109 protein-coding genes, 1 tRNA gene, 1 other RNA gene, 1 pseudogene and 1 riboswitch (2 of these 113 cut by a window edge) are annotated in these 113367 nt (G+C 65.3%); of the genes and pseudogenes, 36 read left to right on the forward strand and 76 right to left on the reverse strand.

The genetic code is table 11. From position 1 onward, the window contains the following. From ACX80V_RS00540 to ACX80V_RS00550, 3 genes are all read right to left on the reverse strand, one after another. Positions 1–3014: the 5' portion of an AAA family ATPase gene (locus tag ACX80V_RS00540; protein WP_485841562.1), read on the reverse strand. It extends 64 nt beyond the left edge of the window; only the first 3014 of its 3078 coding nucleotides appear in the window; it begins with the start codon at positions 3012–3014; the stop codon falls past the left edge of the window. After that, positions 3011–4192 carry an exonuclease SbcCD subunit D gene (locus ACX80V_RS00545; RefSeq protein ID WP_485841563.1) on the reverse strand — a complete coding sequence of 394 codons (1182 nt, stop codon included), beginning with the start codon at positions 4190–4192 and terminating at the stop codon, positions 3011–3013. Before ACX80V_RS00545 ends, ACX80V_RS00540 begins: the two co-directional genes overlap by 4 nt. Before the next feature lie 71 nt (positions 4193–4263). Continuing rightward, the gene (locus ACX80V_RS00550) at positions 4264–5277 is read right to left on the reverse strand and encodes an MIP/aquaporin family protein (RefSeq protein ID WP_485841564.1); all 1014 of its coding nucleotides are present in this window, start codon (positions 5275–5277) and stop codon (positions 4264–4266) included. Between the two features lie 142 nt (positions 5278–5419). Between ACX80V_RS00550 and ACX80V_RS00555 the strand changes: the two genes are divergently transcribed. Beyond that, entirely contained in the window at positions 5420–6502 is a 1083-nt protein-coding gene (locus tag ACX80V_RS00555; protein WP_485841565.1) for an ADP-ribosylglycohydrolase family protein, read from the forward strand. Here ACX80V_RS00555 and ACX80V_RS00560 read toward each other — a convergent pair. The 5 genes and pseudogenes from ACX80V_RS00560 to ACX80V_RS00580 all read right to left on the reverse strand — a co-directional run bounded on the left by ACX80V_RS00560 (position 6489) and on the right by ACX80V_RS00580 (position 10210). Further along, positions 6489–7007: a DUF4395 domain-containing protein gene (locus ACX80V_RS00560; RefSeq protein ID WP_485841566.1), complete on the reverse strand. Its 519-nt coding sequence runs from the start codon at positions 7005–7007 to the stop codon at positions 6489–6491. The genes ACX80V_RS00555 and ACX80V_RS00560 overlap by 14 nt on opposite strands. Positions 7008–7116: 109 nt before the next feature. After that, the gene (locus tag ACX80V_RS00565) at positions 7117–8109 is read right to left on the reverse strand and encodes a 3'-5' exonuclease (protein ID WP_485841567.1); all 993 of its coding nucleotides are present in this window, start codon (positions 8107–8109) and stop codon (positions 7117–7119) included. An 88-nt stretch (positions 8110–8197) separates the two neighbouring features. Next, positions 8198–8884: a hypothetical protein gene (locus tag ACX80V_RS00570; RefSeq protein WP_058932041.1), complete on the reverse strand. Its 687-nt coding sequence runs from the start codon at positions 8882–8884 to the stop codon at positions 8198–8200. Then, positions 8881–9812 (reverse strand): annotated as a pseudogene (locus ACX80V_RS00575) (ABC transporter ATP-binding protein). Before ACX80V_RS00575 ends, ACX80V_RS00570 begins: the two are co-directional and overlap by 4 nt. Beyond that, positions 9809–10210 (reverse strand): GntR family transcriptional regulator, encoded by a 402-nt coding sequence (locus ACX80V_RS00580; RefSeq protein ID WP_248760032.1) that lies wholly within the window; start codon positions 10208–10210, stop codon positions 9809–9811. Before ACX80V_RS00580 ends, ACX80V_RS00575 begins: the two are co-directional and overlap by 4 nt. A 124-nt stretch (positions 10211–10334) precedes the next feature. Between ACX80V_RS00580 and ACX80V_RS00585 the strand changes: the two genes are divergently transcribed. Continuing rightward, positions 10335–11108 carry a DedA family protein gene (locus ACX80V_RS00585; protein WP_104061292.1) on the forward strand — a complete coding sequence of 258 codons (774 nt, stop codon included), beginning with the start codon at positions 10335–10337 and terminating at the stop codon, positions 11106–11108. A gap of 105 nt (positions 11109–11213) precedes the next feature. On the opposite strand, the gene rdgB is transcribed toward ACX80V_RS00585, so the two are convergent. Together rdgB and rph are read right to left on the reverse strand one after the other, a co-directional pair. After that, positions 11214–11876, reverse strand: a complete 663-nt coding sequence (rdgB, locus tag ACX80V_RS00590; RefSeq protein WP_485841568.1) for an RdgB/HAM1 family non-canonical purine NTP pyrophosphatase — start codon at positions 11874–11876, stop codon at positions 11214–11216. An 11-nt stretch (positions 11877–11887) separates the two neighbouring features. After that, positions 11888–12646, reverse strand: coding sequence for a ribonuclease PH (rph, locus tag ACX80V_RS00595; RefSeq protein WP_058932038.1), 759 nt, complete (start codon positions 12644–12646; stop codon positions 11888–11890). A gap of 84 nt (positions 12647–12730) precedes the next feature. On the opposite strand from rph, the gene ACX80V_RS00600 reads away from it, so the two are divergent. Further along, positions 12731–13228, forward strand: coding sequence for a group II truncated hemoglobin (locus ACX80V_RS00600; protein ID WP_058932037.1), 498 nt, complete (start codon positions 12731–12733; stop codon positions 13226–13228). Here the strand turns inward: ACX80V_RS00600 and ACX80V_RS00605 are convergent. The 4 genes from ACX80V_RS00605 to clpS all read right to left on the reverse strand — a co-directional run bounded on the left by ACX80V_RS00605 (position 13225) and on the right by clpS (position 16107). Next, complete coding sequence (locus ACX80V_RS00605) at positions 13225–14022, reverse strand: MBL fold metallo-hydrolase (RefSeq protein ID WP_248760028.1); 798 nt, start codon at positions 14020–14022, stop codon at positions 13225–13227. The two genes, ACX80V_RS00600 and ACX80V_RS00605, sit on opposite strands and share 4 nt — an antisense overlap. Further along, the gene (murI, locus tag ACX80V_RS00610; RefSeq protein ID WP_248760027.1) at positions 14019–15086 is read right to left on the reverse strand and encodes a glutamate racemase; all 1068 of its coding nucleotides are present in this window, start codon (positions 15084–15086) and stop codon (positions 14019–14021) included. The genes ACX80V_RS00605 and murI overlap by 4 nt, the downstream gene beginning before the upstream one ends. Before the next feature lie 69 nt (positions 15087–15155). Next, on the reverse strand, positions 15156–15722 hold the full coding sequence (locus tag ACX80V_RS00615; RefSeq protein WP_141140950.1) for a DUF2017 domain-containing protein: 567 nt from the start codon (positions 15720–15722) through the stop codon (positions 15156–15158). Continuing rightward, positions 15715–16107: an ATP-dependent Clp protease adapter ClpS gene (clpS, locus tag ACX80V_RS00620; protein WP_485841569.1), complete on the reverse strand. Its 393-nt coding sequence runs from the start codon at positions 16105–16107 to the stop codon at positions 15715–15717. Before clpS ends, ACX80V_RS00615 begins: the two co-directional genes overlap by 8 nt. Positions 16108–16145: 38 nt before the next feature. Here clpS and ACX80V_RS00625 point away from each other — a divergent pair, with 38 nt between their 5' ends. Next, the gene (locus ACX80V_RS00625) at positions 16146–17474 is read left to right on the forward strand and encodes a nicotinate phosphoribosyltransferase (RefSeq protein ID WP_485841570.1); all 1329 of its coding nucleotides are present in this window, start codon (positions 16146–16148) and stop codon (positions 17472–17474) included. Further along, a complete protein-coding gene (locus ACX80V_RS00630; protein WP_485841571.1) occupies positions 17474–18106 on the forward strand; it encodes an isochorismatase family protein in 633 nt (210 codons plus the stop codon). The genes ACX80V_RS00625 and ACX80V_RS00630 overlap by 1 nt, the downstream gene beginning before the upstream one ends. A 3-nt stretch (positions 18107–18109) precedes the next feature. Here ACX80V_RS00630 and ACX80V_RS00635 read toward each other — a convergent pair whose 3' ends face one another. From ACX80V_RS00635 to ACX80V_RS00670, 8 genes are all read right to left on the reverse strand, one after another. After that, positions 18110–19894 carry a DEAD/DEAH box helicase gene (locus ACX80V_RS00635; RefSeq protein WP_485841572.1) on the reverse strand — a complete coding sequence of 595 codons (1785 nt, stop codon included), beginning with the start codon at positions 19892–19894 and terminating at the stop codon, positions 18110–18112. After that, positions 19894–20235 (reverse strand): DUF3039 domain-containing protein, encoded by a 342-nt coding sequence (locus tag ACX80V_RS00640; protein ID WP_056349372.1) that lies wholly within the window; start codon positions 20233–20235, stop codon positions 19894–19896. Before ACX80V_RS00640 ends, ACX80V_RS00635 begins: the two co-directional genes overlap by 1 nt. Before the next feature lie 137 nt (positions 20236–20372). Next, on the reverse strand, positions 20373–21155 hold the full coding sequence (gene nagB / locus ACX80V_RS00645; protein ID WP_485841573.1) for a glucosamine-6-phosphate deaminase: 783 nt from the start codon (positions 21153–21155) through the stop codon (positions 20373–20375). Positions 21156–21199: 44 nt separating this feature from the next. Continuing rightward, a complete protein-coding gene (locus ACX80V_RS00650) occupies positions 21200–22771 on the reverse strand; it encodes a transporter (RefSeq protein WP_485841574.1) in 1572 nt (523 codons plus the stop codon). Then, positions 22753–23559 (reverse strand): ABC transporter ATP-binding protein, encoded by an 807-nt coding sequence (locus tag ACX80V_RS00655; protein ID WP_058932027.1) that lies wholly within the window; start codon positions 23557–23559, stop codon positions 22753–22755. The genes ACX80V_RS00650 and ACX80V_RS00655 overlap by 19 nt, the downstream gene beginning before the upstream one ends. Positions 23560–23631: 72 nt before the next feature. Beyond that, positions 23632–24729 (reverse strand): NADH:flavin oxidoreductase/NADH oxidase, encoded by a 1098-nt coding sequence (locus ACX80V_RS00660; RefSeq protein WP_058932026.1) that lies wholly within the window; start codon positions 24727–24729, stop codon positions 23632–23634. Continuing rightward, a complete protein-coding gene (locus tag ACX80V_RS00665) occupies positions 24729–25736 on the reverse strand; it encodes a tetratricopeptide repeat protein (RefSeq protein ID WP_485841575.1) in 1008 nt (335 codons plus the stop codon). The genes ACX80V_RS00660 and ACX80V_RS00665 overlap by 1 nt, the downstream gene beginning before the upstream one ends. Before the next feature lie 65 nt (positions 25737–25801). Then, positions 25802–27496: a DUF8094 domain-containing protein gene (locus ACX80V_RS00670; protein WP_485841576.1), complete on the reverse strand. Its 1695-nt coding sequence runs from the start codon at positions 27494–27496 to the stop codon at positions 25802–25804. 216 nt (positions 27497–27712) lie between these two features. Here ACX80V_RS00670 and ACX80V_RS00675 point away from each other — a divergent pair, with 216 nt between their 5' ends. Further along, positions 27713–29041, forward strand: a complete 1329-nt coding sequence (locus ACX80V_RS00675; protein WP_485841577.1) for an AI-2E family transporter — start codon at positions 27713–27715, stop codon at positions 29039–29041. A 24-nt stretch (positions 29042–29065) separates the two neighbouring features. On the opposite strand, the gene ACX80V_RS00680 is transcribed toward ACX80V_RS00675, so the two are convergent. Both ACX80V_RS00680 and ACX80V_RS00685 read right to left on the reverse strand, forming a co-directional pair. Continuing rightward, positions 29066–29866, reverse strand: coding sequence for an alpha/beta hydrolase (locus tag ACX80V_RS00680; protein WP_485841578.1), 801 nt, complete (start codon positions 29864–29866; stop codon positions 29066–29068). A 99-nt stretch (positions 29867–29965) separates the two neighbouring features. Then, on the reverse strand, positions 29966–30322 hold the full coding sequence (locus tag ACX80V_RS00685; protein WP_485841579.1) for an Rv1322 family protein: 357 nt from the start codon (positions 30320–30322) through the stop codon (positions 29966–29968). Positions 30323–30359: 37 nt separating this feature from the next. Between ACX80V_RS00685 and nucS the strand changes: the two genes are divergently transcribed. Both nucS and ACX80V_RS00695 read left to right on the forward strand, forming a co-directional pair. Continuing rightward, on the forward strand, positions 30360–31055 hold the full coding sequence (gene nucS / locus ACX80V_RS00690) for an endonuclease NucS (RefSeq protein ID WP_058933052.1): 696 nt from the start codon (positions 30360–30362) through the stop codon (positions 31053–31055). Positions 31056–31390: 335 nt separating this feature from the next. Then, a complete protein-coding gene (locus ACX80V_RS00695; protein ID WP_011692441.1) occupies positions 31391–31594 on the forward strand; it encodes a cold-shock protein in 204 nt (67 codons plus the stop codon). A gap of 142 nt (positions 31595–31736) precedes the next feature. Here ACX80V_RS00695 and ACX80V_RS00700 read toward each other — a convergent pair whose 3' ends face one another. The 14 genes from ACX80V_RS00700 to ACX80V_RS00765 form a co-directional block, all read right to left on the reverse strand. Beyond that, positions 31737–34286 (reverse strand): bifunctional lysylphosphatidylglycerol flippase/synthetase MprF, encoded by a 2550-nt coding sequence (locus ACX80V_RS00700; protein ID WP_485841580.1) that lies wholly within the window; start codon positions 34284–34286, stop codon positions 31737–31739. After that, positions 34283–35590, reverse strand: a complete 1308-nt coding sequence (locus ACX80V_RS00705) for an alpha/beta hydrolase (RefSeq protein ID WP_485841581.1) — start codon at positions 35588–35590, stop codon at positions 34283–34285. Before ACX80V_RS00705 ends, ACX80V_RS00700 begins: the two co-directional genes overlap by 4 nt. A 4-nt stretch (positions 35591–35594) precedes the next feature. Further along, positions 35595–36026: a DUF2550 domain-containing protein gene (locus ACX80V_RS00710; protein ID WP_056349397.1), complete on the reverse strand. Its 432-nt coding sequence runs from the start codon at positions 36024–36026 to the stop codon at positions 35595–35597. A gap of 10 nt (positions 36027–36036) precedes the next feature. Next, the gene (locus ACX80V_RS00715) at positions 36037–36321 is read right to left on the reverse strand and encodes a F0F1 ATP synthase subunit epsilon (RefSeq protein WP_056349400.1); all 285 of its coding nucleotides are present in this window, start codon (positions 36319–36321) and stop codon (positions 36037–36039) included. Position 36322: 1 nt separating this feature from the next. After that, entirely contained in the window at positions 36323–37777 is a 1455-nt protein-coding gene (atpD, locus tag ACX80V_RS00720; RefSeq protein ID WP_141140965.1) for a F0F1 ATP synthase subunit beta, read from the reverse strand. Between the two features lie 81 nt (positions 37778–37858). Then, a complete protein-coding gene (locus ACX80V_RS00725; RefSeq protein ID WP_248759992.1) occupies positions 37859–38752 on the reverse strand; it encodes a F0F1 ATP synthase subunit gamma in 894 nt (297 codons plus the stop codon). 74 nt (positions 38753–38826) lie between these two features. Continuing rightward, on the reverse strand, positions 38827–40464 hold the full coding sequence (gene atpA / locus ACX80V_RS00730) for a F0F1 ATP synthase subunit alpha (protein WP_248764123.1): 1638 nt from the start codon (positions 40462–40464) through the stop codon (positions 38827–38829). Between the two features lie 83 nt (positions 40465–40547). Beyond that, complete coding sequence (locus tag ACX80V_RS00735; protein WP_485841582.1) at positions 40548–41375, reverse strand: F0F1 ATP synthase subunit delta; 828 nt, start codon at positions 41373–41375, stop codon at positions 40548–40550. Then, positions 41375–41926 (reverse strand): F0F1 ATP synthase subunit B, encoded by a 552-nt coding sequence (locus ACX80V_RS00740; RefSeq protein ID WP_056349412.1) that lies wholly within the window; start codon positions 41924–41926, stop codon positions 41375–41377. Before ACX80V_RS00740 ends, ACX80V_RS00735 begins: the two co-directional genes overlap by 1 nt. Positions 41927–41978: 52 nt before the next feature. Then, on the reverse strand, positions 41979–42197 hold the full coding sequence (atpE, locus tag ACX80V_RS00745; RefSeq protein ID WP_011775261.1) for an ATP synthase F0 subunit C: 219 nt from the start codon (positions 42195–42197) through the stop codon (positions 41979–41981). A gap of 79 nt (positions 42198–42276) precedes the next feature. Continuing rightward, complete coding sequence (atpB, locus tag ACX80V_RS00750; protein WP_058932012.1) at positions 42277–43077, reverse strand: F0F1 ATP synthase subunit A; 801 nt, start codon at positions 43075–43077, stop codon at positions 42277–42279. An 81-nt stretch (positions 43078–43158) separates the two neighbouring features. Then, complete coding sequence (locus tag ACX80V_RS00755; RefSeq protein WP_227008120.1) at positions 43159–43497, reverse strand: hypothetical protein; 339 nt, start codon at positions 43495–43497, stop codon at positions 43159–43161. Further along, positions 43490–43972 (reverse strand): Cg1360 family ATP-synthase-associated protein, encoded by a 483-nt coding sequence (locus tag ACX80V_RS00760; RefSeq protein ID WP_485841583.1) that lies wholly within the window; start codon positions 43970–43972, stop codon positions 43490–43492. Before ACX80V_RS00760 ends, ACX80V_RS00755 begins: the two co-directional genes overlap by 8 nt. Before the next feature lie 93 nt (positions 43973–44065). Continuing rightward, positions 44066–45178, reverse strand: coding sequence for an MraY family glycosyltransferase (locus ACX80V_RS00765; protein ID WP_485841584.1), 1113 nt, complete (start codon positions 45176–45178; stop codon positions 44066–44068). Positions 45179–45471: 293 nt separating this feature from the next. Between ACX80V_RS00765 and ACX80V_RS00770 the strand changes: the two genes are divergently transcribed. Beyond that, positions 45472–46368 carry a glycosyltransferase gene (locus ACX80V_RS00770; RefSeq protein ID WP_252609850.1) on the forward strand — a complete coding sequence of 299 codons (897 nt, stop codon included), beginning with the start codon at positions 45472–45474 and terminating at the stop codon, positions 46366–46368. Here ACX80V_RS00770 and ACX80V_RS00775 read toward each other — a convergent pair. The 10 genes from ACX80V_RS00775 to argS form a co-directional block, all read right to left on the reverse strand. Beyond that, positions 46365–47123: a WecB/TagA/CpsF family glycosyltransferase gene (locus ACX80V_RS00775; protein WP_485841585.1), complete on the reverse strand. Its 759-nt coding sequence runs from the start codon at positions 47121–47123 to the stop codon at positions 46365–46367. The two genes, ACX80V_RS00770 and ACX80V_RS00775, sit on opposite strands and share 4 nt — an antisense overlap. Next, positions 47120–47923, reverse strand: coding sequence for an L-threonylcarbamoyladenylate synthase (locus tag ACX80V_RS00780; RefSeq protein ID WP_485841586.1), 804 nt, complete (start codon positions 47921–47923; stop codon positions 47120–47122). The genes ACX80V_RS00775 and ACX80V_RS00780 overlap by 4 nt, the downstream gene beginning before the upstream one ends. A gap of 15 nt (positions 47924–47938) precedes the next feature. Continuing rightward, positions 47939–48808 (reverse strand): peptide chain release factor N(5)-glutamine methyltransferase, encoded by an 870-nt coding sequence (gene prmC, locus ACX80V_RS00785; protein WP_104061165.1) that lies wholly within the window; start codon positions 48806–48808, stop codon positions 47939–47941. Positions 48809–48820: 12 nt separating this feature from the next. Then, positions 48821–49894 carry a peptide chain release factor 1 gene (gene prfA, locus ACX80V_RS00790; RefSeq protein WP_058932004.1) on the reverse strand — a complete coding sequence of 358 codons (1074 nt, stop codon included), beginning with the start codon at positions 49892–49894 and terminating at the stop codon, positions 48821–48823. Positions 49895–50001: 107 nt separating this feature from the next. After that, positions 50002–52308, reverse strand: a complete 2307-nt coding sequence (rho, locus tag ACX80V_RS00795; protein WP_485841587.1) for a transcription termination factor Rho — start codon at positions 52306–52308, stop codon at positions 50002–50004. A gap of 296 nt (positions 52309–52604) precedes the next feature. Next, complete coding sequence (thrB, locus tag ACX80V_RS00800) at positions 52605–53579, reverse strand: homoserine kinase (protein WP_141140975.1); 975 nt, start codon at positions 53577–53579, stop codon at positions 52605–52607. Between the two features lie 2 nt (positions 53580–53581). Continuing rightward, a complete protein-coding gene (thrC, locus tag ACX80V_RS00805; protein WP_056349448.1) occupies positions 53582–54688 on the reverse strand; it encodes a threonine synthase in 1107 nt (368 codons plus the stop codon). Beyond that, on the reverse strand, positions 54689–56005 hold the full coding sequence (locus ACX80V_RS00810) for a homoserine dehydrogenase (protein WP_485841588.1): 1317 nt from the start codon (positions 56003–56005) through the stop codon (positions 54689–54691). Then, positions 55998–57503 (reverse strand): diaminopimelate decarboxylase, encoded by a 1506-nt coding sequence (gene lysA, locus ACX80V_RS00815; protein ID WP_485841589.1) that lies wholly within the window; start codon positions 57501–57503, stop codon positions 55998–56000. The genes ACX80V_RS00810 and lysA overlap by 8 nt, the downstream gene beginning before the upstream one ends. Positions 57504–57508: 5 nt before the next feature. Then, positions 57509–59158, reverse strand: a complete 1650-nt coding sequence (gene argS / locus ACX80V_RS00820) for an arginine--tRNA ligase (RefSeq protein WP_485841590.1) — start codon at positions 59156–59158, stop codon at positions 57509–57511. Positions 59159–59329: 171 nt separating this feature from the next. Between argS and ACX80V_RS00825 the strand changes: the two genes are divergently transcribed. The 4 genes from ACX80V_RS00825 (at position 59330) to ACX80V_RS00840 (ending at position 62383) form a co-directional block, all read left to right on the forward strand. Next, positions 59330–59803 (forward strand): FMN-binding protein, encoded by a 474-nt coding sequence (locus ACX80V_RS00825; protein WP_058931999.1) that lies wholly within the window; start codon positions 59330–59332, stop codon positions 59801–59803. A gap of 3 nt (positions 59804–59806) precedes the next feature. Then, positions 59807–60673, forward strand: a complete 867-nt coding sequence (locus ACX80V_RS00830) for an FAD:protein FMN transferase (RefSeq protein WP_485841591.1) — start codon at positions 59807–59809, stop codon at positions 60671–60673. Beyond that, positions 60670–62232 (forward strand): ferredoxin--NADP reductase, encoded by a 1563-nt coding sequence (locus tag ACX80V_RS00835; protein ID WP_485841592.1) that lies wholly within the window; start codon positions 60670–60672, stop codon positions 62230–62232. The genes ACX80V_RS00830 and ACX80V_RS00835 overlap by 4 nt, the downstream gene beginning before the upstream one ends. Before the next feature lie 78 nt (positions 62233–62310). Then, positions 62311–62383, forward strand: a tRNA-Arg gene (locus ACX80V_RS00840). A 219-nt stretch (positions 62384–62602) separates the two neighbouring features. On the opposite strand, the gene ACX80V_RS00845 is transcribed toward ACX80V_RS00840, so the two are convergent. Next, positions 62603–64006, reverse strand: coding sequence for an HNH endonuclease signature motif containing protein (locus ACX80V_RS00845; RefSeq protein ID WP_485841593.1), 1404 nt, complete (start codon positions 64004–64006; stop codon positions 62603–62605). Positions 64007–64230: 224 nt separating this feature from the next. On the opposite strand from ACX80V_RS00845, the gene ACX80V_RS00850 reads away from it, so the two are divergent. Both ACX80V_RS00850 and ACX80V_RS00855 read left to right on the forward strand, forming a co-directional pair. After that, positions 64231–65289, forward strand: coding sequence for a M4 family metallopeptidase (locus tag ACX80V_RS00850; RefSeq protein WP_485841594.1), 1059 nt, complete (start codon positions 64231–64233; stop codon positions 65287–65289). Positions 65290–65349: 60 nt separating this feature from the next. Further along, positions 65350–65673: a protealysin inhibitor emfourin gene (locus ACX80V_RS00855; protein ID WP_056343351.1), complete on the forward strand. Its 324-nt coding sequence runs from the start codon at positions 65350–65352 to the stop codon at positions 65671–65673. 12 nt (positions 65674–65685) lie between these two features. Here ACX80V_RS00855 and ACX80V_RS00860 read toward each other — a convergent pair whose 3' ends face one another. Then, positions 65686–66654, reverse strand: coding sequence for a GlxA family transcriptional regulator (locus ACX80V_RS00860; RefSeq protein WP_485841595.1), 969 nt, complete (start codon positions 66652–66654; stop codon positions 65686–65688). Between the two features lie 81 nt (positions 66655–66735). Between ACX80V_RS00860 and ACX80V_RS00865 the strand changes: the two genes are divergently transcribed. Next, positions 66736–66903, forward strand: a complete 168-nt coding sequence (locus tag ACX80V_RS00865) for a hypothetical protein (RefSeq protein WP_181037140.1) — start codon at positions 66736–66738, stop codon at positions 66901–66903. A 151-nt stretch (positions 66904–67054) separates the two neighbouring features. Next, positions 67055–71008 (forward strand): ATP-dependent RNA helicase HrpA, encoded by a 3954-nt coding sequence (gene hrpA, locus ACX80V_RS00870; protein WP_485841596.1) that lies wholly within the window; start codon positions 67055–67057, stop codon positions 71006–71008. Between the two features lie 64 nt (positions 71009–71072). Here hrpA and ACX80V_RS00875 read toward each other — a convergent pair whose 3' ends face one another. The 3 genes from ACX80V_RS00875 to ACX80V_RS00885 are packed head-to-tail and all read right to left on the reverse strand — an operon-like array spanning position 71073 to position 73566. Beyond that, positions 71073–71501, reverse strand: coding sequence for an HIT family protein (locus ACX80V_RS00875; RefSeq protein WP_485841597.1), 429 nt, complete (start codon positions 71499–71501; stop codon positions 71073–71075). After that, complete coding sequence (locus tag ACX80V_RS00880) at positions 71498–72682, reverse strand: NAD(P)-dependent alcohol dehydrogenase (protein WP_485841598.1); 1185 nt, start codon at positions 72680–72682, stop codon at positions 71498–71500. Before ACX80V_RS00880 ends, ACX80V_RS00875 begins: the two co-directional genes overlap by 4 nt. Beyond that, complete coding sequence (locus ACX80V_RS00885) at positions 72679–73566, reverse strand: sulfurtransferase (protein WP_485841599.1); 888 nt, start codon at positions 73564–73566, stop codon at positions 72679–72681. Before ACX80V_RS00885 ends, ACX80V_RS00880 begins: the two co-directional genes overlap by 4 nt. Positions 73567–73665: 99 nt before the next feature. Here ACX80V_RS00885 and ACX80V_RS00890 point away from each other — a divergent pair, with 99 nt between their 5' ends. Then, entirely contained in the window at positions 73666–74745 is a 1080-nt protein-coding gene (locus ACX80V_RS00890; protein ID WP_485841600.1) for a PLP-dependent cysteine synthase family protein, read from the forward strand. A 4-nt stretch (positions 74746–74749) separates the two neighbouring features. Here the strand turns inward: ACX80V_RS00890 and ACX80V_RS00895 are convergent, their stop codons facing one another. Next, the gene (locus tag ACX80V_RS00895; protein WP_058931987.1) at positions 74750–75406 is read right to left on the reverse strand and encodes an MBL fold metallo-hydrolase; all 657 of its coding nucleotides are present in this window, start codon (positions 75404–75406) and stop codon (positions 74750–74752) included. 110 nt (positions 75407–75516) lie between these two features. Between ACX80V_RS00895 and ACX80V_RS00900 the strand changes: the two genes are divergently transcribed. Then, the gene (locus ACX80V_RS00900; RefSeq protein ID WP_485841758.1) at positions 75517–75999 is read left to right on the forward strand and encodes a Fur family transcriptional regulator; all 483 of its coding nucleotides are present in this window, start codon (positions 75517–75519) and stop codon (positions 75997–75999) included. Positions 76000–76041: 42 nt separating this feature from the next. Here ACX80V_RS00900 and ACX80V_RS00905 read toward each other — a convergent pair whose 3' ends face one another. From ACX80V_RS00905 to ACX80V_RS00925, 5 genes are all read right to left on the reverse strand, one after another. Continuing rightward, positions 76042–76917: a metal ABC transporter permease gene (locus ACX80V_RS00905; protein WP_141140992.1), complete on the reverse strand. Its 876-nt coding sequence runs from the start codon at positions 76915–76917 to the stop codon at positions 76042–76044. Beyond that, the gene (locus ACX80V_RS00910) at positions 76917–77732 is read right to left on the reverse strand and encodes a metal ABC transporter ATP-binding protein (RefSeq protein WP_485841601.1); all 816 of its coding nucleotides are present in this window, start codon (positions 77730–77732) and stop codon (positions 76917–76919) included. Before ACX80V_RS00910 ends, ACX80V_RS00905 begins: the two co-directional genes overlap by 1 nt. Then, positions 77729–78727: a metal ABC transporter solute-binding protein, Zn/Mn family gene (locus tag ACX80V_RS00915; RefSeq protein WP_485841602.1), complete on the reverse strand. Its 999-nt coding sequence runs from the start codon at positions 78725–78727 to the stop codon at positions 77729–77731. The genes ACX80V_RS00910 and ACX80V_RS00915 overlap by 4 nt, the downstream gene beginning before the upstream one ends. A 115-nt stretch (positions 78728–78842) precedes the next feature. Continuing rightward, positions 78843–79913, reverse strand: a complete 1071-nt coding sequence (locus ACX80V_RS00920) for a hemolysin family protein (RefSeq protein ID WP_485841603.1) — start codon at positions 79911–79913, stop codon at positions 78843–78845. After that, entirely contained in the window at positions 79910–81244 is a 1335-nt protein-coding gene (locus ACX80V_RS00925) for a hemolysin family protein (RefSeq protein WP_252611695.1), read from the reverse strand. Before ACX80V_RS00925 ends, ACX80V_RS00920 begins: the two co-directional genes overlap by 4 nt. Before the next feature lie 499 nt (positions 81245–81743). Here ACX80V_RS00925 and ACX80V_RS00930 point away from each other — a divergent pair, with 499 nt between their 5' ends. The 5 genes from ACX80V_RS00930 (at position 81744) to ACX80V_RS00950 (ending at position 88034) form a co-directional block, all read left to right on the forward strand. Continuing rightward, positions 81744–85544, forward strand: a complete 3801-nt coding sequence (locus ACX80V_RS00930) for a multifunctional oxoglutarate decarboxylase/oxoglutarate dehydrogenase thiamine pyrophosphate-binding subunit/dihydrolipoyllysine-residue succinyltransferase subunit (RefSeq protein WP_485841604.1) — start codon at positions 81744–81746, stop codon at positions 85542–85544. A 121-nt stretch (positions 85545–85665) separates the two neighbouring features. Further along, the gene (locus ACX80V_RS00935; protein ID WP_099093407.1) at positions 85666–86265 is read left to right on the forward strand and encodes a GDSL-type esterase/lipase family protein; all 600 of its coding nucleotides are present in this window, start codon (positions 85666–85668) and stop codon (positions 86263–86265) included. A 99-nt stretch (positions 86266–86364) separates the two neighbouring features. After that, positions 86365–87207: a DUF4097 family beta strand repeat-containing protein gene (locus ACX80V_RS00940; protein ID WP_058931978.1), complete on the forward strand. Its 843-nt coding sequence runs from the start codon at positions 86365–86367 to the stop codon at positions 87205–87207. Next, entirely contained in the window at positions 87207–87818 is a 612-nt protein-coding gene (locus ACX80V_RS00945; protein WP_056343302.1) for a PadR family transcriptional regulator, read from the forward strand. The genes ACX80V_RS00940 and ACX80V_RS00945 overlap by 1 nt, the downstream gene beginning before the upstream one ends. A gap of 141 nt (positions 87819–87959) precedes the next feature. Further along, positions 87960–88034, forward strand: a complete 75-nt coding sequence (locus tag ACX80V_RS00950; RefSeq protein WP_104061284.1) for a 50S ribosomal protein bL37 — start codon at positions 87960–87962, stop codon at positions 88032–88034. A gap of 167 nt (positions 88035–88201) precedes the next feature. Here ACX80V_RS00950 and rsrA read toward each other — a convergent pair whose 3' ends face one another. Both rsrA and ACX80V_RS00960 read right to left on the reverse strand, forming a co-directional pair. Continuing rightward, positions 88202–88462, reverse strand: a complete 261-nt coding sequence (gene rsrA, locus ACX80V_RS00955; RefSeq protein WP_185260958.1) for a mycothiol system anti-sigma-R factor — start codon at positions 88460–88462, stop codon at positions 88202–88204. Further along, positions 88459–89268 (reverse strand): sigma-70 family RNA polymerase sigma factor, encoded by an 810-nt coding sequence (locus tag ACX80V_RS00960; protein WP_485841605.1) that lies wholly within the window; start codon positions 89266–89268, stop codon positions 88459–88461. Before ACX80V_RS00960 ends, rsrA begins: the two co-directional genes overlap by 4 nt. 316 nt (positions 89269–89584) lie before the next feature. On the opposite strand from ACX80V_RS00960, the gene ACX80V_RS00965 reads away from it, so the two are divergent. The 11 genes from ACX80V_RS00965 to ACX80V_RS01015 all read left to right on the forward strand — a co-directional run bounded on the left by ACX80V_RS00965 (position 89585) and on the right by ACX80V_RS01015 (position 98306). After that, the gene (locus ACX80V_RS00965; RefSeq protein WP_058931976.1) at positions 89585–90121 is read left to right on the forward strand and encodes a DoxX family protein; all 537 of its coding nucleotides are present in this window, start codon (positions 89585–89587) and stop codon (positions 90119–90121) included. 6 nt (positions 90122–90127) lie between these two features. Beyond that, positions 90128–91528 carry a 3-phosphoshikimate 1-carboxyvinyltransferase gene (gene aroA, locus ACX80V_RS00970; RefSeq protein ID WP_485841606.1) on the forward strand — a complete coding sequence of 467 codons (1401 nt, stop codon included), beginning with the start codon at positions 90128–90130 and terminating at the stop codon, positions 91526–91528. Further along, on the forward strand, positions 91512–92627 hold the full coding sequence (gene rsgA / locus ACX80V_RS00975) for a ribosome small subunit-dependent GTPase A (RefSeq protein WP_485841607.1): 1116 nt from the start codon (positions 91512–91514) through the stop codon (positions 92625–92627). Before aroA ends, rsgA begins: the two co-directional genes overlap by 17 nt. Positions 92628–92679: 52 nt before the next feature. Continuing rightward, on the forward strand, positions 92680–93492 hold the full coding sequence (gene hisN / locus ACX80V_RS00980; RefSeq protein WP_058931973.1) for a histidinol-phosphatase: 813 nt from the start codon (positions 92680–92682) through the stop codon (positions 93490–93492). 159 nt (positions 93493–93651) lie between these two features. Continuing rightward, positions 93652–93765, forward strand: a riboswitch (SAM riboswitch). Between the two features lie 35 nt (positions 93766–93800). Then, positions 93801–95240, forward strand: coding sequence for an aminotransferase class V-fold PLP-dependent enzyme (locus ACX80V_RS00985; protein WP_485841608.1), 1440 nt, complete (start codon positions 93801–93803; stop codon positions 95238–95240). A 102-nt stretch (positions 95241–95342) separates the two neighbouring features. Next, on the forward strand, positions 95343–96101 hold the full coding sequence (locus tag ACX80V_RS00990; RefSeq protein ID WP_485841609.1) for a class I SAM-dependent methyltransferase: 759 nt from the start codon (positions 95343–95345) through the stop codon (positions 96099–96101). Between the two features lie 31 nt (positions 96102–96132). Continuing rightward, on the forward strand, positions 96133–96846 hold the full coding sequence (locus tag ACX80V_RS00995) for a metal-dependent transcriptional regulator (RefSeq protein ID WP_485841610.1): 714 nt from the start codon (positions 96133–96135) through the stop codon (positions 96844–96846). Continuing rightward, complete coding sequence (locus tag ACX80V_RS01000) at positions 96847–97281, forward strand: fluoride efflux transporter FluC (protein ID WP_485841611.1); 435 nt, start codon at positions 96847–96849, stop codon at positions 97279–97281. Further along, on the forward strand, positions 97278–97676 hold the full coding sequence (locus ACX80V_RS01005; RefSeq protein WP_485841612.1) for a fluoride efflux transporter FluC: 399 nt from the start codon (positions 97278–97280) through the stop codon (positions 97674–97676). The genes ACX80V_RS01000 and ACX80V_RS01005 overlap by 4 nt, the downstream gene beginning before the upstream one ends. A gap of 43 nt (positions 97677–97719) precedes the next feature. Continuing rightward, positions 97720–98088 carry a hypothetical protein gene (locus ACX80V_RS01010; protein ID WP_485841613.1) on the forward strand — a complete coding sequence of 123 codons (369 nt, stop codon included), beginning with the start codon at positions 97720–97722 and terminating at the stop codon, positions 98086–98088. A gap of 80 nt (positions 98089–98168) precedes the next feature. Further along, entirely contained in the window at positions 98169–98306 is a 138-nt protein-coding gene (locus ACX80V_RS01015) for a hypothetical protein (RefSeq protein ID WP_167349845.1), read from the forward strand. A gap of 4 nt (positions 98307–98310) precedes the next feature. On the opposite strand, the gene ACX80V_RS01020 is transcribed toward ACX80V_RS01015, so the two are convergent. The 14 genes from ACX80V_RS01020 to ACX80V_RS01085 all read right to left on the reverse strand — a co-directional run bounded on the left by ACX80V_RS01020 (position 98311) and on the right by ACX80V_RS01085 (position 109758). Next, positions 98311–99288 (reverse strand): S1C family serine protease, encoded by a 978-nt coding sequence (locus ACX80V_RS01020; RefSeq protein WP_485841614.1) that lies wholly within the window; start codon positions 99286–99288, stop codon positions 98311–98313. A gap of 204 nt (positions 99289–99492) precedes the next feature. Continuing rightward, positions 99493–99861, reverse strand: a transfer-messenger RNA (tmRNA) gene (ssrA, locus tag ACX80V_RS01025). A gap of 87 nt (positions 99862–99948) precedes the next feature. Next, positions 99949–100419, reverse strand: coding sequence for an SsrA-binding protein SmpB (gene smpB, locus ACX80V_RS01030; protein WP_056343258.1), 471 nt, complete (start codon positions 100417–100419; stop codon positions 99949–99951). 87 nt (positions 100420–100506) lie between these two features. After that, positions 100507–101913, reverse strand: coding sequence for a M23 family metallopeptidase (locus ACX80V_RS01035; protein WP_485841615.1), 1407 nt, complete (start codon positions 101911–101913; stop codon positions 100507–100509). Between the two features lie 27 nt (positions 101914–101940). Beyond that, on the reverse strand, positions 101941–102855 hold the full coding sequence (ftsX, locus tag ACX80V_RS01040) for a permease-like cell division protein FtsX (protein WP_485841616.1): 915 nt from the start codon (positions 102853–102855) through the stop codon (positions 101941–101943). Next, positions 102852–103646: a cell division ATP-binding protein FtsE gene (gene ftsE / locus ACX80V_RS01045; protein WP_485841617.1), complete on the reverse strand. Its 795-nt coding sequence runs from the start codon at positions 103644–103646 to the stop codon at positions 102852–102854. The genes ftsX and ftsE overlap by 4 nt, the downstream gene beginning before the upstream one ends. A 175-nt stretch (positions 103647–103821) precedes the next feature. Next, positions 103822–104940 (reverse strand): peptide chain release factor 2, encoded by a 1119-nt coding sequence (prfB, locus tag ACX80V_RS01050; protein WP_058931963.1) that lies wholly within the window; start codon positions 104938–104940, stop codon positions 103822–103824. Positions 104941–105003: 63 nt separating this feature from the next. Further along, positions 105004–105417, reverse strand: coding sequence for a pilus assembly protein TadG-related protein (locus tag ACX80V_RS01055; protein WP_354252242.1), 414 nt, complete (start codon positions 105415–105417; stop codon positions 105004–105006). Between the two features lie 64 nt (positions 105418–105481). After that, positions 105482–105874, reverse strand: a complete 393-nt coding sequence (locus tag ACX80V_RS01060) for a hypothetical protein (protein WP_485841618.1) — start codon at positions 105872–105874, stop codon at positions 105482–105484. A 73-nt stretch (positions 105875–105947) separates the two neighbouring features. Continuing rightward, positions 105948–106370 carry a TadE/TadG family type IV pilus assembly protein gene (locus ACX80V_RS01065; RefSeq protein WP_485841759.1) on the reverse strand — a complete coding sequence of 141 codons (423 nt, stop codon included), beginning with the start codon at positions 106368–106370 and terminating at the stop codon, positions 105948–105950. A 24-nt stretch (positions 106371–106394) separates the two neighbouring features. Next, positions 106395–106661, reverse strand: coding sequence for a hypothetical protein (locus ACX80V_RS01070; protein WP_485841619.1), 267 nt, complete (start codon positions 106659–106661; stop codon positions 106395–106397). Between the two features lie 81 nt (positions 106662–106742). Beyond that, positions 106743–107684 (reverse strand): type II secretion system F family protein, encoded by a 942-nt coding sequence (locus ACX80V_RS01075; RefSeq protein WP_485841620.1) that lies wholly within the window; start codon positions 107682–107684, stop codon positions 106743–106745. Further along, positions 107681–108535 (reverse strand): type II secretion system F family protein, encoded by an 855-nt coding sequence (locus tag ACX80V_RS01080; protein ID WP_485841621.1) that lies wholly within the window; start codon positions 108533–108535, stop codon positions 107681–107683. Before ACX80V_RS01080 ends, ACX80V_RS01075 begins: the two co-directional genes overlap by 4 nt. Continuing rightward, complete coding sequence (locus ACX80V_RS01085; RefSeq protein WP_485841622.1) at positions 108535–109758, reverse strand: TadA family conjugal transfer-associated ATPase; 1224 nt, start codon at positions 109756–109758, stop codon at positions 108535–108537. Before ACX80V_RS01085 ends, ACX80V_RS01080 begins: the two co-directional genes overlap by 1 nt. 272 nt (positions 109759–110030) lie before the next feature. Between ACX80V_RS01085 and ACX80V_RS01090 the strand changes: the two genes are divergently transcribed. After that, entirely contained in the window at positions 110031–112946 is a 2916-nt protein-coding gene (locus tag ACX80V_RS01090) for a GH25 family lysozyme (RefSeq protein WP_485841623.1), read from the forward strand. 63 nt (positions 112947–113009) lie between these two features. Here ACX80V_RS01090 and rfbA read toward each other — a convergent pair whose 3' ends face one another. Next, positions 113010–113367, reverse strand: the final stretch of a protein-coding gene (gene rfbA, locus ACX80V_RS01095; protein ID WP_485841624.1) for a glucose-1-phosphate thymidylyltransferase RfbA. The gene runs 512 nt beyond the window's last position; 358 of the gene's 870 nt are visible here — the last part of the coding sequence; its start codon lies beyond the right edge, outside the window; it ends in the stop codon at positions 113010–113012.

A 113367-nucleotide genomic window follows, 5' to 3' on the forward strand; every position in this document is an offset into this window, starting at 1 on the left:
TGGAGCTGGGTTCCGATGCGCTGCTTCATCTCCCCCACATGACTGACGAGACCCACAACGCGCCCGCCGTCGCGTAGGCCTTCGAGGGCATCCATCACCTGTTCCAGGGACTGTTCGTCCAGGCTGCCGAAACCCTCGTCCACAAAAAGCGTCTCGATCTGGATGCCGCCGGATTCCTGCTGCACCACGTCCGCCAGCCCCAGTGCCAGAGACAGTGACGCCATAAAGGATTCGCCGCCGGAAAGTGTGGAAGTATCCCGGCGGTGTCCGGTCCACTGGTCCACCACTTCCAGGCCCAACCCGGATTTCGCGCCGCGCGCCGCCTTGGCGTCTGAATGCTGGAGCAGGTATCGGCCATCGCTCATGGCCACCAGGCGTTCGGAAGCAGCCAACGCCACCTGTTCAAGCCGTGCCGCGAGGACGTAGCTGTTCAGGCTCATGCGGTACGTGTTGTCTCCCCGGCCTGCGGCGGTATCAGCCAGGGCTGTCATCAGCTGGGCGCGTTCCCGCGGAACCCGCCCGGAACCGGCAAGCCGTTCGTAGTCATTGCGGACAGCGGCCAGCGATTCCACACAGCGCACGGCCATTCCGGCGGCGAGATCGGCGGCGCGTGCCTCCTCCCCGGCCTGCTCCGCGGCGGTTTGCAGCTCGGCAATGAGGGCTTCGTCCACCGCGGGATGGGCTGCTTCTTCCGTCAGTGCCTGCCGCAGGTCCTCGGATGCGAACAGCTCGGCAATCCGCGCCTGTTCGTCGTGGCCGGCCCGGACGTCAGCCAGCAGGGCGTCGGCGTCGATGGCCGACAGCAGCTGCGCCCGGGCTTCAACGTCAGAACTGAAACCAGCCTCCGGCAACGCCAGGTCAAGCTGGATCCGCGCTTCCTCGGCCCTGGCCTTGGCCCTGCTGAGCAAGGCCTGGGCCTCCACGGCCTTTTCCAGTGTGGCAGCAGCGTCCTGCAGCGACCGCAGCCGGTGTGTGAGGCTGCGGTGGCCGCCACGCAGGGCAGAGAGCGCCTCGTCAAGGGACGCCAGCTGGTCCACCAGTCCCGACAATTCAACGGTGACCTGCGCGAGTTCGGATGCTGCGCTGCGCATGGCGGAGTCCGCTGCCGCAATTCGGGCCTCCGAGCCCTCAAGCTGCCGCCGGAGGTCCTTGAGGTTTTTCACCGCCAGCTGCGACTCTCCGGCGGCGGTGCGGGCAGTCTCGAACGCTGCAATCGCATCCTCTTCGGGGGTGTCACCGCCCTGGCCTTCAAGGACAGCCACCAGCTGGTTCGCGTCGCCCAACTCACGGGCCCGCGCTGCCAGATCTTTCTCCGCAGACTCGTGGTCGTGCTGGGCGGCTTCCTCGGCCTGGCTGAGGCCCAGCGCTGAGGCAGCAGCCTCAGCGGGAGCCGGGTGGTCCGCACTGCCGCAAACCGGGCAGGCTTCCCCCTCGGCCAGCTGGGCGGCGAGTTCGGCGGCGGCGTTGGCGAGTCTTTCCTCGCGCAGGTCCAGCCAGCGGAGTTTCTTCTCGAGCTGGATCTCCCGGGACGCCGAGTGGCGCTCGTTGGCGAGTCCCTGCGCCGCGCGTGCAGCCGCGTAGCGCCGGACAACGTCAAGAAGTTCCTCAGCCGCAGCGGCTTCCTTGGCGTGCAGGATGGCGGCTGAGGCCAGGTCCGTCAGGGGCTCGAGGCCCGCCGTCAGGGTTTCCTGCTCCGCGCGGAGGGCCTGCAGCGAAACGCCCAGGTCAATATCCGTTTGTGTGAGTTCCTGCCGCTTTGTGCTGAGTGCGGTACGCCTGGCAACGAGTGAATGGAGGCGTTCTTCGTCCGGCAATCTTGCTTCCACAACGGCCAACAGGGACCGGAGCCGGCTGAGCTCACCAGCGATATCAAGGGCCCCTGCGGCGGAGAGCCCGCCATCGGGGTGGTCCGCATCCAAGGCGCCAAGGTCCAGCTGGTCCAGTTCGGGGTCTTCATCCGCCGCCATGCGCAGCAATGTGATGGCGGATTCCATGGCTCCCGCCGCGTGCCGGACCTGGGTCTGGCTGGACTGGACTGCATGCAGCTGGCCCGAGAGCACCTCGGCGCGGCGGTGTTGTTCGAGGCGGGCGGCGTGGACTTCCAGTGACGGCAGGGTTGCCTCTGCGGCTGCCTTCCTGGCCTCGGCGGCTGCCAGTTTGCGGTGCCGTTCCCGCCGCGCGGACTCGCTCTCCAGCCGGCCGGAGGTGTGCCTGCTGACAGCTGCTGCGGCCCCCGCCGCGGCAGCCAGTTCCCTTGCGCGGTGGGCCACTGATTCCTGCAGCCATTCGATCCGGGCAGAAGATTCTTCCTGGGCAGGAGCTGCGGAATCGTCAATGGCCAGCGCGGCGGCCTCGGCTTCCGCCCGCGCCGCCAGCAGCTCAAGCTCCGCGTTCAGCCGGGCAACATCGTTCCGCGCGGCCTGCGCCTGCGCCGCCAATTCCTGTTCCAGGGCCTCGAATCGCTGGGTGCCGAAGAGCTTCTGCAGCAGTTCCAGGCGATCGGCTGCCTTGGACCGCAGGAAGGCGGCAAAATCGCCCTGCGGCAGCATCACCACGCGCGTGAACTGTTCCCGGTCCATTCCCAGCAGGGCGGTGATTTCAGCGCCGGCTTCGTCGTTGCGTCCGGATCTCTCCGTCCACGTCCCGCTGATGCGTTCCCGGAGGAGCGTTTTGGCCTGCTGTGTGGTGAAGCCGTTCTTCCCCCGGGCACTGGGTTTATCCCAGGCCGGCGACCTGGTGACTTCGAAGTGGCGCCCCTGGGCGGAAAACTCGCAGGTTACCGCCGGTTCGAGCGACGGCTCGGCATGATCGCTGCGCAGGCGCTTACCCTCCTGGCGCGCCCCGGGCACGGATCCGTACAGCGCAAAGCAGACGGCGTCCAGCACGCTGGTCTTCCCTGCCCCCGTAGGCCCTTTAAGGAGGAAGAGTCCGTGGGCGCTCAACCTGTCGAAGTCGATTTCCTCGGTACCCGCAAAGGGCCCGAAGGCGGAGATGGCAAGGCGGTGGATCCTCATAGCGATGCCTCTTTCAGGCGTACGTTATCCAGAGCCGCGGCGATGGCCGACCGCTCGGCGTCGTCCGCGTCCCGCCCCCGCACATGATCGAGGAATCCGCAGCAGAGCGAGAGATCATCCTGGGCTTCGGCGAGCCGGCTGCTGTAGCTCTTGGACGCCTTGACGGCGCCGCCCTGCGGATCAAAGCCGAGGACCAGCGTGTCCGGAAACCGGGCCCGCAGCCGCTCCATGGCCTGCGCCGGCCGCTGCTCATCCGTCAGGGTGATCTGGCAGTACGCCCCTTCGGCCCAGGAATGTTCCGCGGACTCCAGGAGCTCCGAGATATCGCCGCGGAGCGCGGCCAGCTTCCGCGGGGCTTCCCACGACAGTTCCGATACAGCGGTCACGCCGTCCGGGCCGATGTCGATCAGCCAGCTTCCCTTGGTGTGCTTGGCTTCGGAGAACGAGTAGGCCAGGGGCGAACCCGAGTACCTGACCTGCGGCGACAGGGTCTGGCGGCCGTGCAGGTGACCCAGCGCGGTGTAGCTGAATCCGTCGAAGAGGTCCAGGGGCACGGCTCCGACTCCCCCGATGCTGAGGTCCCGTTCGCTGTCGGAGCTGATCCCTCCACTGGCGAACGTGTGGGCGAGGACCACCGAATGGACGGTTCCCGCAGCGCTGCGCTCCGCGAGGTCTGTCCGGATGCGGTCAGTGGCGGCGCGGGTGACTTCGAAGTGGCTGGCTGTTTCTGCACCGAGTTGTTCGGCGACCAGGCGCGGTTCCAGCCAGGGGATTCCATAGATGGCCAGGACGGCACCGGCCGTCCCGCCGTCACCCGTCTCAAGGGGCAGGACGACAGGCTGGTCCAGGTCCGCCAGCCGGGTCCGCAAGTGGACGCCGCCACGTTCCAGCAGCCGGGAGGCGAAGCCCAGCCGGATCGCGGAGTCGTGGTTGCCGGATGTCAGCACCACAGTGGCGCCGGCCGCCGTGAGCCGCACCAGGGCATCGTCCAACAGCCCCACGACGTCGACGCCGGGCAGGGCGCGGTCGTAGACATCGCCGGCGATCAGGACGACGTCGACGGCATTTCCGGTGACAGCGCTGACGAGCTGATCAACAAATGACCGCTGGGCGTCCAGCATCCCGACGCCATGGAAGGACCTGCCCAAGTGCCAGTCCGATGTGTGCAATAACCGCATATTCTTACGCTAGCGGCTGCCACCGACAGTTTAGGAAACCGCCGCAACAGGCCGTTGCCCAGTCAGGCCAGCTAGCCGCGCTTTCCGTCGAAGAATTCCTGGGCCTCGTCGCGGTTGTCCGGCTGGTCCGCGGCGGCATGAGCCGGTGCGGGCTTGGCCGGAGCAGGTGCCTTGGCGGGCACCGCAGCGGACTCGTCGGCGACGACGCCATCGACGTCGGCATCCTCGTCGTCGTCAAAATCCACAACGTCGTCGGCCTCACTGCCGTCATACACTGACCCGTCAGCGGCTGATCCAGCGGCCGAAGCAGTAACGGCAGCAACCGGCTCGGCGAACCCACGGAAGACCAGCCCGGCGATGGCTGCGCCCGCCAGGGGAGCAACCCAGAAAAGCCACAGCTGCTCAAGGGACCAGCTGGAGCTGAAGACGGCCGAGGCCGTGGCGCGGGCGGGGTTGAACGGCGCATTGCCCACGGACAGGCCCAGCTGCAGCAGGACCGCGAAGGCGAGGCCCACGGCTACGGCGGCTGCCGTCTTGTTGACGTTGTTGCGTGCGGTGGTGCCCAGGAAGACTGCAACCAGGATGGCGGCCCCGAGAACTTCCAGCAGGAGCACGCCGGCGAGGGGCGCCTGGATGATGGAATGTTCGCCGAATCCGGCGGTCACGGTGTCGAACGCCGTGCGGCTGTCCTGGATGCCCGGCAGTGTGCGCAGGATGCCGAAGAGTGCGAGGGCGCCGAGAAGCCCGCCCACCAGCTGCGCGCCGATGTAAGCAGCGGCGTCACCGAGCCGGATCCGGCCGGCGACGGCGTGGCCAACGGTCACCGCCGGGTTGAAGTGTCCGCCGGAAACGTAGCCGAAGGCCAGCATCGCCGCGGTCACTGCCAGGCCTGCTGCGAGCGCGGCGGGCAGCGGGCTGGACTGCGGGATGGAGAACAGCGGCACGCCCAGGCCTGCCACCACGATGAAAAGGCTGCCAAAGGCTTCGGCAGACAGCCTGGACACCAGCCCGTGCCGGATTTCGGCACCGCTGCCGGCAGTCAGCCCGGGGGCGGGATCACGGTGGACGGGCACAGGCGTGGTCATGGTGGGGCAATCCTTATCGTTGGGGTTTGGTGCCTTTGCATTCTGCCAAGGGATTCTGGGCGTTGGCTGAGTCCGAGCTTAGTGGACGGACGGCGTGGCGCCCCGGCGCGTTCCACCTTCGCCCCACGGTAAATTTACTGTCATGAGCATTGAACCGGGCGCCGTTGCCGCGCCCCCGCTGAAGTCCCGCATCCACGGCTGCCTCCTGGGCGGGGCCTTGGGAGACTCGCTGGGCTACGCGGTGGAGTTCGACCCGATCGAGGCCATCCGCCAGCGCTTCGGCCCCGCGGGCCTGACGGACTTCGCAGCGCTCGACGGCGGCAGCCACTTTTCGGACGACACGCAGCTGACGCTGTACACCGTGGACGGGCTGGTGGAGGTGCTCGAATGGGCCAATGACGGCGTGGGCGCCGACGCGAACGCCTGCCTGTGGCTGGCCTACCTCCGCTGGCTGGCCACCCAGGGCGAGTCCGTACCGCCACAGGCCCCGGCACAGCCGCCGCGGTGGATCGACGGCAACGAGGTCCTGAGGCACCGCCGCGCCCCGGGCAACGCGTGCCTCCGCGGGCTGGCCACCGGCGAAATGGGAACGGTGTACCGGCCGGTGAACCCGGACTCGAAGGGCCGCGGAACAGTGATGAGGTCGGCACCGTTCGGCCTGATTCCCTTCATAGCGTCCGACGCCGTCTATAAGTTGAGTGCCGACGCCGCCTCCCTGACGCACGGCCATCCGTCCGCACGGCAAAGTGCCGGAAGCTTCAGCCTGCTGATCCACCGCCTGGTGGCCGGTGACACCCTCGCAGACGCGGCGGCAGCGGTCCTGGCCGAAGTGCGTGGCCTGAAAGATGTGGCGGCGGAACTTCCCGAGCGGCTTGAAACCGCCATCCGCTGTGCGGGAACAGGCGTCCTGTCGCCGGAGGACCTGGTTCGGCAACTCGGCGAGGGCTGGGTCGCGGAGGACGCGTTCGCCGTCGGGCTTTACGCTGTCCTGGCCACAGCGCCCGATGCGGACTCCGCACTGTCGCCGCAAGACCATTTCCGGGCAGCCGTGGCGCTGGCCGTCAACCACAGCGGCGCCAGCGATTCCACGGGATCCATCGCCGGAAACATCCTGGGCGCCTACTACGGCGAAGAGTGCCTGCCCCCGGAATGGCTCGACGCCCTCGAAGGGCCGGACGTCATCCGCGGCATGGCCGACCTGCTGGTGGGCGTCACAACCGCTTGAGCGCCACGTTGTTGCAGGCCTCGCAGATGTCCTCCGGGATCAGACCCCGGCGCTGCAGCACTCCGAAGATAACGCAGCCCAGGCAGAATCCGGCAAAAGCCTCCAGCGAGGCAGCCGCAATGAGTACTGCGAGCGCAATCCAGGCTGCCGGGGCAGCACCGGCAAGGAACAGGACCAGCGCCGTAGTGGACACCACCGTTCCCATGCCCTGGGCAAAACGCTTGGGCGGTCCGGGAACCAGGCGAACGCGGCCCAGGCGGGGCGCCAGAACCTTGACGGAGAGCAATGCCAGCGGCGAAATCCGTGGCCCGAAGAGCACCCGCAGCCAGAAGCCCACGGCGATCAGCACGAGTCCCCAAACGGACCCGCTCAGCAGTGTGGCGCCCGCGAGGAGCACCACCAGGCCGGCGGTGATCCGGGCCGCGTATTCATTGACGGGGTTGGGAAAGGCGAACACGGCGGACCAGTTGATTCCGGTTGTTTGGCCGTCCGTTAGTTTGCTCATCCTGCAAGGCTAGGAGCCGGGCCCGCCGCAGGGAAGATTTGTTGCGCCGGATGAACACCGGGCCGGATCCGTGCAGCCGGAATCACAGCATGCGGACAAAGCGTGCGGCTCAGCCGCCCACCATCTGCAGGAACTCGCCTTCGGAGAGTACTTCGATGGGCTGGCCGCGGTCGTGGAGCTCCAGGACGCGCCGGGCCTTGCCGGTCAGCCTGCCGGACCGCAGGTCCGCGGCCACAAAGCCGTCACCCACCACCAGCACCGTGGTGCGGGCGGTTACCCGGCTTTCCGGCCGGGCACCCAGCTCGGCCGAACGCACCTTCGCTTCCGGCCGGGCCATGGAGAGCTCGCCGGTGAAGACGACGGTCTGGCCGTACAGCGGGTGGGAGGGTTCGGCGTCGGCATTGGGGACGGGGTTGTCGCCCTCCTCCGGCCACCCGGACAGGAACGGGCGCACCAGCGCCGCGCTGTTTCCGCCAGCGGCGCCGGCAAGGGCGGTAAGGCTGGCTTTGGACAGGACATCGTGCGCCGGGTCAAACGCCTCCTGATGCGGCAGGACCAGGCCCAGCGACAGGTAGAGCTCTGCAATGCTGTTGGCGTTGTTCCGCGCAGCGATGTCGATCAGGATGCCGGCGCAGGCGCGGGCGTCTTCTGCGGCGTCGTGGTGATTGACCAGCGGCACGCCGGCTTCCTCCGCGGCGAACGGCAGGGAATTGGAGACCAGGGAGTAGCAGCGCCGGGCCAGCATCACGGTGCAGACGTAGTCGTAGGCAGGGCCGGGCAGGCCGGAAACCTCAAGCCCTGACCGGATCACTCCCAGGTCAAAGGCCGCGTTGTGCGCCGCCAGGATGTCGTCCCCGATGAAGGCGCCAATCTCCGGGAACAGGTCACCGAAGCGGGGACGGCCCGCGACGTCCGTGGCCTTGATGCCGTGGACCCTGACGTTGTGGTACTCGAAGTGGTCGTGGTTGACCGGAGGCCGCATCAGCCACGACGCCTCATCCACCACGCGCCCGCCGCGCACTTTTGTGAGGCCAACCGCGCACGGTGAACCCCGGAAGCCATTGGCCGTCTCGAAGTCGATCGCCGTAAAGTCCAAACCCACGGCCCATACTTTACCGCCGGACAGGCCCGTTCCCGTGTCACCAGGGCGGCCCTGTCGCGGATATCACGCGTCCGACGCCGGTGGCGGGTTAGGGAATCGCTCGCCGCAGCGTGAGGTAGGAGCCGCCGGCAAGCACCACACACAGGGCGGCAGCCCAGGCGCCCATGGTCAGCGGTGTCTGCTGGACGAACCAGAAGCCGATGCTCCCCCACCACTGGTTCAGCGTCGCCAGCGCCACAATGCCAAGCAACAAAGCGGCCGAGCCGATCAGGGAGATCAGCATCCCGATGGTCCCCCAGCGTTTGTAGATCGTGGCGAACCAGAAGCCGATGATGAACATAAACATCATGATGGTGAAGTAGAACACCGCCGTGCCGTACCAGGGCCCGTCCGCGACCCACGGGAGGGCGAAGAAGAATCCATTGACGCCCCAGCCGTTGGTGGCCCGTTCAACGATGCCGCCCAGCAGGTAGATGGCCGTCATGGCCACGGCCAGCACGGAAAACAGGCCCAGCGTGCCCAGGTAAAAGGCCCGGCGGCTCACGCTCAGTGCCTGCGAAAACGGGAAAGCCAGCGTCATGCTCTGGATGCCCAGCACCATGAAGTACCAGAGCGGAGCCTGGCTGCCGCCGCCGAACTTGGGCTCGTCCACCGGGATCAGGGCGAATATGGCGATCGAGAGGAGAAAGGCCGCCGCGAGAATGACCAGCGGGTTCCCCAGATATGTCCATTTGGTGACGAGTTGCATCCGCGCCACCGCCATTGCCTTGCTCATCGTGCTGCCTCCAATGCATCGCGTTCCGGTCCGTCACCTGGTGCCTGGCGCCGGGTGTGGTTGTCCACGGTCTTCCTGATAACGAGCTGCTGCAGGGACACGGGAACCACTTCCAGTCCCACCCTGGCGGCTTCCGCCCGCTGCACGGGGCTGAGGGCTTCGTCAACAGTGACCGACGCCAGCGAGGCCATGGTCTCGCGGTGCAGGACCTTCCTGCCCGCGAGGAACGCGTCCACCTTGCCTGCCGGGCCCACCAGCGTCGTCGCGGACCCCCTCAGCGCGTCCGCCTCGGCATCGATAAGGATCCTTCCCGCATCGATCACAATGACGTGGTCCAGGAGGTTGGCCACTTCGTCAATGAGGTGGGAGGACAGGACGATCGTGCGCGGATAGTGCGTGAAGTCGGCCAGGAGCCGGTCGTAGAACAATTGCCGGGCAACCGCATCAAGCCCGAGATAGGGTTCGTCAAAGAACGTCAGCTCCGCCCGTGACGCCAGGCCGATGATCACGCCCACGGCGGACAGCTGCCCCCGGGAGAGCTTCTTGATCCGCCGCTTGACCGGGAGTCCGAAGTCACTGATGAGCCGTTCGGCAAACGCCTGGTCCCAGTGGGGAGCAGCAGCCGCGCGGCCTTAAAGGCATGGAACGGCGTGAAGTCATCGGGGTATTTCTGCGATTCGCGGATAAAGCAGACCCGGGACAGGACCCTGTCATTTTCGTACGCCGGCTCGCCGAAGACCAGCGCCTCCCCCGAGGTGGCGAACGCCTGCGCCGTCAAGACGGACATCAGGGTGGTCTTGCCGGCACCGTTACGTCCCAGCAGGCCGTAGATCCGGCCCCCTGAAAGACTGATGCTCACGTCGTCGAGTGCCAGGACATCCCGGTACCGTTTTGTGAGATTCCTTGCTTCAACCACTGTTTCGTTCATAGTGCCGCGCTCCTTTCCTGGTTGCCGTCCGCTGCCGTCGCGGCCTCTGCGCCGCGGGTGATCATGCGGCTGAGCTCGTCCGGTGGAATGCCCAGCTTGCGTGCCTCCGCTGCGAGCGGCCGCACGTACTGCTCAAAGAATTCCTGGGTCCGCCGCGCCACCAAAGCCGCCCGGGCACCTGTGCAAACAAACATGCCGATCCCCCGCCTTTTGTAGAGGATTCCCTCCTCCACCAGGAGGTTCACACCCTTTGCTGCCGTGGCCGGGTTGATCCGATGGAACGCCGCGAACTCGTTGGTGGACGGGACCTGGGATTCCTCCGGGAGGTTGCCGTCCACGATGTCGTTTTCTATCAGTGCGGCAATCTGCAGGAAGATCGGCCTGCTGTCGTCTATCACTGGCGCCGCCTTGATCCTCATCCACGAGGCCAAAAAGCCTCACTGGTTAGTTACTTGTGTAACTAACCATACAACCAGGATGCCCTGGTGCGTCAAGTACCCTAAGGAGGTGAACTTTCTTGCGATCAGCGACCTTGCCGCGCCCATGCTGGGTGGTGCAGGACCGGTCCAGCCGCAGCTGGCCTCCTTCCTGCCCGACTGGCTGAACCCCCAGATTTTCCTGGCCGATCCCGCACTTGCGCCCTGGGTGGTGCTGCTGGTCTGCGGAATTGTCTTCGCCGAGACCGGCCTGCTGGTGGGATTCTTTCTTCCCGGCGATTCGATGCTGTTCACGGCAGGGCTGTTGGTGGCAACGGACACCATCCAGTTCAATGTCTGGCTCCTGGCGCTCCTGATCACCATTTCCGCCATCATCGGCAACCAGACCGGCTACCTGATCGGCTCCAAGGCCGGTCCCGCCATATTCAACAAGCCGAACTCCCGCCTCTTCAAGCGCGAAAACGTGGAGAACGCACACGCCTTCTTCGAAAAGCACGGCGGCAAGGCGCTGATCCTCGCCCGCTTCGTGCCAATCATCCGGACCTTCGTGCCCGTGATCGTTGGCGTGGCCCAGATGAACAAGAAGAAGTTCTTCCTGTTCAACGTGATCGGCGCGGTCCTGTGGGGCAGCGGCGTCACGCTGTTGGGCTACCTGCTCGGTGACAGGGTCCCGTGGGTCCGGGAGAACCTGGACATCATCTTCATCGTCATCGTGCTGGTCTCCGTGATTCCGATCGGCATCGAAGTACTCCGCGGAATTTCCGCCAAGCGCCAGGCGGCTAAGTTCGGCACCGACCCCGTTGACGAATTCATTGAGGAGCACGAACCCGAAGCCGAGCGGAAAACCCACCGCGACTAGTACCTTGAAGCGCCGCCGGCCGGCGCTGGCTCCAAAGACAAAACTAAGGGAACCCCACCATTGTGGGGCTCCCTTAGCTGTTAGACGGCGTTTCGGGTGTGTGCCCTACTGCCGCGCAAGTGCGTCGACAATGGCCGGCAGGAGTGCCCGGAAGGCCTTCGCCCGGTGGCTGATCGCGTTCTTTTCCGCCGCTGACAATTCAGCGCAGCTGCGGTCCCCGCCGGCCGGCTGCAGCACGGGGTCGTAGCCGAAGCCGCCGTTGCCGCGGGGTTCGCGCAGGAGGGTCCCCTCAAGCTGGCCGTACTCCACCACTTCGCGGCTCCCAGCGCCCGGTCCCGGGACAGCCAGGGCCGCAGCGCAGACAAACGCGGCTCCCCGGTGCCCGTCGGGGACATCGGAGAGCTGGTCCAGCAGAAGCTTCAGGTTGGCGGCGTCGTCACCGTGCCGGCCGGACCAGCGCGCGGAAAAGATTCCGGGCGCCCCGCCCAGCACGTCCACGGCCAGCCCCGAATCGTCGGCGATGGCCACCAGCCCGGTGGCCTCCGCAACGGCCCGCGCCTTCAGCAGCGAGTTTTCGGCGAACGTCACGCCGGTTTCGACGACGTCTGGCGCACCCACCGCCGCGGCGTCCACCACCTGCGTGTCGACGTCGAGCCCGGGGACCTGTCCGCGCAGCAGCTCCCGGAGCTCCCTGAGCTTGCCCTTGTTGTGCGTGGCCAGGACGAGGCGCGGTACGGGCGCGCCGTCAGGTTCAGCGTTCGGGGTCACAGCGTCCTGGTTCACAGTGCGTCGGCGAGGGTTTCGCGCTGGATCGCCGCCAGGGCGGTGGTGCCCAGGAGGGCCAGGTCCAGCAGCTGGTTCAGCTCGTCCCGGTCGAAGGGAGCTCCCTCTGCGGTGCCCTGGACTTCCACGAACTTCCCGGATCCGGTGACCACCACGTTCATGTCGGTTTCGGCGCGGACGTCCTCAACATAGGGCAGGTCCAGCATGGGCACGCCGTCGATGATGCCCACCGAAACCGCTGCGATCGTGTCGATCAGGGGCTGGGCGTTCTTGGCGATCAGCTTGTTGTCGCGGGCGAAGCGGATGGCGTCCGCCAGTGCCACGTAGGCGCCGGTGATGGCCGCGGTGCGCGTTCCGCCGTCGGCCTGGAGGACGTCGCAGTCCAGGACGATCGTGTTTTCGCCCAGGGCCTTGGTGTCAATGATGGAACGCAGCGAGCGTCCGATCAGCCGGGAAATCTCGTGGGTCCGCCCGCCGATTTTCCCCTTGACAGATTCGCGGTCGGAACGGGTGTTGGTGGCCCGTGGAAGCATGGCGTACTCCGCCGTGACCCAGCCGCGGCCTTCGCCCTTGAGCCAGCGCGGCACGCCCGCCGTCAGGGACGCCGTGCACAGGACCCTGGTGTTGCCGAACTCGATGAGGGCCGATCCCTCGGCCTGCTTGGACCATCCGCGGGTGATGCTGATGGGGCGGAGCTGGTCGGGGGCGCGGCCATCGGCGCGCACTACGGGCACTGCGGTTGCTTCAGAAGTCATGCCTTTAGCTTATCGACTCGCCGTGGGACGTCCTGCCACGGACAGCCCTTCCCCCTGTCCGGTGCAGCATGTCATCGTTGCAGTATGCAGACGGTGTACGAGGCTGCCGGCAGTGCCGACTTTTTCCTGAGGCTGGCCAACGCCTGGCATGCAAGGGTAATGGCTGACGAGGTAGTCAGCCACGCGTTCAGCCACGGATTCCATCCGCAGCACAGCCACCGGCTCGCAGCCTATTGGACGGAGGCGTTGGGTGGCCCGCCCGTGTATTCAGACTCGTATGGTGACGAGACATCAGTGATTCGGCTGCACAGCGGCAACGGCCCGCATGAGGACATGGACCGCAGGGCGGTCGCCTGCTTCGACCAAGCGCTGGCCGACGTCGGGCTCGCTGATGACGATCCGGTGCGCAAGGTGCTGCACAATTACTTCACCTGGGCGGCCACCACCACGATGTCCCGTTACCAGCGCTCAGCAGAGGACGTGCCGGACGGGCTCCGCATCCCGCACTGGTCCTGGGACGGCCCGGTCGGTGAAACAGGTTCCGGCGGTGCGGACAGCAGGCCGTCGGCCAAGGGGCCCTAGACGGTGTAGTGCACACCGGCCACGGCAACGGCCACGTCGCCGCCGAACACGGGGCGCGCTTCGGCCATAACAGTGGTGGGCGATGTCCAGACGGGGATGTGCGTGAGCAACAGCCGGCGTGCGCCCGCGCTCTCCGCGGCCTCGCCGGCACGCTTTCCGGTCAGGTGGACATCCTTGATGTCGTCGTCGCGGCCTTCCTCAAAGGCGGCCTCGCACAGGAACAGGTCAGCGTTCTTTGCCGCTTCCTCCAGCCCGGCGCAGGAATCGGTGTCCCCGGAATACGTCAGGATCCGGCTGACCGCGTTGCCCTGCTTGTCCGGTTCGGTCACTTCCACCCGCAGGGCGTAGGCCTCCTTTACGGGATGGTTCACCGCGAACGGCGTCACCGTGAACGGCCCCACCGTGACGGATTCCCTTTCGGTCCAGTTGGTGAAGTCGAATTCCTCGTGCATCCCCGGATCGAGCTCCAGGCCGTAGGCGGTGGCCATCCGGTCCGCCGTCGCGGCGGGGCCCCACACCGGAATCCTGCCGCGTCCCCAGCCGCCGGGCTTCCAGCGGACGGCCACGTGCAGGCCGCACAAGTCCATGCAGTGGTCCGGGTGCAGGTGGGTGAGGAAGATCGCGTCGATGTCCTCAAGGTCCGTGTATCGCTGGATGGCGCCAAGGGCTCCGCTGCCAAGGTCCATCACGATCTTCCACGTCCGCTCGCCGTCGCTGGCGGTCAGGAGGTAGCAGGACGCCGGGGAGCTCGGGCCGGGAAACGAGCCGGTGCAGCCGACGATGGTGAGCTTCACAGGGCAGGTCCTCCGGCCCGGTGGGCGCCCACAAAGTTCGAAATCCGAGGTCCCGACGACGACTGCCGGGCGCTGGCGGTCTGCGCGGCCGCGATCATCTCGGGCGTGATCCGCGCCAGGCTGCCGGTGGGGTATTGGGCCGCCACATGGTCCACGTGCCGGACGGACAGGACCTCCGGGCCCAGGAAACGGCGGGCCAGCGTTTCGAACTGGCCGGCGTCACCGGTGGCGATGAAGTGGTGTTCCGGCGGAGTTACAGCAGTGCGCTGAAGGTCGTGGGTGGCGAGGGCCCGGTACACGTCCTTCGCCGTTTCCTCCGCGCTGGACACGAGCGTCACGGCGTCGCCCATCACGAACGAAATGACGCCGGTCAGCAGCGGATAGTGCGTGCAGCCCAGCACCACGGTGTCCACGCCTGCCGCCTTCAGCGGCGCCAGGTACTCTTCGGCAATAGCCAGCAAGGCGGGTCCGGTGGTGATCCCGGCCTCCACGTAGCTCACGAACTCGGGGCAGGCCACAGACGTGATCGCCAGGTCCGGCGCGGCGGCGAACGTGTCTTCGTAAGCCCGTGAACCAACGGTGGCGGAGGTTCCGATGACGCCGATACGCCCGCTGCGGGTGGCAGCGACAGCCCGCCGGACGGCCGGCTGGATCACCTCGATGACGGGGATGCCGTATTTCGCCGTGTACCGCTCGCGGGCGTCCCTCAGGACAGCGGCCGACGCCGAGTTGCAGGCAATGGTCAGCAGCTTGACGCCGGAGTCCACCAGTTCGTCCATCACGCCCAGGGCGTTGGCGCGGACTTCGGCAATGGGCAAGGGCCCGTAGGGCCCGTTGGCGGTATCCCCCACATAGAGGATGGACTCGTTGGGGAGCTGGTCGATGATGGACCGCGCCACGGTCAGTCCGCCGACACCGGAATCAAAGATACCGATGGGGCGGGACCCCACCTGCGCGGTGGTGCTGCTGGCTGCGGAGTCCGATGCGGCTGCGCCTGACGGATCCATGCTCGAGGCTGTAGTCATGATTATTCGAGGATAGGTCTTCCCCGGGGCCGCAGCCATCACATTGTGGCGCCCGACTCATGTCAAATTTGTCACATTGGCGGTCGAATCCCGGAACAGGACAGCAGTTCAGGCCCGTGAGTCCAGGGACTGGAGCATCGCCTGGACCAGTGATTCCTGCAGCCACGTGGTGAAGTTGTACACCAGGGCGAGGTAACTTTCCACGTCTTCGGCCTGGGACCAGTCCTGCATCAGGTGCACGTGTTCGGCGTCCTCTTCATCCCGGATATCCAGGCGTTCCGCCAGCACCAGGCGCACATCGTTCAGGGCCATGGACCAGAACCTTGCCCCTTCGGCGGTGAGGACAACTTCGTCCCTGTCCAGGTCCAGGGCGGCTGCGCGCAGCGCGCCGATCTTGGTTTCCCGCAGCGAGCGCTCGGTGAGCTGGCGGAACTCCAGGGACGCGCCGTCGTCGTTCTTCATCACGTTGGGCAGCAACCGCTTAACGGCACGGTCCGTCGGTTCCTGGACGTCCATATCCAGTCCGATCAGGGCGGCCAGCGGATCCTGGCTGGTGTGTTCGGCCGGCTGGAGCATGGAGATGACGTCATCGATCAGGCTGCGGAGCAGTTCCCGTTCGGCGGGTTCCAGGAACCCGGTGATGCCCTTGAGCCCGTATTTGAATGCCTTAGCCACGTTTCCCCTTGCCCTGCCCGGACCCGCCGGATTTTCCTGAGTTTTTGGAGCTTCCACCATTCCCGCCGGAGGCCCTCTCCACTGTGGCCCAGAGGCCGAAGCCGTGCATGGCCACGGCATGCCGCTCAACCTGTTCCTTGCTGCCGTGGGCAACAATGGACCGGCCCTTTTTGTGGACTTCCATCATCAGCTTGTTGGCTTTGGACTCGGAGTAGCCGAAGTAGCTCTGGAAGACATAGCTGACGTAACTCATCAGGTTGACGGGATCGTTCCAGATCACCAGGTTCCAAGGGATGTCCGGGGCGGTCAGGGAGTCGGTGGACGCCTCTGTCCCGGTCCGGGTGCCCTCCTGTGTATCAGGGCCGAGCGCAACGCTTAAGGTCATCTGTCCATTCTATGGGGATGCACACTAGAGTGAATTTTGTGAGTACCTCCGCCAGCTGGGACCATCCCCGCACGTCCTTTTACACAGACCACTACGAGCTGACCATGCTGCAGGCATCCCTGCACTCGGGAGCCGCACACCGCAGGTCGGTCTTCGAGGCTTTTGCCCGGCGCCTGCCGGACGGCCGGCGGTACGGGATTGTGGCGGGAACGGGCCGCCTGCTGGAGGGCATCGCCGACTTCCAGTTCGGCGAAGCCGAGCTGGACTTCCTGGGACGGACCGGTGTGGTCAACCAGGACACCCTGGACTACCTGGCGAACTACCGCTTTTCCGGTGACATCTGGGGCTACCCGGAGGGCGAGGCGTACTTCCCCAACTCCCCCATCCTGATTGTCGAATCAACGTTTGCCGAAGCCTGCATGCTGGAAACCTACCTGCTCTCGGTCCTGAACCATGACAGTGCCATCGCTTCCGCCGCCTCCCGCATGATCACCGCGGCCGGCAACCGGCCCTGCATTGAAATGGGATCCCGGCGGACGCACGAGGAATCGGCAGTCGCGGCAGCCCGCGCCGCCGTCATTGCCGGGTTCGACAGCACCTCCAACCTCGAGGCCGGCTTCCGGTACGGCATCAAAACGGTAGGGACCGCCGCGCACTCCTTCACGCTCCTCCACGACACCGAGCGGGAAGCCTTTGAGGCGCAGATCGCCTCCCTCGGACCCGGCACGTCGCTGCTCGTGGACACGTACGACGTCGAAGCAGCCGTGCATGCCGCCGTCAAGTTGGCGGGGCCCAAGCTGGGGGGCGTCCGGCTGGACTCCGGCGACCTCGTGGCCCAGGCCCAATGGGTCCGGCGCCTCCTGGACGAGCTCGGCAACGTGAACACCAAGATCGTGGTCACCTCGGACCTGGACGAGTTCGCCATCGCCGCGCTGCAGTCCGCCCCGGTGGATTCCTACGGTGTGGGCACCTCGCTGGTCACCGGTTCCGGTGCACCCACCGCGAGCATGGTCTACAAGCTCGTCAGCCGCACCGACGACGCCGGCAATTTCGTCTCCGTGGCAAAAACCGCCAAGAACAAAACCAGCATGGGCGGCCGGAAGTACGCGCTGCGCAAGCTCAACGAGCGGGGGGTGGCCACCCAGGAAATTGTGGGCATTGGCCACCGCCCCGATGACGACGGCAACGACCGGCCGCTGCTTCAGCAGTTTATGAAGAACGGCGAGCTGCTGCCGGGCTGGACCGGACACGAGGGTGTGGTCCGCGCCCGCCAACGGCACGCGGACACCATGGCCGAACTGCCCGGCGTCGTCAACCGCCTGCAGCGCGGCGAGCCTGCCATCCCCACCATCTACGAGGAGAACTGATGTCCCGCGCCCTGATCATCGTTGACGTCCAGAACGACTTCTGCGAGGGCGGCTCCCTGGCCGTCGCCGGCGGTGCCGGTGTTGCCGGAGCCATCAGCGAGTACGTGGACGCCCATCACAATGAGTTCGACCACATAGTTGCCACCCAGGACTGGCACATCGATCCCGGCGCGCATTTTTCCGACACGCCCGATCACAAGGACAGCTGGCCGCGGCACTGCGTGGCCGGCACGCGCGGCGCGGAACTCCATCCGGACCTGGACAGCGAATACATCCAGGCCTACTTCCAGAAGGGCCAGTTCGCCGCGGCGTACTCCGGCTTTGAGGGCCTGCTGGCACCTGAGGATGCCGTCCCCACCGGGGAACGCCAGCCGGGCGCCATGCCCGCTGACGCAGAAGCCTACGCACCCGCGGACAACGCCATCGGACTGGACGACTGGCTGCAAAGCCACGACGTGGAGGACGTTGTAGTGGTGGGGATCGCCACCGACTTCTGCGTGATGGCCACCTCGCTGGACGCGGTCCAGGCCGGCTACTCCGTCACGGTCATCCGTTCACTCACCGCCGGCATTGCCGAGGACCTGGAGGATGCCGTCGCCGAAATGGAGCTGGGCGGCGTCGAAGTCGCGTAAGTACTACTTCCGGCCGATGAACCAGTCCTGGAGCTTCCGCAGCCTGGACTGAAGCTGTTCCTCGTTCGCCTGGGCCACTGGAGGGCCGCCGCAGACGGTCCGCAGCTTCGTGTGCACCACACCGTGCGGGGTTCCGGTCCGCGCCGACCAGGCCGCCACGTTCTTGGCCAGTTCGTTGCGCAGGTCCATCAGCATCCGGTGGTCCGGTATGGCCGGCGCCGCGGCGGCCGGCTCTGCTGCCGGTGCGCGCCGGTTCTTGCGGTTGAGCTGTTCGTGCTGGCGCTGCCGCAGCAGCGTCCCCACCTGCTCGGCATCCAGCAGTCCGGGGATGCCCAGGAAATCCAGTTCGTCCTCCGAGCCCACTTCTCCCCCGGTGCCGAACTCGCCGCCGTCGAACAATACCCGGTCGAAGGACGCCTGCGAGTCGAGGGCCTCGAACTTGCCCTTGGTAAGGCTGTCGGACGCCTTGTCCTCCCGGTTGGCCTCTTCCATCAGCGAGTCCTCGGGATTGAACAGGCCGTCGCTGTCCTCTTTCTCGGGGCGGTCCAGCGCGTGGTCGCGTTCGGCCTCCATCGAGTTGGCCAGGGCCATCAGCGTCGGCACGGACGGTAGGAAGACCGAGGCCGTTTCGCCGCGTTTCCGGGCGCGCACAAAGCGGCCCACGGCCTGGGCGAAGAACAGCGGCGTCGAGGTGGACGTCGCATAGACGCCGACGGAGAGCCGGGGCACGTCCACACCTTCTGACACCATGCGGACGGCCACCATCCACCGTTTCTCGCTCACGGTGAATTCCTCGATCTTGCTGGAGGCCTTGGCGTCGTCGGAAAGGATCACGGTGGGCGATTCGCCGGTGATCCTTTTCAGCTGCCCGGCATAGGCCCTGGCATCCTCGTGGTCCGTGGCGATGACCAGCCCGCCGGCGTCCGGAACGGTGCGGCGCACTTCGCTGAGGCGTTTGTCCGCCCCCGCCAGGACAGCGGGAATCCATTCCCCGGCCGGGTTCAGCGCCGTCCGCCACGCCTGCGACGTGATGTCCTTGGTGACCGCGGACTCGCCCAGAGAGGCCGCCATTTCCTCGCCGTCACTGGTGCGCCACCGCATCTGGCCCGAGTAGGCCATGAACATGACCGGGCGCACCACGTGGTCACGCAGGGCATTGCCGTAGCCGTAGGTGTAGTCCGCTTTCGAGCGCCGGATGCCGTCCTTGTCCTGCGCGTATTCAACAAACGGGATGGGCGAGGTGTCGGAGCGGAACGGCGTACCGGTCAGGGAGAGCCGCCGTGCCGCAGGGTCAAACGCTTCGCGGAGGCCGTCGCCCCAGGACAGGGCTTCGCCGCCGTGGTGGATCTCGTCAAGGATCACCAGCGTGCGGGCGGCCTCGGTCTTGGCGCGGTGCAGCATGGGTTTGCTGGCCACCTGCGCGTATGTGACAGCGACGCCGACAAAACCGCGGCCGTGCTGACCGTCGGAGTTCTTGAAGTTGGGGTCGATGGCGATGCCCACCTTGGCAGCGGCGTCGGCCCACTGCCGTTTCAGGTGGTCCGTGGGCGCCACGATGGTGACCCGGTTGACCGCCCCTGATTCGATGAGCATGGAGGCCACGCGCAGCGCGAAGGTGGTCTTGCCGGCGCCGGGAGTTGCTACGGCCAGGAAGTCTCGGGGATCGGTCCGGAAGTAGAGGTCAAGGGCTTGCTGCTGCCAGGCACGGAGTTTTTGGGCGGTTCCCCAGGCTGCGCGTTCCGGATAAGCCGGTGGCAGGGTGGGGCCGCCAAAGAGCGTCTCCGTCACTACTTGTTGTTGCCCGAGTCCCCTCCGGGACCCTTGCCGCCGTCGTTGCCCGGGCGGAGGCCGTCATAAACCTCTTTGCACATGGGGCACACCGGGAACTTCTGCGGATCCCGGCCCGGCGTCCACACTTTGCCGCACAGGGCAATGACAGGATCACCCGTCAGCGCGGATTCCATGATTTTTTCCTTGCGCACATAGTGCGAGAAGCGTTCCCGGTCACCCGGCTCCACTTCCTGCCGCAGCTCTTCGCGCTCGATGGTTGCCGTGGACGTTCCAGCCCCGGAAAGCTCGCGCATCGGGTCGTTTTCGAGAGGGTCCGTCATGCTAGTCATGGCATCCATCTTAGCGTCCCGGGACGGAGGACGTTCGACGGCGGGAGGACCGTTTTGCACGCACCGCACCCGCCGCTGTCGGCTGTCCCGCGCAACGGCGCTATGCACCCGCCCGTGGTGTGTGGCCGGAATTACAGCTCCTGGAATTACAGACCCTGCCAGGCAGGTTTGTGATCGTACGTATGCCGGTAGAAGTCGGCGAGCTTCAGCGACGATGCCGCGGCCTGATCCACCAGGATGGTGGCGTGCGGGTGGAACTGGAGGACCGAGGCCGGGCAGATGGCCGCGACGGGTCCTTCCACGAAGTCGCGGACGGCCGGCGCCTTCTGCGCCCCGGTAGCGATGAGGACAACGTGCCGGGCCTCGAGGATGGTGCCCAGCCCCTGGGTCACCACGTGGTGCGGCACCTCTGCCAGGCTGCCGAAGAACCGGGCGTTGTCCCGGCGGGTCTGCTCGATCAGGGTTTTGATGCGAGTCCGGGATGCGAGCGAGGAACCAGGCTCGTTGAAGCCGATGTGGCCATCCGTACCCACGCCCAGGAGCTGCAGGTCCACGCCGCCCGCTGCCCGCATGGCCTCCTCGTAGGCGGAACAGGCCGCGGGCAGGTCCGCGGCCGCCCCGTCAGGCGTATGGACGTTGCCCTCGGCGATGTTGACCCGACTGGTGAATTCCCGCCGGATGACTTCCCGGTAGGACTCCGGATGCCCGTGGTCCAGCCCCACGTATTCGTCCAGGGCAAAGGCATGGGCATTGCTGAAGTCCAGCCCGTCACGCTGGTGCCGCGCCGCCAGCTCGTCGTACACCGGCAGCGGCGATGACCCGGTGGCGAGGCCCAGTACGGCGGTGGGCTTTCGCCGGAGCAGGGCCTCGATGGCATCGGCGACGAGCTGTCCGATCTGCTTGCTGCCCTGGAGGATGACAACTTCCATGTCCGGCCGCCTTTCTGGTGCTTTACGTCTGGTGCGTTACGGAGTCAGCGGTTGACGGTCAGTTGGGCCAGCAGTTCGGGTCCGCGGGCATCAAGCCACTTTCCACCCAGCCGAATGCCCGCACCAAACAGCGCCAGTCCCAGCATCAGGCCGACGGCCAGGTTGGCCCACCCGAACATGGCATTCCCCGTGACCAGCTGCGCGATGAGCAGGCTCACCTCGGGCAGGACCAGCAGGCTCAGGACGCCCATGCCGGCAAACTGCACCACCAGGGTCTGCCCTACGTTGCCCGGGGGTTTCTTGAACGGGCTGTCCCCGGGCAACGGGACGGCCACCGTGTAGCGTGCCGACACCACGGACGACAAGCCAAGCCCGGTGAAGAGGATGCCCAGGCTCAAGCCCAACTGGCCGGGCAGTTCCGACCAGCTGCCGGTAAAGAAGTACTGGCCCACTGCAAAGATCAGTACCACGGGCAGGGCAAAAGCCAGGCAGGCCAACGCCCTACCCAGCCGGTCGTCCACACCGCGGACGCCCGTGGCCACATGCAGCGCGAATGCCGTGTTGTCATAGGAGACGTCCGCTGAGATGGACCAGGCCAGCAGAAAGGCAGCCAGCGGTGCAGCCACCGCCAGTACTCCGTAGTCACCGGACTGGCTGCCCTGGAAGACCAGCAGGATGGGGAGCAGCGGGACCACCACCAGGGAACCGGAATAGCGGGGATCGCGCAGCCAGTACGTCAGCGCGCGCGCTGTTACTGCACCGGCCGGTGTGGCCGGCAGCAGGTCGAACAGCCCCAGTTTGCCACCCTTGCGGCTCCCGCTGCCGGCGTAGGGCGGGTTGACCAGGGCCCGTTCAAGGAGCAGTTTCCAGCACCAGGACAGGACTGCGAGGGTTGCAGCGGCGATCACGAGTTTCAGTGCGGCCGCTCCCGGGCGGCCAACCGCAACATCACCACCGAGGGACCACGCGGCACCAAGTGGTGTCCAGGACAAGGTGGCAGCCAGCTCCGGGAGGAAACCCGTCGAGGCGGTGATGCCCCTGCCCACGCCAGCGACAATCGGGCCCATCAGGACCAGCGGGACCATAAACGCGACGGCGCTGACATCCTTGAACCGGCGCGACGACGCCAGGCTGGCGGTGGCGGTGGTGACCACTTTGGACAGGACAATACATGTCAGAACGCCGACGGCGGCACCCACCAGTGCGGCAACCGCGGGAAGGGGGCCACGGGCCCAGGTCCACACGGTGGCGAGCGCTGCGAGCGCGGTGGCCAGGCCAGGGATGCCGATCAGCCCGCCGAGGGCCAGCCCCGTGAGCAGTTGGCGCATGGGGATGGCGGAGGTGGTGAAGCGGGCAGGGTCCAGGGTCAGGTCCGCGGCGGACGCGACCACCGGAATGAGGCCCCAGCCGAGGAGGGCCGCTGAACCACCAAGCACCACAACCGTCTGGGCCAGTTCGGGGTCTTCAGTGCGCAGCAGGACCAGTGCCGCGACCATTATGCCCACCAGCCCCAGGGCATAAAGACCGCCGAACGCCAGGCCGACGAGCTGCCAGGGGCTGCGGCGAAGGCCGTTCCGCAGCAGGGTCAGTTTGAGCCTTAGGAGGTGCGCAACCATTCCAGGCCTTCCGTGTGGTTGCGTCCGCCGACCAGCTGGACAAACCTTTCTTCCAGCGTTGCGCCGGCGCGGACTTCGTCCACGGTCCCGGTGGCGAGGAGCCTGCCGGCCGCCACCACGGCGACGTGGTCGCACATACGCTGGACCAGGTCCATAACGTGGCTCGAGACGATCACCGTCCCGCCGGAAGCTACATAACTGTCCAGGATGGACCGGATGTTGGCCGCCGAGACGGGATCCACGGACTCGAAGGGCTCATCGAGCACCAGCAGCCGCGGGGCATGGATCAGGGCCGAGGCCAGGGCGATCTTTTTTGTCATGCCTGCCGAATAATCCACCACGAGCGTCCCGGCGTCCTCGCTGAGGTCCAGGGCCGACAACAGCTCCCCCACACGCGAGGCCACCACGTCTTTGTCCATGCCACGCAGCAGCCCCGCGTACGTGACCAGCTGCTCGCCGGTGAGCCGGTCAAAGAGACGGACACCGTCAGGGAGGATACCCATCAGCTTCTTGGCCTCCAGCGGCCGGGCCCAGACGTCCACTCCGTGGACAACCGCTGTGCCGAAGTCGGGCCGCAGCAGGCCGGTGGCCATGGACAATGTAGTGGTCTTGCCGGCACCGTTGGGCCCCACAATGCCAAAGAATGAACCTGCCGGGACGTCGAGGCTGATGCCGTCCACGGCGATTTTTCCGCCGAAGCGCTTGGCGAGGCCGCGGATGGACAAGGCAGGAACCGGCCCGGCGTGCACCACCGGATCGGAGTGGGGATCAGGATGCGCAGCAGTCATGATGCCAGCCTAGACCCAGGGCCCTGCCGAAGGGGTCCTCCCGCGGGAGTAGTGCCAAAGGCGTAGGGAACCCTAGAACGAATGCCGCGGCATGGCCCGTTCGTACTGCGGTGCCCAGGGGAGGTCATGCCCCAGTTCAAACGCCGCACGGAGCCACCAGTGCGGATCCCGGAGCGCGGCCCGGGCAATAAACACGCCGTCGGCCTGCCCGGTGGCCACGGCATGCTCGGCCTGGCCTGCGGAAGTCAGCAGGCCCACGGTGCCTGTGGGGACACCGGCTTCCCGGCGGATGCGTGCGGAGAACTCCGTCTGGTAGCCCGGACCCGGCCTGATGTCCTGATGGGCCACGGCCCCGCCGCTGGAGACGTCGATGAGGTCCACTCCGTGCTCTGCCGCCTGGGCGGCCAGCCGAACCGAAGCCTGGACATCGACGCCGCCCGGCGCCCAGTCGGTGGCTGAAATCCGCAGCAGCAGGGGCATGGATTCGGGGATGACGTTGCGGACGGCATCAACGACGGCGAGCATCAGCCGGTTCCGTCCGGCCTCATCCCCGCCCCAGGAATCGGTCCGCGTATTGATCAGCGGGCTTTGGAACTGGTGCAGGAGGTAGCCGTGCGCGCCATGGATCTCCACGGTGTCGAACCCGGCGTCCACGGCACGCACTGCGGCGGCCGCGAAGTCGGAAATGACGTCCTGGATCTGCGCCTCGGTCATCGCGGCGGGTTCGGCAAAGCCGTCGAAGGCAAGCCGTGACGGCCCCACCGTGGGCCAGCCGCCGTCGGACTCCGGGACGCTCCCCCGCTGCCCGGCGAACGGCCAGTAGGCGGACGCTTTCCGGCCGGCGTGGGCAAGCTGGGCGCCGATCTTCGCTTCCGCGGCACCATGCCGGTGCACAAAGGACGTGATCCGCTGCCAGGCCTCGGCCTGTTCGTCGTTGTACAGCCCGGCATCGCGGGGGCTGATCCTGCCGGCCGCGTTCACGGCGGCCGCCTCAGTGAGGATCAACGCGGCGCCGCCCGCGGCGAAGGAGCCCAGATGCATCAGGTGCCAGTCGTTCGGAACCCCCGGGGCGCCGTCGGGACCGCAGCTGTACTGGCACATGGGTGATACCCAGCCGCGGTGCGTGAGCTCCAGGGAGCGGAGCTTGAGCGGCTGGAACAGGGCCGGCACTAGAACAGGACCCTGGCGAGTCCTTGGCGTGCCTTGGCAACACGGGGGTCGGACGTGCCCACCACGTCAAAGAGCTCCAGGAGGCGTACGCGGGCAGTCTCCCGTTCCGGGCCGAAGTTCCGGCCGATGAAGCTGACCACGCGGTTCAGCGCGTCCTCCACGTGGCCGCCGGACACGTCCAGGTCCGCCACGCCCAGCTGGGCGGCCAGATTGTCAGGTTCGTTGGCGGCGAGGGTACGCAAGGCTTCCGAGTCCTCGGCGGAGAGCGGCTGGAGCCGGGCCATCAGCTCCACCTGGGCCAGGCCGGCCTTGGCCTCGGCGTCGGCGGGCATTTCCAGCAGGGCCTGCCGGTAGGCCACGGCGGCGGCCTCATAGTCGCCCGCCTCAATGGCGTCGAACGCGGCCTGGTGCAGCGGCGGAAGAGGTGCTGGTTCGGTCTCCATGGGCGCACTGCCCCCGCCGAGGCTGCCCGTAACCCCATTGGCGGCCGCGACTTTCAGCAGTTCATCCAGGAGGGGCCGGATCTGGGATTCCTCGGCGCCGCCTTGGAAGAGCGGTACGGGCTGGCCTTTGAGGACGGCGACGGCCGTGGGGACGGCCTGGACCTGGAAGGCCTGTGCCAGCTGCGGGAAGGCTTCGATGTCCGCCGCACCCAAGACCAGGCGGCCGCCGTAGCTGTTGATGACCCGCTCCAGCGAGTCGAGCATCGCGGCGGATTCCGGCGAGTACGCGGCCCATAGCGCGAAGACCACCGGAACCTGGGCGGAAAGCTCCACGAGTTCCTGGAAATTGCCTTCGGTGACAGTGACCCGCAGCGGTGCCGCGCCGTCGTCGGGCGTTACCGCACCCGCTTCTGCGCTGGCACCCGCATCCCCGGGAACAGGGGGATTGCCGGGAGCCGCAGGCGGCGCCTGGCGCTGTTTCAGGGATGAAAGGTCGACGGCGCCACGCAGGTTAAGCAGGCTGGCAGCGGCGGGAGGGACTGGGCGGGAAGCTGGCGAACTCATGCTTTCCACTCTAGCCACTCCGGCCGCTGCCGGGGGTACTGCATCTGGGACTGGACCCTGCGGGCCTATTTGAAGCTTGCGCCTACCAGCCCGCGCGTTGCGGCCACCAGCTTGATGGGATCCGTAGAACCTGCCGGCGGAACGTAGACCGCCATTGATTCAGCAAAGTTCAGGACCATGCCGGTGGTGGTTTCCTTGCCGCCGGCGAGCGCCGCGGCGTCGTCGCCGATGGTGAGCTTGTCACCGGAGGCCTTGGGCGTGCCATCAAAGCCGAAGTTGATCCGGCCCAGCACGAGCGCCCCGCCGTCGGCCGTCCGGAACACCACAGTGCTTTCCGGTACTACCTTGTGGGTGAAGGAGAAGTTGCCGTTTTCGCCGGACTTGACTACCTCGGCCTGGTAGGAAAGCGTGTCGGCGATGTACGGCGAGGATGCGCCCTCCACGAGCTTGTCCTTGAAGCTCGACTCTGAATTCGTCAGGCGGTCGGCCAGCCCGGCCAGGGCTTCTTCGCCGCTGTACAGCAGGCCGGATTTGTCGTTGGCGGCCAGCGTGTCGGTGCCGTTCCGGCCGATGGCGGGGAACGTGGTTCCCGGCTGCAGCGGGGTGGTCTCGGTCAGCTTGTAGTTCTCCCGCGGGGAGGGTTGGACCAAGGTGAGCAGCTGCGGGACGACGTTGCCGTCACCCTGCGTAACGGCGAGGACTGAACGCGGCCAGCTGCGGTCGCTGGTGACCACCGTGGTGAGGAGCTTCGTGGAACGGACGGGCATCCGGGCTTCATAAGTGCCCACCTGGGAACGGATCTTGTAGTTCTGCGTACGGACCTCAAGCTCCGTCCCGGCTACGCGCTCTGCGAGCATGGCCGCGTCCTTTGCGGCGTCACCGGCGTCGGCGGTGCTGGAGACCTGCTCCAGGATCCTGCGGAACTGGGCGTCCAGGAGGACCGGCGCGGCCCCCTGGGCGGCCTCCGGCGATGCTGATTCGGGAGCCGGCGCGGGCGTGGTGGCAGCGCTCGCAGCAACACCCGTTCCGGCCACAACAAGGGCGGTCACTGCGGCGGTGACCATGCCGCCGGACACCATGCCGAGCCGTGAGGCGGACCTTGCCTCGGCCTTGGCCCGGGCGCGCCGGGCGAACAGGCTTCCCGTGCCGTTGCCTTCACCGTCCCGCTTGCGTGCGGACAGGACCACCAGGGCAATGCCGGCGAGGATCAGCAGGCCGCCAATCACCATCAGCGGGATGGCCCACGGGGTGGAGGTGTCATTCGGGAACGTCATGGAGACCGACGACGGTGCGGGCTTGGTGCCATCGGACGCCAGCAGCAGTGACCATTCGCCGTCAGCGGGCGGCGTCCACGAGTACTCCAGCTCACCGCTCGCGTTCTCAGTGGAAACCCAGAGATCGGATCCGGACGGATTCGGCGCCGTGGCGTCGCCGTCGGCGTGCTCAACCTGCAGGGATTTGTTGTCCTCGGAAACCCCAGTGATGGTGTTGTGGGCCGTCGGGCCCACCCAGGCGTCCACGTCGTCAGGCCGGCCGGCCGCGAGCATGAAGTTGCCGTCGCCTTCGATCTTGATCTTCACCGTTCCGCCCTGCGCGGTGCGCAGGTCCTGGTCGATGACGGTCAGTGGCGCCTCCGCGGCATCTGCCGGGGCGGAAGCCGTAAAGGTCTCGGAGGGAGCCCAGATTGTCTTCTGGCCAATACCGGCCAGAAGTGTCAGGAGGCCGAGCAGCACGAGTGCAACTGCAGTCTTGAAGCGCAAAGGAAACACCTATCATTCGCGGGGGTTTACTTTCAATAGTAACCGTTTTGTTACCAGAACCCCCGTTTGGGCGCCAGCGGGGTCCGGAATCGGCGGCGCCCGGGCGGCCCGGCGGGCGCCCTCGCTCCTGTTGGCAAGGCTGCTGATAGTGTTTGCGATGATCATCACACCGGCCCGCAAATGCGGCGCCACGCACGGAACAGGCCCCAGAATCCAGTGACTGACAAGACGGAAGAGTCCTCCACGGGACACGAAAATCAACCGGCCGCTGGCGCTTTGGAATCCTCGCCGGACACGCCTGCGACGGCGAAGCGACGGGGCTCCGCAGCTTCGGCCCTTGGCCAGCTTGTTCGGCGCCTGCGCCAGCCGCTGCCGGGCGCCCAGCCCAGGCTCCGGTTTGAGATCCCGCCGGAATACAACCACACGGAAGAACCTGCCGGCACCGAAGACGGCGGGGGTGGCGGTGCCGGCGGGACAGCCGCGCAGTTTGGCCGTCCGGGTCCCCGGATGTCGATGCAACATCCCCTTTACATGGGCTTCATGGGCACCGTAGGGGTGGGCCTTGCACTGCTGGTCTACTGGATCGGCTCCAACACCACCCAGCTGCTGCTCTGGATTGTTGCTGCTCTGTTCATTGCCCTTGGCCTGGAACCCGTGGTGGGCTGGCTGGAGAACCGCCGCATTCCCCGCCCGGTCGGCATTCTTCTGGCCGTCCTTGTCCTGGTAGTGGCTGTGGGAGGGTTCTTCGCTACCCTCATTCCCACCATCGTGGAACAGGTCACCCAAATTGTGGTGCAGGCACCCACCTGGGTACGGGACTTCATCGACTCTGAGTTCTTCCGCAATCTTGATAACGAGTTCGGGGTCCGCGACCGCATCAACGAGGAACTCGACAAATTCGTCAATGATCCGGCGGCGATGGGCGGGATCTTCGGCGGGGTGGTGGGCTTCGGTTCCACCCTGGCCAACGGTCTCTTCGGCACGTTGATCGTCCTGGTCCTGAGCCTCTACTTCCTGGCCGCCCTTCCAGCCATGAAGAAGTGGGGCTACCGGCTGGCCCCGCGGTCTCGCCGGGCCCGGGTGGAAGCCCTCTCCGAGGAGATCACCCGTTCCGTCGGCAACTACGTGATCGGGCAGGCCTGCGTGGCATTGCTCAATGCCACGTTTGCTTTCATCGTGATGTCCATTGTGGGTGTCCCGTTCGCCCTCTTGCTGGCCTTCGTGGTGGCCCTGCTGGCCTTTATCCCCCTGGTGGGCGGCATGATCGCCGGCGTTGTGGTCCTGCTGATCGCCTTGACGGTCGGGTGGCAGACTGCCGCCGTCTACGGCATCTGCTACTTCGCCTACCTCCAGTTCGAGGCCTACTTCATCTCGCCGCGCATCATGCAGAAAGCCGTGGCCGTGCCTGGCGCCGTGGCCGTGATCTCCGTGATTGCCGGCGGCAGCCTGCTGGGAGTCCTGGGCGCGCTCATCGCCATCCCCACGGCGGCCGCCATCCTGCTCCTGGTCAAGGAGATCTACATCGCCCGCCAGGACAAGCACTAGCGGACAGGCACTATCGGGCAGGCACTAGGCTGCTGCGGTAGCCACCGGGCCGTTCCACAGTTGCGGCAGGCCTTCGGGTCCGGAGCCCGCTTCCGTCACGTCGTCGACGATTTCATTGAGCACGCGGGAAGCGTATTTCTCCCCCACCCAAAGGTGCTTGGCGCCGTCGACGCCTACCACCCGGGCCTGCGGCACCAAGCTGAAACGTTCAGCGGCGGCGGCGGGCTGAAGATAGTCGTCATGCTCCGGCACAAGGACGGTGAGCGGCTTGGCGGAGTCCGCCCAGAGGCGCAGGTGGGCGTCCGTTGCGCGGTGCAGCGGAGGTGACAGCAGGACGGCACCTTCAACCTGGCTCGCCACCGGCTCAACGGCACCGTACATCAGCGCCAGCTCGGTGCCGAAGGACCAGCCCACCAGCCAGCGGTTGGGCAGTTGGCGTTCGACGGCGAAACGCACCGCCGCCTCAACGTCCTGCCGCTCGCCAATCCCCTCTTCGAAGGAACCTGCGCTGGTTCCCCGCGGCGACTCCGTCCCGCGCGTGTTGAAACGAAGCACAGCCACGCCGGCCAGGGCCGGAAGCCGGTAGGACGCCTTGCGGTACACGTGCGAGTCCATAAAACCGCCGTGCGTCGGAAGCGGATGCAGGGTGATCAACGTCGCGGTGATCTGGCCGGACTCGGGCAGCGCCAGTTCCCCCACCAGAGTGTGGCCATCTTCGGTGCGGAGCTCGATGTTCTCGCGCCGGGCCGGCAGCACCGTTGACGCGCGGATGGGTGCGGGCCCTGTTGGCTGGCTGAATTCGAACGACGCCGGATCAAAAGTCATGCCTGCCAGCTTAGCGACTCCCGGCGGCCGCCAGGCGCAGTGCGCTGGCTCTTAATGCGGCTTCTCCGGGGCGGAGCCGTTCGCCCGGGCTATTCCGAGTCAGCGGTAACGGTAGGTCCGGGACAGCCAGCAGTTGGTGTGCCAGTGGCGGCGCTCAGCGAGGCCTGCGGCCGCACCGAAGATATGATCGTCCTTCCACACCACCAGGTGGGCGATGCCGGGGACAACAGCGGTGGAGCAGCCGGGGCAAATATAGGTCTTTTCGGCGTTCCTGGCAGTCATGGTCCTGACCGTCCATTCGCCGTCGGGCGCGCTTTCCCGGCGGGCGATTCCAGCCCGCGCCCGCTCCAAATCCAACTCCGGAACGTCGCCGTCGCCCTTCTTGCCCACCGGCTTTCCGCCAGCTATGCCCGGCTTTCCGGAGGCAGGACGACGGGGACGGTTGGAACGCGGCATGCCTCCATTCTGCCCCAGCCCCGGTAGTGTGTACGGCGTGCGACTTGTCATAGCCCGATGTTCAGTTGATTATGTTGGCCGGCTCAAAGCCCATCTCCCCCTTGCCACCAGGCTCCTGCTGGTCAAGGCCGACGGCTCGGTGCTGGTTCATTCCGACGGCGGCTCCTACAAGCCGCTGAACTGGATGAGCCCGCCTGCCACCCTGCGGGTGTCCTCGCCGGAGGACATTGACCTGGAGCTTGGCGTCACGGAACAGTGGACCGTCCAGTCCGCCAAGACCGATGACCGCCTGATCATCAACATCCACGAGCAGCTGCACGAGTCCTCCCACGACCTCGGGGTGGACCCCGGTCTGATCAAGGACGGCGTCGAAGCCGACCTCCAGCGCCTGCTTGCCGATCAGATCGAGACGCTGGGCTCAGGTTTTTCGCTCATTCGCCGCGAGTACTTCACCGCCATCGGCCCGGTGGACATCCTGGCCCGTGACGCCAGCGGGGCCACCGTGGCCATCGAGCTGAAGCGGCGGGGCGACATTGACGGCGTGGAGCAGCTCACGCGCTACCTTGAACTCCTGAACCGCGATCCGCTGCTGGCCCCGGTCCGTGGCATCTTCGCTGCCCAGCAGATCAAGCCGCAGGCCAAGGTGCTGGCCAACGACCGCGGCATCGACTGCATCACGCTGGACTACGACGCCATGCGCGGTGTGGACGATAGCGACTCCCGGCTTTTCTGAGGCCCGCTATCCGCTTTTATGACGCCGAGTTCCGCTTTTCTGACGCCGGATATCCGCACCGGTGACGCCTTCGGCCCCCTGACAAGGGGATTCATCCTTTTTATACGCAAAATTTGCCGTATTGGCCGTTCAGACCGTTGACCTGACGGAATCGGCGTGAAATTCTTAGACCAGTCTTTGTGTAGGTGTTTTTATGCTCGCAAGACATGTTGCGAGCGCGAAGCTCCTGCAGCGCAGGTTCCCAGGAACGGCATTGAAGGATTCTTCTCGCGGAGTGACCGAGTCCGGCACGAGGTGTGTCGGACTTAGACAAGTTCCATAATGAGGAGAAATAAATGGCACAGGGAACCGTCAAGTGGTTCAACGCTGAAAAGGGCTTCGGCTTCATCACCCCGGATGACTCCGATGGCGATGTCTTCGTTCACTACTCGGAGATCCAGACCGGTGGCTTCAAGACCCTCGACGAGAACCAGCGCGTTCAGTTCGAAATCGGTCAGGGTGCCAAGGGCCCCCAGGCTACCGGCGTAACGCTGGTCTAGTCCCCCGCCCGGCGGCCGCCGTCTGCGTGGCCTCCAGCGAAGAAAAGATCCCCAGCATCCGTGCCGGGGGTCTTTTCTTTGTCCGCAATGTCTTTGTCCACCGTGACTTTCCAGTCGCAAATCGTTCGTGCCGCTGTGAGGATCAGCTTCCCTGGCCCACGAGGCCCCGGACCAGCCGTGCCCCCTGCCGCAGCGAAAGGCCGGGCAAATAGGCCCGGGTGAGCGCCCGTCCGATCGCCGGCAACTGCAGCGGATCCTGGTAATACAGGTAAAGGGTTCGGTACTCGGGTTTGAAGCGTGATTTGAAAGCCGCCAGGGACCGGAATCCGTAGACCGGTTCGAGGGCGTGGCCCACCACATCGAGGATGCGGACGAGGTTCTCTGCCGGCACCGGCTTCCCCGGCGTTTCGTCGCCGGGCCGACTGGCGAGCGGGGACCCGGAGAGCGAGATCACCTCCACGGATTCGCGCAACTCCAGGACCGCCGAAGCAATGAGGAACTCCATCACCCCGGGGAATCCGTCAGCACCCCGGCGCATAACGTCCAGAGTGCGGCTGACCAGCGTCCCGCCGTCGTAAACGGGCAACCAACTGGTGACCCCGTGCACATGGCCGTCGCCGTCCACGGCCAGGCAGCAGAGCACTTCGTCGTCCATCAGCTCATCCATGCCGCCGAGCGTGAAGCCCATTTCCGGAACTGACTTGCCTGCCGCCCATTCCTCCGACACTTCGCTGAGCCGGGCACGCAGGGCGGACGGCAGCCCGTGGTAGGTACCCCAGACGGCATTGACGCCCATCTTGGCGGCGCGGTTGCGGGCAGTCCTGACGTTCTGCCATTCCTTGCCCGTGAATTCAAGTTGCCGGACGGACAGCCTGGTCTCCTGCGCCACCGACACGCGCTGGAAGCCCCGGTCCTGCAGCAGGGGCCACAGCGTGTCATCGCATGAGTAGAAGGCCGGGATGAGCGCACGGTTGCCGCAGTAGGAAAGAAACCCTTCGGCGGTTCGCTGACGGGAGTCGGCCGCACCGAAGGGGCCCGCCAGCGTCAGGGCGACACTGCCGTGCAGCTGGTAGGCGACGGCGCCGCGTGCATCCGGGCTGAACCAGTACCGGTTGGGCTCCCAGAGGGCCATCCACGACAGTGAATCGCCACCCTCGTGCAACAGCTTCCGGGCCGCGGCCCTGTCGTCGTGGCCCGAATCGCTGCCATGGTGCCGGCCCAGGAGCACGGACCAGACGCCGGCTAAGGCAACAAGCCAGAAGACCGGTCCGGAATAGCCAAAAATCAGGGACTCGAGGCCGTCCCGTTCAGCAAAAACCCGGTGGTAGAGATTCGGAAGTGGAACCGGCAGATACTGCCTGGACAGTTCAGCCAGCAAGCCCAGCAAACCGCCGTCGCGCGTCATTCCCCCAGCGGCAAACCAGGCCAGGGCGTAGCTCCCGGCCAGGAGTAGCCAGACGCCACCCACCACCGCCAAGAGCCGACGACGGGCGGCAGGGATCGTCTCGACGCGGAACTGGCGGCGGTTAACCCAGAGCAGGACCGCCAGCAGCAGTGGGACGATCACCAAAGGCAGGATGTGGACAAAACCCGAACCCATGGCGGCCGTATGCGGCCGCGCCGGATAATGCGGGATCAGCGCGAACAGGGCCAGGTAGACGGCGGCCATCGCCGTGACCGCCAACTGAAGGGCCAACGTGATGCGCAGTGCCATGCGGCGGCCGCGGCGCATTCCGTCAGCACAGATGAGGAGCAGAACCACCGGTACTACTGCCAGGGCGAGGCCAAAGGGTCCGGCGAAGCCCGTCCGCCCCACCTCCAGGCAGGATGCCTCCACTGTTGCTCCACAGTTTGCTTCGAGCTGTCCCAGCGTTGGCATGGGGTTCAGCACCACGTCCCGGAGCAGCGCCAGCGGGCCGGTGGGCGTCCGGGCAACGGCGGTAAGGATGGGGCCCACGGCGAACACGGCCACCGTCAGGGCCAGCAGGTTCCTGGTTTCCCTCCCGCTCGAGCGGGGCGGATGAAGCTGGCCGTGGTCGCTCTGGTTCCACCAGCTGGCTGCGAGACCCACCGCTGCACCAACCAGCCCGATGACGGTCTCTGCATGCCCCACGTACAGGACCAGCAGGAGTGACACCGAGAGCAGCGCCGTCCGCAACCGCCGCCGCCACAGGACAGGGATCCTGCCGCTCGCGGCGAGCGAAGCCGCAAGGACAGCGGCGTAGGGACCGATCAGGCTGTTGTCCGCCATCAGCCCCAGCCAGCCGTCTCCCGCGTACCTGGCCAACTGTGTCAGGAGCAGGAAGACTGTGACAGCAGCAAACTGGCCACCGAGGAAAAACGCTGCCGCCTGAAGGGACCCGAGGTTCTTCTCGGCCAGGCCCAGCAGCAGCAGGATCATCAGGGACGCCACCAGATAGGCCAGGGGGTTGGTGGCAAAGAACAGTGACGTCACCAGGGACCACCAGTTGCCGGCCTTCAGGCCCGGGGCGCTGACGCCTGCGAGGGATAGCAGCTCCTCCGGCGGCCCGCTGAGGAAGCTGCCGGTTGCCGCCCCGACCAACAGGAAAATCCCGAGGATACTGAGGGTCAGTGGCACCGACCGGAGGTAACCCCACATTCTTCGGCCAGCCGGAAGCAGGATGGCTGACCAGAGCAGGGCCGGCGCACGGGATTCGCCAGCTTCCCTCATTCGGTCCACCCCCAGTGTGCGGCCAGCAGCTCAAGCCCATTGTCCATGCCGGGAGTCAGCACGTCCCACGAATGGCCGATGTGAGCCACCACGTCCGAGCCCACGGTGAAACCTGCCCCGCGGGCCGCCGCCTCAAGGATCCGCAGATTTGCCACGAACTCCGGATCTGTGGCCCCGGCCGCGAAATACGCCACGCTGCCAGGATATTGGCGCTCCTTCAACAGCGTCAGCGGTATCTGGGCATCAAAGGCAGCCGTGTCGCCGTGGAAGGCCGCATCAACCGTTTTCTGGCGTTCCTTGGCCAGCGCAGGCTCGCTCTCGCTGGAAAAGGCGAGAACACCCGTGTACAGCTCCGGGTGGCGGGTGGCCATCTGAACTGCGCAGGTGGCACCAAAACTGAAACCGCCGATTGCCCATTGCCGGTGGTCGGAGTCCACGTCCAACGTTCCCGAGATCCATGCCGGCACGTCCACTGCGAGGTATGTGTCTGCCTGGGCGATGGCGCTGTCCATGCAGAGATTGTTCGCTGACTGGTTGCCGTTGGGATCAACCACCACAACAACAGGCGCCACTCCCCCATGCCGGGCGGCGAAACTGTCCATGCGTGCCGGGAGCGACCCGCCGGTCAACCAGTCGGCAGGGCCGCCGGGCTGGCCGGGCACCAGAACCAGGACCGGAAGGCTGGGACGGTTCGAAGCAAAGTAGGCCGGTGGCAGGTAGATGTACGAGTCGCGTGCCTGGAGGCCCGAGGACGTTCCTGGGATGGATGCGGTGCGAACAACGCCGTCGGCAGGGACCTCATTGGCGGGTTTCCATCCGTCCACGGGCGTGGCAGGGTTGTCCGGCCGGCGCATCAGCTCCTGTTCCAGGGCCGGGATGCGGCTCAGCGCCGTTCCTGTCAGGTCCGCAACTGTCCGGTTGAGGCCGAAATACGCGTTGATCTGCACAGCGGCCAGGAGCACCACGGCCAGGAGGGCGAGCACATCCAGCGCTCGGCGACGCCACGACGCCGTGGGGAGCCGGAGCAACACCAGCAGGAGGGCGGCCACGGCCGCAAACACCCAGGCCAAGACGTCGAACGGCAGTTCTTCTGGAAAGGTTGAGGCCCAGTAGATGAGGACCCAATGGACCAGGAGCACCACGACGGCGGCGGCGGCCGATGCGGCGGCAACGCTGAGGAACCAGCGGCCGCGGCCAAGGGCGCGCGGGGGCCAGACCAGGGACAGTGCGGCGGCGGCACCAAGGACCCAGGCGGCCCAGTACACCGGTCCGTCTGTCAACCGGATATCAGCAATCCAGTCCACGTGGCTAGCGCCAGGTACCCACGCCGATGACCGGCCCGGCTTCCAGCCAGGAGGACAGTCCCGTGTAGGCATCGAATTTCATGGCCAGCCGCAGATCCTGGCCTTCGTACCGCAGCTCGACAATCACGACGTCGGGCTGGACCTTAACGGCCTCGGCCTCGGTGGGCTTGCGGCGGCCCAGCAGCTCCAGGGAGCTGCGCTTGAACTTATGTTTGGGACGCACGCTCAGGGACAGCAGGCGGAACCATTCAAGGTCGTTGTCCTGGTAACGACAAACCCCCATCTGCCAGCTGTTTCCAGCAACGCAAATGGAGGCGTCCACTGTGCCAAGGGCGCGCCGCAGATTGAAGCGGCGCACCCCCGAAAGGCACAGTGCGAAAATCAGCAATCCGAAAACGATTGCCAAGGAGATGAACGTAAAAGTCGGAGCGTCCATCAAGGTCGTGCTAGCGGATCCCAGCAGTAGCCGCGTCACCCAGTTGGGCGTTGTCAGCAACAATCACCACGCGGTTGTTGTCGACGGAGAAGAATCCGCCGTCAACAGCCACGGCAATGCGGTTCCCGGAAACCGGCTCAATGGCCAGTTCACCTTCGGCCAGGATCGCCAGCAGGGGCGAGTGGCCGGGCAGGATTCCGATCTCACCATCGCTGGTGCGGGCCTTGACCATCTTGGCCGCTCCGGACCACACGAAGTGATCCGCTGCGACAATCTCAACCTCAAGCTCAGCCATATTACTTGGTCTGTTCCTGGATCTTGGCCCACTGGCGCTCAACATCGTCCAGGCCGCCGACGTTGAAGAACGCCTGCTCTGCAACGTGGTCAAGTTCGCCGTCGCAGATAGCGGTGAAGCCTTCAACCGTGTCCTTGATGGTCACGGTGGAGCCCTCGACGCCGGTGAACTGCTTGGCGGTGTAGGTGTTCTGGGAGAGGAACTGCTGGATACGGCGTGCACGCGACACGACGATCTTGTCCTCTTCCGACAGTTCGTCAACACCGAGGATGGCGATGATGTCCTGGAGTTCCTTGTTCTTCTGCAGGATCTGCTTCACACGAACGGCCGTGTTGTAGTGGTCCTGACCGATGTACTGCGGGTCCAGGATGCGGGACGTCGACGTCAGCGGGTCTACGGCCGGGTACAGACCACGGGAAGCAATTTCACGGGAAAGTTCCGTGGTTGCGTCGAGGTGTGCGAAGGTCGTGGCCGGGGCCGGGTCGGTGTAGTCATCTGCGGGAACGTAGATGGCCTGCATCGAGGTGATCGAGTGGCCCTTGGTGGACGTGATGCGCTCCTGGAGGAGACCCATCTCGTCAGCCAGGTTGGGCTGGTAGCCAACAGCCGACGGCATGCGGCCGAGGAGGGTGGAAACCTCGGAGCCTGCCTGGGTGAAGCGGAAGATGTTGTCGATGAAGAGCAGCACGTCCTGGTTCTGCACATCGCGGAAGTACTCCGCCATGGTCAGGGCGGACAGTGCAACGCGCAGACGCGTTCCCGGCGGCTCATCCATCTGGCCGAACACAAGGGCGGTGTCCTTGAGGACGCCTGCCTCTTCCATTTCAACCCAGAGGTCGTTACCTTCACGGGTACGCTCGCCAACACCGGCGAATACCGAGGTACCACCGAAGTTACGGGCCACACGGGTGATCATTTCCTGGATCAGAACCGTCTTGCCCACGCCGGCGCCGCCGAAGAGGCCGATCTTTCCACCCTTGATGTACGGGGTGAGAAGGTCAATGACCTTGATGCCGGTTTCCAGCATCTCGGTGGAGCCTTCGAGCGTTGCGAAGGCCGGGGCCTTGCGGTGGATCGGCCAGTAGTCCGCAGCCTGGATCTCGGACTCGTCAACATCCAGCGGCTTGCCGAGGACGTTGAAGATGTGGCCCTTGACGCCGTCGCCGACGGGCACGGTGATCGGAGAACCGGTGTCCACTACGTTGGTGCCGCGGACGAGTCCGTCGGTAGCCTGCAGGGCGATGGCGCGGATGAGGTTGTCGCCCAGGTGCAGGGCAACCTCGAACGTGATGGTCTTGGTCTCACCGTTGAGGGTAATCTCCGTGGTGAGGGCGTTGTAAATCGAGGGGATTGCGTCAGCCGGGAATTCGACGTCGACAACCGGGCCAATAACACGTGCAATACGGCCGGTGGCACCGGACGTTGCGGCTACGTGTTCGGTAGCAGTGGCAGTCATCTCTCTCACTTCACTCAGTAGATGGCGTGGGGGTTTAAGTTTGTTCTTTAGTGCAGGTACAGCTGGACCGGACCGTGCAGGCTAGGACGCGTTCAACGCGTCAGCACCGGCAACAATTTCGGAAAGCTCCTGCGTAATTTCAGCCTGACGGGCAGTGTTGCGCAGACGCGTGTACTTCTTGATGAGGTCCGTGGCATTGTCACCGGCGGACTTCATCGCCCGCTGGCGGGCTGCGAGCTCGGAAGCTGCTGCCTGCAACATGGCGGCGAAAATGCGTGACTCGATGTAGCGCGGGAGCAGTGCATCAAGAACCTGCTCCGCTTCCGGCTCGAATTCGTAGAGCGGCAGGAGGTCCGACTCGGACGCCGCCTGCTCTTCGACAACCTCAAGCGGAAGAAGACGGATAACCGTCGGCTCCTGCGTCACCATGGACTTGAAGCGGGTGTAAACGACATGGATCTCGTCCACGCCGCCCTCTTCGTAGTCTGCAGCGAAGGCTTCGAGCAATGCCGCGCCGACCTCACGTGCAGTTCCAAACTCCGGCGCGTCAGTGTTGCCGGTCCACACGCGCTCGTAAGAAAGGTTGCGGAAGTCGAAGTACGCCTGAGCCTTGCGGCCCATCACGTACGTCTTGACTTCTTTGCCCTCCTCGTGGAGCAGCTCGGTGAGACCGACCGCCTGCTTAAGCACGGTCGCCGAGTAGGATCCTGCAAGGCCGCGGTCTGCACTGATAACCAGGACAGCTGCCCGGCGGATTTGCGTCGGCTCGGTGACCAGCGGGTGGTCGATTTCGCTCTGGCTTGCGACAGCAGAAACGGCACGCGTAATCGCGTTTGCGTAAGGCAGTGAAGCCGCTACGCGTGCGCGGGCCTTGCCAATGCGCGAGGTAGCGATCAGTTCCATCGCCTTGAAGATCTTGCGCATCGACGTGGTCGAGCTGATCTTCTGGCGGTAGACCCGAATCTGGGCTCCCATACTTTTCCTTTCCTAAGATCCCGGTGGCCGGGACTGCCGGAACCTCGGGGTTCCGACAGTCCCTGCCAGCGAAACTAGCGCTTCTGCTTGACGATCTTTTCCTGGTCTACATCGGCTTCCGAGATAGCTTCGTGCTCCTCGTGGCCGGCGCCTACCAGGCGGTTGTCACCTTCACCGAAGAAGCCCTTTTTGAAGGCCACAATCGCGGTCTTCAGTGCAGCCGCGGTGTCATCGTCCATAACGTTGGTCTGCGCCAGCGTGGTCAGGATGGAGGACTTGTGCTTGAGGTGCTCCAGGAATTCGGTCTCGAAGCGGTTGATGTCCTCAACCGGAACCTCGTCGAGGTGGCCGTTGGTACCGGCCCAGATGGACACAACCTGGTTTTCAATCGGGAACGGTGAGTACTGGCCCTGCTTCAGCAGTTCCATCAGGCGGGCGCCGCGGGTCAGCTGCTGGCGCGATGCGGCATCGAGGTCCGATGCGAACATGGCGAAAGCCTGCATGTCGCGGTACTGGGCCAATTCCAGCTTCAAAGTACCGGAGACCTTCTTCATGGACTTGACCTGCGCAGCACCACCCACGCGGGACACAGAGACACCCACGTCGACGGCCGGACGCTGGTTGGCGTTGAAGAGGTCCGACTGCAGGAAGATCTGGCCATCGGTAATGGAGATCACGTTGGTCGGGATGTAGGCAGAGACGTCGTTTGCCTTGGTTTCGATGAGCGGCAGACCGGTCATCGAGCCGGCACCGAGCTCGTCGGAGAGCTTGGCACAACGCTCCAGCAGGCGGGAGTGCAAGTAGAAGACGTCGCCCGGGTAGGCTTCGCGTCCCGGCGGGCGGCGCAGCAGCAGTGAAACTGCACGGTAGGCCTCGGCCTGCTTGGAGAGGTCATCGAACACGATGAGGACGTGCTTGCCGCCGTACATCCAGTGCTGGCCGATGGCCGAACCGGCGTACGGTGCCAAGTACTTGAAGCCTGCGGGGTCAGACGCGGGGGAAGCCACAATGGTGGTGTATTCCAGTGCGCCGTTGTCCTCGAGGGTCTGACGGACAGCCGCGATGGTGGATGCCTTCTGACCGATTGCCACGTAGATGCAACGCACCTGCTTGGTCACATCGCCGGAAGCCCAGTTGGCCTTCTGGTTGATGATGGTGTCGATGGCGATAGCCGACTTGCCGGTCTGGCGGTCACCGATGATCAGCTGACGCTGACCGCGGCCAATCGGGATCATGGCGTCGATAGCCTTCAGACCGGTCTGCATCGGTTCGTGGACCGACTTACGCTGGGTCACGCCGGGCGCCTGGAGTTCCAGTGCACGGGTTTCGGTGGTCTTGATTTCACCGAGGTCGTCGATGGGCTGGCCCAAGGGGTCAACCACGCGGCCGAGGAAGGCGTCGCCTACCGGTACGGACAGAACCTGCCCGGTGCGGTGGACTTCCTGGCCCTCTTCGATTCCGGTGAAGTCACCGAGTACGATGACACCGATCTCGCGGACGTCCAGGTTCTGGGCCAGGCCCAGGGTGCCGTCTTCGAAGCGAAGCAGCTCGTTCGCCATGACCGAGGGAAGGCCCTCAACACGGGCGATGCCGTCACCTGCGGTTGTTACACGGCCAACCTCTACGCGCTCTGCGTTTCCGGGTTCGTAGGACGCCGCGAACTCGTTCAACGCAATACGGACGTCGTCGGCGTTGATGGTCAATTCGGCCATCTGCAGTCCCTGCTCTCCTGTTTTCGTGATCATCGTTGCTCACGATGACCGGGGTTTCGTTTCGTTAAGTTGTGCTTGTCCGGCTATCCGGCCAGTTGGCGGTGAAGCTGTCCCAGCCGGGTGATAACCGAAGCGTCGAGCACTTCGTCACCCACCTGGACACGGATTCCGCCGATCAGTTCAGGATCAACGGTGATGTTGATCTTGAGCTCGCGACCGTACAGGGAATTAAGCCCTGCCTGGAGGCGGGCGAACTGCGTCTCCGTCAAGGGACGGGTGACGCTGACCGTTGCAATCCAGCGCTGCTGCCGTTTGGCTGCCAGCTCCGCGAACCGGGCTACGAGCCGAGTCGCCTTGATGCCGCGGGGCTGGGAAACTGCCTGCGCGATGAGGACTTTTGCTTCCTCGCCTGCGCCGGGATGCAGCTTCTGCGCCAACGTGGTCTTCGCTGCAGCACTGGCCTGCGGCTCCGACAGAGCACGTTGTACCTCGTGGTTGGAGGCAACGGCCTGGTTGAAGGAGAACAGATCGTTCTCCAGCTCTTCCAGCCCAGAGATTCCGGAGGCAGAAACGGCCGACTTGTTTTCAGCAACGGCGATAACCACCGTTGCGGCAAGCGTCTCGAGTGCATCGCCGATATCTCGGGCCGATGCCCAGCGTGAACTGGCCAGTCCGCCCGCGATGTCCGCAGCCTCAGCGGAGACTTTTCCGCCTACAAGCTGCCTGACAAGCGCCGACTTTTCGTCACCGGTGCGGGACGGGTCAGTCAGGGCGCGGCGCAAGCCAGCCGAGCTGTCCACCGTTCCCAGGATTCCGAAGAGTTCCTTAGCCAACTGCAGCGAGGCCAACGGAAGCTTTGCTTCCAGTTGGGTCAGCGCCGTGGTCAGCGATTCGCTCGATACACCTGACATTACTTAGCTGCACCTGCGTTCTGGTTCTCCAGATCTGCCAGGAAGCGGTCAACAACACGGGCGGAACGCTCGTCATCGTTGAGTGCTTCGCCAACGATGCGGCCTGCCAGCGTGGTGGCCAGCGTGCCTACCTCGGAGCGCAGGGACACAACTGCGGCCTGGCGCTCCGATTCGATCTGCACGTGTGCCTGAGCCGTGATGCGGGCAGACTCAGCGGCAGCCTTTTCCTTCAGATCTGCAAGGATCTGGGCGCCTTCAGCACGGGCTTCCTCGCGGATGCGGTTAGCTTCCGCGCGGGCGTCCGTAAGCTGCTGCTTGTATTCTTCGAGGGCGGCTGATGCTTCTGCCTGGGCCTTCTCGGCCTTGGCAATGCCGCCTTCGATTGCCTCAGCGCGCTCTGCAAACGTCTTCTCGAACATCGGGACAACGAACTTGACCACGATGAACATGAGGACAGCAAAGCCGGCGAGGACAACGCCCATTTCCCAGACGTTGGGTACCAGTGGGTTAGTCTCGCCCGCAGTGGCGGCTGAGATGATCACCTGGTTCATATTTCACCCGTCCTTATCTACTCGGTTCTGGATGTTCGCTTGGTTCTGAGGACTAGCTCAGGACGAAGGCGAAGACCAGGCCGAGGATGGCGAGGGCTTCAGTCAGCGCGAGGCCGAGGAACGCGATCGGCTGCAGGACGCGCTGGGCTTCCGGCTGACGTGCTACGCCGTTGATGTAAGCAGCGAACACGAGACCAACACCGATACCACCGCCGATTGCGGACAGTCCGTAGCCGATGAGGTTGAGGGAGCCGTTGATGGTGCCTTCCATTTTTCTTCCTTTCAAGATGCCACCCATGTGGCAGGTTGTTTGGGTTGCTTCATCCCCGTGAGGGGAAGTTTGTGGGTGCCTAGTGGCTGTCCGCGTGCAGGGCGCCTTCGATGTAGATGGCGGTCAGCAGCGTGAAGACGTAGGCCTGCAGGGCCATGATCAGTGCTTCCAGCATGTACATGGCAACTGCGCCGGCGATGACCAGAAGGGAGGTTCCCTTGAGCAGGATGTTCTCCTGCATCACCAGGAACTCAATGCCGGAACCGGCGATCATGACGATCAAGTGTCCTGCCAGCATGGTGGCGAATAGACGGAGGCTGTGTGTGACCGGCCGGACCAGGAAGTTCGAGATGATCTCGATCGGGATCACAATCGGGAGAATGTACACCGGGACGCCGGACGGTACGGTGGCCAGCTTGAAGTACCTCAGGCCGTTCTTCTTGATGCCGATGGCAATCCAGGTGACGTACACAATGCCCGCGAGGACATAGGCGCCGCCGACGTGTGAGAAGCTCGGGAGCTGGATCACGGGAATGGCGCCGTAGATGTTGTTCACCAGAATGAAGAAGAAAAGGCTGAACAACAACGGGACATACTTCATGAAGTCTTTGCCGCCGATAATGTCTTTTGCAATGCCGTTTCGGACAAAGCCATAAGCCATTTCACCAGCGAACTGGAGCTTGCCGGGAACAAGCTGCTGCTTCCGCGCAGCTAGCAGAAAGAATGTGGCGATAATGACGACCGACAGGATTACCAGCAGCATCTGCTTGGAGAATCCGTCAGCCACCCCCCACGGCAGGATTGCCGGCAGGTGCATTTCTTCAATTCCAGGAGGATTGAACTCTCCTGAATCTTGGGCCGGGAGCGCAAGCGCGATCAACGCGTTTCCTCTCTGCAGTGTCCATCATTGGGCGTTGGTCGAGGACCCGCGGAATTGTGCTCCGCAGCTCCCCCTGTGAAATTATTTGGCATTTGTGTTTCCGTCCGCGGACGGGCCGCTGTCTGCGCCGCTCTTACCTGCCGTGGTTCTGGAACTGGTAAGGCCATGCATGTGGGAAAGATAGAAACCTCCGAGAGCTCCAAGCAGAGCGCCTGCGAGCACGATCCAGCGGGTTCCCCACAGATAATCCAGACCCCACCCTATCAAACTCCAGACGATGATTCCGCCAATAATGTAGCTAAAGACGGCCATTCCGGCGTTGTATCCGCCGTCGTTGTTTTCGGCCGACACCCCCGGCGTGGGCGCAGCGTTCTTGGGCACGGACGAACCGTTTTTCGCTGTTCGTTTCCGATCAGGCATCGTTCGACTCCTTGGGCTCGGGGTCGTTGTAAATCTGCAGGCGCGCCTTGCTGAAGCCATAGACTTCGGCGGCCTGCCAGAAGACAACAGTGGCAACGGCACCAATCAGGAACCATCGGTCGTGAAGCCAGGCAGGTGCTCCGATCACAAACAGGACAACCGCGAAACCCACGACCTTGACAAAGTAAGTGGCCGCGAACATCCCGATGGCACCGGAGGGGTTGTTGCGCCCCATGAAGTGGCCGACGAGAAGACTGATGGCGAAGAAGAGCATCACCAGGAGGCCGCCCAAAGTACTGGACAGGACGCCGCTGGGGCCATTCAGGATCACAGCCGGGATGCCCGCCAGAATCAGGGCGCCTGCACCGGCAGCTGAACTTAGTGCGAGGAGGCGAAGCCACAGCGAGCGCGTGGGACCGGAAACACCAACGGGTCCGCTGCCGGACGAACGTCCGGGTTCGGCGTTGGAGGTCATAAGATCCCAATCGTCGGCGCCCTGGGGCTGGGTGGAGGGGCAGCTTGGGCTGCCCCTGAATTCTACACGAGATAGAAATAAATCCGAACGCCGTTACGTCGGCGACGGGTCACTGTGGCGGCGCAGGTAAGGCCAGGCCGTAATCAGGCCCATGACAAGCGTGGCGAAGATGTCAGCGGCCAATACAACTTGCCAGGGGAAGACTGCAAAGGCCAATCCCCCGAAGGACAGGATGGCGGTCCAGAGGTACATCAGGATCACGGCCGTCCGGTGCGAGTAACCGATATCCAGCAGCTTGTGGTGGAGGTGGCCGCGGTCTGCGGACCATGGCGAACGTCCCCGCGCTGTCCGGCGGACGACGGCGAGGCCCAGGTCAAGCAGTGGCAGGAACAGCACGGCGAAGGGCAGCAGAATCGGTATGACTGTGGAGATACCGTTGGCGCGGTCGTACAGCCCTGACGTGATCTGGCCTGTGGAGACGATGCCGGCAGCTGCCATCAGCAGGCCGATCAGCATGGCACCGGAATCGCCCATAAAGATCTTGGACGGGAACCAGTTGTGCGGCAGGAAGCCGATGCAACTGCCAACGACGACGGCGGTGAGCAGGGTGGCCAGGTCCGAATAGTCCAACAGGACGGCGTTCCGGTGCACCCAGTACGCCGTGAAGAAGAATGCAGTTCCGCCGATGATGGCCACACCGGCGGCCAGCCCGTCGAGGCCGTCAATGAAGTTGAAGGCGTTCATGGTGGTGACGATGAGCCCGGCCGTCAGCACGACGCGGAGCAGTTCGTTTTCCAGATAGATCGGCTCCGGAACCCACGGAACAATGGTCATCCGGACTCCCCAGATGGCCACCACCAGGGCTGCGGCGCTCTGGCCGATGAGCTTCACCCACCATCGGATGTCCAGGAGGTCGTCCGCGATCCCCACGAGCACGATCAGTGCCGCGCCCGCCAGGACGCCCCATGGCGAGAAGTTGTTCCGGTAGATGTCCTTGACGAAGAAGGACTGGCTGGCGACGAGGAGGGCCACCAGCACGCCGAGGAAGATGGCCACACCGCCCAGCCGGGACACCGGCGTCGTATGCATGTCACGGCTGCGGATGGGGGCGTGGAGTTCGAGCCGGTGCCCGATGACCCGGGCACCCCAGGTGGCTCCGTAAGAAACAATGGCAGCCGTCAGCCCCATGAGCAGGTACATAATCATGCGATAGCGGCCGTTTCGTCGGTGTGCGGCGCAACCCTGCGGGTGCGCACGGGCATGGACAGCGGCCCGAACAGGTGGTCCTCGATCGATGGGCTCACTGGCGGGGAATCTGACTTTCGATAAATGAAACTTCTCCGTCGCCGGGCGCGCAGCAGGCAGTGCTTGGTGCCTTACAGGGCTGTATTACAGTGGACTCTAGTCAAGATACTAGCGCCAACGGCTCCATGGCTTCGCGCCACACTGGCGCATTGCGAGCGGGGAATCCCCTGAAGGCCATGCTGAAAGGAATCCCCATGACCGTCCGGGTTGCAGTTGCCGCCGTGACATTTAACCGTCATAAAGAGCTGTCCGTCCTGCTGGACGCCATTAATGCGCAGTCCGCGGCAGTGGACACCATCTGCCTTGTCGACAGCGGCACGGACCCCGCACGCGATGTTGCCGCGCGGCACCCAAATGTTGATTACGTCCGTTCCGAAGCGAACCTCGGCGGGGCCGGCGGCTTTGCCCTCGCCGCGCTGAAGGCCGTGGCCAGCGGCGCCAAATGGGTCTGGATGATGGACGACGACGCCGAGCCGGCAGATCCCGAATGCCTCGCCACGCTGCTGCGTGAGGCTGAGGCACGCGACCTTGAAGCCGTGGTCCCCCTGGTGGTAGCCCCGGGCCATCCCGACCGGCTGTCCTTCTTCTTCCGGCTGGACGGAAAAGTCACCCATGATCGGGCCGAACTGGAAAAAGTAGGTTTCCTGCCCAACGACGGACACTTCTTCAACGGTGCCCTGATCAGGTCCGACGTGTTCTTCAAGGTGGGCCTGCCGGACATGCGCCTCTTTATCCGCGGCGATGAGGTGGACTTCACCATCCGCCTCCGCAAGGCGGGCATCCGGTTCGGCACGGTGACCACCACCGCCATCACCCACCCGCATGCGTTTTCCGAGACGAAGCACGTCTTTGGTGCACGATGGCATGTGATCGTGCCGGATTCGGCGTTCAAACGTTACTACTACTACCGCAACCGCGGGTACCTTATCCGGCGCTATTTCCGGGTTAAGTCGCTGGTGGCCGACGTCGGGGGCTATCTTGGCTATTTTGCGCAGCGCCGTGACCTGAAGGGACTGCTCGCCTGGGCAAGTTCCTTCTCGAAGGGACTGCGTGCGAAGGGCTTCGCGCCGCTGGAGGACCAGAAGTTCTAGGACACGCGCCGTAGCCGGCGCCGGGCCAGCAGCCATAGCAGCACCCACGGCTCACCAAACACGCGGTACGCCACGCGGCGGGGATGCAGCAGCAAGCGCCATGCCCATTCCAGCCCGAGCCTCCCGAGCCATCGAGGTGCAAGTTTCTGGATTCCGGCCAGCTGTTCGATCGCGCCGCCCACGGTGCAGTAGATGGCTGGCGGGAGCGTGCCGAGCCGGCGCTGCAGCACTGATTCCTGCAACGGCATGCCCAACCCGAGCAGGACTAGCTGGGGTTGCTGCTCTGCGAGCCAGCGCACAGCGGCCGTTTCGACGTCGTCGTTCCAGCCTTCGCCGGGCAGGCCCGCTACCGTGGCACCGGGAACAATGCTCCGGAGCTTTTCGACAGCCAAGGCGTTCGCCTCGGCGCCGGCGCCAACCACCGCCATCCGCTTCAGGCCGGCAACCCTGCCCAGGGACGGCAACCAGTCCGTGGACCCCAGCCGGTACTCCATGACCGGCCCCACAGCATTCCCCGTTCGGCTCCACAGCCAGAGCACCGGCGCCCCATCGAGGAGCACCACGTCGCTCTCCTCATAAACGGAACGAAAGCCGGCGTCGGAATGTGTCAGCGTGACGCTGTGCAGGTTATGTCCGACGACGGTCCGCTTGGTCCCGTCGGCGACGAACCCCGCCAGCACCTCAAGCAGTTCGTCCACCTTGAGCGGCGTGGCGTGCACGCCAAGGACGGGGATGTGCTGGCGTGCCAGGCTCACCCCTCAGTCTCCCGAACCGGCGCGGCCGACCCGTCGGCAGCTTTTTCAGCTGCCGGCTCTTCAGCGGCCGGCTCTTCAGCTGCTGATTCGGCCGGCAGAGCGACTTCTTCAGATTCTTCCTCGGGCTCAGCCATCGGAATCTCGCCCAGGCCCAAGACGCCCGGAACGTGCTCCCGGAGTTGCTCCAGGGACACGGCGCCGTTGCGCACCACACGCAGGAGCGCCCCGGTGGCATCCACGATCGTGGAGGGCACGGCGTCGGTTCCTTCCACCGGCCGGAAACCGCCTTCGAGGTAGACCTCCACGGACTCCGCGAGCTGGGCACGTGCCTCCGCGGCGGTCTGCGCCGGCGGCTGGCCGGTCCGGTTGGCGGAGGACACGGCCAGCGGACCGGTCAGCGTCAGGAGTTCCTGGGCCACCTCGTCGGCGGGCATACGCAGGGCCACAGTTCCCTGGGTCTCGCCCAGGTCCCAGTCCAGCGACGGCTGGGCGTGCAGGATCAGGGTCAGTCCCCCCGGCCAGAACGCCTCGGCGAGCTTGCGGGCATCAGCGGAAACATCTGTGGCCAGGCCGTCCAGCGCGTTGATCCGGGGAATCAGTACCGGCGGCGGCATGGTGCGGCTGCGCCCTTTGGACGCCAACAGCATGGTGACGGCCTGCGGCGAAAAGGCGTCGGCGGCAATTCCATAGACCGTGTCCGTGGGGAACACCACGCACTTCTTTTCGCTGATGGCACGCTGGGCATGCTCCAGGCCAAGGGCGCGCTGGTCCTCTGACGTGCAGTTGTAGGTTGTGGTCACTGGCCTATTCTTTCATCACTCGTGGTGCGGACCGGCAAGGACGGCGCTGGTGGCGCGTTCCTTGCCGTTGAGGTCCAGGTGTGTGGTGATCTCCCGCCAGGCACCCGTCCGCTGCATCATTCCGGCGATCCAGCCGGCCTGGACTTCCGCGTGTTCCATCACGAAGTAGCCGCCGGGAACCAGCAGCCGGGCAGCCGAGGCGGCCGCCGCCGTCGGAAGTTCCATGCCGTCCGCTCCCCCGCCGTACAGGGCTTCGGGAGGGTCGTGCAGGGCAACTTCGGGTTCGTTCGGGATGGCTTCGGCGGGAATGTAGGGCGGGTTGGAGATTACGACGTCGAAGGTTCCGTTAAGTTCCGGCAGCGCGTCACGGAGGTCCCCCAGCACCAGCTTGACGCCCAGGGGCGCCAGGTTCCGGGCCGCCCACGCGTGCGCGAACGGACTGTATTCCACGGCGTGGACTTCGGCGCCGGGCACCTCGTGGGCGATGGAGCCGGCGATCGCGCCCGAGCCCGTGCCCAGGTCCACAATCCGCGGGTGTGCCATCCCCTTGACGTGGTCGATGACCAACTGCACAACGGACTCTGTTTCCGGCCGGGGGATAAAGACCCCGGGCCCGACGGCGAGCTCCAGGTACCTGAAGTGCGCCACTCCGGTGATGTGCTGCAGCGGGATCCGTTGGGCCCGTTCAGCGACAAGTTCGGCATAGCCAACAGGTGCCGGAGTGTCCCCCAGCATCATCGCCCGGAGCCTGCCGAGCCCCACACCGAGCAGGTGGTCCGCCAGGAGTTCCGCGTCGACGCGGGGGCTGGGGACCCCGGCGTCCCGGAGGATCACCGTGGCCTCGCTGACGGCAGCCGCGAGGGACTGCCCGGACCCGAGTGTCATGGGTGCCGGCGGCTAGTCGCCGATGGCGTCCAGGCGTGCCTGTTCGTCCATCTCGATGGCGGACTGGATGACCGGTTCCAGGTCCCCGTTCATGACCTGGTCCAGGTTGTAGGCCTTGTAGCCGGTGCGGTGGTCCGCGATCCGGTTCTCCGGGTAGTTGTACGTGCGGATGCGTTCCGAACGGTCCATGGTGCGGATCTGGGATTTACGCTGGGCCGAGTTCTCGGCGTCGATGATTTCCTGCTGGTGCGCCAGGATGCGGGCGCGGAGCACGCGCATGCCCGCTTCGCGGTTCTGCAGCTGGGATTTCTCGTTCTGCATGGCCACCACGATGCCGGTGGGAAGGTGCGTGATACGGACAGCGGAGTCCGTGGTGTTCACGGACTGGCCACCGGGACCCGACGAGCGGTAGACGTCGATCTTGAGGTCGTTCTGGTTGATGTCCAGCTCCTCGGGCTCGTCAACTTCGGGGAGGACCAGGACGCCGGCGGCTGAGGTGTGGATGCGGCCCTGGGATTCGGTGACGGGCACACGCTGCACGCGGTGGACGCCGCCTTCGAACTTGAGCCGTGCGTAGACACCTTCGGCAGGATCGTTCGAGTTGCCTTTGACGGCCATCTGGACGTCCTTGTAGCCACCGAGATCGGATTCGTTGGCCGAGATGAGTTCGGTCTTCCAGCCGCGGGATTCCGCGTACCGGGTGTACATCCGCAGGAGGTCGCCGGCGAAGAGCGCGGCTTCGTCGCCGCCTTCGCCGCCCTTGACCTCAAGGATCACGTTGCGGGCGTCGTCAGGATCCCGCGGGATGAGGAGCCTGCGCAGCTTCGCAGAAGCCTGCTCCAGCGCTTCCTCCAGCACGGGAACCTCGGCAGCAAACTCAGGGTCCTCCGAGGCCATTTCCTTCGCAGCGGCGAGGTCGTCCTCCAGGGCATGCCACTTGTTGTATGCCTCCACGATGCCATTGAGCTGCGCAGAACGCCGCCCCAGCTTCCGGGCCAGCCGCTGGTCAGCATAGACAGCAGGATCACCAAGCTGCGCCTGGATAGCATCATGCTCATCAAGCAGGCCCTGTACGGACTCAAACATTTCAAAACCTCTTTCGACTCTTACAAGTCTAGTTTCACGGGACTTAACGACGAACCGCCCAAAACATGCCGGCCATCAGGCCGGCATGTTTTGAGCGGTGAGCGTAGCTACTTGTCGTTATCCGACTTCGCGCCAAGCGTTGTCTTCTGGACCTGCATGAGGAACTCGACGTTGCTCTGGGTCTCCCGGATCTTGTTGGTCAGCAGCTCAAGGCTCTGCTGCGTTTCGAGTCCGGAAAGGACGCGGCGCAGCTTCCACATGATCTTGACTTCCTCGGGGGAAAGCAGGTTCTCTTCGCGGCGGGTACCGGACGCGTTGACGTCCACGGCCGGGAAGATGCGCTTGTCCGCCAGCTGGCGGGACAGGCGGAGCTCCATGTTGCCGGTGCCCTTGAACTCTTCGAAGATGACCTCGTCCATCTTGGAACCGGTCTCCACGAGCGCGGTTGCCAGGATGGTCAGCGAGCCACCGTTTTCGATGTTGCGGGCTGCACCGAAGAAGCGCTTCGGCGGGTACAGCGCGGCGGAGTCGACACCACCGGACAGGATACGGCCGGAGGCCGGTGCTGCCAGGTTGTAGGCGCGGCCCAGGCGGGTCATGGAGTCCAGGAGGACCACCACGTCCATGCCCATTTCCACGAGGCGCTTGGCGCGTTCGATGGAGAGCTCGGCCACCGTGGTGTGGTCATCGGCGGGACGGTCGAAGGTGGAGGCAATGACCTCACCCTTGACGGTACGCTGCATGTCCGTCACTTCTTCGGGGCGTTCGTCAACAAGCACCATCATGAGGTGGACCTCAGGATTGTTGGTGGTGATGGCGTTGGCGATGGACTGCAGGATGAGCGTCTTGCCGGCCTTCGGCGGGGAGACGATCAGGCCGCGCTGGCCCTTGCCGATCGGGGCAACCAGGTCGATGACGCGGGGGCCGATCTTCTTGGGATCCGTCTCAAGGCGCAGGCGCTCGGACGGGTACAGCGGAACCAGCTTGGCGAATTCGACGCGGTCCTTGAGCTCTTCCGGCGTCTTGCCGTTGACCGAGGTGACGCGGACCAGGGCGTTGAACTTCTGCCGTGCGGTCTGCTGGCTGCGGTCTTCGCCTTCACGCGGTGCACGGATGGCACCCACGCAGGCGTCGCCCTTGCGCAGGTTGTACTTCTTGACCTGGGCCAGGGAGACGTAAACGTCGTTCGGACCCGGCAGGTAACCGGAGGTGCGGATGAACGCGTAGTTCTCCAGCACGTCCAGGATGCCGGCGACGGGCAGCAGGACGTCGTCCTCGGTGACCTCGACGTCGTCGACGTCCGGTCCCTGGGTGCGTCCCCGACGGCGGTCGTTGCGGTCGCGGAAGCGGTCGTTACGCGAGTTGTCCCGGCTGTCCTGGCCGCCACCGGCGCGGTCGCTCCGGTCATTGCGGTCGTTCCGGTCGCGGCGGTTGCGGCGGTTCCGGCGGCTGCCGCCGTCGGAATCGTCGTTGTCGCGGGTGTTGTCGCGGCTGTCGTCGCGACGGGCACCGTCACGCTGACCGGCGTCACGGCTGCCTGCGTTGTCGCGGCCACCATCGGTGGTCTCGCGGGCAGTGGCGTCACGGGCGGTGGTTTCACGAGCCGTGGTGTCGCGAGCCGTGGTTTCACGGGCTGCGGTGTCACGGGCCGTGGTGTCGCGGGCCGTGGTGTCGCGGGCGCCACGGGTGCGGCCGCTCTCGCGGCGGTCAGCACGCTGGCCGTCGCCGGATTCGGCACCCTGGGTTTCAGTGCGCTGGGTTTCAGTGCGCTGGGAATCAGCACGCTGGGTTTCGGTGCGGTCAGCCTGGCGCTGTTCAGCGGCGGGCTGCTCTGCCGGAGCCTCAGTGGCTTCTGGCTGCGTTGACGTGGCGGCCGCATCGCCGCGGCGGCGGTTGCGGGTACGCGGCTGGCGGCGTTCGCCCTCAGCTGCTGCGCCTGCCTCAACAGGCGCTGACGCCGGAGCCTCAACGGGTGCGGCGGCCGGAGCTTCAGTGGCCGTTGCCGCGGCGGGGGCCGCAACTACTCCGTCACTGACAGCGCGGCGGCTGCGTCCACGGCCACGGGCACGGGTCCCCTCAGCGGCCGGGGCCTCCGGCGTTTCGCTTGCGGCAGCCACCGGGGCGGCAGCGGCCGGGGCTACGTGGTTTTCGGTCGCCTTCTCGGCAGCCTTGGCCGGGGCCTTAGCCGGGGCCTTGCTGACTGATGTACCTGCACGGTGGGCGGAAATGGCCGTGACCAGGTCCCCCTTACGCATGCGGGATCCGCCGGAAATACCCAGTTGGCTGGCAAGAGCCTGCAACTGGGCGAGCTTCAGGCCGGCGAGGCCGCTGCTTTTGGCGGGTGCGGCCGTTGACGATCCGGCAGCAGAAGTTGATGGTTCCACAGCTGAAGACAGCTCAGTGGTTTCGGTCACGAAGGATCCTTCCCCCTCGACGGCGTCCAGACTGGGAGCTGGACGCGATGATTTGATCTGGGCTGCAGTTCAGATCTGCAGCCGCATTTTCGGTCTTGCCGGTTGGATTTCGGCCAGCAGGGCCGGATACTGATTCACCTCACGCACCGATTAATGGCGGGGCGCTGGGCTGACGATTCAGGGGCAGACAATTCAGCTGCAGATTCCTGCGACAGACCAAGCAGGCGGCACCGGAAAATATTGCGCAGTAGGAGATCACTAACAACTGAATGCAGCTGCCGATCAGATAGGCGGAATTACCGCCGGTGCAAGTCCACCTTAGCACCTTCGACGTCCACTGCCAGCTTCAGCACGCGCCAGCCGATGCCCGGCGTGTTCGCCTCTGTAAAGGACTCAATAAACCCAAGGACCTCGGCGGCTTCGGCTTCGCCGTCAGCGAGAACCAGGACCGTCGGTCCGGCACCCGAAACCACTGCCGCGTGGCCCGCGTTGCGCAGTGCCCTGATGAGGGACGCGCTGGGCCGCATCGCCTCGGCCCGGTAGCTCTGGTGCAGGTAATCCTCCGTGCCGGCGTGCAGGAACTCGGGCTTCTGGGTCAGCGCATGGATCAGCAGCGCCGCCCGGCCGGAGTTCATGGCCGCCGCATGATGGCCCACAGACGCCGGCAGCAGAGCGCGCGCGGCCTCGGTGGACAATTCAAAATCGGGGACGGCCACGATGGGAATCACGGAACCGGCCACGGTAGCGCACGTGCTGCTGTACCGGTCACTGTCCTGCCATGACAGCGCCAGTCCGCCGAAAATCGCGGGCGCGACGTTGTCCGGATGGCCTTCCATCTCGCTGGTCAACTGCAGGATCCAGTCCCGCCCGCGACGCGCCGCTTCGGGCACCATGGCATTGGCGGCCGAGACGGCCGCCACGACTGCCGACGCCGATGATCCCAGGCCCCGGCCATGGGGGTTGACGTTCGTCGCCGTGATCCTGAGGCCGCCGTGCCGGTAACCAAGCCGGGAAAAGGCAGCCTCCATAGCCCTGACCACCAGGTGACTGGCGTCCTGCGGAAGCGTGTCCGCCCCCTCGCCGCTGAGCTCGAAGACGAGCTCAGCGGATTCGAGGCTTTCCACCGTCAGGGTGTCGTGCAGTGCCAGGGCGAGGCCCAGGCTGTCGTAACCCGGTCCGAGGTTGGCGCTGGTGGCCGGGACCCTGACGGTGACGCGCTGGCCTGCTTCGATGACGGGCAGGTCAACGGCGGTGGGCGAGGTGGTTTCCAAGGTTACTTTTCTTCCAGTCCCAGTTCAGCTGCGACTGTCACGACGTCGTTCGAGACCTTGACCGGCTGCACTTCACTGCCGTCCTCGGTCCGGAGGGCCCACTGGGGGTCCTTGAGGCCGTGGCCGGTCACGGTGATGACGATAGTCTTGCCGGTCGGAACTTCACCGGCGGCGTGCTTCTTGAGCAGGCCAGCCACACCGGCGGCGGAGCCGGGCTCCACAAAAACGCCTTCGCGGGCGGACAGCCAGCGGTGGGCATCCAGGATCTGTTCGTCAGTCACGGCGTCGATGAATCCGCCGGACTCGTCACGGGCCGCGATGGCACCGTCCCAGGACGCCGGGTTGCCGATCCGGATGGCAGTGGCGATGGTGTCCGGCTCCGTGATGGGATGCCCCGCCACGAACGGTGCCGCGCCGGCGGCCTGGAAGCCCCACATCTGGGGGGTCTTGGTGGACACGGCGGGCAGGGTTCCGGCGGTTTCGGATTCGAACGGCGCCGAGTACTCCTTGTAGCCCTTCCAGTACGCCGTGATGTTGCCGGCGTTGCCTACGGGCAGGACGTGGATGTCCGGAGCATCGCCGAGCGAATCAACAATCTCAAACGCGCCCGTCTTCTGGCCCTGGATGCGGGCCGGGTTCACGGAGTTGACCAGGAACACCGGGTAGGATTCCCCCAACTTCCGTGCAATGTCCAGGCAGTTATCGAAGTTGCCGTCCACCTGGAGCAGCGTGGCGCCGTGCGCGATGGCCTGGCTCAGCTTGCCCATGGAGATCTTGCCTTCGGGGACCAGCACGGCGCATTTCAGTCCCGCTGCGGTGGCGTAGGCCGCGGCGGAGGCTGAGGTGTTGCCGGTTGACGCGCACACCACGGCCTTGGCGCCGGACGCGACGGCGGCCGTCATGGCCATGGTCATGCCGCGGTCCTTGAACGAACCGGTGGGGTTCATCCCCTCGACCTTCAGGTACACCGTGGAACCGGTGAGCTCGGAGAGCTTCTGCGCGTGAACCAGCGGAGTGCCGCCTTCGCCCAGCGTGATGACCCTGGTGGATTCCGTTACGGGCAGCCGGTCAGCGTATTCGCGGATAACGCCGCGCCATTGGTGAGCCACTTAGACTCCTTCTACCCGCAGAACGGATGTCACTGAATTGATGACGTCCAGGCCCTTGACGGCCTCGACGGTGGCTGCGAGGGCAGCCTCTGATGCGCGGTGGGTAACGATCCGCAGTTCGGCGGACTCCACGTTGGACTCTGCGTCCCGGTGGATGGTCTGCCGCATGATTTCGATGGACACGCCGTGCTCCGCAAAGAGCTGGGCGATCCTGGCAAGCACGCCGGGCTGGTCAGCGACGTCCAGGCCGATGTAGTAGCTGGTGATGGCTGAGTCGATGGGCAGGGCCGGGACGTGGCCGGTGGTGGTCTCCGTGCGTCCGGGTCCGCCCAGCACAATGCGGCGGGCGGCCGAGACAAGGTCACCCAAAACGGCGGACGCCGTCGGAGTTCCGCCGGCACCCTGGCCGTAGAACATCAGCTCGCCGGCGTTTTCCGCCTCGATGAAGACCGCATTGAACGCGCCACGAACGGCGGCCAGCGGGTGCTCCCGCGGCAGCAGCGTGGGGTGCACGCGCACGGAAACGCCTTCGCCGCCGTCGGCATCCGTGAGCTTTTCGGCGATGGCCAGCAGTTTGATGACAAATCCGGCGTCCTTGGCTGCGGCGATGTCCGCCGCGCTGACGGACGTGATGCCTTCACAGTGCACGTTCTCCAGGGCGAAGCGGGTGTGGAAGGACAGTGACGCGAGAATGGCGGCCTTGGAGGCGGCGTCGTGGCCTTCGATGTCGGCGGTGGGGTCCGCTTCGGCGTAACCGAGCCGTTGGGCCTCGGCGAGGGCGTCAGCGAACTGCGCGCCGGTGGAGTCCATTTGGTCCAGGATGAAGTTGGTGGTGCCGTTGACGATACCCAGCACTCGGGTAATGCGGTCTCCGGCCAGGCTGTCCCGGATGGGGCGCAGGATGGGGATGGCACCGGCTACGGCGGCCTCGTAGGACAGCTGCACGCCGGCCTTGTCGGCCTCTTCGTAGAGGGTGGGGCCGTCCTGGGCGAGGAGGGCCTTGTTTCCGGTGACTACACAAGCGCCGTTGCGCAGCGCGGAGAGGATCAGCGTCCGGGCAGGCTCGATCCCGCCCATGAGCTCGATCACCAGGTCGGCGTCCTTGACCAGCGTGTCGGCGTCGGTGGTGAAGAGGTCCTGCGGCAGGTCCACATCCCGCTTGGCATTGACGTTGCGCACCGCGATGCCGCTGAGCTGCAGGCGGGCACCGGTACGGGCGGCAAGAGCGTCGGCGTCCTCAATGAGAATCCGCGCAACCTGGGCCCCAACGTTGCCACAGCCCAGCAGGGCCACTTTCAGGGTTCGCAATTCAGTCATTCGGCACTCCCATGTCGCGGTTAAACAGATCTTCTTCGGTTTCCCCGCGGACAATCAGCCGGGCAGATCCGCCGCGCACCGCGACAACGCCCGGCCGGGCCAGATAGTTGTAGTTGCTTGACAGGGCCCAGCAGTAGGCGCCGGTCCCCGGTACAGCAAGCAGATCACCGGCTGCCACGTCCTCGGGCAGATATACATCTCTAACAACTATGTCGCCGCTCTCGCAATGTTTGCCCACTACGCGGGACAGCTGCGGGGACGCCGCGGACGTGCGGGAGGCCAGAATCGCCGAATAATCCGCGTCGTAGAGCACCGGGCGGGCGTTATCGCTCATGCCGCCGTCCACTGACACATACCGGCGCGGATGCGTAACGTTCTCCTCGGCCTCTGAATCGCCCGGCGCGTCGACGCGGACAGTTTTCAGGGTACCCACCTCGTACAACGTGAAGGTGGTGCTGCCTACGATGGCGCGTCCGGGTTCGATGGAAATCCGGGGTGACGTGATCCCCAGCTCGGCGCAGGTGGAACGCACGACGGCGGCCATCGCCTGCGCGATCTCGGCTGCGGGGCGGGGAGTGTCCACCGGGGTGTAGGCAATGCCGTAGCCGCCGCCGAGGTCCAGCTCGGGCATCACGACGGAGTACTTTTCCTGCATGGCAGCGTGGAAACGCAGGAGCTTCTGCGCCGCGAGCTCGAAGCCGTCCGGCTCGAAGATCTGCGAGCCGATGTGGCAGTGCAGGCCCAGCAGTTCGATGCCGGCGTATCCAGTGGCCGCAGCCACGGCTTCCTCCGCTGCTGACAGTCCGGCCTGCTCGGTGGAATCCCCGGCCATGGAGAGACCGAACTTCTGGTCCTCGTGGGCGGTGGCGATGAACTCGTGGGTGTGCGCGTGGACGCCGGGAGTCAGGCGCAGCATAACGTTGGCAATTTCGCCGCGGTCCGAGGCGATTTTTGCAACGCGGTCCAGCTCATCGAGGCTGTCCACCACGATTCTTCCCAGCTTCATATCCAGCGCGCGGTTGATCTCGGCGTCGGACTTGTTGTTGCCGTGCAGGCCCAGGTTTTCGCCCTTGATGCCGGCCCGGGCCGCCACCGCGAGCTCGCCGCCGGAACACGTGTCCAGCCGGAGTCCCTCGTCTGCCACCCAGGCGGCTACGGCGGTGCACAGGAAGGACTTGCCCGCGTAGTAGACGTCCACTCCCCCGCAGATGTCGGCAAACGCGGCATCAAAGGCGTCCTTGAAGGAACGTGCGCGGGCCCGGAAGTCTGTCTCGCTCATCACAAAGAGCGGCGTGCCGAACTGCGCCTTGAGCTCGCTGACGGCGATGCCATCGATGGCGAGCTCACCGGCGTCGTTCTTCCGCACATCCTGCGCCCACATTGGCTCGTGGAGCGCATTCAGGTCCGCGGGAACGGCGAGCCACTCGGGAGCCAGCGGGGATCCGCTGTTGGTGTCCTGTGCTGACACCTTCTGCGTCGAAATTTCCTGTGCCGACATCAGTTTCACATCCGTTCCGGTGCGGACACGCCCAGCAGGTCCAGGCCGTTGGCCAGCACCTGGCTGGTGGCGTCGTTCAGCCACAGGCGCGTGCGGTTAACGTCGGTCACCGGTTCGTCACCCATGGGTGCGATGCGGCAGGCGTCGTACCAGCGGTGGTAGGCGCCGGCGATGACCTCAAGATGGCGGGCCACGCGGTGCGGCTCACGCAGTTCCGCGGCCTTGGCCACGATGGACGGGTAGCTGCCAAGGTAGGAGAGCAATTCGTTTTCTGTGGCATGGTCCAGCAGGGAGGCCTCGAACGCGCTGCGGTCCACGCCTGCAGCCACGGCGTTGCGGGCCGCGCCGCGGGTACGCGCATGGGCGTACTGGACGTAGAAGACCGGGTTCTCGTTGCTGTGCTTCTTCAGCAGGTCGGGATCCAGGGTGAGCGGGGAATCCGCCGGGAAGCGGGCCAGGGAGTACCGCACGGCGTCCTTGCCCAGCCAGTCGATAAGGTCCTTGAGCTCGATGATGTTGCCGGCACGCTTGGACAGCTTGGCGCCGTTAACAGACACCAACTGGCCGATCAGCACCTCGATGTTCACCTCGGGATCATCGCCCGCACAGGCCGCAATGGCCTTGAGGCGGTTGATGTAACCATGGTGGTCCGCGCCCAGGAGGTAGATCTTTTCGGTAAAGCCGCGGTCCTTCTTGGAGAGGTAGTACGCGGCGTCCGCGGCAAAGTAGGTGGGTTCGCCGTTCGCGCGGATCATCACGCGGTCCTTGTCGTCCCCGAAGTCGGTGGTGCGCAACCAGACCGCACCGCCGTCGTCGAACACGTGGCCCTGCTCGCGAAGGCGGGCGACGGCACTTTCGATGTGGCCGGCGTCGTGCAGTTCCTGTTCCGAGAAGTAGACGTCAAACGCAACGCCAAAATCGGCAAGGGTGTCTTTGATGTCCTTCATCTGGGCCTTGTAGGCGGCGGCGCGGATGACAGGAAGTGCGGCGACCTCGGTGAGTTCCCGGATGTCGGGGTGCTGGGTGAGGACGTCGTGGCCGAGGTCGGCGATGTACTGGCCCGGGTAGCCGCCGTCCGGCACCGGAAGTCCATGCAGCCGCGAGTAAACAGAGTTCGCGAACACGTTCATCTGCGAACCGGCATCGTTGATGTAGTACTCGGCGGTGACCTCCGCGCCCGAAGCACGCAGCACACGTGCGATGGCATCGCCCAAGGCTGCCCAGCGGGTGTGGCCGATGTGCAGCGGACCGGTGGGGTTCGCCGACACAAATTCCATATTCACCACGTGGCCGGCGAGCGTGGTGGTGGTGCCGTAGTCACGTCCGGCTTCCACGATGGCCTTCGCCAGGGCACCCGCTGCGGCGGCGTCCACGGTGATGTTCAGGAAGCCCGGGCCGGCGATATCCACGGCAGCGACGCCGATGATGGACTTCAGCCGGGCGCTCAGGACGGTGGCGAATTCTCGCGGGTTGGTGCCGGCCTGCTTGGACAGCTGGAGGGCGATGCTGGTGGCCCAGTCGCCGTGCTCCCGGTTCTTCGGTCGCTCCACGCGCACCTCATCAGGGACAGCTGATGCGGAAAGCGCGATTTCGCCAGCGGCGACGGCGTCTTTCAGGCAGGCGGATATGGCGAGGGAGAGTTCTTCGGGAGTCACCCCTCTAGCCTACCGGGGGCCGCCACTGGGACGAATTTGGGGGTGGTGCGTGACTGGTTCCGGACTACTTTTCCTCACAGCGGACGCAATGCTGATTCACAGGGTGAACCATTACGCTGAATCCGACGTTGAGTACAGCGTAAGCACCCAGCCCACGAAACGAGCCCCATCATGAGACCGTCAGTCCGCAAGAGTGTTTTCGTCGGCATCGCCGGCCTGTCCCTCGCTGGAACGGTGGCCGGCTGCGCGCCGTCGGCCACGCCCGCGGTGCCCGCTGCGACTTCCGACAGCACGTCCGGCGCCACCACGGCCCCTTCCGGCACGGCATCATCGCCGGCAAGCAGCGCTTCCCTCTACCAGGACGGCACCTACAGCGCTGACGGCACCTATGTTTCCCCCAACGGGACCGAAACCGTGGGGGTTGAGCTGACGCTCGCCGCGGGCACGGTCACGGCCGTGAACATCACCCAGCACCCCTCGAACCCCAACACCCGGAAATTCCAGGGCGAATTCGCGGGCGGGATCGCAGCGCAGGTTGTGGGTAAGAGCATCGACGAACTCAACGTCTCCAAGGTGGCAGGATCCTCGCTCACCAGCGGCGGCTTCAACCAGGCCCTGGACAAGATCAAGGCCGAGGCCCAGTAGGCCGTGCCTGACCCGGAGGACTTCCGCTTCGACGGGATCGGAACCCGTTGGGAAATCTCCACCCCCCGTCCGCTTGACGCCAGCGTCCGTGCCCGGCTGCTCGCCTTGGTGGAACGGTACGACGGCGACTGGTCCCGGTTTAGGTCCGATTCGACCGTCGGTGCCATGGCCCGCCAGCCCGGGCGGTATGAGCTGCCGCCAGAAGCGGCGGACCTTGGCCGGCTGTACCGCTCGCTGTATGAGGTCACCGGCGGTGCAATGACGCCGCTGATCGGCGGCAGCCTGGAGCGCCTCGGGTACGACGCCGCCTATTCCCTGCGGCCGGCAGGGAACGCGCTTCCGGCACCCCACTGGGAGGACGTCCTGACGTGGGACGGCAACGTGCTGACCACCACCGCTCCCCTGGTCCTGGACATCGGTGCCGCCGGTAAGGGGCAACTGGTGGACCTTCTCGCTATTGAGCTCCGCTCCTGCGGCGTGGACTCCTTCGTGATTGATGCCAGCGGCGACCTGCTGCACCGCGGGCCTGATCCGGTCTCCGTGGCGTTGGAGCACCCGTACGACCCGGCGAGGGCCATCGGGACCGTGCCGCTGGCAGGCGGCGCATTGTGCGCGTCAGCCTCAAACAGACGGGCGTGGGGCGACGGCCTTCACCATGTGCTCGATGGCACAACAGGGCTGCCCGTCAGCATGGCCGTGGCCACGTGGACCATGGCGGAAAGCACCATGGTTGCCGATGCCCTGGCCACCGCCCTTTTCTTTGTCCCCGGCAGCGAGCTGGAACAGAGTTTCGATTTTTCCTGGCTGACGGTTTTTTCTGATGGAAGCGCTGCCTACTCGGCCGGATTTGAAGGGACACTGTTCTCATGAGCCCCGTTGATACCCCCAAGGCAACTGCCGTTTTCACTGCCGGCCGGCTGGACAAGCTGTTGGGCAAGTACACGATGTACCGGCTGATCCTGCTGGTGCTGGCAGCCCTTGCCGCGTACAGCCTCCTGCTGAATGCCCTTGGCTGGCTGACGTTCGGCATCCCGCAGATGCTCGTCCACCTGGCCCTGTGCCTTGGCCTGACGTACGTGTCCAACCGCGGGCTGGCTGCCCTTTTCCACGTCCGCCCGCATTCCGAGTCGTCGCTGATCACCGGCCTGCTGCTGTATTTCCTGTTCTGGCCCTCGTTTATGCCCCTGGATATGGCGGGGGTGGCCCTGGCCTGTGTGCTGGCCTCCGCCTCGAAATACGCGCTGGCCTGGCGTGGCCGGCACATCTTCAACCCCGCCGCCGCCGGAGCGTTTGTCACCGGGCTGACGGGGCTGAACATCGCAACGTGGTGGGCGGCGACCCCTGCCATGCTCTGGCTGCTGGTCCCTGGCGTCCTCCTGGTGCTCTACCGGACGCGTAAGTTGCTCATGGCGGCCGTGTTCCTTGTGGTTGCCACATCAATTGTGAGCGCTGAGCTGCTGCAGGCGGGGCTTACCCTGGGCAGCGCACTCTGGCAGGCCCTGGCGCAGCGGCCGCTGCTGTTCTTCGTCGGCTTTATGCTGACGGAGCCGCTCACCCTCGCTCCGCGCCGCTGGCAGCAGCTCGCGCTCGCCGCACTGGTTGGTGTGGTGTTCGCGGTGCCGTACAACTTCGGCTTCATCGCCAACTCGCCGGAACTGGCCCTGCTGGTCGGCAACCTGCTGGCGTTTCTCCTGGGCCAGCGCGGCGGGCTCAGGCTCCGGTTCGCTGGCTCCCGCCCTCTGACGCCCAGCACCACAGAGTTCGCCTTTGAACCGTCCCGGCCCGTCCGGTTTGTGCCGGGGCAGTACATGGAACTGGATCTGCCGCACGCCAAGTCTGACGGTAAAGGCCGACGCCGGGTGTTCAGTTTGACCAGTGCACCCGGTTCGGAGACGGTGAAGTTTGGCGTCCGGACGGCGGAGCCCCTGTCCGCGGCGAAGAAAGTCCTGCTGGACCTGAAGCCTGGTGATGAGGTGGCCGCCACGTCCGTGGGCGGAGATTTTGTCCTGCCCCGCGATCCCCGGGCCCCCGTCCTCCTGATCGCCGCGGGCATCGGTATCACGCCCTATCTTGCCCATCTGGCTTCCGGCGCCGCGCAGAACCGGGACGTGGTTCTCCTCCTGCTGGCGCGCAACGTTGCCGAAATTGCCTACACGGCCGAGCTGCAGGTTTCCGGGGCGCGCATCCTGGCACGCCTCGCTGACGGTTCCGTCCCGCCGTCGTTCATCACCGATGCCGGGACGCTGGAATCCGGGGGCGCTGCAGCTGGCGCCCGGCTGGACGGAGATTCCCTGAAGGCCCTCGTTCCTGACATTGCCGGCCGCGCTGTCTACATTTCCGGGTCCCCTGCGAGCGTCGCATCGCTGCGCCGTGCAGCCCATAAGGCCGGCGCGCGCCGGGTGCACGTGGACTCTTTTTCGGGCTACTGAACAGGGCCGTTTTTCCTTGCAGGCACCTTCCTGCTAAGCTCTAGGACGTCCCGCTGGCAACGGCAGGATCCCTGGATTGCCCTCGTAGCTCAGGGGATAGAGCGTCTGCCTCCGGAGCAGAAGGTCGTTGGTTCGATTCCAATCGAGGGCACAGATGAAACCCCCGCCGCTTGCAAGAGCGGCGGGGGTTTCTGCGTTCCTCCCCACAGGCGCGCGCGGACACTTAAGCGCCACCGAACAAGCTCGAGTGGACATTTGAGGCCCTACCGAGCTTGCACCTGCGGACACCGCCGCTGTGAAAGCGACGCGGCTGTCGCACGCCGACCTTCAGACTCCGCCGCTGAGGCCGGTGCTTCGCCACGCAGCCCAGCTAAGGCGGCGTGGTGCTCGATGCACTTGTCGTCTGCGGCGCTGGCCAGTGTGGTGCTTCCCAGTCGGGGTGTTCGCTTTGGTAGTGGCGGCCGGTGGGTGATATCCAGCCCGGGGGCTCGTTCTTGGTGGCTGCGGTGGGTTTCCAGGCGCTGGTGTGTTTGACTCGGTGGTGTTTGTGGCAGGGCTGGCCGAGATTTGAGATGCCGGTGCTGCCGCCTTTGGCCCAGGCGAGGAGGTGGTCTGCTTCGTTGTCGAGGGAGTGGTTGCTGCAGCCGGGGAAAGGGCATTTCCCGTCGCGCAGCCTGAGCCATTGGCGCTGGGCTTTCGTTACCCGGTAGCTGGTCCGCCCGATCTCCAGCGGTGCACCGTCCCGGGGGTCGACCAGAACCCGGTGGAACGACTCGGCGCCGTCAGCGACCAGCTGGCGGGCCATGGACGGCGGGATCGGCCCGTACCCATCCAACATGGCCGGCTCATCCGTGACACCCAGCAGCGACATCACAGGGACCATGATCAACACCTGCGCCCGCGGCGAGGGACCACCGCCAGCAAGACCGCTGCGCATTTCCCCGCTCCCATCACCGGTTCCGCCGAGCAACCAGGCGACGATGGTGTCAGCGCGGAGCTGGGTGAGGGTCCGGCCCTCATCCGGTCCTTGGAGGGCGCGGGCTGCGCTGGTGGTGCGGTCCCAGATCCCGGCAGCCTGATCGGCAGGGAGGTAGGCGGAGAGCCAGGCCATCCCGTCCCGGTCCGGGGCATACTCCACCCGCCGATCCGCGGCACTGCGTGCGTGGCGTTTTTCGATACTCACCGGGTGATGCCGCTCCCGCCAGGTCCGGGCTTTGTGCCGGAACCGGCCGGGGATGAGCTCACCGGCCGGGCCACGTGCCGGATTCTCGACGGCGGGGTCCAGGAAATGCGCTTCGAGGGCTTGGGCGCCGGCAGAGTCAAGGTTCACGGTTTCGTCCACCATGATCCGGGCGTGCTGCCAGGAAATCTGCCCGGCCTGCAGCGCCGAGAACGTCAGCGGCAAGGCCGTGAACAGCGCGTGGGCTTCGGCGAGCAGGGCACCGGCACTGCGTTCACTCACCGTCAGGGCGCAAGCGACCTCAGCGACCACAGCCATCTCCTGACCGGTGTGGTCCTGCGGCGACTCGGCCGGCCCGGCCAGGGCCTCGGCAGCGGCGCTGTAGCCGGTAGCCAGCCAGGCCTTCAGGGCGGCACTTTTCGCGTCCAACCGTGAGATCTCCGCCAGCCCGTCCAAGAAACCACCCGCCACCCGGCGCAACGGATCAGCCTCCCAGGATCCGGAAGATTCGGCAGCTTCACCGATCACAACAGCCAGCTCAGCGAAAGACACCGCAAGTGCCTCCGCCGTCGCCACAGCCGCTCTGCTATCCATACTCAAAGCATCCCAGCAGGGTCTGACAATAACGGCGAGGCTGAACGGCTATGTGGATAACTCCGCTCGCGTCCTCGTTGAAGTGTCGGCGGAGCCGGGATGGGGCATAAATGTCCCCTCGCGCACTGGGCCTCAACTGTCCGTTCGGGCTGGATTGAGTGCGCCTTCATCAGATTGACAGCACCCCCTCGTAGGCTGATTCAACGTACTCGAGGGGGTAGGCCATGCACATTCCAGCTACATTCTGTTCCATCATTCCGCCTTACATACTGCGGCGGTTGGCCCGCCTGGACGAGCCTCGGTTTTCTGCCGCCGCGCGGGCCGCCAAGGAAGCGCTCAGCCACGTCCGGTCAGTCCAGTCAGCCCGTACCCAGCCGGCTCCGGCCGCTCCCCCGGCACTGCGCGACGTCCGTCCGGGCCCGCCCAACAGGAGCATCTACGATGCCGGCGGATCGGAGATCCTGCCCGGAAAGCTCGTACGCAAGGAAAGCGAACCGGCTTCCGGCGATCAGTCCGCTGATGAGGCGTACGACGGCCTTGGGAACACGCATCGCCTGTTTGCCGACATCTTCGGCCGTAACTCCATCGACGGCGAAGGACTGCCGCTCGATGCCACGGTGCACTTTGGCAAGCTCTACGACAATGCGTTCTGGGACGGCCGCCAGATGGTCTTCGGCGACGGCGACGGCGAAGTCTTCGAACGATTTACGCGGTCGCTGAGCGTCATCGGGCACGAACTCACGCACGGCGTCACGCAGTACTCGGCGGGGCTGGCTTACCGCAACCAGGCAGGTGCCATCAACGAATCCATGTCCGACGTTTTCGGCGCGCTCGTGGAGCAGTACCTGAACAGCCAGTCCGTGACCGACGCCAGCTGGCTGATCGGCGAAGGACTTTTCACGCCCCAGGTTGAGGGATCGGCTCTCCGATCCTTGAAGGCCCCGGGCACAGCGTACGACGACGACGTGCTGGGTAAGGACCCCCAGCCGGATTCGATGGACTCGTACGTGCGGACCAGCGCGGACAACGGCGGCGTCCACATCAACTCCGGGATCCCCAACAGGGCCTTTTACCTCACGGCGGAGACCCTGGGCGGCAACGCCTGGGAGGCGCCGGGACGGATCTGGTACGACGCACTGACGGGCGGCTCGCTGCCTGCCGCCGCCACCTTCCGCGTCTTCGCGAGGGCGACGGCGGCATCCGCCGTCGACCTGTTCGGCACCGATTCGCCGGAGCATGACGCCGTGCGGCAGGCGTGGGAAACTGTGAAGGTCAAGCTTTAGTTGAACGCCTGCCCGCCGCGAGCCGGCGGCCAGGCTGCAGGAAAGCCCAGGACCCAGGCCATGAAGATCAGTGTGGAGCGCAGCGGCGGCATCGCAGCCCTGACCCGCGTATGGACAGTGCACGCCCAGACCGCGAGCGCCAAAAGCCAGTGGCAACCCATTGTGGAAGCATGCCCTTGGGACGCGGTGCCCAAGACCGTCCGGGCCGCAGCCGCGGAGGTGCAGGACAACCAGCCGGACCGATTTATCTATTCGATCCGGGCGGGCCAGCGGCGGGCGGCGCTGCCGGAGCAGGCTGTCACAGGACCATGGCGTGTGCTGGTCGACACCACCCGGGCGGCAGCCGAGGACAGCCCCGACCGGCGGGGTCCTGTGCAGGCTTAGCTGCGTATCCAGTCAGCCTGCTGCTACCAGTTGCCCCCGGAACGCCCGGCGGTAGGACTGCGGGCTGGTGTCCAGCACCTTGGCAAAGTGATGCCGGAGCAGGACGGGGTGGCCAAAGCCGGATTCCCGGGCAACTTCGTCGATGTTCAGGTCAGTGGATTCCAACAGCTCCTGCGCCCGGAGGACCCGCTGCGAGTTCAGCCAGGCAGCGGGTGTGGCCCCGGTTTCGGACCGGAAGCGGCGGGCGAAGGTCCTGGCTGACATGTGGACGCGGGACGCCAACTCAACGACGGTGTGCTCCTGCTCCAGGTTCTGCACCATCCAGCGCAACAACTCTTCCATCGGCGCCGATCCACAGGCTGGCACGGGCCGGTCGATGAACTGAGCCTGGCCACCGTCCCGGTGCGGCGGAACCACCATGTCCCGGGCAATGGCTGCTGCCACATTGGCGCCCAGCTCAACGCGCACCAGATGGAGGCAGGCATCAATTCCTGCCGCTGTTCCGGCGCTGGTGATCAGGTTGCCGTCCTGCACATAGAGCACGTTTTCATCGACCTGCACTTCCGGGTACCGGTTTGCGAGTTCATGGGAATAGTGCCAGTGCGTGGTGCAACGCCGCCCGTTCAGCAGACCGGCGCGGGCCAGGGCGAAGGCCCCGGAACAGATGGACATCACCCAGGCTCCACGGGCGTGCGCGGCGCGCAATGCCTCCAGCACGGATTCCGGAACGTCGTCGTCGCGTCCGAAGGGTGTCATGATCACGAGGTCCGCGTCCGCCGTTGCCTCCAATCCCAGCGAAACATTCAAGGAGAGTCCCGATTTCATCCGGACGTTACCGGGTTCCGGTGTGCAGACCCGGAAGTCGAACGCCGGAACGTTGCTGCCGCGTCCTGATCTGTCGATGCCAAAAACCTCGCAGGCGGTGGCGAACTCGAAGACAGAGAAGTTGGGAACTACGATGACTGCCACTGATTTGAGCATGCATCCATTATGGCAGAAATTCGAGCTTTTTGGGCATTTCTGCCACTGTTTCTTCACCGCCCACGGGAGCAGCATTGAGTCATGGAAATCTTCGGAATCGCCCTAGTGGTCCTGCTCCTCGTCGTCCTCGCCGCCACCGTCTCAGCGCTCCTGCGTGATGGCCGCGGCCACACCCCGCCCATCACCTCCGACCAGCCTTGGTCCGCCCTGGACCTGCCCAGCGTTAACTACACCCTGCGCATTTTCTAACCAGAAGGCATGCCTCAAGCCGCCATTACCAACCCACCAACACACAAAAGGGACCCGGCTCATAAAGAGCCGGGTTCTCTTAATGTCTGATCTCGGGTTGACGGCAGCAAGCACGGGAATCAGGCGCCGCCCCAGTAGACTGGCTGCAGCCATGACATTTCATATCTCCTACCCTGCTGAGCTGCCCGTTTCCGAGCGCCGCGAGGACCTGAAGGCTGCCATTGCAGCGAACCAGGTGACCATCATCGCCGGCGAGACCGGCTCCGGCAAGACCACCCAGATCCCCAAAATGTGCCTCGAGCTGGGCCTGGGCGACAACGGCCTGATCGGGCACACCCAGCCGCGGCGGCTCGCAGCCCGCACCGTCGCTGAGCGCATCGCCGAGGAACTCGGTGTGGAGATCGGCCAGGAAGTCGGCTTCCAGGTGCGGTTCACCGGCGAAGTCAGCCGCGCTACCAAGGTCAAGCTCATGACCGACGGCATCCTGCTCGCCGAGATCCAGCGGGACAAGCTGCTGCGCAAATACAACGCCATCATCATTGATGAAGCGCACGAGCGCAGCCTCAACATTGACTTCATCCTGGGCTACCTCAAGCGCATCCTGCCGCAGCGGCCGGACCTGAAGATCATCATCACCTCGGCTACGATCGACCCGGAGCGGTTCGCGAAACACTTCGGGTCCGACGACGAGCCCTCCCCCATCATCGAGGTGTCCGGGCGCACGTTCCCGGTGGAGATCCGGTACAGGCCGCTGTCCCAGCCAGCCGGCGGAGCCGCCGATGGCGAAGATGCAGACGCCTCCGATGACGAACTCGAAGAGGACCGCGATCCGCTCGACGCCGTCTGCGACGCCGTTGACGAACTCGCCACCGAGGCCCCCGGCGACATCCTGGTCTTTTTCTCCGGCGAGCGCGAAATCCGCGACGCTGCAGAGGCACTGAACGCCAGGATCCAGTCCAACCGGCGCCTGGCAGGCACCGAGGTGCTCCCGCTGTTCGCCCGCCTGAGCCTGCAGGAACAGCACAAGGTGTTCCACCCCGGCCGAAACCGCCGGATTGTGCTGGCCACCAACGTGGCCGAAACTTCCCTGACTGTCCCGGGCATCAAGTACGTCATCGACACCGGCACCGCCCGCATCTCCCGCTACTCGCACCGCACCAAGGTCCAGCGGCTGCCCATCGAGCGCGTGTCGCAGGCTTCGGCGAACCAGCGCTCCGGCCGGTGCGGCCGGGTGTCGGACGGCATCGCCATCCGGCTCTATTCGGAAGGGGACTTCGAGTCCCGGCCGCTGTTCACGGATCCGGAAATCCTGCGCACCAACCTGGCGGCAGTCATCCTGCAGATGACCGCCATGGGTGTGGCCCGCGGGCCCAAGGACGTGGAGAACTTCCCGTTTGTCGAGCCGCCGGACACGCGGGCAATCAACGACGGCGTGACGCTCCTGCGCGAGCTCGGCGCCTTGAATGCCGTCCGGCCAGGTGACGCCAAGAGCGGTGGGTTGACCGCCGTCGGACAGCAGCTTGCCCAGCTGCCAGTGGATCCCCGCCTCGGCAGGATGATTGTGGAGGCCGGCAAGCGCGGCTGCGTCCGCGAAGTAATGATCCTGGCCGCGGCGCTGACCATCCAGGACCCGCGTGAGCGTCCCACGGACAAGCAGCAGCTCGCTGCCGAGAAGCATGCCCGGTTCCGTGACGAAAACTCCGACTTCACCGGCTTCCTGAACCTGTGGAACTACCTGCAGGAGAAACAGCAGGAACTCTCGTCCACCCAGTTCCGCCGCCTGTGCCGGACCGAGTTCATCAACTACCTTCGGGTCAGGGAATGGCAGGATCTCTTCGCCCAGCTCCGCCAGATGGCCCGCCCGCTCGGGATCAGCCTGGACAATAAGCGCCTTGCCGATCCTGTGGGCAACCACGAGGGCATCCACATGAGCCTGCTGTCCGGCCTGCTCAGCCACATCGGCATCCTGGACGAGCGCAAGCGCGAATACGCGGGCGCCCGCGGCAGCCGCTTCGCCATCTTCCCCGGGTCGTCCCTCTTCAAGAAGTCCCCCACGTTTGTGATGGCTGCCGAACTCGTGGAAACGAGCCGCCTCTGGGCCAGGGTCGCCGCCAAGTTCGATCCCGCGTGGGCTGAACAGGTGGCGCCGGACCTCGTCAAGCGCACCTACAGCGAACCGCACTGGTCCACAAAAATGGGCGCGGTCATGGCGTACGAGAAGGTCACCCTGTACGGCGTGCCCATCATCCCGCAGCGCCGGGTCAACTACAGCCGAGTGGATCCTGTGCTGGCCCGCGAGCTGTTCATCCGGCACGCCCTGGTGGAAGGCGATTGGAAAACGCACCACAAGTTCTTCCACCGCAACCGCGCCCTGCTTCTGGAAGTCGAGGAGCTCGAGGCCAGGATGCGCCGCCGCGACCTGCTGGTGGACGACGAAACGCTGTTTGAGTTCTACGACGCCAGGATCGGCCCCGACGTCGTATCCGAACGGCACTTCGACAAATGGTGGAAGGAGGCCCGGCAGCAGAATCCGGACCTCCTCGACTACGACAAGTCATTGCTGCTCAACAACGACGCCGATGACCTGGACGAGGCCGCTTATCCGAAGACGCTGTTGCACAAGGGCTTCGAGCTGCCACTCAGCTACGAGTTCCACCCTGTGGCGCCCGGGTCACCGCCCAACCCGTCCGACGGCGTCACAGCTGAAGTCCCGGTGCTCTTCCTGAACCAGCTCGATGATGCCGCCTTCCGCTGGCTGATCCCCGGCCAGCGTGCCGAGCTCGTGGCTGCCCTGATCAAGTCCCTCCCCAAGCAGGTCCGCAAGAACTTCGTCCCCGCTCCGGATGTGGCCCGGCAGGCCGTTGCTGCCCTGGATTCGGACTTCGATCCGGCGCACGATGAGCTGGAAGCTTCACTGGAACTTGCCCTGCGCCGGATCCGCGGCCACGTCATCCCGCCAGGTTCGTGGAACTGGGACGCTGTGCCGTCCCACCTGAGGGTGAGCTTCAAGGTTGTGGATACCCAGGGCAAGGTGCTGGATGAGGGGAAGGACCTCGCGGTCCTGCAGGAGCGGCTGGCCCCGGCAACACGCCGGGCCATTGCTGAATCCCTGGGGGCGACGCCGGGAACCACCGCGCCGCAGTCTCGGGGAAATTCGAAGACACCCGGAAAGGCCGGCGGAACAGTCCCCGCGTCATCTACTGGCGGAAATGCAGCCGGCAGCGGCACAGGCTTCCAGGAACAGACCGGCCTGACCGAGTGGGCCTTCGGCACGGTCCAGCGGCAGGTCAGCAACACCGTCAACGGCCACACGGTCACCGGCTATCCGGCATTGGTGGACGAGGGAACGTCCGTGGCGCTGCGCGTCTTCCAGACCTCGTCGGAGCAGCTAGAGGCCATGCGCGGCGGTGTGATCCGGCTCCTCGCCCTCCGGGTACCCGCACCGGACCGCTACGTCCTGGAGCACCTCAACAACACGGAAAAGCTGACGTTCAGCCAGAATCCGCATGGTTCCGTGTCAGCCCTCATTGCCGATTGTGCCCTGGCTGCCGTGGACAAACTGACCCCCGCGGAACTCCCGTGGGACCGGGCGTCCTTCGATGCCCTCTACGAGCAGGTCCGCGCGGAACTCATCGATACCGTCTTCAGCGTGACGGCCGTAGTGGAGCGAGTCCTGGCCAGCACCCGGCGCATTGAGAAACAGCTGAAGGGCACCACCAGCCTGGCGCTAATCAGCGCCCTGAACGATGTCAGGAGCCAGCTTGAGCAGCTCGTGTTCCCGGGATTTGTGGCCCGCACGGGCTACAAGCAGCTGAGCCAGCTCCCCCGCTACCTTGCCGCCATCGAGAAACGCCTCGAAAAGCTCCCCGGCAACGTCCAGCGGGACGGCCTGAGCATGGCCGCGGTGCAGCGGCTGGAAGACGATTACGACGACGCCGTGTCGGCCCTGCTGCCCGGGCGCCGGGTGGGTGCCGAACTGACCCAGGTCCGCTGGATGATCGAAGAGCTGCGGGTGAGCCTCTTCGCCGTCGAACTCGGAACAGCGTATTCCGTCTCCGAAAAACGGATCAGGGCCGTCCTTAACAAGGCGCTCGCGCCAGTCTAGGCCTGCCGGCCACGGCTGGCGCGAGCAAAGTCCTGGACGGGCCAAACCGGCGCGAACGTCAGGCTCAGCTGGCGGGAACGAACTCCGCATAGCCGGCGGCCCTGAGCCCGGCGCGCAGCTTTTCGGCGTTCGCGTCCAGCACCGCGGGATCCGGGTTCTGGTCGGCCGAGGCGAAATCGAAATCAGCCATGGTCATGGACGGCCACACGTGGACGTGCAGGTGGTTGATCTCGTACCCGGCCACAATCAGCCCCGCCCGCTCGGCGGGGAAGACGTCCAGCTGCACGGCACCGATCCGGCGGGCCACTTCCATCACCTTCGCGAGGGTTGCCGGGGACGCATCGGTCCAGCGGTCCACCTCCTCGGTGGGGACCACCAGGGTGTGACCGTCTGCCAGGGGACCTGTGGTCAGGAATGCCGCAACGTCAGCCTCCCGCCAGACGAAGCGTCCGGGGATCTCGCCATTGATGATTTTGGTAAACAGGGTGCTCATGCGTCTGCCTTCTCGGCCGGAGCCTGCAGGGTGCTGGCGTCCAGCACAAACCGGTATTTGACGTCGCCTGCCACCATACGGTCGTAGGCCTCATTCAGCTGGTCTGCGCGCACCAGTTCGATATCCGCCACCACGTTGTGTTCGGCGCAGAAGTCAAGCATCTCCTGCGTTTCGGCGATGCCACCGATCAGCGAGCCTGCGTACGCGATCCGCCGCCTGATCAGGGCCCCCGGATTCACCGGCGGCATGGCGTCCGACGGCAGACCCAGCTGGAACAGGGCACCGTCCACGCGCAGGGTACGGAAGAACGGATTCAGGTCGTGCGGAGCGGCTACGGTGTCGATGATGAGGTCGATGGTGCGGTCCGCGGCGGCCATGGCGTCCTTGTCCCGGGACAGGATCACTTCGTCGGCCCCGAGTTCCAGCGCGGCCGGCACCTTTTCTTCGGAGGTGGTGAACACCACCACCCGCGCCCCCATGGCCTTGGCGAGCTTCACGGCCATGTGTCCGAGCCCGCCGAGCCCCACCACACCCACCACGTCGCCTTCCTCCACGTCGAAGTGCCGCAAGGGAGAGAACGTGGTGACACCTGCGCAGAGCAAGGGGGCGACGGCGGCCGGGTCCAGGTTGCCGGGCACTCGGACCACGTAGCGCCGGTCCACCACTACGGCGGACGAGTAACCGCCCTGGGTGATGGCATCGCCGTTGCGCGGATCCTTGGCGCCGTAGGTCCCGATCAGCCCGTTTTCGCAGTACTGTTCCAGGCCGTCCAGGCAGCTCTCGCATTCGCGGCAGGAATCAACCATGCATCCGACGCCCACGCGGTCCCCCGGGATGAAGTCAGTCACGGCCGAACCGACGCGGCTGACGGTTCCGACGATCTCGTGGCCAGGGACCAGCGGATATTTCTGGCTGCCCCATTCGCCTCGCGTGGCGTGCACGTCCGAGTGGCACAGGCCGCAGAATTCGATGCCAATCTCGACGTCATCTGCTTTGGGGGCACGCCGGGCCAGCGTCAGGGGTGCCAGGCCGCTGTCGACGGAAGCCGCGCCGTAGGCGGCTGCCAGCACGCCGGTGCCGGGAACGGTGTCCGGGTCCGTAGCAGGATGAACAGCAACAGCATCGTCGTTCGGCAATACGGGGCGGGCAAGGGGCGGCGGTACAGGGCGTCCTGGAGTCATCCTTCGACGCTACCCCCGCGGGCCGCCGCATGGCCACTCGGCCGGCTGCCCGTCGCCACCGGCAGCGCGGGATTGTTGGACCATTCCGAGAAGGATCCCGGATAGAGGGCGGCCCGGAATCCTGCGATTTCAAGGGCGGCCACCTCGTGGGCGGCGGTCACGCCCGAGCCGCAGTACACGGCCACCGGGACGTCGTCGCGGACGCCGAGGTCCTCGAACCGATGCCGCAGCAGGTCCGCGGGCAGGAAATGCCCGGCCCCGTCCATGTTCTCCGTTGTGGGTGCGCTCCGGGCGCCCGGAATGTGGCCGGCGCGGGGATCGACGGGTTCAAATTCGCCCCGGTATCTTTCGCCAGCCCGGGCGTCCAGCAGGACGCCCGTTGCCGGCCAGTCCGCCGCTCCGGCCGCGTCGATGGTGGGCATCCTGCCTCCGGCAGGGGAATCATCAAAGGAAACACGCCCGACGGCGGCGTCCACGGGTCCGGTGTCCAGCGGCAGTCCGGCGTCCCGCCAGGCGGCCAGTCCGCCGTCGAGCAGGTACACGTCCTGTAGCCCGGCGTTGCGGAGCATCCACCAGAGCCGGGCGGCAGCCATGTTGCCGCTGTTGTCATAGGCCACCACAACGTCGCCGTTGTTGATCCCCCAGCGCCTGGCAGTTTCCTGGAATTCCGCGTCGGTGGGCAGCGGGTGCCTGCCGCGGGCCGGGGTGGCCGGCGTCGCCAACTCGGTGGCGAGGTCCACAAAAACTGCCCCGGGGAGGTGCCCCTCAAGGTAGTGTTCCCGGCCGTGCGGGTCCCCCAGCGCCCAGCGGACGTCCAGCATCACGGTTCGCTGGCCGGCGTCGAAACGCGCCGCCAAAGCCGGGACAGCCATCAGTGGACCCATCGTTCTCCTTGCAATTGTGCTTGTGAGGTGTGCAGTCGCTGATCCAACTCTAGCTGCGGCAGAACGGCTGGCGGGGAGCGCCGCCGGTAGGCTGGTCCGGTGAAGAACGCGAGCGCGGACCGGGCCTGGGCTGACGAGGCCATCAGAAAAGTCAATGCAGAAAACAACCGGTCCGCCGATACCCATCTCTACTCGGTGCCGCTCCCGGAGCACTGGGGCGTCCAGCTTTACCTCAAGGACGAATCCACTCACCGTTCGGGGAGCCTCAAGCACCGGCTGGCCCGCTCGCTGTTCCTCTTTGGCCTGGTCAACGGCTGGATCCGCGAAGGTACCACCATCGTGGAGGCGTCCAGCGGCAGCACCGCTGTTTCGGAGGCATATTTCGCGCAGCTCCTGGGCCTGCCGTTCGTAGCGGTCATGACACGCACGACGAGCCCGGAGAAGATCGCGCTGATCGAACAGTTCGGCGGCTCGTGCCTGTTGGTTGACCATGCCTCAGAGGTTTATGCCGCGGCGGCGGACGTCGCTGCCACGTCCAACGGGCACTACATGGACCAGTTCACCTACGCCGAGCGGGCCACGGACTGGCGCGGCAACAACAACATCGCGGAGTCCATCTTCGGGCAGCTGGCGCTGGAGGAACACCCCGTTCCCCGCTGGATTGTGGTGGGCGCCGGGACCGGCGGCACCAGCGCGACCATCGGCCGCTACCTGCGCTACCGCGGCCACGACACCCGCCTTGCAGTAGTTGACCCGGAGAATTCCGCGTTCTACCCCGGCTGGTTGAAAGGGACTGGTGAAGCAAGCACCGGCTTGCCCTCACGGATCGAAGGCATCGGCCGCCCGCGGATGGAGCCGAGCTTTGTGCCCGCCGTCATCGACCACATGATCCAGGTTCCCGATGCCGCCTCCGTCGCGGCCATGCGGCACGTGCACACCCTCGCCGGTCTGCATGCCGGACCGTCCACGGGCACAAACCTGTGGGGTGTCTGGCAGCTTGTGGCGGAAATGGTGGCCGAGGGACAGCGCGGCAGCATTGTGTCGTTGATGTGCGACGGCGGCGACCGCTATGCGGGCAACTACTACAATCCCGCGTGGCTGTCAGGGCAGGGCTTGGACCCCGAGCCGTATGAGGAAGTCATCCGCCGGTTTTTCGAGACCGGTGTCTGGAACGCGTAGCCGATCAGACCTCCACTGATTCTCGCGGGGCAAGGCGGGTGTACTCGGTGCCGTATTTCCGGCCCAGCCGGGCAACATGGGATTCTGCGACCTTCAGGCCCGTTTCGTTGAGCAGCCCGTCGTGGATCTGGAACGCACGCGGGGCGCGGACGGCAATGACAAAATCCACCACCTCGCTGACCTTACTCCACGGCGCGTGGAGCGGAACCAGCAGCGTCTGCACGGTGAGACCGTCCGGGATGATGAAAGAGTCCCCCGGGTGGTAGACGTTGCCGTCCACCAGGTAGCCGATATTGGCCACGATGGGAACCTGCGGGTGGATCAGTGCGTGCTGTCCGCCGAAGCTGCGCACGTTGAAGCCGGCCGCGTCAAAACTGGAACCGGGTTCAACCGTGTGGATCCGAACTGCGGCCTGCGGCGCCTCCTCCCGCAGATGGGCGGCCACTCCGGCCGGCGCGAAGACCGCCAGGACGTCAGAGCGGCGCAGTGCGTTGACCATGGCCGGCACATCCACATGGTCGGCGTGCTCGTGCGTGATCAGCACGGCCTGCGCCCCGGCCAGGGCTTCGGCCGTCTCGGAGAATGTTCCCGGATCCAGCACCAGCACCCCGCCGTCCTTCTCAAGCCGGACGCACGCGTGGGTGTATTTTGTCAGCTTCATAGCGCCAGCCTAGGGTCCGGCCCCAAGCCTGTCCAAGGGGCGTCCGGCTGTTCAGCCCCGGCTGGTAATCTTGATGATTGCCACCGTCCCTCAGGGAAGCGAGTACCTTCATGCCGTTCGGCACCAAAGCTGACGCCACGCCGTCGACCGCTGCATCCGGCGCAGGCACCGCCAGTGTGCCCGGCAAGGAGCAGCGCGTCACCAAGCAGCGTGTGGCCGTCAGCGCTGCCCTGGACGAGCTGGATGACTTCGTCAGCACGCAGGAGCTGTACCGCATCCTGCAGAACAAGGGCGTGTCGGTTTCCCTGGCAACGGCGTACCGGATCCTGCAGTCCCTCGCCGACGACGGCCTCGTGGACGTGCTGCGCAACGGCGAGGGCGAAGCCGTTTACCGGCGCTGTGCCGTGACCGGGCACCACCATCACCTGCTGTGCCGCAACTGCGGGAAGGCCGTGGAAGTCGAGGCCCCGGCGGTGGAAACCTGGGCCGCCCGGATCGCCACCGAACATGGCTACACCGAGGTGGCGCACACCGTGGAGATCTTCGGGCTGTGCCCGGACTGCACAGCCCTCAGGGCCGCCGGCAAGCTCTGACGGCCTGCGCCGCAACAACCGGACGCACGCCGTTGGACCGTGTCAGCGGGCGTGCACCAGCCGGCCGTTGATGCCCTTCTTGGCCCGGACACTGCCGACGACGCGGCACACCACGTAGATCAGGAATGACAGCGTGGTGACGTAGGGGCTGATGGGGATCCGCCCGCCCAGGGCCAGCAGGATTCCGCCCACCGTGGCCGTGACGGCGAAAACAACGCTGAGCGCCACCACGGCCACGGGAGCGGACGTCACGCGGAGCGCCGCGGCTGCCGGGGTGATCAGCAATGCGAGCACCAGGAGCGCCCCCACCACCTGGATGGATAGCGCTACGCTGACTCCCAGCAGGACCATGAAGATCAGCGCGAGCGTCCGTACGGGCACCCCGCGGGCTTCGGCCAGTTCGGGATCAACGCTGGCAAAGTTCAGCGGGCGCCAGATGGCTGCCAGTGCTGCAATGACCAGCACAGCGGCGCCGGCAAGGACCTGGAGCTGGACGGTGTCCACGGACACGATCTGCCCCGTGAGCAGGCCGAATTTGTTGGCGGCCCGGCCTTCGTAGAGCGACAGGAACAGGATGCCGAGCCCCAGGCCGAAGGGCATGATCACCCCGATGATGGAGTTTTTGTCCCGGGCCCGGACGCCCATCAGGCCCAGGAGCAGCGCCGCCGCCACCGAGCCGATGAGCGAGCCAAACACGATGTCCGAGCCGATCAGGAGCGCAAACGCCGCCCCGGCGAAGGAGAGCTCCGAGATGCCGTGGACGGCGAACGCCAAGTCCCGTTTCATCACGAAGGTGCCCACCAGCCCGCCCAGCAGGCCCAGCACGGCCCCGGCCCAGATGGAGTTCTGGACCAGCACCAGCAGCTCGCCGTAGTTCTCGAAGCTGAAGATCGCTCCGATGATGCTGTCCGCATCCATCAGGCCACCTCCCCCACCGTGGCGTGGACATCGGCATGATGGTGCGTGGTCGCGTCGGGCAGGCCGATGACGACGATGCGCCCGTTCGCGTGGATAACTTCCACGTGGCTGCCATAGAGCTCTGACAGGACCTCGGTGGTCATGACCTCTTCCGGGGTCCCCACGCGGAACCGCCCGCCGACCAGGTACAGCACCCGGTCAACGTAGTCGATGATGGGGTTGATTTCATGGGTGACAAAAACCACCGCGCTGTTCTGGGCGTGGCACTGCTTATTGATCAGCGCGCTGACGGCCTGCTGATGGTGCAGGTCCAGGGACAGCAACGGTTCGTCACAGAGGAGGACCTTGGGGTCCGTGGCCAGCGCCTGGGCCACCCGGAGTCGCTGCTGCTCACCGCCGGAGAGCTGGCCCACGGGGACTTTGGCGTAGTCACTGGCGCCCACCAGTTCCAGGAGCTCATCGACCCTGCGGTTTGCCCGGGACTTGCCCAGCCGCAGCCCCCAGCGGTGGCCGTCCACGCCGAGCCCCACCAGGTCCCGGGCACGCATGGGGGTGTCCGGAGCGAAGGATTTCTGCTGCGGAATGTAGCCGATCAGTTTGCTGCCCCGCTCCACGGGACGGTCGCCAAGCGTGGCCCGGCCGGACTGCAGTTCCTGCAGGCCCAGGAGAACCTTGAGGAAACTGGTCTTTCCGCTGCCGTTGGGGCCCAGGACAGCGAAAAACTCACCGGGCCTGATGTCCAGGTCGAGATCCTCCCAGAGCAAGCGTTTGCCGAACTGCAGGGACGCCCCGCGGAGGCTGACCACCGGTTTCAACTATTTTTCTCCAAAACTTTGCTGACGTTGTCAACATTGTCCGTCATCCACTGCAGGTACGTCTTGCCTTCGGGCAGGGTTTCGCTGAAATCAATGACGGGAACGCCGGCTGCTTCGGCTGCCTTTTTCAGCGCCTGTGTCTGGGGTCCCTCTGTCTGCGCGTTGTAGGCCAGGAACCTGATGTCCTTGGATCCCGCCAGGTCCGTGGCTGCTTTCAGCACCGCGGGCGGAACGTCCGAGCCTTCCTCGATCGCGGCGGTGTAGTCGGCCGGAGTCTTGTTCTCCAGCCCGGCTGCCTCGAGCAGGTACAGCGGGACAGGTTCGGTCACGGCCACGGCTGCGCCTGTTCCGTTGGCCTTCAGCGCGGCGAGCTTGACGGCCAGGCCGTCCACCCCGGCTTTGAAGGTTGCGGCATTGGAAGTGAACAGGGCGGCTGATCCCGGTTCGAGTTCACCCAGTTTTGCCGCCAGTGAATCAGCGAGCTTACCCATGGCATCCAGGCTGTACCAGGCGTGCTCGTTGAACTCACCGTGCTCGTGGTGGTGGCCGTCAGCTGACTCGCTCGCCGCCGACGATGAATCGGTGTGGCCTTCCTCCGGAGCCAGGCCAGCCACTTCGACGGCCGTGACGATATTGCTGTGCGGGATGTTGCTGTCGTCGGCCATCTTGTGGAGGAAGGCGTCGTAGCCGCCGCCGTTCTCGATCACCAATTCCGCTTTGGACACCAGCAGCCGGTCCTGCGCGGTGGCCTCGTACGAATGCGGGTCCTGGCTGGTCTTGGTGATGATGGAGGTGACGTTGACTTTGTCCCCGCCGATGATCGCGGCGATGTCCCCGTACACGTTGGTGGACGCCACCACCTCGACGACGCCGGCGGATGACTCCGGGCCGGACGTCGCCGACGGTGCACCGCCTCCGGAGCCGCAGGCGGTGAGCAGCAGGCTCACGCCGGCGAGGGCTGCGAGGGACGTTCGGATGGCGGCGGGGTGGCGCACGGAAACCTCAGTTCAGTACAGGGATGGACTTTTGCGTCTCCAAAAAGCTTACCCCTAAATGTGAATGATTCCTATTTAGGATAGCCGGGGCGGTCCCTTGCGGACCCGGGCGCGCTCAGTCACCGTTCGGCTGGCCCAGCCTCCTGATGCCGGTGGCCTGCGTGGCGTCCCGGATCTCTCCCACCAGCTGCTCGATCACGTCTTCCAGGAAGAGGACGCCGTGGGTCTGCCCGTCCGTGCCGATCACGCGGGCCAGGTGTGAGCCCGTGCGCTGCATGACGGACATGGCCGTTTCAACTTCGTCGTCCAGCGCGAGGTTGGCAAGCGAGCGGATCCTGCTCTCGGCGATGGGGTGCTGGTAGTCCGACTCGGGAATGGACAGCACATCCTTCACATGGAGGTACCCGGACAGCATGCCGTCATCGTCCAGCATCGGGAACCTTGAAAAACCGGTCCTGCTGACGGCTTTTTCAAACTCCACCGGTGTGGTGGCCGCCTTCAGCATGACCAGGCTGTCCAGCGGAACCATGATGTCCGACGCCGTGTATTCGGAAAATTCCAGGGCGCCGGTGATCAGGCCCGCGTCATCATCCACCAGCCCGTGACGGGTGGATTCCTGCACGATGGACTGGACTTCTTCGAGGGTAAAGGACGAGTTCACCTCATCCTTGGGCTCAATCCGCAGGAGCTTGAGGATGTGGTTGGCGGACCAGTTCAGCGCGACGATGGCCGGGTTGACCAGCTTCGCAACGAACATCAGCGGCGGCGCCAGCAGCAAGGCAGCCTTGTCCGCCACCGATACGGAGATGTTCTTCGGCACCATCTCGCCGAACGTCACGTGGAGGAAGGTCACCACCATCAGGGCAATGGCGAACGCTGCGACGTCGGCAACCTCCACCGGCAGCCCGACAGCTTCCAGGGGAGCCGCCATCAGGTGGTGGATGGCCGGTTCGGCCACCTGCAGGATCAGCAGCGAGCACACGGTGATGCCCAACTGCGCACAGGCCAGCATCAATGAGACGTTTTCCATGGCGCGCAACGTGGTCTGTGCCCGTTTGGAACCGGCCTCGGCGAGGGGTTCGATCTGGCTGCGCCTGGCCGACATCACGGCGAACTCGGCGCCGACAAAAAACGCGTTACCCAGCAGGAGGACAATCAGCCAGGCAATTCCGGCCCAGTCACTCATCGTTCACTCCCGTCTTCCGGAGCAGGCTCCGCTTCAGGCGCCGCCGGATGGAAGGAGATCCGCTCGATCCTTCGGCCGTCCATCCTGGTCACGCTCAGCGTGCCTCCGCCTACGTCGACGGTGTCCCCCACTGCGGCGATCCGGCCCAGTTCACTCATGACGTACCCGCCCACGGTTTCGTAGGCGGCTTCGTCCGGAACGGTCAGCCCCGGGATCTGTTCGGAAAGCTCGTCGGGGCGCAGCAACCCGGGGAAGTACCAGTCCCCGGAGGCGCTCTGGAGCAGTCCCGGGCGTACCTTGTCGTGCTCGTCGGACACCTCACCGACGATTTCCTCCACCAGGTCCTCAAGGGTGGCGATGCCTGCGGTTCCGCCGTATTCATCCAGGACAATCGCGAGCTGGAGGTTTCCCTCGCGCAGTTCGGCCAGGAGGGCATCGAGGTGGATGGTCTCCGGCACGCGGAGGACATCGGTCATGATGGCTCCGGCCTCCAGGTTGGCCCGCCGGTCCCACGGCACGGCAACGGCCTTCTTGACGTGGACCAGGCCCTTGATGTCGTCGGAGGACTCCCCGATGACGGGGAAACGGGAGTACCCGGTGCGCCGGGCGGCGTCCAGGATGTCCGAGACAGGCTGGTCGGCGTCGATGGTTTCCATCCGGATCCGGGGCGTCATAACATCGGCGGCCGTCCGGGCCGAGAAGTTCAGGGTGCGGGCCACAAAGTTGGCCGTCCCGGCGTCGAGCGTTCCCATGGCGGCGGAGCGCCGCACGAGGGAGGCGAGCTCGGCCGGCGTCCGGGCACCGGAAATCTCTTCCTTGGCCTCCAGGCCAAAGACGTTCAGTACCTTGTTGGAAAAGCCGTTGAGCACCACGATGGCGGGTTTGAAGATGGCGGTAAAGACCAGCTGCGGCCGCGCCAGCGCCTTGCCCACTTGGAAGGACAGCGCAATGGCCATGTTCTTGGGCACCAGTTCGCCAAGCAGCATCGACAGCAGCGTTGCCAGCGCCATCGCTATGACCAGGGAAACGGACGCGGCAGCCACTTCGGGAATTCCGACGGCGGCCAACGGGCCCTCGAGGAGGCGTCCTACCGACGGTTCCATCACGTAACCGGTCAGAAGGGTGGTCAGGGTGATGCCGAGCTGACAGCTGGAAAGCTGGGTTGAGAGGGATTTCAGGCACTTGAGCAGCGGGACGGCACCCGTGTCACCGTTATCGATGGCCCGTTGGACCGTGGCCTGGTCAAGGGCAATCAGGGAAAATTCGACGGCGACGAAAAAGCCGGTGCCGGCGATCAGCAGGAGGCCTGCCGCGAGGAGCAACCACTCCATTCAGCATCCCGCCCGAAAGTCGGGAGAAATTGTGTGAAGCCGGGGGAAACGGACCGGCGGAGGATGATCGGCCGAAGCCGACGCTGTTTCCATAGGGGCTCCGCCGGGGTGGGCTGACGGAGAATGATGGGCGCGTGTTCGGGGTTTGCCGGCTCTGCGGGTGGACTGCGCGGTGCTGTACGTCATGCTCCGCTGACAGCCCCCAGGCCGGCACCTAGATTTACTGTCCATAAGAATTTCAGTCTACAGGAGCAGATTGCGCCTTTCGGATGGCCGCACTGAGGTCACGGCGCACCCGCGCCGGACGGTTTCCGGACGCCACAATCCGTGATCTCCGCGTCATTGCCATGATTTGGGTCACCGTTATTGGCAGTTAACACAGAATGCTCATTAGACTGGCAACGGTCCGGGTTCAGGACGCAGAGACTGGTTCGAATGTTGTGCTGCGGCACCGTGGCGGCCAGAGAGAAATCAAACTCATGGAAGAGGCGTATTTCAAGTGCCAGAGCAGCCTAGCCACCGTCTACCAGAGGAATTTGGCGGAAACGAGTGGCTCGTTGACGAACTGTACGAGCAGTATCAGAAAGACAAGAACACGGTGGATACCAAATGGTGGCCCCTTTTCGAGTCCTTCGATTCAGGCAGCGGTTCTTCTTCCAACGGAAGCACGGCGGTAGCCGTGGCCCACCCAGCAACCCGCGAAATGCCGGCTGTACCGCCGGCACCTCCGGCTTCTGCAACTGCTGCACCGGCAACGTCGCCGGCCGCACAGCCCGCAGCGCCGGCCACCGCCCCCGCGGCGGCAAAGAAAGCTCCCGCTACGGTCGCCCGCGATGGCGCGAAGAAGACCGAGCCCGGAACCGGCGCCCAGCCGATTCCCGCCCAGCTTCCCAAGAACGTCAAGGCACCCACGGCGCCGGAAGAGGACGTGGTCTCCGTTCTTCGTGGCCCGGCCAAGGCCATCGCCACCAACATGGTCACCAGCCTTGAGGTCCCCACGGCCACCAGCGTCCGGGCTATTCCGGCCAAGCTGTTGATCGATAACCGCGTGGTCATCAACTCCAACCTGGCCCGTGCACGCGGCGGCAAGGTTTCCTTCACGCACCTCATCGGCTACGCCGTGATCCGGGCACTCGCCCAGTTCCCCTCGATGAACGTCTACTACGACGAAATCGACGGCAAGCCCAGCGCTATCCAGCCGGCCCACGTCAACTTCGGCATCGCCATTGACATGCCCAAGCCGGACGGCACCCGCCTGCTTATCGTGCCCAACATCAAGAAGGCGGAGACCCTCAACTTCTCCGAGTTCTGGCACACCTATGAAGACCTGATCAAGCGTGCCCGCGCCGGCAAGCTGACCGCTGATGACCACTCCGGCACCACGGTGTCCCTGACCAACCCCGGCGGAATCGGCACCGTTCACTCCGTGCCGCGTCTGTCCAAGGGGCAGTCGGCCATCATCGGCGTCGGCGCGCTGGACTACCCGGCCGAGTTCCAGGGCGCCAGCGAAAAGATCATTGCGCAGAACGCCATCAGCAAGGTCCTCACGCTGACGTCCACCTATGACCACCGCGTCATCCAGGGAGCCGGCAGCGGCGAGTTCCTGAAGCTTGTGCACCAGCTGCTGCTCGGTGCCCAGAACTTCTACGACGAAATCTTCGAGTCCCTCCGCATCCCGTACGAGCCCGTGCGCTGGAGCCCGGACCTGCAGGTGGACCCTGCCGACCAGATCAACAAGGTTGCCCGGATCCAGCAGCTGATCCACTCCTACCGTGTGCGCGGCCACTTGATGGCAGACACCGATCCCCTGGAGTACGTCCAGCGCAAGCACCCGGACCTTGACGTCCTCACCTACGGGCTGACCCTGTGGGACCTGGACCGTGAGTGGCCCACCGGCGGTTTCGGCGGCGCGCCCATGCTCAAGTTCCGCGACATCCTCGGTGTCCTCCGTGACGCCTACTGCCGCACCACCGGCATCGAGTACATGCACATCCAGGAGCCGGAGGAACGCAAGTGGTTCCAGGACCAGCTGGAGCACCCGTACTCGAAGCCGAGCCGCGAAGAGCAGCTGCGCATTGTGTCCCGGCTCAACGCGGCCGAAGCGTTTGAAACCTTCCTGCAGACCAAGTTCGTCGGCCAGAAGCGCTTCTCCCTGGAAGGCGGCGAATCCCTGATTCCGCTGCTCGACGCCATCATTTCCGATGCCGCCGACGACGGACTGGACGAGGTTGCCATCGGCATGGCCCACCGCGGCCGCCTGAACGTTCTCACCAACATCGCCGGCAAGACCTACGCCCAGGTGTTCCGCGAATTCGAAGGCACCCAGGATCCCCGCTCCGTGCAGGGCTCCGGCGACGTGAAGTACCACCTCGGTACCGAAGGCACGTTCACCTCGGAAAACGGCAACGAGACCAAGGTCTACCTCGCCGCCAACCCGTCCCACCTCGAGGCTGTCGACTCGGTGCTCGAAGGCATCGTCCGCGCCAAGCAGGACCGCCTGGACCAGGGCGAGGCCTTCCCGGTCCTGCCCCTGATGGTCCACGGCGACGCTGCATTTGCAGGCCAGGGCGTGGTTGCCGAGACGCTGAACCTGTCCCAGCTCCGCGGCTACCGGACCGGCGGCACCATCCACGTGGTGGTCAACAACCAGGTGGGCTTCACCACTGCTCCATCGTCGTCGCGTTCATCCACGTACTCCACGGACGTGGCCAAGATGATCCAGGCACCGGTGTTCCACGTGAACGGTGACGATCCCGAGGCAGTGGTGCGCATTGCCCAGCTCGCCTACGAGTTCCGCCAGCGTTTCCACAAGGACGTTGTGATCGACATGGTGTGCTACCGCCGCCGTGGCCACAACGAGGGTGACGACCCCTCGATGACCCAGCCCATGATGTACAACCTGATCGAAGCCAAGCGCTCCGTCCGCAAGCTGTACACCGAGGCACTCATCGGCCGTGGCGACATCACCGAGGAAGAAGCGGAGCAGCTGCTCCGCGACTACCAGGAACGGCTGGAGCGGGTCTTCGCCGAAACGCACGCGGCCCAGACCTCGCCCATCCCGATCATCACCGCGGACTCCGCCGCCGTCTCCGACATTGAGCGTCCCATCGCCCAGCAGGCTGACTTCGGCACCAACGCCCCGGCGTCCACTGCCATTTCTCCGGAGACCCTGGCACACATCGGCAAGGCCCACGTCCAGATCCCCGAGGGCTTCACCGTCCACGCCAAGCTCAAGCAGCTCCTCGAAAAGCGCGAGCAGATGTCACGCGAAGGCGGCATCGACTGGGGCTTTGGCGAGATCGCGGCCTTCGGTTCGCTGATCATGGAAGGCGTTCCCGTCCGTCTTGCCGGCCAGGACTCGCGCCGCGGCACGTTTGTGCAGCGCCACGCGGTGTTCCACGACCGCGCCAACGGCGGCGAGTGGCTGCCCCTGGGCCACCTCTCGGATGACCAGGCGAAGCTGTGGATCTACGACTCCCTGCTGTCCGAATACGCGGCCATGGGCTTCGAATACGGCTACTCGGTGGAACGCCCGGATGCCCTGGTGCTGTGGGAAGCGCAGTTCGGTGACTTCGTCAACGGCGCGCAGACCATCATCGATGAGTTCATCTCCTCGGCCGAACAGAAGTGGGGCCAGCGCTCCTCCCTGGTCCTGATGCTGCCGCACGGCTACGAAGGCCAGGGCCCGGACCACTCGTCGGCACGCATCGAACGCTTCCTGCTGATGTGCGCCGAAGAGAACATGATCGTCGCCAACCCCACCACGGCGGCATCACACTTCCACCTGCTGCGCCGCCAGGCGTACAGCCGGCCGCGCAAGCCGCTGATCATCTTCACGCCGAAGCAGCTGCTGCGCCTCAAGGCAGCCGCGTCGTCCGTCGAGGACTTCACCACGGGCTCCTTCCGCCCCGTCATAGGTGACCACGAGCAGCTGGCGGCAGACGCCGTCGAACGCGTGCTGCTGGTCTCCGGCCGCCTGTACTACGATCTCCTGTCCACCCGGCAGAAGACCGGTGACAAGACCACCGCGATTGTCCGCGTGGAGCAGCTCTACCCGCTGCCGCACGAAGAAATCGCAGCGGAACTGGCCAAGTACCCGAACGCGGAGGTTGTCTGGGCACAGGACGAGCCCGCCAACCAGGGACCGTGGCCGTTTATGGGCCTGAACCTCCCGGAGGCGCTGGACCGGCGCGTCCGCCTGGTGTCGCGTCCCGCATCGGCCTCCACGGCGGCCGGCTCCATGAAGCGACACGCAGCTGAGCAGGATTCACTGCTGAAGCAGGCATTTGCACGGAAGTAGTCCCAGTGGCTGCCCGGCCGGACGTCGAAATACCAGACTCCGGCCGGGCAGTTCTGTTTAATGAAGATGGATCATAGCCACGCCGATTGGCCTGAATCGGCACGGACGTAAAGAGGGACTTGTGGAAGACAGGAAGCTGCGGATCGCAGCTGTTGGAGATGAACTGCTGGCCGGGCTGGGCGACCCCAGGGCCCTCGGCTGGCTGGGCCGCGTGTTGGCCCGCACTCCGCAGGACGGCATGGTCATGGAAGCGTATGCCCTCCCCTGTCCCCAGGAAGGAACGGAGGGGCTGGCTGCCCGCTGGCAGGAGGAGGCCGGGCGGCGGTTCGGCGACCAGCACGAGAACCGCCTGGTGATCGGCCTCTCGGGCCGGGACATCGAGTTCGGCCTTTCCACCGCCCGGAGCCGCCTGAACCTGGCCAACATCCTGGATACGGCCACGCAGAACCGGATCGAGGTGTTTGTGGTGGGCCCGCCGCCCACGCTGGACCCGGTACAGAACCGCCGGCTCGCCGATCTGAACACGGCCTTCGCTGACGTCACCACCAGGCGCAAGCACCTCTATGTGGACACGTTCTCCCCCCTTCTGAACCACGAACAGTGGCGCCAGGACCTTGCGGCGAACACCGGCACGCCGGGGCAGGCGGGCTATGGCCTGATGGCCTGGCTGGTCCTCCACCGTGGCTGGTTCCAGTGGCTGGGCATGGACGCCCCCGAGTAGGCTTCGCCAACCCTTCCAGTCGCGATATATCTTGACGGGTCCAGCGGTCCGTTATATCTTGAGATATCAGTCACGATATATCGCGGTTTTGGAGGATTCATGACAGAGGACAGCTGGACCGTCACAGGTCCGCAAACCATCGACGTTGACCACGTCCGGTCGCTGAAGCTGGGCATGGTCCGCGGCAGGTTCGACGTCGTCACCCACGCCGACGCCGTGGCCCGTGTGGAGATCAACGACGTCCAGGGCGATCCCGTGTCGGTGACACTGACGGACGGCAGGCTGGAGGTCCGCCATCAGCTGCACGGCCCCCAGGGCTGGTTCAAGAACCTGATGGGCACGGTCAACCACAACAGCAACAACTCAGCGGTGATCAGCATCGCTCTGCCGGCCGGCGTCGAGGTGGAGGCCGGCACGGTCAGCGGCGATGGCCTCGTGTCCGGAATCAGCGGGCGCACGCGGCTCAATACCGTCTCGGGTTCTGTGATGGCAGACGGCACATCCGGGGAACTTCACGTCAACACCGTCAGCGGCGAAGTCATCGCGCGAAACCACGACGGCGTCCTGACCGCCAAGAGCGTCTCCGGCGAGGTCACCGCATCCGGCCGGTTCAGCAACATCCGGGCTCACACGGTCAGCGGCGACATGAGTTTTGACCTGCTCGGCTTTACCCACGACTTCGGTGCCAATTCAGTCTCCGGCGACCTCACCATCAGGCTGCCGCACGACGTCGGCGTGGACATCGTCGCGAAATCGGCCAGCGGCGTTGTGGTGATTGATGACCAGCAGTACTCCCAGCCCGGAGGCAAGGTGGAAACCATTGCCGGACCGGACGGCAAGCTGATGCTGGTGCGGACCAACTCGGTGTCCGGCAAAACGTCCATCTTTCATGGCCAGCCGGCCCGCAATGACGACGCAAGTAGCCCGGAAGCGGGGCACTGATGCCTCCGGTGTTCGCCCATGGTGCGCTCCGGCTGTACTTGCTCGCACTGCTGGAGTCGGGGCCCAAACACGGCTATGAACTGATCAAAGCCCTCAGCGAACGGTTCGGCGGCACCTACTCCCCCAGCGCGGGAACCATCTATCCCCGGCTTGGGAAGCTGGAGGAAGAAGGGCTCGTCGCCACTGAATCAGAAGGCCGCCGCACGAACTACCGCATCACCGCGGCGGGGCTTGCTGAACTCAACAAGCGCCGGGAGGAACTCGCCGGAGTCGAGAACGACATTTCCGCTTCCGTCCGCCGCCTGGCGGACAACCTGCGGGCGGATATCCGCGCCAACATGCGCGGGTTGCGGGCAGACCTGGCGGCCACGGCAGAGGCGGCCCGTTCCACGGCGCGGGCCGCCGATTTCCGGAAAGCCGGCCGCCAGTCTTCGGAAGGGTTCCGGGAGCTGAAGGAAGCGGAGATGCTGCTGCAGGCGTTCCGGGACGACCTGCGCGTGGAACTGCGGCTGCAGGCCACCCGGCAACCGCTCAGCGCCGTCACGCTGGAAACTGTCAGGACCGTGCTGGACCAGGCGCGCATCTCCATCCGCAACTCACTGCCCGGCTGAGCCGCCCGGCTGAGCAGCCGGACTGCGCCGCCGGATCGGTGTTGCCCCCGGTCACAGCCCGTTTCGGTTTCGCGGCGTGTCCCATGGTGTGGGAGACTTGAGGGCAGCTCTTTTGAGTACCAACATTTAAGGAGGCCAGCTATGAGCAAGCGTGCACGTAAACGTCGTGACCGTAAGCGTGGCGGCGCGAACCACGGGAAGCGCCCCAACGCCTAAGCTAAAGCTTGGAAAACGGTTTAAGCGAAGGACCCCGGAAGCCAAACGGCTTTCGGGGTCCTTCGTCTTTGCGCTTGTCTTTGGCGCCTGCGGTTCTGCTGACGGGCGTCGACGCAGTCCGGCGTCGACGCGGTCACGTGGGTCCCTGCAGACGGGTACCGCTTGCGTCAGGCGTCTACCGGGCGGATGGAGTGGATCCGGTCCAGGATGGCGTTCTTCAGGTTTTCCGGAGCGGCCTCGGTGCACGAGCGCTTCACCATGGTGCGGATCACGCACTCGAGGTCGTACTGCTCGGTGCACTCAGGGCACTCATCAAGGTGGGTCTTGATTTCCGTGATGTCCTCGCGGGTCAACGCCCCGTCGAGGTATTCGTAGATGCGTTGCATCCGGGCGTCATCGCAGTCGCCCAATCCCTGGCAGTCGCTCATTTCCTGTTCTCCTGTTTTGTGCTCGCGGCCGTGTCCTGTGATTCGACGGCGCCTTTGAATCCTCGTTCGGCGGCATAGTCCGCCAGCATGTCCCGCAACATTTTCCGGCCGCGGTGGAGCCGGGACATCACTGTCCCGATCGGCGTGTTCATGATGTCCGAGATTTCCTTGTACGCGAAGCCCTCGACGTCGGCGAAGTACACCGCCAGCCGGAACTCCTCGGGGATTGCCTGGAGGGCCCGCTTGACGTCCGAGTCAGGCAGGTGGTCCAGGGCCTCAGCTTCGGCCGACCGCAGGCCGCGCGACGTGTGCGACTCGGCCCTGGCCAGCTGCCAGTCCTCGATGGTGTCCGAGTTCGACTGCAGCGGTTCGCGCTGCCGCTTGCGGTAGAGGTTAATGTACGTGTTGGTCAGGATCCGGTACAGCCAAGCCTTGAGGTTGGTGCCGGGCTTGTACTGGTGGAACGCTGAGAACGCCTTGGTGTAGGCCTCCTGGACCAGGTCTTCAGCATCCGCGGGGTTCCTGGCCATCCGCATGGCGGCCGAGTAGAGCTGATCCACGTACTGCATGGCGTCACGCTCAAAACGGACCCGGCGTTCTTCCGCTGATTCGGTGGCCACATCCACGGGTTGCTCGGCGGGCGCAGGCTCAGCGGGCACAGGGGCATCCCCTGCAGGCCGCGCGTCTGCCGGCCGCGAGTCACTCCCTGCCGGCGCATCGCTGCGGGCATTGGCTTCGCTGCTTGTTTTGGCTTCGCGTTCGGAGGCCTCATACATGGCCTCGAGGGCCGGATCCAGGGTGCTCATTGCGTTCAAGTCTACTGTGACGGCCTTGGCGCGCGGCGATCCGTACTCCGGAGGATCGGATTCCAGAGTCTGCAGTGCTATGGGTCCGGCGGGCTCCGTCCCGTCCTTCAGTAACCTCAAGGGCAACTCCAGTCTGTGTCAGGCCATAGTGTTCCAGGCAAATACCTGCCGGGGAATCCATGATGAGTCAATTCGTCCGGTGTTCGGCGGACCCGCAATCCATAACCGCTGGCGGCAGGCAAATATTCCCCAAAAGTGCAAGACTAGAACGGACTCCGCCGCATCCGGTGCGGTTCGTCCAGCCAGGAGGAAACCCATGTCCTTTGTCCGTACTCTCGCCCGCCCCATGCTGGCCTCCAGTTTCGTAGTCGCCGGACTGGACAAGCTGAAGAACGCCGATGACACCGCCACCCAGCTCTCGCCGCTCCTGCAGAAGGCAGCCGCGTCGCTGCCGTTCCAGGCCGACGAAAAGATGCTGGCACGGGTGATCGGCGGAACGCAGGTGGGTGCCGGCGTGCTGTTCGGCCTGGGCAAGTTCAGCCGCCTCTCGGCAACACTGCTGACCGTCATCTCGCTCCTGAACACCTTTGTGGAATGGCGCAGCGCAGACATCAGCACCAAGGAAGGCCGAGAAGTCCGCCGGAACCAGCTGCTCAAGAACATTTCCCTCAGCGGCGGCGCCCTGCTGGCCTCGGTGGACACCGCCGGCAAGCCGGGCCTGGCCTGGCGTGCCGAGCACCTCGCCGCGGACGCCCGGAAGAGCGCCGCCGGCGCCCGCAAGACCACCGGCCAAAAGCTTCACAAGGCAGACAAGGCCGTGCGCCGCGCCGTCGAACACGCTACGGGGGCGTAAGGACGGATGACCGGTTCCACCCCGCCCGCAGCCACCGACTCACACAGCTCCACCGGCACCGTTCCGCACTGGCCGGCCCCCTTCGCCAGCAGGCCCATCAACGCCACCGTCACGGTGCCGGGTTCAAAATCCCTGACCAACCGGTTCCTGGTGCTGGCCGCGCTGGCTGACGGGCCGTCCCGTCTCCGCGCCCCCCTGCATTCCCGGGACTCTGCGTTGATGATCGACGCCGTCCGCCAGTTGGGAGCCACCGTCACGGAGGTGCCCGGCGACGGCGCGTTCGGGCCGGACCTTGAGGTCATGCCCCTGAGCCAGGAGGCGCCGTCGTCAAGGACGCACATTGACTGCGGCCTCGCCGGAACAGTGATGCGTTTTGTTCCGCCGCTTGCGGCGTTGCGCAACGGCGTGAGCGTGTTCGACGGCGACCCCCACGCCCGGAAGCGTCCCATGGGCACCATCATCGAGGCCCTGAAAGCCCTCGGGGTGGCCCTGACCGCGGACGACGGCGGGACCCCCTCGTCGCTGCCGTTCACCGTTGCAGGCACCGGGGAAGTCCGGGGCGGCCACCTGGTGATCGATGCCAGTGCGTCGTCACAGTTCGTCTCGGCCCTCCTGCTGGTCGGCGCCAGGTTTACCGACGGGCTCCACCTTGAACACGTGGGCAAACCGGTGCCGAGCCTGGACCACATCAACATGACCGTTGCCGTACTCCGCGGCGTCGGTGTATCCGTTGACGATTCCGTACCCAACCACTGGGTAGTGGCACCGGGCCCCATCCGCGCCTTTGACCAGCGCATTGAGCAGGACCTCTCCAACGCCGGCCCGTTCCTGGCCGCCGCGCTGGCCTCCGGCGGAACCGTCCGGATCCCGGACTGGCCCGCCGGCACCACCCAGGTGGGAGACCTCTGGCGCAGCATCCTGGCGGACATGGGCGCGGACGTCAGCCTGGCTGACGGCGTCCTGACCGTCACGGGCGGGCCAGAGATCAAGGGTGCGGATTTTGACGAAACCAGCGAACTCGCCCCTACCGTGGCGGCCCTCTGCGCCCTGGCCAGCGGACCTTCACGGCTGACCGGCATCGCGCACCTTCGCGGCCACGAGACGGACCGGTTGGCCGCGCTGGTCACCGAAATCAACCGCCTCGGCGGCGACGCGGAGGAGACCAGCGACGGCCTGGTGATCCGCCCGGCAAAGCTGCACGCCGGCGTCGTCCACAGCTACGCGGACCACAGGATGGCCACCGCCGGTGCCATCCTCGGCCTCGCGGTGCCGGGCATCGAAGTCCAGGACATCGCTACCACTGCCAAGACCATGCCGGAATTCCCGCAGATGTGGGCCGACATGCTGGCCCAGGGCGCTGCTGCCGACAAGCGCGCGGAAGGTCCCACTGGTGGCACGCAGCACTGATTCCTGGGACGAGTCCGACGTCCGGATCCGGCCCAGCAAAAAGGGCTCCCGGCCGCGCACGAAGGACCGCCCCAGCCACGACGACGCCGTCACGGGCCGCATCATCACAGTGGACCGCGGCCGGTACACCGCCGTCGTCGGCGAAGACTCGGGCGACGAGCGGGTCATCATCGCAGCCAGGGCCCGCGAACTCCGCCGCTCCCCCGTGGTTGCCGGCGACTTCGTCTCCCTCGTTGGAGATGTCTCCGGGGAACCCGACACGCTAGCCCGCCTGGTCCGGATCCAGGACCGCAGGACCCTGCTGCGCCGCAGCGCCGATGACACTGATCCGATCGAGCGTGCGGTGGTGGCCAACGCAGATCAGCTGGTAGTGGTGGTGGCCGCCGCAAACCCGGAGCCGCGCACAGGCTTCATCGACCGCGCCCTCGTGGCCGCTTACGACGCCGGCATTGAGCCGCTGCTGCTCGTCACCAAGGCGGACGTCAAGGATCCGGCGGAACTGCTGTCCAACTACGAGCACCTGGACTTCCCGGTGATCATCAGCCGCACGTCGGACTCCGAAGCCTCAGGTATCGATGCCCGCTCCGACGACGGCCTCTCTGCCCGCCTGGACAGTGACGCAGTTTCGCAGCTCCGCGCGTACCTCGAGGGCAAGGTCTCGGTGATGCTGGGTCATTCCGGCGTGGGCAAGTCCACCATGGTCAATGCGCTCACCGGGGCCGAACGGGCCACCGGTGGCGTGAACGCGGTGACCGGCCGCGGCCGCCACACGTCATCGTCGGCCCTTGCCCTGAAGCTGACCGGAGCTCCCGCCGGAAGCTGGATCATCGACACCCCTGGCATCCGTTCGTTCGGCCTGGCCCATGTGGACCCGGACCGGATCCTGCGGTCCTTCCCGGACCTGGAGCCGGGTACGGATGCCTGCGAGCGTGGCTGCAAGCACAACACCGCGGCCGTCAACTGCGGGGTGGATGCCTGGGTGTCCACCGGACACGCGGGCCCCACCGGCCCGGCCCGGCTCGCGTCCCTGCGGCGGCTGCTGGGCACGGATCCCCGCCTGGTGGGCCAGGAAACCAAGGAACTGGGCAGCATCGGCTAGACGGGACGCCGATGTCCCCAACACTGCGGCCCTGAGACGGTAGTTTGGAACCATGATCCAACCCGCTTCGAGCTACAACGATGACTTGCGCCTTGCCCATGTGCTGGCAGATTCCGTGGATGACCAGACCATGAGCCGCTTCAAGGCACTGGACCTCCGCATCGAGACCAAGCCGGACCTGACGCCGGTAACGGACGCGGACAAGTCCGCGGAGGAAGCCATCCGCGGCCAGCTGTCCCGCTCGCGTCCGCGCGACGCCGTGCTGGGCGAGGAATTCGGCAGTTCGGGCCATGGCTCCCGCCGCTGGATCATTGATCCCATCGACGGCACCAAGAACTTTGTCCGCGGCGTCCCCGTTTGGGCCACCCTGATCGCCCTCGTGGACGAAGGCGAACCCGTGGTGGGAGTGGTCAGCGCGCCCGCGCTGGGCAAACGCTGGTGGGCCGCCAAGGGTTCCGGCGCGTACATGGGCAAGTCCCTTGCCGCCGCAACGCGGCTCCGCGTCTCGGACGTCTCCAAACTTTCGGATGCCTCCCTGTCCTACTCCAGCCTGGGCGGCTGGAAGGAACGCGGCAACCTGGATGAGTTCCTGGGCCTGACCGAGGACGTGTGGCGCACGCGCGCCTACGGCGATTTCTGGTCCTACTGCATGGTGGCCGAAGGTTCCGTGGACATCGCCTGCGAGCCCGAACTGAACCTGTACGATATGGCTGCCCTGGTGCCCATCGTGGTGGAAGCCGGCGGCCGCTTCACCTCCTTGGAGGGACAGGACGGGCCGTTCGGCGGCAACGCCCTGGCCACGAACTCCATTCTGCACTCAGAGGTGCTCAAGCGGCTGAACCCGAATCTGGACGATCTCCTCTAGGCACTTTCTTCGAATTATCGACGGCGGACGCCTCCTCAAGGGGGCGTCCGCCGTCGTATCTTCGACAAATGAGACGGTTCCTCAAACGCGCGTAACAAAGTCCTTAACATTGGGCCGGGCTTCCTTTCTGCAGCGGCGGATGTTCTACGCTTCTTAACAGGTCACGAGTGCCAGCGCTAAACCCCGGTTTGCTGGCCGGCAACCCTCCATTCGCGGTGGGGTGCCCCGGGTGACGACCAGGCCGGTCCGGAATGGACACGGCAAGCGCGGGTTCCCGTTACCGGGAGTCCTTTTAGAGTGAGGTCTCCGTGACAACTGCCACCGTCTCCCCCAACACTGTTTCTCCCGACAACGCCGCCCCCGCCAAGGCCGCTGCGCTGTTCAACGATGCCGCCGCCATTGCCGGCCGCCCCCTCTCTGCCGTCACCGGCGCGGAAATCCAGGCACCGCTGATCCAGGGCGGCCACATCCGGTACGCAAACCTGGACTACGGCGCATCCGCTCCCGCCCTCTCCGTGGTGTCGGCCTACCTCAACGAGATCCTGCCGTTCTACGCCAGCGTCCATCGCGGCGCCGGCTACGCATCGCAGATCAGCACGTCCGTCTATGAGAACGCACGGGACATCGTGCGCGACTTTGTGGGCGGACGCCCGGACGACTCCGTCATCTTCACCCGGAACACCACCGACTCGCTGAACCTGCTGGCGGGTTGCCTGCCGGCGACGGACGGGCGGCCCAATGGCGATGTCCTCTACTTGGACATCGAACACCACGCCAACCTCCTGCCGTGGCAGGGAGTCCCGCACCGCAGCGTCGTCGCCGCGGACACCATCGTGGGGACACTCGAGGTCCTCCGCGCCGAACTTGAGCAGGGCAACGTCAGCCTCCTCGCGGTCACGGGCGCCTCCAACGTCACCGGCGAGATCCTCCCGATCAAGGCCCTGGCCGCCCTCGCCCATGAGTACGGAGCGCGGATCGTGGTGGACGCCGCGCAGCTGGCGCCGCACCGGCGCATCAATATCAGCACCGACCACGTCGACTACCTCGCCTTCTCCGGGCACAAGCTCTACGCGCCCTTCGGCTCCGGGGTCCTGGTGGGCCGCACCGACTGGCTCGACGCCGGCACTCCCCACCTGGCCGGCGGCGGCGCCGTCCGCGAGGCCAGGCTCGACGGCGTCAGCTGGGCCACCGGTCCGGCCCGGCACGAGGGCGGCTCCCCCAACGTCCTCGGCGCGGCCACACTGGCCCGCGCCACCCAGGTCATCGCGTCCCTGGACCACGACCGCTGGCACGCCCACGAAGCGGGCATCAGGTCATTCCTGGTGGACGGTCTCGCGAAGATCGACGGCGTCACCGTGCACCAGATCTTCTCGGACACGGACGCTGAAACGGGCACCATCGGCGTGGTGAACTTCTCCGTGGCAGGGTACGACGCCGGGCTTGTGGCCGCGTACCTGTCGGCCGAGCACGGCGTTGGCCTCCGGGACGGCCGCTTCTGCGCGCACCCGCTGCTCAAGCGCCTCGGCCTTCCCTCCGGTTCCCTGCGGGCCAGCTTCGGTGTGGGCTCACGGCTGGAGGATGCCCAGCGGCTCCTTGCCGGCCTGGAGCAACTCCGCCGGACCGGCCTGGGCTGGGACTACGTGGTGGACGCGGGCCGCTGGGTTCCGGCCAACGACACCCGCACGTACCCTCACTGGGCTCCCAACACGCCGGGCACCGCCGGCGCGGCTCCGTGCCTTGACGACTGACGCTTTCCTCCTCTGGTTCCTGACCTGACCGCTGCCCACCCGACTGCGGCCCATGCGGTAAATTCGAAGGATACCGATGGGCACAGTTGAAGGAGGCCGCACGTGGGACGGGGTGGCCCCAGGCTTGAGCACGGACGCCGTCTGGAACTCGGACGGAGTTTCCAGGATGGCGGCGAACATTACCAGCGCGTACGCCCTGGCTACCCTGCCGACTCAGCGGACTGGCTGATCCCTGCCGGGGCTGCGGACGCCGTGGACGTGGGCGCCGGAACCGGCAAGTTCACCGCCCTTCTGCTGGAACGCGGCCTGGCGGTTTCCGCCGTGGACCCGTCGCCGGACATGCTCGAACAGCTGCGGGGCCACTACGCGGCGGCGGACGCGACGCAGGGGACGGCAGAGGCGACGGGACTCGCTGACTCCTCGTTCGACGTCGTAAGCGTGGCGCAGGCCTGGCACTGGTGCGATCAGCTGCCGGCGAGCACCGAACTGGCGCGGATCCTGCGGCCCGGCGGAACGCTGGGGCTGATCTGGAACCAGCTGGACACGTCCGTTCCGTGGGTGCACCGGTTGTCCCGCATCATGCACGCGGGCGACGTCTACAAGCCCGGGTTCCGCCCGGTGGTGGGGCCGGAGTTTGAAGGCCTCGAGAGCCACGTGACGCGGTGGGAGGACAGCCTCAGCACGGCGGACATCATGGAACTGACGAAGTCCCGCAGCTACTACCTGCGCGCCGGCGAAGCCACCCGAAGCAAGGTCCTGGCCAACCTGGACTGGTATCTGCACGAGCACTTGGGGCACGCCGTGGAAGAGGACATCAGCCTGCCGTACCTGACGCTGACGTGGCGGGCCACGAAGGCGTGAGGGGCGCGGACCACCGGGTAGGCTAGGAGACGTGAAGACCAGCGCGCCCTCCTCCTCGATCGAGGACTACGTCAAGGTCATCTACGGCTTCACGGAGTGGCAGGACAAACCCATCACGTCCTCCCAGCTCGCGCAGCGCCTGGGGGTGGCAAACTCATCGGTCTCGGAAATGGTCCGCAAGCTCAAGGACCAGGGCATGGTGGACCACAAGCCGTACAGCGCCATCACCCTTACAGACTCCGGGGTCCGGCTGGCATTGTCCATGGTGCGCCGGCACCGGCTCATTGAGACCTACCTGGTGCAGGAGCTCGGCTACAGCTGGGACGAAGTCCACGACGAAGCCGAACTGCTGGAGCACGCGGTGTCGGACACGTTTATTGAGCGCATGGCGGCAAAACTGGGCAACCCGCAACGCGACCCGCACGGTGACCCGATCCCCGCCGCGGACGGCACGGTGCTGCTGCCCGAGGCCCATCTGCTCGGCGAACTCGATCCCGGGCACACCGGCCGGATCACCCGCATCAGCGACGAGAACCCTGATCTGCTGCGGTATCTTTCGGCCGAGGAAATTGACCTCGACGACGAGGTGGAGGTAGTGGGCCGTAAGCCGTTTGGCGGAGCGCTGGTGGTGCGGATCAGCAACGCGGGCAGGAAGCGGGACTACGATCTCGCGGATGAAGTCACCGCGGCGCTCTGGGTCCACAGTGACCACCCCCACACCGGCTGCACCCTCAGCGACAGCTGAATGACGAACGCCCGCGTGCCGCACTGGCGGGCCTGGCTGGCCGTGGCGGCAGGCGGCCTGGCCGGAACGGAACTCCGGTACGGGCTGGGCCTCGCCTTTCCGGAAACCGCTGGGGCAATGCCCTGGACCACCCTGGGAATCAATGTGACTGGCAGTTTTGTGCTGGCCGCCCTCACCACGGTGTGGATGGCGCGGCCGCAGACGGCATTCTGGCTACGCGCCGGCCTGGGGCCCGGATTTCTGGGCTCGTTCACCACCTTCTCTGCGGTAGTCTTCGCGATTGACCAGCTGACCAGGGCCGGCGAACATCCCGTGTGGATCGCCTACCTGGGGCTCTCCCTGCTGCTGGGCCTAGGCGCCGCGGCCGGTGGCTGGCGGACCGGGCGGCTGCTCTCCGACCGGCTGCAGGGTGACCGGGCGGGGACAGCACCGTGACGGGCGCGGTCCTGGTGGGAGTGTTCGGCATGGCGGGCGCCCTGCTGCGCTTCGCCGTCGACAGCTGGTTCGCCCACCGCGAGGGGCTCCGCACGGCCGTCAGCCTGAGCGGTAGGCCGCGGCACTGGCCGTGGGCCACGCTCACCGTCAACGTCACCGGGTGCCTGATCATCGGACTGTCCATCGGCATGACCGGACGGCTCGGCCTTGCCCCCGAGTGGCAGACCGCTGTCGCCACCGGCCTGGCGGGCGGGCTCACCACGTTCAGCTCCTGGACCACGGCCACGGTACGGCTCCTGAGCGAGTCGCGGTTCGGTGCCGCCGCCGTGAACATCGGCGCCAACCTGGCTGCCGGATTTGCCGCGGCGGCTGTGGGCATCGCACTGGCGTCGTAAGGGACTCATCCAGGTTTGTCCCGGTCCCGTATCGTTGACTCTGATGATTAGCAGACGCGACGCGGCAATTGCCCTTGATGTACCGATGGAAATGGCCCAGCGCCATGGCATCCCGAAACGACTGACCGAGGCGGAGCTGGGCGAAATCCTGGACAACCCACCGGCATGGCTGATCCAGTCGCGGGCCAACCGGACCGGCAAGCGTCCGGTCTGGGTGCACCTGGAATGTGCCGTCTGCGGCTACGAGGAAGCGGCCCGGCCCAAAAAATGGTGGCCGGAATTCACGTATGTGTTGTGCGAGCACCATGCCCCGGACGAGGTGCCGCCGCTGCGGCCGGGCCTCATCAGGAGCGAGTTCGACGGCGTCGGGACCCGTTTCGTGGGCATCGCGGACGTTGCAGTTCCGGACTGATTCGGGCATTACATTCGGGGCTGAACAGGCGTATTTTACGAAGTGGGACGCAGCCCGTCCCACGTCGTAAGGAGCATGCCATGCCGGACAAGTCACCACACCAGCAGCTGCACAAGAAGCCGGTCAAAACGATCAAGGAAAAACGCGCGGAAAAGAAGGCCAAGAGCCCGGTTGAAGGCCCGCAGGACCCGGTAGCGCACCTGAAGAAGCGCCGGTAGCGGTTTACCCGTTCCCGGCCATCTCTTCGGGCACTGCCACAATGTCCACTTCCTGGCCGTCCCTCAGCACTCGAATCAGCAGCGGCTGGCCGATCGCATCGGCGAACAGCAGCTTCTGCAGGCTTTCGGCGTTGCTGACGGGGCGGCTTCCGGCTGTCAGGATGACGTCACCCGCACGCAGGCCCCCGCGATCTGCAGGCGAACCGGCCAGGACCTCCACCACGCGCAGCCCGTCCCGTTGTCCCGTCCTGATCACCGCACTGGCATTGAGCCGGAAGGGTGTGCTGACTACACCGAGATAAGCCCGCCTGACGCGGCCGTCCTTCAGCAGCGCCGAGATGATGCGCCGCGTGGTGGTGTTGATGGGCACGGCCAGGCCCAGCCCCGCTCCGGCCACTGCGGTGTTAATTCCCACGATGCGGCCGTGGGTATCGGCCAGGGCTCCGCCGGAACTGCCGGCATTGAGTGCAGCGTCGGTCTGGATGACGTCCTCGATCACGCGCCGGTTGCCACTGGACCACACCGGAATGGCACGGCCCAGGCCGCTGACTACACCTGCGGTAACTGATCCGGCCAGGCCCAGCGGATTCCCTACCGCAATGACCAGCTGGCCCACCCGCAAGGTCTCGGCATCGCCGAACTGCGCCGGGGCCACTTTCGGTGCCCTGCCGTGGACCACCGCGAGGTCGGACAAAGGATCCGCCCCCACCAGTTCAAGATCGGTCCGGCTGCCGTCAGCAAAAGCGGCATGGCCTTGATGGGTGCCGGCCACCACATGCGAATTGGTGAGCAGGTAGCCGTCTTCAGTGAAGAGCACCGCCGAGCCTGCGCCCATGCGGAACCGGCCGTTACGGCGGTTGCCGGTCATTTCAATGGCCGCAACATGCGGGGTGACCGTCTCAGCCACGCGCATGACGGTCTCTGAATACGAGTCCAGCGGACCGTCGTCGGCCGCTGCATTGGGTTCCTGCGCCTGTTCCATGGCACACCTCCTGGCTGGCGTTGCTGCCTCCGGCTTCCAGACCTGCTGCTGCGCCGGAGCCTACTGGGGACAACCACGCGGTGGCGCCCGGTAGTCCCGGAACGGCTACGCCGTGGGTGAACAGGGCACCCAACACTGCGCTTAAATGCCAGAAGACCCGGACGCGGGGTCCGGGCCTTCTGGCAATGTCTTGCGACATTCAAAATGTGGAGATGGGGGGAATTGAACCCCCGTCCGATGTTGTGTTAACAGGGCTTCTCCGGGCGCAGTTTGCGTCGGACTTTCTCGGCCCCAGCCCTCCTGCAAACAGGTGGCTGATCCGGGCCCAGTCATCTAAGAGTCCCGTTTGCCCCGATGACGGAGGCAAGCAGCAGTGGCTATCTAAATGACGCCAGGATCCGGGGCAATAGCAACCTCGGGCTGACGGACTGTCTTACTGCTTAGGCAGCGAGAGCGAAGTCAGTGCGGTTTGATTTGGCACTTATTGGTTTGCAGACAGCGTTTACGAGATAATTCTGCATCCTCGGCCCGCTTCACCTGTCGCGACTAACATCGTCGAAACCGATCATCCCCGTATTTTGTTTTCAAACCGGCCGGGCTGTGCACGCACAAATCCCTGCCGGACTACCTATCATAACGCATGCCCGGCGGAAATCATTCCTACCGGCGGTTGCGTTCCCGGACCTCGCGAAGGGCTTCGCGGTTATCCTGCTGCTCGCGCAGGGTCTGGCGCTTGTCGTACTCCCGCTTACCGCGTGCGACACCGATCTCCACCTTGGCCCGGCCATCGAGGAAGTACAGCTGCAGCGGCACCACTGTGAAGCCGGACTCCCGGATCTTCACGGAAATCTTGTTGAGCTCCTCACGGTGCAGCAAAAGCTTCCGACGGCGGCGTGCGGAGTGGTTGGTCCAGCTCCCCTGGTTGTACTCGGGGATATGGATGCCCTCCATCCACAGCTCGTCGTTGTAGAACGTGCAGAAGCCGTCCACCATGGAGGCGTGGCCTTCGCGCAGGGACTTGACCTCGGTCCCCATCAGGGCGATGCCGGCCTCGTAGGTATCCAGCACGTGGTAGTCATGCCGGGCCTTGCGGTTGGTGGCCACAACTTTACGGCCACTTTCTTTGGGCACGGTGGAACTCCTCAGTTCGTGGATCCTGGTTGGCTCCGGCCGTTCCGGCGCGGAGTCATACCAGTGTACGGCAGGCGCGGACCGGCGTTACAGCAGGCGCATCGGGTCAACTGCGGCCCCGTTGAGCCAGGTTTCGAAGTGTGCGTGGCAGCCTGTTGAGTTGCCGGTGCTGCCCGAGTAGGCGATGAGCTGCCCGGCGGAAACCTGCTGGCCGTTGGAGACCACGATGCTGCTGTTGTGGTAAACGATGGTGGTCAGCGAGTTGCCCTGCACCACTCCATGGGAGAGCTTCACCCGCCAGCCGCCGCCGTCAGCGGAGTTCCAGCCTGAGGAGAAGACCTCGCCGGCGGCCGCGGCGTAGACGGGGGTGCCGCAGGCTGCGCCGAAGTCAATGCCGGTGTGGACATATCCGCCCTGCCCGTAGAAATCGATGGTTCCCGGCGGGGTTGACCGCCAGCCGAAGCCGGAGGTGATCGGAACGTCACCGGAGAACGGGGACCGCAGGCCAAAGGCCGACGGCGATCCGGTCACCGGGGCGTACGGCTGCTCGGCCTGGCCCTGCGCCCGTGCGGCGGCAGCGGCCGCCTCCGCGAGCCGGCGCTGCTCTGCTTCCCAGGCCTCCCGGAGTCTGCGGTCACGTTCGGCGATTTCGTTGGCTATGGCGTTCTGGCTTGCTGCAACCGCCGCCATTTGGGACTGGATGCCTGGTTTCGCTGCCTGGAGTTCGGCATCAAGGCGCACGGTGTCGGCGATCAGCTGGTCAACCTGGGCCTTCTTGGCAGCCGCCTCGTCACGGGCAGCCTTTTCCCGTTCCAAGGCGGCGTCTGCCTTGGTTTTGAGGTCCCTGATTTCTGCCTCAACGGCTTCGAGCCGGGCCTGCGAGTTCACATTTGTGGCGCTTTGCTGGGACAGCTTGTCCATGGCGGCGTTCTGGCTGCGCATGGCCTGGTCCGCGAGATCCATGGTGTCGGTCAGGCTGCCGCCGTTGTTTGCCCCGAAGAAGAGGGTCAGGTTCGACGGCACGCCTCCGGACTTGTAGGCCTGGGTGGCGATCTGGCCGATCAGCTTCTTGGTGTCCGCGATCTTCTGCTTGTCAGCCTCAAGCTGCTGGGTGATTTTGGCCTTATTCTGCTGTGCAAGGTCAACCCGCGCCGTCAGCGCTTCAACTTCCTTGACCGCACTGGCCACGCGCCCCTGGGCCTCCAGGAGTGCCTGCTGGGCGCCCGGCAGCTGGCCTTGATAGATCACTAGGTCGCCGGCGGCCTTCGCGATGCGTGAGTCCACGAATTCCAGGGACTGCTGAACCCGGGCCGCCTCAGCTTCGAGGGCGGCACGCTTGTCATCGAGCTCATCGGCGTGCGCCACCGGGGCTGACGCACCCATGCTGGCGGCGAGGAGCAGGGCCAGGACGCCGCTGATCAGGCCGGCGCGGCGGCCCGCAGGTCGCCGGCGTTCGGCCCGGTGCCGGGGCGCAGTTCGGTGCAATTCGTTCATCAGGATTCCTTGTTCGGTTTGCACAGCCTAGACCTTCAAATATCTGCGTAAGGTCAAGAGCGACGAAATTCCTGCCAAAGATCCGCCAAGGATCAGCAAGGCCGGCGCAAGAATGAGCGTCTGGCCCGGCGAGATAAACGCCGTATCCGGATACTGCTTGGACAAGTACTCGCCCAGGAAGAAGTGCGCCACCGCCCACAGCGTGCCGGATGCCAGGGCGGCGCCGATCACCGCCGCAATCACCCCTTCAAGGATGAACGGCAGCTGGATGACGAGCTTGGACGCGCCCACCAGGCGCATGATCCCGGTTTCGCGGCGGCGGCTGAAGGCCGAGAGCCGGATGGTGGTGGCGATCAGGAGAATGGCACAGATAATCATCACGCCGGCGATGCTGACCGCAACCAGGGAGGCGGCATTCATGGCCGAGAAGAGCCGCTCCAGGAGCTGGCGCTGGTCAATGACCGTTTCGACGCCCGGCTGCGAGGAGAACGTCTCGCTGATGATCTGGTATTTTTCCGGATCCTTCATGTTGATGCGGAACGATGAAGGGAGCTGGTCCGGCGTGACGGAATCCACGATCGGAGAATTCGAGAACTGTTCCTTGAAGTGCTTGTAAGCCTCTTCCTTGGACTCGAACTGGAAATCGTTGACGTATTGGGCCACGGCGGGTGATTCGAGCAGGGTCTGCAGGTTGTCCTGCTGCTCCGGCGTGACCGGCCCGGTGGCGCAACCGGCCGCCGTCGAACCGTCACTGCAGAGGAAGATGGCAACCTGGACTTTGTCGTACCAGTAGCCCTTCATCTGGTTGATCTGGAGCTGCAGCATGCCTGCGGCACCCACGAATGTCAGTGAGACAAAGGTAACCAGGATGACCGAGACCACCATGGAAACGTTGCGGCGCAGTCCGCTGCCGATTTCGCCGAGGACAAAGGCGAGCCTCATCGCTGCTCCTCCCCTGCGCCCGGATTGCGTTCCCCTGATGCGGGCGGCAGGGATTCGTCCCGGCCGCTGGCGTCCCTGAGCCGGCGGGACTGGCCCACCACGGGGATCATGGAGGTATACAAAGCTTTGGCCTCGTCGCGGATGACGATGCCATTCTTGAGCTCTACAACGCGCTTGCGCATCTCGTTGACGATGTCGTCGTCGTGCGTGGCCATGACCACCGTGGTGCCGTTCTGGTTGATCTTGTCCAGCACGCCCATGATGCCCATGGAGGTGGTGGGGTCCAGGTTGCCGGTGGGTTCATCGGCGAGGAGGATGCCGGGGCGGTTGACTACGGCACGGGCGATGGCCACACGCTGCTGCTCGCCGCCGGAAAGCTCATGCGGAAGGCGGTTTTCCTTGCCTTCCAGGCCCACGGTCTTCAGGACTTCGGGGACGGTGTCGCGGATGACGCTGCGGCTCTTGCCGATGACCTGCATCGCGAAGGCTACGTTGGCGAACACGCTCTTCTGCGGAAGGAGCCGGAAGTCCTGGAAGACCACGCCGATGCCGCGGCGGAGCCTGGGCACGCGCCAGCTGGAGATCTTGGCGACGTTTTGCCCGGCGACGTACACGGCGCCCGAGGAGGCCCGGTCTTCCTTCAGCACCAGCCGCAGGAAGGTGGACTTTCCGGATCCGGAAGCGCCGACGAGGAAGGCAAATTCACCACGGTCAATCTCAAGGCTGACATCGTCCAGCGCAGGCCGGGCCGTATGGTCGTAGACCTTGGTGACATTTTCGAATCGGATCATGGCCCTAATTACCCTGCAGGGCACGGCTGATACAGCCCAGATCTGCAGCCGGCGCACGGGCTTTCGTTTGGGGGAAGTAGAGCTCCGGCTCCTCGACTATACGCAGGCTTTTGGCCGGTTTTCGGGGGCTTCGGGGGTGTGTCGCGCGATCAAGCCTACCGGGTAGGCACAGCAGCTACGACTTCTCGGCGTTCCGGTTGTCGGTGCGCCAGCGGATCCCGGCGTCGATGAAGTCGTCAATTTCGCCGTCGAACACGGCGGAGGTGTTGCCTACCTCGTGTTCGGTCCTGAGGTCCTTGACCATCTGGTACGGGTTCAGGACGTAGGAGCGCATCTGATCGCCCCAGGATGCCTTGACATCGCCGGCGAACGCCTTCTTTTCGGCGTCCTCCTGCTCCTTCTTCAGGAGAAGGAGCCGGGACTGCAAAACGCGCAGGGCTGCTGCCCGGTTCTGGAGCTGCGACTTTTCGTTCTGCATCGACACCACGGTGCCGGTGGGGATGTGGGTCAGCCGGACGGCGGAGTCGGTGGTGTTAACCGACTGCCCGCCGGGACCGGAGGACCTGAACACATCCACACGGATCTCGTTGTCCGGTATGTCGATGGAGTCCGTTGACTCGATGAGCGGAATGACCTCGACGGCGGCGAAGGACGTCTGGCGGCGGCCCTGGTTGTCGAACGGGCTGATCCGCACCAGGCGGTGGGTTCCGGCTTCGACGCTGAGCGTGCCGAACGCATACGGTGCCTTGACTTCGAACGTTGCGGACTTCAGTCCCGCCTCTTCGGCGTAGGAGGTGTCCATGACGGTGGTGGGGTACCCGTGGCGTTCGGCCCAGCGAAGGTACATACGCATGAGCATTTCGGCGAAGTCTGCGGCGTCAACGCCGCCGGCCCCGGCCCTGATGGACACCACGGCTTCACGTTCGTCGTACTCTCCGGAAAGCAGCGTCACTACTTCGAGTTCCTTCAGGGATTTCCTGATGGACTCCAGCTCGGTTGCAGCTTCGCCCATGGAATCGGCGTCATCCTCGTCCTGGCCAAGCTCCACCAGCACTTCCAGGTCATCGATCCGCGATACCAGCCTGTTCAGCCGCTCCAGCTCGGACTGGCGGTGCGACAGGCGGGAGGTGATCTTCTGCGCCGCGGCGGGGTCATCCCACAGGTCCGGCTCGCCGGCGCGTTCGCTTAGTTCGGCGATGTCTTCCTTCAGAGCCTCAACATCGCTGACTCGCTCGATGGAGGTGTAGGTGGCGCGAAGAGCGCGGATTTCTGCGGAAAAATCAATATTGGCCATGGTTGTTTAAGCCTACGCCATCCGGCCGGAGTGCCGGACTTCTCCTGACTTCTCCGCTTCCGGTCAGCGCGTGAGCCGGGAACGGGCCGTGGAGGCCGCTTCAATTCTGATGCCATCAGGCACCAGGAAGTTCACCATCGGCGGGTGGACAACAGCGCTGAGAACCACGACGGCGGTGGACCCGTCAGGGCTGCCGGTCGCCGCTGAAACGGCTAACCCGTCGAACCGGGCCGACGACGGGCTCCGCGCGATAAAGTCGGCCGCAACGCTGCGGACGCGTCCAGGGCCCAGTACGGCTGAGGGGCTCCCGCCCTCTCCGCCGACCTCGCCCAAGGTGTAGCTGTCGGCGGCGGCCAGCGAGGCGCCGTCGGCCAGGGACAACAGCCGCTTGTGTTCGAGGTAGACGCTGGAGATGCCGATGACTACTGTGACCACCAGGAGGGCCAGCGCGACGTAGCCGATGATCATGACGATCATCTGGCCGCCCTCACCTGGATCGCTCTGCGTGGCTTCGGGGATCGCTTTGTGCGTCACTTTTGGGTCACCGGAACCTGCCCACCAGTTGGGTGGACGAGGCTTCAACTTCGCTGGCCTTGAGCCTGAAGTCCTCGTTGAATGGCACGAAGGGCAGCGGGACAGTGAGGTTGACCGTGACGGTGACGGCCGTGCCCGCAGCCTGGCAGTCGGCAGGGTCGCAGCGGGTGGATACGCGTGCCTGCTCGGCATCGTGGCCGAAGTCCGCGAGGGCGATGCGGGCTGCCTGTTCGGCAGCAGCCTGGGCAGACTCTGCTTCCGGTTGGGCGACGAACACCTTCGCGGCCTGGTCGGCGGCGCCGACCACGGCGAAGGACCCACCCTGGATCTGTCCCACGGTGATGATGAAGTAGACCAATGGGACCATCAGGAGCAGCGCGAGGAAGGTGAATTCGACCACTGCACTCCCATCTTCCCTGTGCTCGTCGCGGAGCGCATCGCTGAATCGCTTGCGTAGGCAGGAACGCCAGGTGTTAGGGCTGGATTGCGGCATGGCCCTTCACCTCGAGCAGGTCCCGGGGGCCGATCAGCCCGATGACGGGCATCGGAGCCTTGATGGTCACTTCGAGGGTCCGCAGGCCCTGGAACGTCACTTCGGCAGTTGTGATGTCCTGCGCGAACTCAGCGTTCAGGGAAGTCTCGATGAGCGTCGCCGCCCGTTCCTGGGCATCTGACGCTCCCCGGTCTGCGAGGGTTCCATAACGTGCCCCTGAGGCTGCCGCGTCGATCAGAGTGTTGCGGACGTGCAGGACCAGGGTCAGCTGGATTATCGCCAGAAAAAACATGGTGAGCAGGCCGCCCACGAGGACGAAGTCCACGACGGCAGAACCGCGTTCATCCGTGCGCCAGGCCGGCTCATCGCCGATCCGGGACCGGCACGGTTCCCGGCTGGGCATGCATTGGCTGGCGCCCATCATGACTTACTTTCCGACCTTGTCCATGGCCTGGTTGAACATCGTTTCGAGGGCTGGGCCGGCGAGAGCCAGCAACGCCGCCACCAAGACTGCGGACATTAAGGTGATCATCACCCAACCGGGGACGTCGCCACGTTCCGGGTGGTCTTGGGCCGGCACGTCGGGATCTGTCGCTGCGTACCTCCGGCCTGACACAGTTTCACCGGTCCGTGCCCACAGGCCGGCCAGCAAAGCGAGGAGCAGCAGGCTGCCCGAGATTCCCATGTTTTTCATTTCGGTCCCATTCGTTGTGTAAATGATGCGGTGGAAGTCATGTGGCGGTTAGTGGCTGTGACGGCTTGGCGATGCTCATGGCTAAAGTCCAAGGCTGATGGCCGCGATGCCGGGGAACACTGCGAAAACCACTGTTAAGGGCAGGACACCAAAGACCAAAGGAACCATCATGGCAATTTCTTTCTTGCCCGCCGACTCCATGAGGTCCCGTTTTGCGGTGTCCCGGACGTCCTGGGCCTGAGCCCTCAACACATCTGCCAAGGGTGTGCCCCGCTCGACCGCGACGATGATTCCGTCGACAAATCTGACGAGCGGCCCCAGATCTGTCCGCGAGGAAAACTCCTGGAGCGCTTCCACCAGCGGTTTTCCCGCTCTGGTCTCAGCAAGAATCTTGGAAAACTCCTTGGCCAGCTCGCCACTGGCGCTGCGACAGACGCGGTCCAGGGCCCCCGTGGCACTTTCACCGGCACCGACAGCCAGGGCCATGAGCTCGGCAAGACTGGGAAACTCCGCCATCATCCGGGATTCCCGCCTGCTGATCTGGACGCCCAACCAGAAGTCACGGAAGAGAAAGCCGCCGAGCGCGCTTCCGAGGACGGCCACAACCGCGAGGAATGGACTGAACCGGCCGGCTACCGCGCCCAGCACCACGGCGGCCACGGCGGCGGCGAATCCAGCGGCGGCCCAGAGGAGCTGTTCGGCCCGGAAATCTATGGGTGATTTGTTGATGCTGGCTTGGGCGAGCCTGCGGGTCAGCGCCTTTGACCCGAGGTTCAGCTTCCCCAAGGCTGCGAGTCCGTCGTGGAGCAGGGGACGCACGATCCGTTCCAACGGTCCGAATGGCGTGGCGTTCTGTCCGCTGACCCGCAGCAACCGCGATTCAAGGTTTTGCGATTTCAGCTGCGGATCGATGCGCTCGACGAATGTGAGCGGCCGCATAAAGGGCAACCGGACGAAGATCAGCCAAAGGCCCGTCCCGAGGACGATGCCGCACACAATCGCAGTCGCCGAGATCCCGTTCATCGCAGCACCCGTTCGTCCTGCGGAAGGGCGCCGATGCGGAGCATGATGGAGTAGCAGACCAGCGACACCACGAGCCCGCCGAGGAGGACGCCGGCTCCCATGGGCGTGTTGTAAGCGTTCACGGCTTCAGGCCTGGTGGCCAGGAGGAGCATAACGATCCAGGGGGCGGCAACCGCGAGCCTGGCGGCGTTGACAGTCCAGGACTGCCGGGCCTCGAGCTCGCTGCGTGTCCGCGCATTTTCCCGGAGAAATTCCGCAAGGGTGCCCAACAGCTTCCCCAGGTCCGAACCGCCCACTTCACGGGTCAGCCTGAGTGCCTCGACGATCCGGTCCGCCACCGGGTCCGCCAGCCGGTCCTTGAGTTTATTAAGAGAGGCATCGAACTGCCCGCCCGCGCGGTAGTCGGCTCCGAAGTCCCGGAAAACATGCCGAAGCTCCTCGGGGCCTTTCTCCCCCAGCTGGATCAGGGCCTCCGGCAGTGAAAGCCCGGCGCGGATGGCCGAGCGCAGGTGGTCCACCACGTCCGGCCAGAGCTGGCGTAGGACGGCAGTTCTCCTGTTCGCCCGCCACCGGACAATGCTGACGGGCAGCCAGGCGCCGAAAAGTCCGAAGCAGATGGATATAGGCCATGACCGGCTGACCACAAAGAGGATGAGAGCCACAAATATGCCCAATCCCAAGCATGAGGCCACGAGGCCCGTCCCGGTGACCTTTTCGATTCCGGCGGAGGCCAGCAGGTCCTCGAGGCGGCTGGCCCGCGGGCGGCGCTTCAGCGCTGCCGGCTTTTCCCAGAACGACCACCAGATCAGGAAGAGCCCGGCGCCCGCAAGCACCCCTACCAGAGGCGCCATCAGCGCGGGTCCAGCAGCGCCGCGACGTCGTACCCTGCCCGGGAAAACTTCTCCGCCGCGGGCATGGAGTTGGCCCGCGGCTGCAGCTGGCCATCCTCCATGGCGAAAACCATGGAGGATTCGATGACGCCGTTTTCCACGCGCCGGCCGAGGGAAAGGATCTCGGTTACTTGGCGGCGGCCGTTGGCGTGCCGGCTGCAGTGGACCACGAGGTCGATGCAGGACGCCACTGTGGGGACGACGAAGGCAGACGAGATATTTTCACCGGCGAGTAGCGGAAGGGTGCAGATCTTGGTCACGGCGTCGTGGGCTGAGTTTGCATGGACGGTGCACATCCCCGGAAGGCCACTATTTAAGGCGATCAGCATGTCCAGGCTTTCCGCTTCCCGTACCTCTCCCACCACTAGTCGGTCCGGGCGCATCCGGAGGGCTTCCTTTACAAGCCTGCGCAGTGGGATCTCGCCTTCGCCTTCGAGGTTGGGCTGCCTGCATTGGAGTCCGACGACGTCCCGGAGCGGGAACTGGAGTTCGAAGATTTCCTCGACCGTAATGACGCGCTCACGGCTGCCGATGCTCGCTGCCAGGCAGTTGAGCATGGTGGTCTTGCCCGCCTGGGTTGAGCCCGACACGAGGATGTTCAGTCCGCTGGACACCGCTGCACCGAGGAATCGGGCGGACTGTGGTGTCAGGGTTCCAAGCTCGACCAGGTGCTCCAGGCGGCTGGCCTTCACCACGAACTTGCGAATATTCACGGCCCAGTGCCTGCGGGTGACATCTGGAATAACTACGTGGAGTCTCGAACCATCAGGCAAGGCTGCGTCCACGAAGGGCGATGACATGTCCAGGCGGCGGCCAGAACTCTTCAACATGCGTTCCACGAGATCGCGAACCTGCTGGTCCGTGAGGCTGAGTGAGGTCAGTTCCGACTCGCCGTTCCTGGCGACGTAGATTTCGTTGGGCGCGTTGATCCAGACTTCCTCGATGGTCGGATCGTCCAGCAGCGGCTGAAGGACACCGAAGCCGGCCACCGCATCAAAGACAAACTTGCGGGCGGCCTCCAGCGGACCAATCGGAGGGAGCGGCCCCATCAGGGCCCGTTCGTCGTAGTCGCTGACAGCCGCCTCTACGAGACGACGGACCTCGCCCGCCTGCCGCAGTGGATCAAGACCCCGACGGCGGATCAGCTCGCGGACTTCGTCTTCCACGATTCGCACAGCGTCCATGTAGTTCCCCAATACAACTGCCGCCCCCGGCGGAGGCAGTTCAACTGGGTACAGCCTAGGGAGCGTACAGCACGCCGCCAAGTCATATGAGTCGGGCTGTGGATAACAGTGACGCATCTTTCACATTGGCAACAGCGGAAACTCTGGTTACTGCAGACACTGCGGTGTTAGGGTAGGCGCGTTAAGTCTCGATGTAACCAGTTCAGCGTCTCCTGAACTGCAACCCACTAGTGACGCGCTTAAGTTCGCGCCTCATTGTCTCCGGAGCCAAAATGAAGCGGAACCAGCCCAACAATCATCGTCCCCTCCTGCAAGTCTTCGGGACAGCAGTTTTGGCTGCCGCTCTTCTGGCGGGCCCCGGGCTTGCTGGCGTCGCCTTCGCTGTTGAACCGACCCCGACGCCCACGACCGGTTCAACGTCCGCGCCGGCTCCGACCTCATCGGCGGTATCGACGCAGGTCCCGGAATCAGCTACGACTCCAACACCTGCGCCGGCTGCACCCGTGCCATCGGTCGCACCGACTCCGACGGCCGCACCCTCTCCTGCTCCGGAATCTGCCAGCATCAACGAGTCCATGGCTGAGGCTGTTGGCGTCGGCGGTGCGGAAATGGGCCAACGGTCCGCCAGGGTGGCCGCGACATCTTCAAGCACCAGCTTTAAAAGGCTCAGCACTGAGGCCCTCGGAACCGAAGGCACCTGGATGCCGACGTTTGGTATCCAAGGATTGGACGTAAGCGGCCACCAGCCCAGCGTGGACTGGCAGCACCAGTGGAACATGGGCGCCCGATTCGCGTACGTCAAGGCGAGCGAGGGCAACTACTATACGAACCCGTCCTATAGTTCGCAGTATCAGGGTTCGCGCAATGTCGGCATGGTTCGGGGGGCTTACCACTTCGCCATCCCCAACTGGTCCTCCGGAGCAGACCAAGCACGCTACTTCGTACAAAACGGTGGTGGCTGGACCGCCGACGGGTACACCATGCCGCCTGTCCTGGACTTCGAGTTCAACCCCTACGAAGGCCGTACGATCAACGGTTTTTACTTCGGCAACACCTGCTACGGCATGTCGCCTGCACAGCTGGGCTCCTGGGTCCGCGACTTCGGCAACACAATGCAGTCATTGACCGGACGGGTTCCCGTTATCTACACCAACACCAGCTGGTGGAATCAGTGCCTCGGCAATCCCTCAGGTTTTGGTGACTACCCGCTGTGGGTCGCTGCCTACCCGAGTTCGCCTACGAACAACGCGGGACCGGTTCCTTCCGCAAGCTGGAGCACTTACAGTATCTGGCAGTACAGCAGCACCGGGCCATTGGCGGGTGACTCGAATGTCTGGAATGGAGACTACTCGGGACTGAAAGCCTTCGCCTCTAGCGGCATTCCGCCTGCGGCCACTCAGCAGATCGGTGCGTACAGGTCCAGTCATCCTGCCCTGGGCAACACCACCACTAGTATCGTATGCGGCCTCGCGAATGGTGGCTGCTACCAGGGCTTCCAGGGCGGAACCGTGATGTGGTCAGGGTCCTCCGGTGCTTTCGCGGTGATAGCCGGTCCTGTCGCGGCAGCTTGGCGGGCCACCGGGGCCGAAGGCGGCCCGGCTGGTTATCCAACAAGCGATGTGGTCTGTGGCCTGAAGGACAATGGCTGCTTCCAGAATTTCCAAGGCGGGAGCATTCTTTCCTCGTCCACATCCGGCGCGGCCCTGATTCAGCCCGGAGCGATACGCGACTACTGGGCCAAAAACGGCTACGAGAACGGACCTCTCGGGTATCCGACCAGCAACACCACCTGTGGGCTGCGCCTCTCCGGCTGTTTCCAACTGTTCCAGGCAGGTTCGGTCCTCTCCAGCAGCTCTACAGGGGCTCAGCTTGTGAAATCCGGTCCTATCCTTGACGCCTGGTCGCGCGCCGGATTTGAAAACGGCCTCCTGGGCTACCCCTCTGCGGACGCCACCTGCGATGCCACGAGTTGCACGCAGAGCTTCGTGGGTGGAGTGGTGGCGTGGACGGGCGCTTCAGGAGCCTGGCCCATCTTTATGGGCATGGCAGACTCCTGGAAGTCCGCCCGTTCGCAGTCTGTTCCCATCGGTTTCCCGATCGGCACTGAGGTTTGCGGCATCCGCGGCGGCGGCTGTTTCCAACTGTTCCAAGGCGGAACCCTACTGTTCTCACCGGCAACAGGCGCGTTTCCCGTCACCGGCCGGATGCTGGATTACTGGCAGAAAACCGGATTCGAGAACGGTTCTCTGGGTTATCCCACGTCCTTCGCGGTGTGCAACCTTCCCGACAGCGGATGCCTGCAGTCATTTGAGCACGGCACCGTGACCTACTCCGCCGCCACGTCCATCCAAACGGTCACCGCCGGGGCAATGCGGGATGGATGGAACGCCTACGATTCCGTTACTGGCTCCCTTGGCTACCCCACCTCCCCCAAATACTGCGGGCTAGCAAACGACGGATGTTTCCAGATGTTCGCCAAAGGCGCCCTGATGTATTCCCCGTCGACCGGTGCACATCCAAGCCTCAACGGGCCGATCCGGGACCTTTGGCAGCGGGAGGGCTTCGAGAATGGCCGCCTTGGCTACCCGGCGTCGACCGTCCTGTGCGGGCTGCGGAACAGCGGCTGCTTCCAGAACTATCTCGGCGGTAGCGTCATGTGGTCTCAGGCTACCGGCGCGCACGCCTTGCACTTTGGCCCCATCAGGGATGCCTGGGTCAAGTCAGGTTTCGAAAACGGCTCGCTGGGCTATCCGGCCAGCGCCCAGATTTGCGGACTGCGCGACGGCGGCTGCTTCCAGAACTTCGAAAAGGGCACTGTGATGTGGTCGCCGCAGACCGGTGCGCAACCAGTTACATCGGCGCCGATCCAGGCGCGCTGGGCCCAGGCAGGTTTTGAATCGGGTTCATTGGGCTACCCGACCAGCGGATCTGTCTGTGGGCTCCGCGACGGCGGCTGCTTCCAGAACTTCGAAAAAGGAACCATCATGTGGTCAGCTGCCAGCGGCGCCCATCCGATGGTTCCGGGTCCAATCCAGCAAGCCTGGGCAGGGCAAGGATTCGAGAACGGCGCCCTCGGCTACCCCACGGCGCCGCAGACGTGCACCACCGGTGGGCAAAGCTGCACCCAGACTTTCCAAAGTGGCAGGATCGAATGGACCGCCCTTGGCGGGGCCAAGATCAGGCCATAGACGCAAAAAGCCGGAAGGCGGGACCCGTCACGGGTCCCGCCTTCCGGCTTTAACGAGTCCGGCCTAACGGCCGTGTTCGAGGAGGTTCAGGAGATACTGCCCGTACCCGCTCTTGACCAACGGCTCGGCGCGTTGACGGAGGTCGTCGTCGTCCAGGAACCCGAGACGCCAGGCGATTTCTTCAGGAGCGCCGATCTTCAGGCCCTGACGGTTCTCCGTTGTCCGGACGAAGTTCGACGCGTCGTTGAGGTCATTGAAGGTCCCTGTATCCAGCCAGGCGGTGCCACGGGGCAGAATTTCAACCTGCAACTTGCCGCGCTCGAGATAAGTGCGGTTCACGTCGGTGATCTCAAGCTCGCCACGGGGAGAAGGCTTCAAGTTCTCTGCGATCTCTACAACATCGTTGTCATAGAAGTAGAGG

It is taken from the genome of Pseudarthrobacter arbutini (assembly GCF_054510915.1).

Excerpts from the sequence above, each read along its gene's own strand:
- ACX80V_RS00845 (WP_485841593.1), bottom strand. The coding sequence starts at position 64,006 with ATGGATAGCAGAGCGGCTGTGGCGACGGCGGAGGCACTTGCGGTGTCT.
- ACX80V_RS00740 (WP_056349412.1), bottom strand. The coding sequence starts at position 41,926 with ATGAACCAGGTGATCATCTCAGCCGCCACTGCGGGCGAGACTAACCCA.
- ACX80V_RS00940 (WP_058931978.1), top strand. The coding sequence starts at position 86,365 with ATGACAGAGGACAGCTGGACCGTCACAGGTCCGCAAACCATCGACGTT.
- hrpA (WP_485841596.1), top strand. The coding sequence starts at position 67,055 with ATGACATTTCATATCTCCTACCCTGCTGAGCTGCCCGTTTCCGAGCGC.
- ACX80V_RS00760 (WP_485841583.1), bottom strand. The coding sequence starts at position 43,972 with ATGACCTCCAACGCCGAACCCGGACGTTCGTCCGGCAGCGGACCCGTT.
- ACX80V_RS01090 (WP_485841623.1), top strand. The coding sequence starts at position 110,031 with ATGAAGCGGAACCAGCCCAACAATCATCGTCCCCTCCTGCAAGTCTTC.
- ACX80V_RS00945 (WP_056343302.1), top strand. The coding sequence starts at position 87,207 with ATGCCTCCGGTGTTCGCCCATGGTGCGCTCCGGCTGTACTTGCTCGCA.
- ACX80V_RS00885 (WP_485841599.1), bottom strand. The coding sequence starts at position 73,566 with ATGGGTCCACTGATGGCTGTCCCGGCTTTGGCGGCGCGTTTCGACGCC.
- ACX80V_RS00895 (WP_058931987.1), bottom strand. The coding sequence starts at position 75,406 with ATGAAGCTGACAAAATACACCCACGCGTGCGTCCGGCTTGAGAAGGAC.
- ACX80V_RS00630 (WP_485841571.1), top strand. The coding sequence starts at position 17,474 with ATGTCCCGCGCCCTGATCATCGTTGACGTCCAGAACGACTTCTGCGAG.
- ACX80V_RS00555 (WP_485841565.1), top strand. The coding sequence starts at position 5,420 with ATGAGCATTGAACCGGGCGCCGTTGCCGCGCCCCCGCTGAAGTCCCGC.
- prfA (WP_058932004.1), bottom strand. The coding sequence starts at position 49,894 with ATGTTTGAGTCCGTACAGGGCCTGCTTGATGAGCATGATGCTATCCAG.
- rph (WP_058932038.1), bottom strand. The coding sequence starts at position 12,646 with ATGACTTCTGAAGCAACCGCAGTGCCCGTAGTGCGCGCCGATGGCCGC.
- ACX80V_RS01070 (WP_485841619.1), bottom strand. The coding sequence starts at position 106,661 with ATGAAAAACATGGGAATCTCGGGCAGCCTGCTGCTCCTCGCTTTGCTG.
- ACX80V_RS01000 (WP_485841611.1), top strand. The coding sequence starts at position 96,847 with ATGACGAACGCCCGCGTGCCGCACTGGCGGGCCTGGCTGGCCGTGGCG.
- ACX80V_RS00655 (WP_058932027.1), bottom strand. The coding sequence starts at position 23,559 with ATGACTGCTGCGCATCCTGATCCCCACTCCGATCCGGTGGTGCACGCC.
- ACX80V_RS01015 (WP_167349845.1), top strand. The coding sequence starts at position 98,169 with ATGCCGGACAAGTCACCACACCAGCAGCTGCACAAGAAGCCGGTCAAA.
- ACX80V_RS00835 (WP_485841592.1), top strand. The coding sequence starts at position 60,670 with ATGAGCCCCGTTGATACCCCCAAGGCAACTGCCGTTTTCACTGCCGGC.
- ACX80V_RS01055 (WP_354252242.1), bottom strand. The coding sequence starts at position 105,417 with ATGATCGTCATGATCATCGGCTACGTCGCGCTGGCCCTCCTGGTGGTC.
- ACX80V_RS00880 (WP_485841598.1), bottom strand. The coding sequence starts at position 72,682 with ATGACTCCAGGACGCCCTGTACCGCCGCCCCTTGCCCGCCCCGTATTG.
- ACX80V_RS00875 (WP_485841597.1), bottom strand. The coding sequence starts at position 71,501 with ATGAGCACCCTGTTTACCAAAATCATCAATGGCGAGATCCCCGGACGC.
- ACX80V_RS00965 (WP_058931976.1), top strand. The coding sequence starts at position 89,585 with ATGTCCTTTGTCCGTACTCTCGCCCGCCCCATGCTGGCCTCCAGTTTC.
- ACX80V_RS00710 (WP_056349397.1), bottom strand. The coding sequence starts at position 36,026 with ATGGACGCTCCGACTTTTACGTTCATCTCCTTGGCAATCGTTTTCGGA.
- ACX80V_RS00545 (WP_485841563.1), bottom strand. The coding sequence starts at position 4,192 with ATGCGGTTATTGCACACATCGGACTGGCACTTGGGCAGGTCCTTCCAT.
- ACX80V_RS00735 (WP_485841582.1), bottom strand. The coding sequence starts at position 41,375 with ATGTCAGGTGTATCGAGCGAATCGCTGACCACGGCGCTGACCCAACTG.
- ACX80V_RS01085 (WP_485841622.1), bottom strand. The coding sequence starts at position 109,758 with ATGGACGCTGTGCGAATCGTGGAAGACGAAGTCCGCGAGCTGATCCGC.
- ACX80V_RS00865 (WP_181037140.1), top strand. The coding sequence starts at position 66,736 with ATGGAAATCTTCGGAATCGCCCTAGTGGTCCTGCTCCTCGTCGTCCTC.
- murI (WP_248760027.1), bottom strand. The coding sequence starts at position 15,086 with ATGGCTGCGGCCCCGGGGAAGACCTATCCTCGAATAATCATGACTACA.
- ACX80V_RS00770 (WP_252609850.1), top strand. The coding sequence starts at position 45,472 with ATGACCGTCCGGGTTGCAGTTGCCGCCGTGACATTTAACCGTCATAAA.
- clpS (WP_485841569.1), bottom strand. The coding sequence starts at position 16,107 with ATGACCTTAAGCGTTGCGCTCGGCCCTGATACACAGGAGGGCACCCGG.
- ACX80V_RS00680 (WP_485841578.1), bottom strand. The coding sequence starts at position 29,866 with ATGACTTTTGATCCGGCGTCGTTCGAATTCAGCCAGCCAACAGGGCCC.
- ACX80V_RS00665 (WP_485841575.1), bottom strand. The coding sequence starts at position 25,736 with ATGAGTTCGCCAGCTTCCCGCCCAGTCCCTCCCGCCGCTGCCAGCCTG.
- ACX80V_RS01080 (WP_485841621.1), bottom strand. The coding sequence starts at position 108,535 with ATGGCGCCTCTGGTAGGGGTGCTTGCGGGCGCCGGGCTCTTCCTGATC.
- ACX80V_RS00755 (WP_227008120.1), bottom strand. The coding sequence starts at position 43,497 with ATGCCTGATCGGAAACGAACAGCGAAAAACGGTTCGTCCGTGCCCAAG.
- hisN (WP_058931973.1), top strand. The coding sequence starts at position 92,680 with ATGATCCAACCCGCTTCGAGCTACAACGATGACTTGCGCCTTGCCCAT.
- ACX80V_RS00855 (WP_056343351.1), top strand. The coding sequence starts at position 65,350 with ATGAAGATCAGTGTGGAGCGCAGCGGCGGCATCGCAGCCCTGACCCGC.
- ACX80V_RS00600 (WP_058932037.1), top strand. The coding sequence starts at position 12,731 with ATGCAGACGGTGTACGAGGCTGCCGGCAGTGCCGACTTTTTCCTGAGG.
- ACX80V_RS00960 (WP_485841605.1), bottom strand. The coding sequence starts at position 89,268 with ATGAGCACCCTGGATCCGGCCCTCGAGGCCATGTATGAGGCCTCCGAA.
- ACX80V_RS00725 (WP_248759992.1), bottom strand. The coding sequence starts at position 38,752 with ATGGGAGCCCAGATTCGGGTCTACCGCCAGAAGATCAGCTCGACCACG.
- atpA (WP_248764123.1), bottom strand. The coding sequence starts at position 40,464 with ATGGCCGAATTGACCATCAACGCCGACGACGTCCGTATTGCGTTGAAC.
- ACX80V_RS00900 (WP_485841758.1), top strand. The coding sequence starts at position 75,517 with ATGCCGTTCGGCACCAAAGCTGACGCCACGCCGTCGACCGCTGCATCC.
- ACX80V_RS00920 (WP_485841603.1), bottom strand. The coding sequence starts at position 79,913 with ATGAGTGACTGGGCCGGAATTGCCTGGCTGATTGTCCTCCTGCTGGGT.
- ACX80V_RS00570 (WP_058932041.1), bottom strand. The coding sequence starts at position 8,884 with ATGAGCAAGGCAATGGCGGTGGCGCGGATGCAACTCGTCACCAAATGG.
- ACX80V_RS00550 (WP_485841564.1), bottom strand. The coding sequence starts at position 5,277 with ATGACCACGCCTGTGCCCGTCCACCGTGATCCCGCCCCCGGGCTGACT.
- ftsX (WP_485841616.1), bottom strand. The coding sequence starts at position 102,855 with ATGAGGCTCGCCTTTGTCCTCGGCGAAATCGGCAGCGGACTGCGCCGC.
- ACX80V_RS00560 (WP_485841566.1), bottom strand. The coding sequence starts at position 7,007 with ATGAGCAAACTAACGGACGGCCAAACAACCGGAATCAACTGGTCCGCC.
- ACX80V_RS00850 (WP_485841594.1), top strand. The coding sequence starts at position 64,231 with ATGCACATTCCAGCTACATTCTGTTCCATCATTCCGCCTTACATACTG.
- aroA (WP_485841606.1), top strand. The coding sequence starts at position 90,128 with ATGACCGGTTCCACCCCGCCCGCAGCCACCGACTCACACAGCTCCACC.
- rsrA (WP_185260958.1), bottom strand. The coding sequence starts at position 88,462 with ATGAGCGACTGCCAGGGATTGGGCGACTGCGATGACGCCCGGATGCAA.
- lysA (WP_485841589.1), bottom strand. The coding sequence starts at position 57,503 with ATGTCGGCACAGGAAATTTCGACGCAGAAGGTGTCAGCACAGGACACC.
- prfB (WP_058931963.1), bottom strand. The coding sequence starts at position 104,940 with ATGGCCAATATTGATTTTTCCGCAGAAATCCGCGCTCTTCGCGCCACC.
- ACX80V_RS01075 (WP_485841620.1), bottom strand. The coding sequence starts at position 107,684 with ATGAACGGGATCTCGGCGACTGCGATTGTGTGCGGCATCGTCCTCGGG.
- ACX80V_RS00860 (WP_485841595.1), bottom strand. The coding sequence starts at position 66,654 with ATGCTCAAATCAGTGGCAGTCATCGTAGTTCCCAACTTCTCTGTCTTC.
- ACX80V_RS00765 (WP_485841584.1), bottom strand. The coding sequence starts at position 45,178 with ATGATTATGTACCTGCTCATGGGGCTGACGGCTGCCATTGTTTCTTAC.
- ACX80V_RS00810 (WP_485841588.1), bottom strand. The coding sequence starts at position 56,005 with ATGACTGAATTGCGAACCCTGAAAGTGGCCCTGCTGGGCTGTGGCAAC.
- ACX80V_RS01010 (WP_485841613.1), top strand. The coding sequence starts at position 97,720 with ATGATTAGCAGACGCGACGCGGCAATTGCCCTTGATGTACCGATGGAA.
- ftsE (WP_485841617.1), bottom strand. The coding sequence starts at position 103,646 with ATGATCCGATTCGAAAATGTCACCAAGGTCTACGACCATACGGCCCGG.
- atpE (WP_011775261.1), bottom strand. The coding sequence starts at position 42,197 with ATGGAAGGCACCATCAACGGCTCCCTCAACCTCATCGGCTACGGACTG.
- ACX80V_RS00825 (WP_058931999.1), top strand. The coding sequence starts at position 59,330 with ATGAGACCGTCAGTCCGCAAGAGTGTTTTCGTCGGCATCGCCGGCCTG.
- nagB (WP_485841573.1), bottom strand. The coding sequence starts at position 21,155 with ATGGAAGTTGTCATCCTCCAGGGCAGCAAGCAGATCGGACAGCTCGTC.
- ACX80V_RS00925 (WP_252611695.1), bottom strand. The coding sequence starts at position 81,244 with ATGGAGTGGTTGCTCCTCGCGGCAGGCCTCCTGCTGATCGCCGGCACC.
- ACX80V_RS00905 (WP_141140992.1), bottom strand. The coding sequence starts at position 76,917 with ATGGATGCGGACAGCATCATCGGAGCGATCTTCAGCTTCGAGAACTAC.
- ACX80V_RS00650 (WP_485841574.1), bottom strand. The coding sequence starts at position 22,771 with ATGGTTGCGCACCTCCTAAGGCTCAAACTGACCCTGCTGCGGAACGGC.
- atpD (WP_141140965.1), bottom strand. The coding sequence starts at position 37,777 with ATGACTGCCACTGCTACCGAACACGTAGCCGCAACGTCCGGTGCCACC.
- ACX80V_RS01065 (WP_485841759.1), bottom strand. The coding sequence starts at position 106,370 with ATGCCCAGCCGGGAACCGTGCCGGTCCCGGATCGGCGATGAGCCGGCC.
- ACX80V_RS01020 (WP_485841614.1), bottom strand. The coding sequence starts at position 99,288 with ATGGAACAGGCGCAGGAACCCAATGCAGCGGCCGACGACGGTCCGCTG.
- prmC (WP_104061165.1), bottom strand. The coding sequence starts at position 48,808 with ATGACACTCGGGTCCGGGCAGTCCCTCGCGGCTGCCGTCAGCGAGGCC.
- ACX80V_RS00700 (WP_485841580.1), bottom strand. The coding sequence starts at position 34,286 with ATGAGGGAAGCTGGCGAATCCCGTGCGCCGGCCCTGCTCTGGTCAGCC.
- ACX80V_RS00640 (WP_056349372.1), bottom strand. The coding sequence starts at position 20,235 with ATGGATGCCATGACTAGCATGACGGACCCTCTCGAAAACGACCCGATG.
- ACX80V_RS00715 (WP_056349400.1), bottom strand. The coding sequence starts at position 36,321 with ATGGCTGAGCTTGAGGTTGAGATTGTCGCAGCGGATCACTTCGTGTGG.
- ACX80V_RS00685 (WP_485841579.1), bottom strand. The coding sequence starts at position 30,322 with ATGCCGCGTTCCAACCGTCCCCGTCGTCCTGCCTCCGGAAAGCCGGGC.
- ACX80V_RS00695 (WP_011692441.1), top strand. The coding sequence starts at position 31,391 with ATGGCACAGGGAACCGTCAAGTGGTTCAACGCTGAAAAGGGCTTCGGC.
- ACX80V_RS01035 (WP_485841615.1), bottom strand. The coding sequence starts at position 101,913 with ATGAACGAATTGCACCGAACTGCGCCCCGGCACCGGGCCGAACGCCGG.